Raw genomic sequence first — 112656 nt, forward strand, 5'->3', positions numbered from 1 at the left:
CCCGATACGCTGGGGAACTCAGGAGGTGAGGAACTGCGAGCCTGTAGGGCCAACAACGCTAAATCCTGTAAAAGAGCAACAACAGCAAAGATTACAAGCCGCTTAATTTAGCTTGATGGTGACAACTACCTTGAAAAACTCCGAGGGCATGCCGTTTGCACTATATGTTCGTGCAGGTCATGATGGTACGGGTACCAAGCTTGCCATAAAGACCATTACCACTGGGTTGCGCTGGGAATGGATTCAAGAGGCGCTGATTTTACAAGGTGATTGGCAAGAGGTATTTACTGAGCAAGTCGAAGAGTTGGCGATGACACTGGCAGCTGGGGTAGAAGCGGGCATTTATTAATAAGGTGTTTTTATGGTTAAGGATAACTTAGGGAATATAGTTTCTAATCTACCATTTTCTCAAGCTTGCGAAAATAATCAGCAGCCAATACTAGAAGTCTTACAGCAAGAGTTAAAAAATTCGCATCATGTCTTAGAAGTGGGTTCAGGAACGGGGCAGCATAGTGTCTATTTTGCGCCACGTTTGACGCATTTACACTGGCAGACCAGTGATGTGCTTGCTAATCATGCCATTATCAATGCTTGGCATGCTGCGTATCCTGCCCCGAACTTATATGCGCCGCTAAGCTTTGACGTAGCATCTGATTCAATACCGATAAATAAGACTATCAATGCGCCTTACGATGCGGTATTTACCGCCAATACTCTGCATATTATGTCTTGGTCGCTGGTTACTCGATTATTTGAAACGGTTGGTGATATGCTACCTTTAGAGGGTAAGCTCATTATTTATGGGCCCTTTAACGAAAATGGCCGTTATAGCAGTGAAAGTAATCGTCAATTTGACTACAGTCTTCGGCAGCGTGATAGCAACAGCGGCATTCGTGCTTTAGAAGACATCACAGCAGTGGCAGAAAAACAGCATTTATTGCTAATAAATCGCTATAAAATGCCCGCCAATAATGAGATATTGGTTTTTCAGAAGAGCGCTGACATGCCGTAATATTTTAAAAGTATATTTTAAAAACTCACTCCTATCTTCTAAGTCATTCTAATCATATTTATCCGCCAAAACCTTAAAGTCCTTTTTATAGCGTTTAGTCACCCTTCATACATAGCTGCTCATCAGATTTTTCTGTCTTTATCCTCATCATCATTTCACTATAAAAACGTGTCTGCAAACAGACGTGATTTGGCTGATGCGTAACCAAAAATCAACACGCTTAACGATATATTTGACATACCGACGGCAGATTTTGAGTAATATAATTGATGAGCTTATCGATGCTGTCATGTATCAATGTCTAACAGCTTTCTCATCTATTAAGAAACAATCGTGCTGAACACAGACAATTAAACGACATCTGAAGTCAAAGCTATCTCTAAGGATATAAAACTGTGTTGGTGCTTATTTGGTGGGCTACCTGTAGTCCATTTTACTCATTAGCTAGGATATTTTATGAAGAAGAATATTGATCATACCGACCCCGCTAAAAATATGAATACCGAACGTGGTAATGGCGGTGAAACGCATCAGCGTACCGATGGTGATACAAGAGCGATGACCACTCAGCAAGGTGTTGTCATTTCTGACAATCAAAACTCGCTTAGAGCCAATAATCGTGGCCCCACGTTATTAGAAGATTTTGTTTTACGCGAAAAAATTACGCATTTTGACCATGAGCGTATTCCTGAGCGTGTGGTGCATGCGCGTGGTAGTGCCGCCCATGGTTATTTTGAGCTGACCGAATCATTAGAAGAGTATACAACCGCAAAAATTCTCACCGAAACGGGTAAACAGACGCCTTTATTTACCCGTTTTTCTACAGTAGCTGGTAATAAGGGCTCAAAAGATACGCCGCGTGATGTGCGCGGTTTTGCGGTGAAGATTTATACCGAAGAGGGTAACTGGGATATCGTCGGTAATAATATGCCGATTTTCTTTATTCAAGATGCGATGAAATTCCCTGATTTGGTACACGCGGTGAAACCAGAACCAGATCGCGGCTTTCCGCAGGCAGCCTCTGCTCATGATACCTTTTGGGATTTTGTCTCGCTTAGCCCTGAAACCATGCACAATGTCATTTGGCTGATGAGTGACCGCGCGCTACCGCGTAGCTTTGGTATGATGGAAGGCTTTGGTATTCACAGTTATCGTTTTATTAATAAAGATGGCAAGAGCACCTTTGTACGTTTCCATTGGAAACCAGTCCTTGGGGTACAATCGCTGATTTGGGATGAAGCAGTCAAAATCTCGGGCGCCGATCCTGATTATAATCGCCGTGATTTATTTGAAGCGATTAATAATGGCGATTATCCAGAGTGGGAGTTCGGTGTTCAGTTATTTACTGAAGAAGAAGCCAATGAGTTCCCATTTGATCACTTAGACGCGACCAAACTGATTCCAGAAGAATTGGTACCTGTGCGCATCGTAGGTAAAATGGTACTCAATCGCTATCCAGATAACTTCTTCTCTGAGACTGAGCAAGTGGCTTTCTGCCCATCGCATTTGCCACCGGGCATCGACTTTAGTAATGATCCTCTACTGCAAGGCCGTCTATTTAGTTATTTAGATACGCAGCTGTCGCGTTTGGGATCACCAAACTTTGCGCAGATTCCGATTAATGCGCCAAAATGTCCGTTTGCAAACAATCAGCAAGACGGTCATATGCAAATGCAAATACCGAAAACTCGTACTCTGTATGATCCACAAAGTTTAGATCCTGAGCGCCCACGTGAAAGCGTAAAAAAAGGCTTTGAGTCGTTCCACGAGAAGCTAGATGATGGCATTAAAGGTCGCGTGCGCGCTGAAAGCTTTGCGGACCATTATAGTCAACCGCGTATGTTTTACCGTAGCCAGACGCCAGCTGAGCAAGCTCATATCGCTTCTGCTTATGCGTTTGAGCTTGGCAAAGTAGATACCCCGCATGTACGAACACGAATGCTTGGTCATTTAGTGAACATTGACGAAGACTTGGCAAATCGTGTGGCAACGGCATTAGGAATGAAACTACCAGAAGCAATAGAACCAGCAGCGCCAGTACAAGATTTGCCAACCTCTGAGCCATTACAAACCATTGGTCGTACGCCAAAGAGTTTAAAGGCACGAATGATTGGGATTTTAGTCGCAGAAGGCTCAAAGCATAGTGAGATTAAGAAATTTGAAGAGGCGGCTATGGCAGAGGGCGCGCGCGTTAAGATTGTGGCACCAAATAAAGAAGTCACTTTAGATGATGGCACTATCATACAAGCCGATGAGCGTGTCTCTGGTGGTCCGTCAGTCATGTTTGATGCCGTGGTTAGTATCATTATGCCAGATCAAGCGAAGAAGCTGGCTAAAGACAGCGCAACGTTGGATTGGTTCAATGATGCTTATGTGCACTGCAAAGCGATTGCTTATTGCGGCGCGACCGATGAGTTTATCTTAAGTAAACTACCGATTGAAAAAGACGCGTTTGTGACGCCACTCGCTGAGCTTGATAGCTTTATTGAAAATGCCAAATCACGCTTGTGGGAGCGTGAGCCAAAGGTACGCGACTTGGCATAATTGACATTTAGCTTATTAACTCCCTCTTGTAATAATAAAAAACTCAGCCGCTGCGCTGGGTTTTTTATTGGGTAACGTTTTAAATATCCTATCAATACGTTATCAGCGATTTATCTCTAGTCACAAGCGTTCACTCAAAGACATTTATTTTAGGATAGCGAGCGTTATACTAAAGGACAAGCTTTCATCGTATTAGCAATAAAGTGAATAAATAATTCGTTAATGAAACATAGGAATGACAAGAAAAGCGGTCAAGGAAGATAAATGAGTTTATGTCAAATCGTACGTTTGGATGGCTATATTCAAAGTAGCTATCTGGCGGTTTATCCAGATAAATTAATGCTATTGGACGGCGGTTGTCGCCCTGATGTGGCGCTGGTGTTGGGTTATATTAAAGATACGCTAAAGCGTCCTATTACTGATTTAAAAGTAGTGGTCGTTACTCATATGCATCCAGATCATGCCGGCGGCGCGCAAAAGCTTAGAAAAGCGACTGGTTGCTTGATTGTCTCTGCTGCTAGAGAAACGCAGTGGTATAGCGGCATCGGCGGGCAAGTCATGCATTTGATTGATTTGGGTTTAGCTCATTATGTGGCCAAGCGTCAAGGACGTCCTTTTAAAAGGCTCTGGTATCCTGCGCATCTGCAACCTGATTTGACCGTTAGTGATGGCGATACCGTACCGCATTTTGATGATTGGCAGGTATTTGAGACGCCAGGGCATACAGATCGTGATTTGTCTTTATTTCATCTGCCAAGTCGTGAGGTCTATACCGCCGATTTAATCATCAAGCTGCGCCATAAGTTTGTCGCGCCATTTCCTATTTATGATCCCAAAGTTTATATCAAGTCGCTACAAAAGGTAAAAGACTTACAACCGTCTAATGTCATGATGGCGCATGGTTATGAGTTGGGTATCGATGCTGCAACTTTTGACAGTCTAATTGCGCAAGCACCTAAGCATCGGCGCACCATCAAAGATACCATTAAACATAAATTGCTTTGGCGCCAAGATGATGGCTTTAGCCTCCGTAAGCGTAAACGTTGAAAGCTAAAAACGTTTACGCTATAAACTAAAGCTTCACCAAAATAAAAAGCGCATAAAAAAAGCCCGATCATTAAATGACTGGGCTTTTCTAAATATGGTGGGCCGACCGCGACTCGAACGCGGGACCAATTGATTAAAAGTCAACTGCTCTACCAACTGAGCTATCGGCCCTGAGAAGCTTTAAAATATTGCATGACAATTTTAGCTTCGCAAGATAAATTTCCTTAAAAGGAAATTTATTAAAACTCGACATCAAAAACAATGTCTTTAAACTTATTACGTTACTACCGGATAGGGTAGCATACATGATAAGCATCATACTAAATATGGTGGGCCGACCGCGACTCGAACGCGGGACCAATTGATTAAAAGTCAACTGCTCTACCAACTGAGCTATCGGCCCTGAAGAGTGTATAAAAAAAGCATTGCTTTTTTAGCTCTGCAAGAGAATCTTACTTATTAGGTAAAATTCTTAAAGCTTAATTTCTTTATTTATGGATTAACCAATAACAAAAGAGGCAATAAGCTTGTTTACCCGTTTAGATTATTTGTATCTCTAAACGTGAGAGCACATTATATATATAATTATGACAATTACAACCCCGAATGCTAAAAAAAGTGCAAATCTGTGTAAATTAATCCTATTTTTTTAAATTTAAGCGTTAATTGACTTTTAGAGACCTTAGCATTTTATAAAAATTACGTTTCGAACGCTATTTTTACCCTTATTTTTTAATATTGATCTTTAGTAATTGGTCATAAAATTATTCTAATCTCTAGATAGTGCTTCTACGGGATCTAATTTGGCAGCGTTACGAGCGGGCAAAAAGCCGAAAACAACCCCAATCAGCGTCGAGCAAATAAAGGCGGCAATAATAGATGTTGGTGAATAAATGACTTGGAAGCTGTCACCACCAACACGATTGATGATTTCACCGATGGCAAACGCCAGCCCAATCCCCAATAGTCCGCCTAAAATACAGACCAAAACGGCTTCAATGAGAAACTGCTGCATGATATCGCTTTGACGCGCTCCAACGGCCATCCGTACGCCAATCTCATTGGTGCGTTCGGTCACTGATACCAGCATGATGTTCATGACGCCAATACCGCCGACGATTAGCGAGATAATAGCGATAGAAGATATCAGCAAGGTCATTGTTGCGGTGGTCGCTTCAATGGTTTGGCGAATCGAGTCTGAGTTACGGATGCGAAAATCATCGGTGCCATGCCGACCTATCATAAGCTCAGAGATAGCAGCTTCAGCGGCGGCAGAGGAGATATTGTTATCAATCAGCGCGACAAAGCTTTCAATATAAGCGCTGCCTATCAGCCGCGACATCATGGTAGTGTAGGGCATATAGAGCGTAGGCGAATCAACGCTACGACGAAAGCCGCCATCGTTTGGCTCTAAGACGCCAATAACGCGCCCAGGAACGCTGCCTATGAGTAAGACTTCGCCAATCGGATTGGCATTGTCGGGGAAAAAGGTTTTATTGGCATTGTCATCGATAATAATATCTTGGGTACGGCGTAAGATACTTTGTTCATCGAAACCTTGACCTAGAGCTAACTTTTCACCGCTGACATCAAGATAGTCTTTACCAACACCGCTGATACTAGCAGCTTCTTGGATATTACGATAGCGGACGTTCATATTGCTATTGAGCTGCGGGCTGACACTGACCACATACGGCTGGTCAGCGACCGCTTGGGCGTCTTGCGGCGTTAGATTGTCATCGTTGTACTGCCGTCTAGGGTCGCCGTAGGGGTAGCCATCGGTGACGGTGATGGTATTGGTACCTAAGGAGCTGATATTGGACAATATCTGCTCTTGTGAGCCCTTACCGAGACCGACGACTGATACCACCGACGCAATACCAATGATAATTCCTAACATCGTCAATAAGGTGCGCATTTTATGGGCGCGCATGGCCAGCAAGGACATTTTAAACGCTTCAAATAAGCGGTCGATAAAGCTGCTAAACGCGCTTTTACGGTGCTTATCTATGACAGCTGCTGGCTGTGGTTCTGCATGCTGATAATCGTCGTTTTTATAGTCGGCAATGATATAGCCGTCTTTGATTTCAATGACACGCTCAGCTTGAGCGGCAAGGCTAGGGTCGTGGGTGACCATGATGATGGTATGACCTTGGGCATTTAAATCTTTGAGGATTTGGACGACATCTTCGCCCGATTTACTATCAAGCGCACCCGTTGGCTCATCGGCTAAGATGATATCGCCGCCATTCATTAGTGCCCTTGCGATAGAGACACGCTGCTGCTGACCGCCCGATAGCTGACTTGGTCGATTATTTACCTTGTCGCCGAGTCCTAAGTCTGACAATAGCTTTTCGGCACGCTCGCTGCGAACTTGTCCATCCATCCCTGCATAGACTGCGGGTACCGAAACGTTATCGCGGGCGTTGATATCACCCAATAGATGATAGCGCTGAAAAATAAAACCGAAGTGCTCACGGCGTAGTTTTGCCAGCTCATCGGCATCTAGACGGCTGACCGATTGACCAAATATTTTATAATCACCCGCCGTTGCTTGATCTAAACAGCCCAAGATATTCATCAAGGTGGATTTGCCTGAGCCCGATTGACCAATGATAGCGACCATCTCACCTTGATTGATGGTCAAATTGATATCATGTAAGACGCGAATGGTCTGCTCGCCAGCTGGAAATTCTCTAATCAAGCCTTTGACTTCCATCAAAGGCTGATCAGTGGCATTAAGCGTCGGGTGTTGATTACTCATTTGCTATCCTGCTTATCTCAAATCTTAAGTCATTATCAAAGCCAAAGCTGATGTATTGCTGGCGCCGATTTATTTAAATATTCTTAGCAAACTTTAAATACTAGAAGGGTCGACCGCCTCTGCCACCTTTACTGCCTTTATCAGCACCTTCCTCGCTTAATATAACTTCATCACCTTCTTTTAGACCGCTTAATATTTCCGCATTAACTCGGTTATTGATACCGACTTTGACCGTTTGTTCAACGACTTCACCATCGGCTTTAAGGACACGTACCATCGCCATGGTTGCACCAGAGTCATTATCTGGGCGAGAGTTATTATCACCACTTGCGGCAGTATTAGCAGTAGCTGCGCCCTTTTTAGCATTGCCAGACTTGCGAGATTTACCGGCAGGCTGCAGGGCAGCAGAAGGAATAAGTAGCGCGTCTTTTGCTTGGTTGATGACGATATAAACTTGCGCGGTCATATCGATACGAAAGCGGCGCTCGGTATTAGGGACTTCAATATAACCGACATAGTAAATAGCGGCATCGGTCGAGCTGGTGTCGCTGATTTTCTCAGGAGCGGGTTCGATGGCTTTGAGGGTCGCGTCGTATTTTTGGTCGGGATTGCCGATGATATTAAAATAAACGGGCAAGCCTGCTTTGACGTTAATAACGTCGGCTTCAGAGATTTGCGCATTGATACGCACGGTGGATAAATCCGCTAAGGTAACGATGGTTGGCGCAGTCTGATTGGCGTTGACCGTCGTCCCTTGCTCAGTGGTCACCGATACCACTGTTCCTGACATCGGCGCACGGATGGTGGTATAGCTTAAATCTTCCTGCGCAGTGCTAACGTTGGTTTGAGATTTACGTAATGCTGCCTGTTGGCTGTTGATATTGGCCTCAGTTGTTGCAATCGCTGCTTTTGCGGTATCGATAGCAGCGCGGGCATTGGCGACTGATGCTTGTGCGGTGGCAACTTTGGTCGCTTGTGTATCGTAATCTTGCTGCGATATGGCATCGATAGCCAGTAAGCCTTGCAAGCGTGAGAAATCTGCTTGTGCTTGCTTTAATTCAGCTTGACGGCTGGCAAGATCCGCTTGCGCACTTTTTAGACTCGCTTGACGGCTTAGCGACTCGGCACGCGCGCTTTGTAACGCCGCTTCACTTTGCTCGAGGCTCGCTTGCTCATTACTTAAATTATTCTTTTGCGTCACCTGATCAATCTGCGCAATTAAATCGCCTTTTTTGACTTCATCGCCGACGTCGACAAACAGCCGCGTCACTTCACCAGATACCTGCGCACCCACATCGACGGTATTTAACGCCTTTACTTTACCCGATGCCATGACGTTATTTTCGATATCGCCAATCTCAGCGGTCGCCGTTAGATAGTTGGGTGTGGTGTCTTTTGGTTTAAAGGTTTTGTAGGCTAAAGCCCCTAAAGCTACGATGACAAGGGCAATGACGCCCCATTTAATAGCAGACTTTTTGCTCATTTTGCGCATGACAACAATCCAATCACAGTTAAATCAAGTGTAGCTATAGTAGAGGCTTGGCGACCAAAAGGGAATGGCAATTAGTTTGCGAAACGTTAAGAGGAAGAATTGTAACGGTAATAACTATTAAATTTTAAACAAAAAAAATAACCCTATACAGAGGGTTAAATAAGAAAAAATGATGAGTTGTTTAGTAATAAATGCTTTAGATGATGACGCGGGACAGGAAGACGTTTTTTTGCTTGCTTGCCTGATAGTCTAATGGGCTTTAAACAGACGTTGCCCTGATAGCTCAAGCGCTGCTTGTAATAATAACTCCCACGCTGGTTGGCGCACCAAACCCTTAATCGCTTGGTCACATTTATAAAGCAATGCTGGCCAAGTGGCCGTTTGAGCTTTTGAGTGGCGGCGGCACGCTTGCTGATATAGGCCTTGTTTGCTACGCCAAATGCCAAGTGCTTGCGGGTCTTGTCCATCCATTAGTTGTATAATCTGGCGCATGTCTTTACTAATTGCCCATAAAACCAAAGTGGTTGGTTCATCAGTGGCTTTAAGTTGAAAGATAATTTTGGCAACTTGGGCGCTATTGCCAGCAAGCATGGCATCGGATAAATCGAATACACTAAACTGCGCATCACTGACCAATGCCGCTTGTAAATCATTAATATCTAATGCCACGTTTGTCAGAGGCTGGCTAGAAGGGTTTTCATGACTAGTGTTTTTACTATCAACCTCTGCCATCAATTGCGGCGCAAATAAATACGATAGCCGCCACAAGGTTTGATAGGCACTAAGCAGATGATGTTCGGTATGTGACATCAAGAGTTGCCAAGCTTCTTGCGATAAGGTTAAGCCAAACTGCTGGGCTTGTATCTGCAATAACTGCTGGCGCTGCTGCTCGTTATACAAATTGCAATCGATAATATGACCATATTGCGCAAACGGTGCAAACCATTTGCTGGTCTGCGCGCGTTTGTCTTGCTTTGGTGTGAGCCATAACAAGCTATGGCTATGCGCCCCTGTCTGCGCATCGATGGCAAAACGTTCAAGCTCGGCAATAACGGCTTTATCAGGTTTATGGTTGCCTGTTACGATAAGCGCACTTGCATCATCGAATAAAGACTGACTGACAAGCTCTGACAACACTTCTTGCCAACTCTTCACTGATACCAGCTCGATACGCTTAATAGCGTAATTCTGTGCGCGCCAATGCGGACGCAGCGCATCGATAAGCCATTGACTGAGTAACGGCTCATCACCGTGCGCCAACCACAAGCCCGCTACTGCAACGGAAGGCTGTAGCAGTTTTGGATAAGCTTGTATAAAGGTATCTTGCATAGAGAGAATGACACAAGGTTATGAATAGGTGATTAAAGCTGGTTATATTTAAACGCTTTAAACAGAAAAGCGTTTAAATCAAAGCGTCTAAATATAGGCAGTTTTAATAAGGATGTTTTTAAAAATTAATTTTAAAAATAAAAAACTAACATTAAGATTTTGGTGCTATCACGGCAGTAGATACTGAGCCTTTACCATTTTGCATAGTGGGTTTGCTACTGTTAGGAGCAATCTTAGGCAGCGCAATCGCCACATATTGGTCAGTAATTCGGCGTGCTAAACTATCGTAAAGCCAATCACGAATTTGGTCGCCTTGCTGATCATCGGTACTTACCGATGCTTCGTTATACTGGTAGCTACGCTCAACTTGGATAGGGTTGGTCAGCGTCACAGGTTTGCCATTCTCGATGCTTTGATAGCTAACATCAGCTGACATTACCAAGCGAATCTCTGTTAAGACGCCAACTAACTCGTAACGCTTAAAGCGGACATTGTTCACGGTGATTGCCGCAATAGGTTCAGCGTCTGCTTTTTGGTTATTGTTAGCGACATCTGCTAAGGTCATATTATCAATAACCTCGACCCCTAACGCTTTTAAGCGACTGACGAGGGGCAGTTTTAATGGAAATGAGGTGCGATTGTCTTCGATAATCACCGCGGTTTTGTTGACGTCAAACAACATCGGTGCATCATAGCCGCGTAGCTGAAAGCCGCAACCACTAAGACTAGCACCTGCACCCAAAACTGCAAACATTGGCAAGGCGGTCAGTAGCATCGTTGCCAGTTTTTGCGCGCTTGATTTATAAGTCATGGTGCTTTGTCCGTCTGATTTTGCTTGCTGTGCCTGCAAAGCTCGGTGCTTATACGACATAATCGCTATCCTTATTTTGATAAGAAGACCCAAGAAAGAGAGTTTGAAAACGCCATGATTGAAGTCGCAGCGTTTAAAAACTTAATCCTTAAAAGGTCTAGCCTGCCACCACGATATTAACCAGTTTATTCGGTACGACGATTTCTTTTTTAATCTCGCCTGTAAGGAATTTTGCCACGCCTTCAAGCGCTTTTGCTTGCGCTTTTAGCTGCTCAGGATCGCTATTAGGTGCGACATCCATTTTACCGCGCATTTTACCGTTCACCTGCACCACCATTGTAATCATATCTTGCACGAGAGCGCTTGTATCGACTTCTGGATAGCCTAGGGTAACGGTATCCATACCTAATTGCTCAAGCAAATGCTCACCAATGTGCGGCGCGTATACCGATAGGATAATCAATAAATCAATCAAGGCTTCATGCTGTACTTGTAGGTCTTGCTCACTGTTTGCATTGAAGTTAGCAAGCTCGTTAGTAAGCTCCATTAGGCTAGAAACTGGCGTATTGAGTGCCAAGCGTTTACCCAAATCACTATCAATCTTGCCAATGGTTTCATGGGTTTTACGGCGTAGGGCTTTGGCTTCTTTGCTTAAGTTATCGGTATTGAGTGCTGCATTATTTAGCGTATCAAGGCTTAAATTGGCAGCAGTCAGTGCGTGCATATGCTCAGTCGCAATGCGCCATACTTTTTTCACAAAGTTATAAGGGCCTTTTAGCGCATCATCTGACCATTCAAGGGTTTGGTCGGCAGGCGCAGTAAATAGCGTATATAAACGAACGGTATCCGCGCCATATTTATCAATGGTAAGTTGTGGGTCGACGCCGTTGTTTTTTGACTTCGACATTTTTTCGATTTTACCAATCGTCACTGGCTGACCGTCAGATTTCAAAGTCGCTTTAATCGGCTGACCACGCTCGTTATAGTCGATATCGATGTCTTCGGTGAAGTAATAAGTGGTACTGCCATCGGCGTTGACGCGGTAGAAAGTACCAGCAAGTACCATACCTTGGGTCATCAAATTGGCAAATGGCTCATCGCCTGATACCAAGTTTTCATCACGCATGAGCTTATGGAAGAAGCGCGCATAAAGTAGATGCATAACCGCATGCTCGACACCGCCGATATATTGGTCAACCGGCAACCATTTATTGGCGGCAGACTTATTGACCATATTGGTTGTATCGTGTGGGCTGGCAAAGCGCGCATAGTACCAGCTCGACTCTACAAAGGTATCAAAGGTATCGGTTTCACGCTCAGCAGGATTGCCACATTTAGGACAAGTGGTATTGACAAATTCTGGGATATTTTTTAGCGGATTACCGCGACCGTCAGGGACGACGTCCGTTGGTAGGACCACTGGCAAATCTTGCTCTTCAACCGGCACCGTACCGCAATGCTCACAGTTGACCATTGGGATAGGGCAGCCCCAATAGCGCTGGCGAGAAACACCCCAATCGCGCAGACGGTATTGGATTTTTTTCTTGGCAAGCTGTTGCGGTTCAAGCTTCGCTAGCATGGCTTCAAACGCTTGCTCGAAGTCCATACCATCAAATTCGCCTGAATTGACTAAGGTATTGCGCTCGGTATAAGCGCGGTTACTTTGCGTATTATTGGCTTTGGCATCGGCTTCTACTTGATCTAAAAAGCCAGCAGGAATGTCAATCACTTGTTTAATAGGCAAATTGTATTTAGTCGCAAACTCGTAATCGCGCTCGTCATGGGCAGGGACCGCCATCACCGCACCCGAGCCATAGCTCATCAGTACATAGTTGGCAACCCATACTGGCACTTCTTCGCCAGTCAGTGGATGAGTGACGGTCAGACCAGTATCCATGCCAATTTTTTCAGCTTTAGCCAAATCTGCTTCAGCAACTGAGCCTTTTTTACACAGCGCATTAAACTGGGCAATCGCCTCATCTTGTTCAGCAGCATATTGTGCCAATGGATGCTCGGCTGCAACCGCGACATAAGTCACGCCCATCAAGGTATCAGGACGCGTCGTGAACACATCTAAGGTATTGGTTTCGCCTGCCAGCTCATAAGGGAAATGGACTTCCATACCGGCACTACGACCAATCCAATTGCGCTGCATGGTCAGTACTTCAGATGGCCAGTGACCTTCTAGTTGATCTAAATCATCAAGCAGCTCATCGGCATAATCGGTGATGTTAAAGTAATACATCGGGATATCGCGCTTTTCGACTGGTGCGCCACTACGCCAGCCTTTACCGTCAATGACTTGCTCATTGGCTAACACGGTATTGTCGACTGGATCCCAGTTGACGGTGGCAAGCTTTTTATAAACCAAGCCTTTTTTGTATAACTGCAAAAATAACCACTGCTCCCACTGATAATACTCAGGGCTACAAGTAGCAAATTCGCGTGACCAATCAATCGATAAGCCAAGTAATTTAAGCTGTGCGCGCATGCTATCAATATTGGCAAATGTCCATTTGGCAGGCGGCGTCTGATTGGCAATTGCCGCGTTTTCTGCTGGCAGACCAAAACCATCCCAACCCATTGGCTGCATGACCTCATAGCCTTTTAGGCGATAATAACGGCTTAGCACATCAGAGATGGTATAGTTACGCACGTGACCCATATGCAGCTTACCGCTTGGGTAAGGGAACATCGACAGCATATAGCGACTTGGCTTGTCACTTGGCTCGTTGCTGACTTCAAAACGCTTGTCAGTTGCCCATTTGGCTTGCTGCGCGGCTTCAATAAGTTGCGGCTGATACTGGGCGTTATCGATAGAAGTATTATTGGTATGGGTAGTATTAGCAGTTTCTGCTGTCACGGCGTTGCTCATAGTTGGCTCGGAATAGGTTATTACAGATAAATTGGGTAAAATTTTACAATGCCATAGCATAGCGTAATTTGGCAAAAATTGCGACGATATGATAGAGCGTTTACTCACTGTAAAGGTGATAAACCTGCAAAGTGAATGCGCTTATGATTGTTTTTGTCGTCATAAACCAAATGCTCATCACTGTTAGGTATAATAAACAAAATAACGATCATTGATTTGGAGTTTCTATGACCCTCACCATTTACGGCATCAAATCTTGTAGCACCATGAAAAAAGCTTTTACTAAGCTTGATGAGCTAGGCGTTAGCTACGATTTTCATGACTATAAAAAACAAGGCATTGATAAGGAAAGCGTACAGCGTTGGGTAAACGAGCTTGGTATCGATAAAGTTCTAAATAAACGCGGCACCACTTGGCGCAAGCTCACCGACGAGCAAAAACAAGCGGCCGATAGCGATGTGGATAACGCCATTGATTTGCTGATAGAAAATACCAGTATGATTAAGCGTCCGATCGTTGAAGGTCAACTGGCAGATAAAATTCAGCCGATACTGTTATGCGGTTTTGATGCAGCTGAGTTTGATAAAGCTTTTTCGTAAGGTAGGTTTTTAAACAAGCACTAAAGCCCGAACTTAAATGTTAAGCTCGGGCTTTTGTATACTAAAAATTACCACAGCTCACTAGCTCATTGATGAATCTAAATCACGGCTAATCAAGGTGCCGACGCCTTCGTTGGTAAAAATCTCGAGTAGCGTGGCATGTGGCACACGACCATCGACAATAACCGCGCTTTTTACGCCGCTACGTACCGCGTCAAGCGCGCATTGAATCTTAGGAATCATACCACCTGAGATAATACCATCTTCAATAAGACCATCGACTTTCTTTGGGGTGAGTCCAGTGACCACTTCGCCATCACGGCCCAACACGCCTTTAATGTTGGTTAGGAGCATCAGCTTTTCTGCTTGCAAAAATTCTGCGACTTTACCGGCGACCAGATCGGCGTTGATATTATAAGTGTTGCCCTCAGAATCGACCCCAAGCGGCGCGATAACAGGGATAAAATCAGAGGCAATCAGCATATTAATCACGTCTTTATTAACGCTGACCACATCACCGACGAAGCCTAAATCAACAGGAACTGCCACACCATCTGCGCCGATTTTTTCCATCATCAGTTTTCTAGCTAGGATTAAATTGGCATCTTTACCCGTCAGACCAATCGCGCGCCCACCGTGTTTGTTGATTAAGCTGACGATAGACTTATTGACGCTACCGCCCAATACCATCTCGACGATATCCATTGTGCTTTTGTCAGTCACGCGCATGCCGTCGATGCGATCAGATTGACGACCGAGCTCTTTTAACAAATTATCGACTTGTGGACCGCCGCCGTGCACGACCACAGGATGCATACCAACGGTTTTTAATAACACGATATCACGGGCAAACGAGCTTTCAAGCGCAGGGTCGGTCATGGCATTGCCGCCGTATTTGACGACGATGAGCTTATCAACAAAGCGTTGAATATAAGGCAGCGCCGTGGTTAATACTTCTGCGGTAATTTTGGCTTCATCCAAATTAAGCGTCATGACAAGCTCCTAAAAGACAGGGTTAAGCGGTGGATTGATTGAGAGTTTTTGTTTCTCTTTGGCGTTCTCTAATAAGGCGTTTTCTAATAAAGTTAAGGTTAAATAATACCTATTCAGCAACAATAGCCAAGATTTGCATCGCTAGCGTCTTGTTAAAGGGGCGGCATAAGGCGGCAAATCTCGTTTGAATATCGATAAGGTCGTCGATGCTATCACCAGCAAAGCGCACGGTCAGATTTTGACTGGTATTTGATTGGCGCAATACGCCAAACCCGCGCGCAAAATCTAAGCGCACGCCATCGATACAGCTAAGCTTGGTGCTCACTGGCAATAGCGTTTGCGCCTGCTCTAAAGTAGTAGATTGGCTTTGCTGCGAGCACGTACAAAGGGACGGCGCACAGGCAACGACGGCTTGCGGGTTGAGTTGATGTATAGACGCAGCTGATGTCGCGTGAACCAATTGCTGTAAATACTGACAAAATCTTGCCAGTTGCTGCACGATAGAGCAGTCGTTAGCTATAGTTTTTGGTAGCGGTAAATAATGGTCAGCGGTACTGACGATAACCGGTAAACCTTTAATAATATCGGCTAGGCTTTTTGTACGAGTTGACTGAGTACCTTGAGATTTTCCCAACCAATGGAGCAGTCGTAGTGCTGCATACATGGCGTCATCATAAAGTATAAAGCGGCTATCATTAAAAATAAAATGCCCAGATAGCTCACCAGCAAAGGTTATTTGACCGTCAGACTGCTGCATTTGTTGGCGCATGAGGCTGCTGCCAGTTTTACTAAGCACAGGCGTGGCGCCAATTTCACTGATAAGCTTGGGCAGATGATGACAGCATTTAATATCAAAGAGCACTTGCGCGCTTGTTAGCAAAGTCTTTAAGGTTTGCGGGCGCTCAATAACCGCTATTTTTGCTAATAGATAAAGCAGGTGGTCGGGCGTGACGACTTTGCCCCGATTATCGACTACCATTAACCGATCGCCATCACCATCAAAGGCGATACCTATATCTGCTTGATGAAGCAGTACGCTTTGCTGCAACTGTTTAAGACGCTGCGGCTCAGTCGGGTCCGGATTGCCAGTAGGAAAATTACCGTCTGGCGTATCATTCATCATGATGATATTTTGGCAAAAATGGTCAAATAAAGGCTTGGCGATATTGCTGGTGGCGCCATGCAAACAATCAATAACCACCACTAAATCAAGTTTGGAGGAGGGTAGTTGGCTACCTTCTTTAGTTTGATTAAGAGGCTGATAGATTTGCTTAAAAACTTGAGTAATAGCGTCGCTATAAGCGCTTGTGACTTGATTAGCAGGTAACTGCTGTTGTTTATAACGCACAGGCTGGTCATTGGTTTTTACAGACGAATTTTGCGAATTATAACTAGCTAGTTGTTGATATAACGTTTGAATATCGGCGCTACTAGGCGAGATATGATTGACGAGCCATTTCACTCCTAAAATATCTTTAGCAGAATGGCTGGCAGTGACAATAATGCCATGCCCCTGATATTGCTCCGCCCAAAAAATCATCATTGGCGTGGTAACAAGTCCTAGTTGGATGACTTGTAGACCATGCTGAGACAAGATATCAGCAAATATTTGCGCCATGCTACCACTACCGTCACGCACATCATGACCAACAACGACAATGGTTTTTTCGTTAGTGCTTCGGCTACTATTTTCGCCAATATTTTCTCTATAAATGCTTGGCTGAGCTTGATAAAGATACGCAAAAGCATTTCCCAAGGCATGAATAAAATCATCGGTAAAATGCTGGCGCGACCCACGAATATCATAAGCACGAAATAAGGAGTGCTGCGCAGCAAAAGACGGCATCGCTTACTCTCCTTATAGTCATGATAAATGGGCTAGTGGTGAATGAAAAATCGCTGATTATTGTTATTGCTGCGCTTGATGCTAAATGAAAATCCAATGATGCTTAATGTTTAATGCTTATATTCAATGCTACTGACGACCAGAATGGCCAAAACCGCCCGCACCGCGCGCACTGGTATCACTAAATTCTGCCACCACTTCAAACTCCGGACGGGCGACTGGTACAACCACATATTGCGCCATACGTTCGGCAGGATTTAGCACAAAATCTTCATTGCTGCGATTCCAAATACTAACCATCAGCTCACCTTGATAATCGGCATCAATCAAGCCGACCAAATTACCCAAGACGATACCGTGTTTATGACCGAGACCTGAGCGTGGTAAAATCATACCCGCAAAATTGGGGTCTTGAATATACACCGCAAGGCCAGTGCCAATCAAATGCGTCGCCCCAGCTTTAATGGTCAAAGGTTCGTCAATGCAAGCGCGTAAGTCGATACCTGCGCTGCCATCGGTAGCACGCGTCGGTAGCGAGAACGCTTTATCTTCAATAATTTTAGGGTTTAATACTTTAACTTGTACAGCTTGCATAACGCACTCACTTAACGATGTAATGGTTGTATAAACAGAATGAATCACATTTTTAACGATTAGGTTTTAAATGCTTAACAGCAACTATTTTTATTATAAATAGCTGCTGATTTTTAACTTTTAGTTTCCAGATTTTCATGGGCGGTTGACTAAAGAATCAACACGCTTGCCAAGCCCAAAAACGACATAAAGCCCACTATATCGGTCACGGTGGTCAAAATCACCGACGCTGATAGAGCAGGGTCGATATTCATGCGTTTTAGGAGTAAAGGAATGCTAATGCCTGAGACATTGGCTGCAGTCATATTGATGGCGATTGCCAAGCCAACGACCGCACTGATCTTGATATCATGAAACCACAATTGCGCAATAATCGCCATGATTATCGCCCATATCGTACCGTTTATCGCGCCAACCCACAGCTCTTTATTTAATAACCATAGGCGATTCGACCCACCAATTTGACCCATCGCTATACCACGAATGACGACTGTTAATGTTTGCGAGCCAGCGATACCGCCCATACTGGCAACCACGGGCATTAAAATCGCCAGCGCCACCACTTTTGCCAACACCGCCTCAAACTGACCGATGACCGCCGACGCCAATAGGGCGGTACACAGGTTGATACCGAGCCAGATACTACGGCTTTTGGCGCTGGTCAAGATAGGGGCAAACAGCTCTTCATCTTGGCTCACACCAGCCAGGTTTTTCATGGTGCTATCGACATCATCTTGGATAATCTCCATGATGTCCTCGGCATTCAACTGACCGACCAGCTCGCCAAAGTCGTTAATCACAGGCGCAAAGCGGATATCTTCTGAGCGAAAAATCGCCGCCGCATCGGTGATATTGAGGCGATCATTGATGGTGATAGCAGGGTCGATAAGCTCTGAGACCAAAGTGGTTTGATCATGTTTGATCAAATCCACCAAGCTTAGCAGCCCAAGCAACTGCTGGCTTTGATCGACGACCAACAGCTCTTGGCTTTCGTCGTCGAGCAGATCGTCATTGGCGCGCAGCCAGTCTTGTACCTCAGCCAGCGTAATGTCGTCTCTGACCTGAATGGTATCAGGGTCCATATAGCGACCGACTTCCCAATCGGCATAGGTGTCGAGTTTATTGACCTGAACGCGAACGTCTTCATCTAAGGTCGCCATGACTGATGAGCGTACGGTATCAGTCACGGTCTCCAAAATCTCCGAGATGTCTTGGGCATCTAGATCTTGAGTGAATAAGGAGATTTCTTTGGAGGAGACGTTTTCAAGTAAAGGCTGGCGCGTCTCATCTTCTAGCTCGGCCAGCACCTCACCTTTGATATTATCGGGTACTTGCTCCCAAATCAGCAGGCGGTCTTGGATAGGGAAGGACTCTAGCAAGTTAGCAATCTCGTACTCTGATTGCTTAGCGAGGAATTCAGCAATCTCTTTGGAAGCTTCTTTTGCGACTAACTCTTGCAGGTACAGCAGCTTGTACTCAGCTCTATACTCTGCAGGATTGTAATCCCCTTGCAGGGTCGATGGTCGTTCTTGTTCAGGCGGTGGCGTAGGCATAAAGGTTCCAATGTTTTTTACAAATGCTAGGATAGGTACTAGGGCGTGTCTTCAATTTACTCGGTAGTTGTCTCATCACGCAGCCATGTCGATGTTTTCTGTGCTGTGCCCTTATGATAACAAAGACGGGGACGAACTGCACTCGCTGAACGTTTAGTAATCGTTAACGATTGCCCAATAATGCTCGAATATTGGCCAAATATTCATCAGCGACTTTTTCAGGGTCTTTGCTGGCTTTTTTCTTTTTGGCTTTGGCAGGCCAGTCGATATGATCCTCTGGCAATTCATCCAAAAAACGCGATTCAGAGGTGACGCGCATTTGCCCGCCTGCACGGCGCTGGGTCGCAAGCGTCAACGTCAGCTCACGGCGCGCGCGGGTAATACCCACGTACATTAAGCGGCGTTCTTCCTCAATGGTTTCACTGAGGATAGAGTTGCGGTGCGGTAGCATTTCTTCCTCAAGTCCCATGATATAGACAAAATCAAACTCCAAGCCTTTTGCCGCATGTAAGGTCATGAGGTTCACTTTATTGGTATTCTCTTCTTCTTGCTGCTGCTCGAGCATGTCAAGGAGCACCAATTTGCGAATAATAGTATCAATCGTACGGTCTTCATCTTCTTCGGCGCGATTAATCAATGACTGAATACTGGTATAGAGCATGTCGATATTATCGATACGATTTTTTTCTTGTTGCGGCGTTTTGGCGTCGCTACGGACAAAGTCGATATAGCCGGTTTCGTCAATCATTTGACGGACGATAGGCACGGGGTCGGGGTGCTGATCGAGCTCACGGGTATAATGCTCGATAAAATCGCCAAACTCTTTTAAGGTACCATAGGCTTTTGACGGTAACACATGAGCAAGTCCAGCGTGGGTACAAGAGGCGAGTAAGGAGATACTATGCTCTTGCGAAAATAGACCAAGCTTTTCAAGAGTAGCAGGGCCCATGCCGCGCTTGGGCGTATTGATAATACGTAAAAATGCGCTGTCGTCTTCTGGGTTTAAAATCAAGCGCAGATAACCCATGATGTCTTTGATTTCACTACGGGCAAAGAACGACTGACCACCCGATAATTTATACGGCACTTGCAGCTGACGCAATTGCGCTTCAAGCATGCGCGCCTGAAAGTTACTGCGATAAAGAACGGCGTATTGTTCCCATTCATTACCAAAACGCAGTTTATGGGTGACGATTTCTTTTGCCACGCGCTCAGATTCATCGTCGTCATTACGGCAATTAATAATGCGAATTTTTTCGCCTTGCCCTTTATCTGACCACAGTTTCTTTTCAAATAAATGCTCGTTATTGGTAATAACGGCGTTGGCAGAGGTCAAAATACGCGTGGTCGAGCGGTAATTTTGCTCAAGCATAACGATTTTTAATTTCGGAAAATCTTCTTTTAGCAGGGCCATATTTTCAGGCTTGGCACCGCGCCAGGCATAGATAGATTGGTCATCGTCGCCCACGACGGTAAAACGCCCTTGTGGTCCGACCAGATATTTAATCATCTCATACTGGGCGGTATTGGTATCTTGATACTCATCGACCAATAAATAACGAATACGGTTTTGCCATTTATCGCGCAGCTCAGCGTTTTCACGTAAGATTTTGGTTGGCAGTACAATCAAATCATCAAAATCTACGGCGTTATAAGCGCGCAAATTACGCTCGTATAAGGCATAGAGGGTGGCAAAAATCATATCTTCTGGATCGTCTAAGGTTTCCATCGCCTTATCCGGCTCAATCAAATCATTTTTCCAATCAGAAATCATTTTTATCGCTTTGCCAACCAGCTCACGGCTTTCGGCGCCGCTTAAATTGTCACGCATCATCAGCTCCATCAGCAGACGTTTACTGTCATCGCTGTCCATGATGGAAAAGTTGCCTTTCAATGGCGTATGAATCAGCTCGTAACGCAAAAACTGCAAGCCAAATTGGTGAAAGGTCGATACCGTCAGACCGCGAGTTTTTTCACTTGGCAGCAATTTACTGACCCGCGCTTTCATCTCACGCGCCGCTTTATTGGTAAAGGTCACCGCCGTGATACGCTCGGCTGGCATGTTGCATTCTTCGATGAGATAAGCGATTTTACGGGTAATCACCGAGGTTTTACCGGAGCCAGCCCCAGCCAATACCAATAAAGGTCCTGAGACATAAAGCATGGCTTCTTGTTGTTTGGGATTAAGTTGACTCATAAGATGACCTGTAAGACAAAAGCAAAAAAGAAGATAAAACGAATAATGGATAGTAGCATCGTTGACGAAAGTCGTTGTTAAGCAAAATATGATAAAAGGCTGCGATGCTTGGGCTACAACGATGATTTTAATCAAACGCTGATTTTATTAAGATGATAATAATAAAAATCATAACGTCAATAAGGATGGTATTTTTAATAAAGACGATATTTTCGGTAAAGTACACCCAATAATAAAGGGTAACAAAATGTGTGTTCAAATAACGCCAAAGCGTCAAAATGAGGTGGGCTATTATAAAGCAAAAACCCTGTCTTTGGGCGAGGAGTTGGCAGCGGGTTTTGAGTTAAAAAAGTGTTTGCTTTGCGCAGCTTACACTATATATAGCAGCGTCCACATAAAAATTCAGATTCGCACGTAATATAAGGTAACGTCTATAACATAGTTTATGGTAAAAAAAACATATTTTTTTTGCAGATAAAATGACCATTCAATGCAGTTAAAAACTAGCTTTTGATTGCCGATATGCGTATAGTACGTAAATAATTTATGCCAGTTGTCACGTCATTGTTGACCACGTGTATGAGCTATTAAATCAATTAAGTACGCCAATAAATACGATATTGATTTAATACGTTGATCTTACGTTGTTAAAAGATGCGTTGGGCGACCAGCCTTTTATCCGCGTGCATGCCGGAATATCTATAGTTGGTCATGTCTGACATCGTCGTCAATAAGCTTGATAATTGGTTATTACCAGCACAGTAGCTATAATAGTCATGGGTTTATCACAGTCCTTGAGTTGTTTAAATATATTTGCTCAAAAATGAGTCAATGACAGCTACTTTGTGTTTTCGTCTGCGTTATGCTTATCGCCATTACCACCAGCATTTGTGAGTATTCGCGGTGCGCTTGACACTCGATTGGGTGAGGAGCACGTATTATCATGTCTGCTTTTAATTGGTCAGCAATTGCTTTTATTTTAGCCGCCATTGGGCTAGTTGTCTTTATGCTGGTCGTTCCGCGCTTGCTTGGCGGTCGCTCTCAGGGCACACAAAAAGAAGAGATATTTGAAGCGGGTGTTGTCGGAGCTGGCAATGCCCGCATTCGTTTGTCTGCAAAATTCTATTTGGTGGCGATTTTCTTTGTGATTTTCGATTTAGAAGCGCTTTATCTTTATGCGTATGCCGTTTCAGTGCGCGAAGCCGGCTGGTTAGGGTTTGCTGCCGCCGCCATCTTTATCACAATCTTAATCATCGGTCTGATATATGAGCTGAGTCTGGGCGCGATGAACTGGGCACCAGCGGATAAACGCCGTAAACAAGCGCGTCTATATGCGGCGCCAGCCGGTTTTAATTTGGCCGACATCACCAAGTTTGATGGCGTTGATGAGCTGATGGTTGACCCAACAGGCAAGATGCCGGCGCAGTCTTCAGGGCAAATTAATGTCTCAAACAATATCGAGACCAATCGTCGCCATTTACAAAATATCGATCATATTAATACCACGGGTAATGTGACGTCAGTGGATTTTGCCACTGCTGCACAACAAGACTAGCTTTAAGTTCATTGCTTATAGCAGTCTTGTTTACACCTAAATGGTCATTTATTAATAATAGAAGTTATGGCGCTAGTGATGATAAATACTTGTCACGCAGCGCTTAAAATAAAGGTTGTATGTTATGAAATACACATTAACAAAAGCCAACCCTGATGCAGATATCTATCCTGCACAGACCAGTCAAACGGTCAATGACCCTATCGAAGAAGAAGTCAATAAAAACGTCTTTATGGGTCGTCTCGAAGACCTTGTCCATTCAACAGCAAACTGGGGGCGCAAGCACTCACTGTGGCCATTTAACTTTGGTACCTCTTGCTGTTATGTCGAATATGCCACCACCTTAACCGCGGTTCACGATTTGTCACGTTTTGGTGCCGAAGTTATCCGCGCCTCACCCCGTCAGGCAGACGTGATGATTGTTGCTGGTACTTGCTTTGTGAAAATGGCACCGGTTATTCAGCGCCTTTATGAGCAAATGCTTGAGCCAAAATGGGTCATCTCGATGGGCGCGTGTGCCAACTCGGGCGGTATGTATGATATCTACTCAGTGGTGCAAGGCGTCGATAAAATCATTCCTGTTGATGTTTATGTGCCCGGTTGCCCACCGCGTCCAGAAGCTTTGATTCAAGGTTTGATGCTGCTACAAGAGTCGATTACCAAAGAGCGTCGTCCGCTAGGCATTCATGTCAATGAGCAAGGTATTTACCAGCCGCAAATGACGCCTGAGCGTGACCGTAAGCAAGCGGACCGTATTGCGGTGAAAAACTTGCGTAGCCCAGACAGTATTTAGTTTATTAGCTCAATTGTTCATAATTCTTAGAAGTGCGCGTACGCTTATCACAGCTCGGTTATGATTGACATAGCTGGGTTATGATTAATGAAGGAAGACATCATTCATGGTCACGGTAGTTGAAAACATAGATCCTAATAACATGGATCCTAACAACAGGGATAAGATCAAACCTGTCCCAGCAGTTATCAAAGAGCTGGAAGAAAAATATGCTGGTAAGTTTGTCGTACAGCACACGGTGGATGAGATTCCAACGGTGTGGGTGGCGCGTGCCGACTTATTAGACGTCTTATTATACCTGCGTAAATTGCCAAAACCTTACGTTATGCTCTTTGACTTATCCGCGATAGATGAGCGCTTGCGTCAACATCGTCAAGGTTTGCCAGACAGTGATTTTACGGTGTTTTACCACTTGATGTCGCTTGAGCGTAATAGCGATGTGCGTATCAAAGTCGCCCTAAGCGAGGAAGATCTCAACGTACCAAGTGCGACTAAAATTTGGCCAAATGCTAACTGGTATGAGCGTGAAGTCTGGGACATGTTCGGCATTGTCTTTAGCGGCCACCCGCATTTAACGCGTATTTTATTACCTAAATATTGGGAAGGTCATCCACTGCGTAAAGAATATCATGCGCGCGCGACAGAATTTACCCCGTATTTTTTAAATAACGCCAAGCAACAATATGAGCAAGAAAACCTGCGTTTTGTTCCAGAAGAATGGGGCATGAAACGCTCGGGTCGTGATGAAGACTTTATGTTCTTGAACATTGGTCCTAACCATCCATCAGCGCATGGTGCATTCCGTTTAGTACTACAGCTTGACGGTGAAGAAGTTGTCGACTGTATTCCTGATATCGGCTATCACCATCGCGGCGCCGAAAAAATGGCTGAGCGTCAAACGTGGCATTCTTATATTCCTTATACCGACCGTATTGATTACCTCGGCGGCGTCATGAACGAGCTACCGTATATCATGTCGGTTGAAAAGCTTGCTGGGATTACGGTGCCGCCGCGCGCTGAAACCATCCGTGTGATGATGAGTGAGTTTTTCCGTATTACCAATAATCTGCTATTTGTTGGTACCTTTATTCAGGATGCGGGCGGTATGACGCCAGTCTTCTATATGTTTACCGATCGCCAAAAAGCTTATGACGTCATCGAAGCGGTGACTGGCTACCGTATGCATCCTGCTTGGTTCCGTATCGGCGGTACAGCACACGACTTACCGCGTGGTTGGCAGCGTTTGGTTCGTGAGTTCCTAGATTGGATGCCAAAACGTTTAGATGAATACGTTAAAGCGGCACTACAAAACAGTGTGCTAAAAGGGCGTACCCAAGGCGTTGCCCAGTACAATACCAAGCAAGCATTGGCATGGGGCGTTACCGGCGCAGGTTTGCGAGCCACAGGTTTGGATTTTGATTTACGTAAAGCACGTCCGTATATGGGCTACGAGAACTACGATTTTGAGATTCCAGTCGGCTATAACGGCGATGCTTATGATCGTTGTATGGTAAAAATCGAAGAGATGCGCCAGTCGCTACGTATCATCCGCCAATGTATGGATAATATGCCGCAAGGTCCTTATAAGGCAGATCATCCATTGGCCGTGCCACCGCCGAAAGACCGTACCTTAAATGATATTGAGACTTTGATTAATCACTTTATCTCGGTTTCTTGGGGTCCTGTAATGCCAGCGGGTGAGTGTACGACCATCGTTGAAGCAACCAAAGGTCTAAACAGTTATTACATCACCTCAGATAAAGCGACGATGAGCTATCGTACTCGTATCCGTACGCCGACATTTGCGCATTTGCAGCAAATGCCATCGGTGATTAATGGCTCGTTGGTCTCTGATGCCATTATGTATTTGGCCTCGATTGATATTGTCATGGCCGATTGTGACCGTTAACGGTTTGGGCTGCTGCATTTATCATTAATTTTCATAAATGTTAAATGGTAGATGTTAAATATTAAAAGTACGCCAAGTTTTATTAATATGTTATCGCCAGACTGGCACACCAAAACGCTGTTGCTGCGCCAAGCGCTATATACACAGTGGGCTGAGTGAGGAAAGAAGAAGATTATGAGAATTGTTTCCGATAAAATGCCAAAAGTAGATGTGGCAAGTATCTTAACCGCAGAAGAGATTGCGGCTATCCATGAGTTTATGCATCATTATCCCCATCCGCGAGCAGCGTCTTTAGATGCCCTAAAAATCGTACAAAAGCGTAACGGCTGGGTCGATGATGCGCAAGTTAATGCCATCGCTAATATTTTAAATATCCCTGTGACCGACATGGATGGGGTGGCAACTTTCTTTAACCGTATCTATCGTCAGCCGGTCGGTCGCAATGTCATCCTTATTTGCGATTCGGTCGCTTGTTATTTAACGGGCTACGAAGCGCTGGCGGCTGAATTAAAAGCGCAGCTGGGCATCGACTATGGTCAAACCACCGCTGACAACCGCTTTACGCTATTGCCGATCTGCTGTTTGGGCAACTGTGACAAAGGTCCTTCTGTGTTAATCAATGAAGACACCTATGGTCCTGTGCAGCCCACTGAAGTCGCCCAATTGTTGGAGCTATACGCATGAGTTTAACCATTTCAGAGCAGATTGCTCGTCGCGGTCAAGGCAAAGCGCCTAGCCAATTAAATGACCAGCGCATTCCTGTTTATGGCGATAAAGCAACCGCTACCAGTGAAACCAAACCGCTAACATGGCGCCTTGCCCATCACGATGCGGTATTGGACTTAGCCACTTATGAATCGCTACGCGGTTTTGAAGCCTTAAAGATGGCTTTAAACCAATCACCAGCCGATACTCTAAATACCATTAAAGAAGCAGTAGTCAAAGGTCGCGGCGGTGCAGGTTTCCCAGCCGGTATTAAATGGTCGCTCATGGCACCACCCGATGGTGGTCCACGCTACTTAGTCTGTAATGCCGATGAGATGGAGCCGGGTACCTTTAAAGATCGTCTCTTAATGGAGCGCCTACCGTTACAGCTTATCGAAGGTATGCTGATTTCTGCCTATGCGATTGGGGCAACGGCCGGTTATATCTTTATTCGCGGTGAATATCTCTTAGCAGCAGAGCGCTTAACGGCAGCACTTGAAGAATTGCGTGCCAATAATTTAGTTGGCGACAATATCTTAGGCTCAGACTTTAGCTTTGATTTGCACGTCCATACCGGTGCTGGCCGTTATATTTGTGGCGAAGAAACTGCTTTGATTAACTCCCTAGAAGGTCGCCGTGCCAATCCACGTACTAAGCCGCCGTTTCCACAAGTGGCAGGTGCATGGGGCCGTCCGACTGTGGTTAATAACGTTGAAACTTTGCATAACGTTTCAGCGATTATTTTGCACGGCAGTAAATGGTATCAAGACTTACCAAAAGCCAAAGGCGTGGTCGAAACCCCAGGCACCAAGCTATTTGGTTGTTCAGGTTTGGTCAATGATCCTGGTCTATGGGAACTACCCTTCGGCTATACGGCGCGCGAAATTATCGAAGATTTTGCTGGCGGTATGCAAGAAGGTAAAAAGCTTAAAGCATGGTTGCCGGGCGGCGCATCGACTGACTTTTTAACTGCTGAGCATTTAGATACCGTTGTCGATTTTGACACCATTCAAAAAGCTGGTAGCCGTATGGGTACTGGGCTAATTATGGTCGTCGATGAAGAACAAGACATGGTGTCATTATTGCGTAACCTTGAGATTTTCTTCCAGCGTGAGTCGTGCGGTTGGTGTACACCATGTCGTGATGGTCTACCGTGGGGCGTTAAATTGCTCACCGCTATTAACGACGGTCAAGGCCAAATCGGTGACGTTGAGAAATTAGAAGGCTTAACCCGTGACTTGTGGATCGGTAAAACCTTCTGCGCCCATGCGCCGGGTGCGATGGAGCCACTGATGAGTGCAATTAAATATTTCCGTCCTGAGTTTGATCAAAAAATTGCGCAGGCGGTTGGCGAAGATGTCATTGAGGCTGCAGCTCATCAACAGCCAGAAGTGAAATAAGGAGAGCGGCATGGCAGTCATACATATTGATGGAACCACTGTCGAAGTAGATAGCAGCGACAACTTGCTCCAAGCATGCTTGTCACTTGGCATTGATGTGCCGTATTTTTGTTATCACCCAGCCCTTGGCTCAGCAGGTGCTTGTCGTCAGTGCGCGGTCAAGCAATACCAAAATAAAGAAGATATGGAAGCAGGTCGCGGGCGCTTGGTGATGTCCTGTATGGTCGCCCCAAGCGATAATATGTACATTTCAGTCACCGACGATGAAGCCAAAGCCTTTCGTAAGTCGATGGTTGAGCTATTGATGGTCAACCACCCGCACGACTGTCCAACCTGTGAAGAGGGCGGACATTGTCATCTGCAAGACATGACTTATATGTCAGGTCATAGCCGTCGTCGCTATCGCTTTACCAAGCGTACCCATCACAATCAAGAGCTTGGACCATTTATCGCTCATGAAATGAACCGCTGTATCGCTTGTTATCGCTGCGTCCGTTTTTATAAAGACTACGCGGGCGGCGAAGATTTGGGCGTCTATGGCTCAAACGAACGCGTGTATTTTGGTCGTGATAAAGACGGTCAGTTCGAAAGCGAGTTCTCAGGTAATCTAACCGAAGTCTGCCCAACCGGTGTATTTACCGATAAAACTCACTCTGAGCGCTATAACCGTAAATGGGATATGCAGTATGCACCAAGCATTTGTCATGGCTGCTCAGCCGGTTGTAATATCTCAGCGGGCGAGCGTTATGGGGAATTGCGCCGTATCGAAAACCGTTATAACGGTGAAGTAAACCGTTACTTCTTATGTGACCGTGGTCGCTTCGGTTACGGTTATGTCAATCGCGAAGATCGCCCAACGCAGGCGCTCGAGCGTATCAATGACAAGCATGTCAAAATCAATATCGATTATGCGCTTGATGAAACCATCAAACGTATCAAAAACAAAAAAGTCATCGGTATTGGCTCACCACGTGCCAGTCTTGAGACCAATTTTGAGCTAAAAAACATGGTCGGCTTTGATAGCTTTTCAACCGGCCTAAACCATCAGCAGCAAGCACTGGTCAATAAATGTATTGAAGTATTAAGCACTGAAGGTATTTATAACCCCGGTATGGCTGATATTGAAAGTCATGATGCGGTATTGGTATTGGGTGAAGATATTACTCAAACCTCATCACGTGTGGCACTATCGATTCGTCAAGCGGCAAAAAACGAAGCCATTAAAATGGCTGCTGCGACCAAAACCCAATCTTGGCTAGCTGAGCCCGTCAAACGTATTGGACAAGGCGTGCAAAGCCCGGTCTATATCATCGATGTTATCCAAACCAAACTAGAAGATATCAGTAAAGTTAGCGTCGTTGCCACACCAGAAGATATTACCAAACTTGGTTTTAAAGTCGCCGATGCGATTGCTAATCTTGTAGATGATTTAGCCCAGATAGCAGACGCGCAACGTGCCCAACAAGATGCTGATGAAGCGTCTGATCCAATGCAAGAGCTAGCCCAGCAAATCGCGTATGACTTAATTCAAGCTGATAAGCCGTTGGTGGTCTCGGGAACTAGTTTATCATCGATTGCTTTGATAGAAGCAGCGGCGCAAATCACCCAAGCGCTGACCCAAAAGCGTGCGGCGATTAAAGCCACTGAGCAGCAGCAGGTCGAGGCACATAATGCTAAGGTCGAAGCTGCCGAAGCACAAGCAGCAACGGCGCAGCAAAGCGAAGACAAAGACTTGTCTGCTAAACCAAATAAACCAGAAACAGGTGTTGATACCGAAGCGCAAGACGACGTCGAGCGCGAGCCTGCAACCAAGCTTGAGCTCAAAGAGGTCAATAAAAATTATCACGCGCAAGCGGGTATCTATTTAGCGGTTCCTGATGCCAATAGTATTGGCGTTTGTATGCTTGGTGGTCAATCGGTTGAAGAATTATTAGCGACCGATTTTGATGTGGTCATCGTGGCCGAAAACCAATTAACCGATGCCATTGATGCGCATAAGTTAACCCAGCTATTGGCGGATAAAACCGTTATTGCCCTTGATCATCAATTGCTTGATTGGCATAAAGACGTCGATATCGTCTTGCCAGCCGCAAGCTTCGCAGAAGCAGATGGTACGCTTATCTCTGCTGAAGGTCGTGCACAGCGCTTCTTCCAAGTTTATGATAACGAATACTATCATCCAATGAGCAGTATCAAAGAAGGCTGGCGCTGGTTGCATGCAGTCCATAGCAGCTTGGAAGGTCGCGATGTCGACTGGACGCTGCTTGATGACGTTATCAATGCTCTAATCGCTACCCATCCTAAGCTTGCGGGTATTAAAGACGCCGCTCCTGACGCTGATTACCGCATGACTGGTCTAAAAATTGCCCGTCAGCCGCGTCGCTACTCAGGTCGTACCTCGATGCGTGCGCCCGTATCTGTGCATGAGCCGATGCAACCAAAAGATTTGGATACCGGCTTAACCTTCTCAATGGAAGGTTATAGCGGTAAGCAGACGCCAAGCTCGATGATTCCTTTTGCCAGTGCGGCCGGTTGGAACTCACCGCAAGCGTGGAATAAATACCAAGACAAAGTTGGTGGTAGCCTGAGAAATGGCGATCCGGGCGTCCGTTTATTTGATCGCTTAGAGCGCCTTGCCACGCGTCAATATGTCGCGCCAGAAGCTACTTCAGCAACGACGACAGATATGCAGCAAGGACAAGCCAAACTGGTGCCAATTTATAACCTGTATGCCAGCTCGATGATGGCCTCGCGTAGCGCAGTGGTTGCTGAGCAATTGCCGCTCGCTACATGGCGCGTCGGTATCGATGATGCCAAAGAATGGGGTCTTGCAGCGGGTGATTATCTGGCGATTGAGATTGATAAACAGCAAATCACCTTACCTGTTGAGCTGGTTGATTACTTAGCAGAAGGCTGTATCGGCTATCCGGTTGGGCAGGTAGATATCATTCATCCGTCTATGCCAGCGTCAGTACGCAAAGTCGATGCGCCAGTGACGATGATGGGCAGTATGGCAACTGATAATGCTACAACAGCCAATAACAATAATCGCGCTACGCCAATAAACAGTGCGCCGACCACCACACAGGAGGTGTAATTTGCAAGTTACCCGTATTATCCCTGATGTGCCAAGCTTTTTGGCTGGTATGATGACTTTTGATACCTGGTCGATACTTTTTATGGTCGTGCAGGCGTTGGTTATCTTTTTGGTGGTCGTTATCGTGGCAGCGTTGATGATTGTTTATGAGCGCCGCATGCTAGCGCTTTGGCAAGACCGTTATGGTCCGAACCGTGTCGGTCCGTTTGGCTCATTGCAACTGGTCGCCGATATGCTCAAAATCTTCTTTAAAGAAGATTGGACGCCAAACTTTACCGATAAGTTTATGTTTACCTTGGCGCCAGCGGTTGCCATGTTTACTGCGCTGGCATCCTTTGCCATTATTCCTATTTCGCCAACCCTTGGGGTTGCTGATTGGGATATCGGCATTTTGTTCTTCTTTGCCATGGCAGGTATTGCAGTTTATGCGGTAATGTTTGGCGGTTGGGCATCGGCTAATAAATTCTCACTACTTGGTGGCTTACGTTCAGCAGCACAAACCATCAGTTATGAAGTTTTCTTAGGCTTATCATTGATGGGTGTGGTTGCGCTAACGGGCTCATTTAACCTACGTGAAATTGTTGAATCGCAAATTGACGGCTGGTATATCATCCCGCAGTTTTTTGGCTTTTTAACTTTTGTGGTCGCTGGTGTTGCTGTCACCCATAGACATCCATTTGACCAACCAGAAGCCGAGCAAGAGCTTGCTGAAGGTTATCATGTCGAATATTCGGGCATGAAGTTTGGTATGTTTTTCATCGGTGAATATGTCAACGTCGTGCTGATTTCTGCCTTGATGACCTGTTTGTTTTTTGGCGGTTGGCTTGCGCCGTTTAATTTAGATATTCCTTTTATTCCACCAGCTTTTTGGTTCATGATTAAAACGCTATTCTTTATGACCATGTTTATTTTGGCTCGAGGCTCACTCATGCGTCCGCGCTATGATCAGGTGATGAACTTTGGCTGGAAAATCTGCCTGCCGGTAACTTTGATTAATCTCTTGGTGACTGCCGCAGTGATTTTGATTTTTTCCCCAACGTTATAGTCATTACTAGTAGCCATTACTGATGAACTAGGGTAAAGCTGATAAGGATAATAATCCCATGTTTACTACGATAAAAAAGACCGTCATTGGTATGTTTACCATTGTCCGCAGTATGTGGATGGTCAATAGTCATGCAATCAGGCCGCGTGACACTATTCTTTATCCAGAAGAGCCAGTGCCAGTACCGCCGCGCTTTCGTGGCCGTATTGTGCTGACGCGTGACCCTGATGGTGATGAGCGCTGCGTGGCTTGTAACTTATGTGCCGTGGCTTGTCCGGTTGCCTGTATCTCTTTGCAAAAAGCAGAGCGTGAAGATGGTCGCTGGTATCCAGAATTTTTCCGCATTAACTTTTCACGTTGTATCTTTTGCGGTTTGTGTGAAGAAGCTTGCCCGACGACAGCGATTCAGATGACGCCTGATTTTGAGATGGGCGAATATGTCCGTCAAGACTTGGTTTATGAAAAAGAGCATTTGCTGATTTCTGGACCGGGTAAATATCCCGATTATAACTATTATCGCGTAACGGGTATGGCGGTAGCAGATAAACCAAAAGGCGCGGCGCAAAATGAAGCGGCACCGATTGATCTAAGGAGCTTGCTACCATGATGAATATCTTAAACAGTCCTGAATTGGCAGGGTTTTATGCGCTGGCAGCGGTGGCAATATTTGCCAGCTTGCGCGTCGTAACTCTCGCCAATCCAGTGCATGCTATTTTATCGATGATTGTGTCGTTATTGGCCATCGCAGGTATTTTCTTTGTCTTAGGTGCGCCGTTTGCTGGTGCGCTTGAAATTGTTGTTTATGCCGGTGCCATTATGGTGCTGTTTGTATTCGTTATTATGATGCTAAACCTTGGCATGAGTAATGATGAGCGTGAAGAGCGCTGGCTTGATGCGGGTACTTGGGCGGTACCGACGGGGTTAACGATTGTCATCGCGGTTGTGCTGTATGCGTTGATAGGTCTTAACCATACCGATACGGCAATGATTGGCGGTACGACCATTTCAGCTAAAGCCGTCGGTACGGTGCTATTTACCAAATACGTTATGTTGGTCGAAGTGGCGGCATTGCTATTATTAGCTGCCTTGGTGGCTGCTTATCATTTGGGTAAAGAGTCTAGTGATGATGAGATTATCGGTCACGACGCTCAAGGCTATAATCAAAGCCATAAAAACAAAGCAAGCCAAGCCTCTAATCCAAATGTCGCTAGTATCAAACATTATGATGATAATGGCATGCCGATTGATATTGAGGCGCTAAACAGAGCTGAACCATACGAATATAAAGAGGTTGACCCGCTTGACTATGTCGGTATGAATGTCGGTAAGCAAGCGGATATACAACAAGTCACGCGCAAGGAGTCAGACTGATGGTACTAGCAGCGAGCGTGGCACAGGAGGTTGCAAATGTGCCGTTTGCCCACGAGGTCGCAGGCTTTGTGCAGCCTGCTACTGAGGCGCAAAATGTACTGGGTATGATACCCATGAGCCATGGATTGATTTTGGCCGGTATATTATTTGCAATCGGTCTGTGCGGTGTCATGGTACGGCGTAATCTCTTATTTATGCTGATGAGCCTTGAGATCATGATGAATGCGACGGCTTTGGCATTTGTGGTCGCCGGTAGCCGCTGGGTCGATCCAGATGGACAGATAATGTTTATCTTTATTTTGACACTAGCAGCAGCAGAGGCAGCCATTGGTTTGGCAATATTATTGCGGTTTTACCATCAGCGTGGGCATCTCGATGTCGATAGCGCCAATGAGATGAAAGGATGATGTCATGAGTTTATTACCATTAACCTTTATATTCCCGCTCGTTGGCTTTTTGATTTTAGCCTTTATGCGCGACAAATTAAGCGAGCAGGTGGCAGCGATTGTTGGTGTCGGTAGCATGCTGCTATCAGCGCTATGCACGCTGGTAGTTAGCTATACCTTTTTGACCAGTAATCCTGCCGGTACAGTCATCGAGATTCCGCTATGGACGTGGTTTCAAGTTGGCGATTTTGCACCAAGTTTTGGCTTAAGCTTTGATGGCTTGGCATTAACGATGACGGGTGTTATTACCGGTATCGGCTTTTTGATTCATCTGTTTGCCGCCTGGTATATGAAAGGTGAAACAGGCTTTGCGCGCTTCTTTAGCTATATGAACTTATTCGTTGCCAGTATGTTATTGCTGGTATTGGCCGATAACTTGTTCTTACTTTATCTTGGCTGGGAAGGCGTCGGTATCTGTTCGTACCTTTTGATTGGTTTTTATTATCAAGACCGTGCCAATGGTCGGGCAGCGATGAAAGCCTTTACCGTCACTCGTGTTGGTGATGTGTTTTTGGCCTTTGGTTTGTTTTTATTATTCCGCGAATTTGGCACCTTGCATATTCAAGAGATTATCACCCGCGCGCCAGAAATCTTTGATATCAATAATCCAACGATGATTTTGACCACTATTATGCTCGTTGGTGGGGCGATGGGTAAATCAGCGCAGCTGCCACTACATACGTGGCTTGCTGATGCGATGGCAGGTCCAACACCAGTATCGGCATTGATTCACGCTGCGACCATGGTGACCGCAGGTGTATATCTGATCGCACGTCTACATCCATTATTTCTTCTCACCCCAGGCGTACTGTTGTACTGGGTTGGGGCAGTGGGTGCATTGACCTTAGTTGTTGCTGGATTTTGTGCGTTGGCACAAACCGATATTAAACGTATCCTTGCTTATTCGACCATGAGCCAAATTGGCTATATGTTCTTAGCACTCGGCGTTGGTGCATGGCAAGGAGCTATTTTCCACTTGATGACGCATGCTTTCTTTAAAGCCTTGCTATTTTTATCATCAGGTGCGGTCATACTTGCGGTTCATCATGAACAAAACATCTTTAAGATGGGCGGCTTACGCAAAAAGATACCGCTAGTATTTTGGTGCTATATCGTCGGTGGCGGTGCGCTGGCGGCAATCCCTTGGGTTACCGTTGGCTTCTATTCTAAAGAAGCAATTCTGTGGGAGAGCTATGCAACCGGTCACCAAGTCCTATTCTATATGGGCGTCTTCGGTGCGTTCTTAACCGCGCTGTATACCTTCCGTATGATTTGGATTATCTTCTTTGGTGAAGAAAAAACCCACGCGCATAAACTATCTGGTGTGTCATATTGGCTGCCATTGACGGTGCTACTGGTATTATCAACTGCCGTTGGTGCATGGATCACGCCGCCATTACAAGGCGTCTTGCCAGAGAGTGTTGGGCATTTATTAGAAGTGGCTGGTCAAGCGCATGAAAAACATACGGCGGAATATATCGCCATGGGCGCTATGCTTGCAGGCTTAATTCTCGCAGCACTGTTATATGTCGCCGATAAAGGTCGCATGCTAACCCGCTTTAAGCACACCTCTATAGGCGCAGCGTTATATCATTGGTGCTATCACGGTATGGGCTTTGATGCGCTATACGATATAGTTTTTGTAAAACCCTTTTTGTTCATCGGCCGCTTATTTAAAGCCGACCCTATCGATAAAACGTGGCTTATTTTGCCGAAACTGGCATCCGCTGGTAACAAGGTATTGTCTGCGACGCAAACAGGGTCACTTCGAGGTTACGCTGCAAGCTTTGGCTTGGGTGTGGCTGTGCTGTTGGTGCTGGTAATGATGACGGTGGTATAAGATGATAGAGTTACAACAAACGTGGATGCTACCAGCATTGATCGCAATTCCTTTTATCGCAGGGTTGCTATGTTGGTTGGTCGAACGCTTTAATAAACGTCTGCCGCGCTGGATTGCTCTAATCGGTATGACGTTAACCTTTGCCTTGTCACTGGTATTGTGGCAATACGGTGATTATAGCGGCATGAGTAAGCAGGTGATTGCGCCTCAGGCAAACGTGCCATGGGTCGCAGAATTTATGGTGCCATGGATACCAAGCTTTGGTATCAGCTTTCATTTGGCACTAGATGGTTTGTCGCTGTTGATGGTTGGCCTAACAGGCCTGCTCGGTATTGCGGCGGTTGCCTGTTCGTGGAATGAGATTCAACGCCGTGTTGGTTTCTTCCATCTTAACCTTTTATGGAGCTTGGGCGGCGTGATTGGCGTTTTCTTAGCCATTGACCTGTTTCTATTCTTCTTCTTTTGGGAGATGATGCTGGTTCCAATCTACTTCTTGATCGCTATTTGGGGTCATGATGTGGTTGGCGGCAAGACCAAAGAATACGCGGCAACCAAATTCTTTATTTATACCCAAGCCTCTGGCCTTATCATGCTGGTCGGTATTTTGATATTGGTCATTATCAGCTATGCGCAAAAAGGCGTGGTGAGCTTTAATTATAATGACTTACTCGGCACCTCACTTGGTGGCTGGGAATATCCGATCATGCTGTGCTTCTTTATTGGCTTTGCCGTTAAATTGCCGATTTTCCCTTTTCATGGCTGGCTACCTGACGCCCATGCGCAGGCGCCAACCGCAGGTTCGGTGGATTTGGCAGGGGTTTTGATTAAAACTGCTGCTTATGGTTTGATTCGTTTTGTCATACCGTTATTCCCAGCAGCGTCACAAGATTTTGCGCCGATTGCCATAACCTTGGGTACCATAGGTATCTTTTATGGGGCATGGCTGGCCTTTATGCAAACTGATATGAAGCGTTTACTGGCTTATACCAGTATCTCGCATATGGGTTTTGTGGTCTTGGCCATTTACGCGGGTACCCTAATCAGCTTGCAAGGTTTGATGATTCAAATGCTGGCGCACGGTTTAAGTTCGGCGGCACTGTTTATTATGGCAGGACAGTTATACGAGCGCTTGCATACGCGCGATTTGACCTTGATGGGCGGTATGTGGGGTCAGTTCCGTTATTATGCGCCGATTCTGATGTTCTTTTGTGCCGCTTTACTTGGTATTCCGGGTACCGGTAACTTCATCGGCGAGTTTATGATTTTATTTGGCGCCTTTGCTGATTATCCAGTGTTTGTGGTATTTGCGACATTTAGCTTGGTATTGGCAGGTTTATACTCGCTTATCTTAATTCATAAAGCGCTATTCGGTACCAATAATATTAAAGAAGTGGCGTTACAAGAAACCAAGTTACACGGTTTGCCAACGCGTCCATTAAAAGATTTGGGTAAGCGCGAGCTGTCGTTGCTGCTTATGTTAGCAGCAGGCTTGGTCTGGCTCGGTCTGTATCCACAGCCGTTCCTTGACACTTCAAGTCATGCCATGCAGTGGATTAATAACGCATATATGTACAGTCAAGTGACACAAGTAGACGCATCGCAGCTACTTGATGCAATGGAGGCACGTTAAGTCATGAATGAATTTACGATGAATGATTTGATGGGGCTGATGCCTTATGCGCCAATCATTGCGGTAGTGTTGACTGTATTGGTAGTGATGATTGCCATCACCATTAAACGCTCACATATGGTGATCGGTACCATTTCGGTGGTTGGTTTAAACATAGCGCTGTTTGCCTTGCTTGGGCAAATGGCTGGCATCATCGATAGCGGTACGCTTGTGCCAACAGCTGAGCAGTTATTTGTGATTGATAACTTTGCCCAGTTTAATATGGTGGTTATCTTAATCTGTGCTTTGGCCTGTTTTACGCTGTCTTATGCCTATCTAGCCGATTTAGACGATCATAAAGAAGAGCTGTATTTGCTCATGCTGTTATCGACTGTCGGTGCGCTCCTCATGGTCAGCGCCCAGCATTTAGCCTCATTCTTTATGAGCCTTGAGATGCTATCGATACCGTTATACGGCATGCTGGCATATACTTATATGCGTAAACGCTCGCTTGAGTCGGGGTTGAAATACTTAGTGTTATCAGCTACGGCATCGGCAACCTTACTAATGGGTATGGCGTTTATTTATGCAGAAGTAGGCTCGCTCGCCTTTAAACCTATCAGTATGACGTTGGTTGATCTCTTTGAGTCGCCGCTGTTGATTTTAGGGGCTGCAATGATGATGTTTGGTATTGCCTTTAAATTGTCGGCAGCACCGTTTCATATGTGGACGCCAGATGTTTATGAGGGCGCACCCGCACCTATCGCTACTTACTTAGCTTCGGTATCAAAAGTGGCGATGATGGCGCTTGCCGTCCGCTTCTTAATTGATACGTCGCTATTGGCGCTGCCATCAGTACAGATGCTATTAATGGTCATGGCAACCTTGTCGATACTAGTGGGTAACTTATTAGCGGTACGTCAGACCAGCCTTAAGCGCCTGCTTGGTTATTCGTCGATCGCTCATATGGGTTATGTGCTTATCGTGATTGTCAGCATTGGCTCAGCCGCTGATAGTATCTCAAGCATGTATATGGCGATTTATGCCTTTACCTCTATCGGTGCTTTTGGCGTCGTCACCTTGATGTCGAGCCCGTATCGCTTGGCGGGTGAAGCGGATGAATTGACCCATTATCAAGGGCTGTTTTGGCGTCGTCCGGTATTGACCGCGGTGATGACCATTATGATGTTGTCATTGGCAGGTATTCCATTGACCGCAGGCTTTATCACTAAGCTATTTGCGATTCTAGCCGCCGTCCAAGGTACCAACTGGTTCTTGGCTGGCATGATTATCTTGGGTAGTGCCATTGGTCTGTTTTATTACTTGCGCGTCATGCTCACGCTATTTAAACGTCCGAAACAATTTATTGAATTTGACGTCTCAAAGCAGTGGGGTTTGCGTACGGGCGGTATCATGGTCATCGCCGTCACCGCTATCATTCTCTTCTTTGGTATATTGCCGAATAGTATGATTGAATGGGCAAGTTTGGCTCGTATTTGGTAAGTATAAAATATGAGCAGGGGTTTTCGATATTGATAACCGCTGCTTATTGATAATGACCGTTAGAAAACCAAGATGCGCCAGCTCTGTGATAAGCTTGGCGCATCTTTTGTTTTAGAGCCTTTAAAAAGTCAAAAACATAGCCATCTATAACCATAAGCGATTATCAATAACCATAAGCAATCATAAATCATAAAAAACGAGGGTGAATCATTATTATGAGTGACAATATTCAAAAAGTAACGGTGCTCAGTAAAACCACGTGGACGCCCAATCTCTTTAGCTTTACCGTCAGTCGTCCTGATAGCTTTAAATTTACCGCAGGACAGTTTGTACGCTTGGGCGTTAATCCCAGTCAATTAAACTACTATAAGCAGTTGAGTGCAGTAGCTGATGCTGAAGAAGACGAAGATCTGAACGAAACACTGGATGAGGATATTTTCCGCGCATATTCAATTGTCTCTTCACCTTTTGATGAAATCCTAGAGTTTTTCTCTATTGTCATCCCTGATGGCGCCTTTACCTCGCAGCTACAACATCTAGAAGTCGGCGATGAGCTATTACTAAACACCATGCCTTTTGGCTTTTTAACTTTAGCTCGTTATCAAAAACCGTTGCCAAAAGACTTATGGTTACTGGCAACTGGAACAGGTTTAGCGCCTTTTTTATCGATGCTGCAAGACTTGAAAACCTGGGAAGACTACGAGCATATCGTCTTGGCTTATAGCGCGCGCTCGACAGAAGAGCTTGCTTATATTGAGAAGATTGAAAGCTTACAAGAAGATTTTGGCACATTGGTAGATAATCCAGCCAAGCTTATTTTCATACCTATCGTTACCCGCGAGCCTGTCGAGGGCGCACTAGCTGAGCGCTTGCCAAAGCTATTATTAGATGGAACGCTACAAGAGCGCGCGGGCATTGATTTGGACGTTGATAGTACGCACGTGATGCTATGCGGCAACCCAGAAATGGTCGAAGATACCAAGGAAACGCTAAAGAGCTTAGGCTTGGTGATGAATCGCCGCGGCGAGGGCAATATCGCGGTGGAAAACTATTGGTAGTGATATGATTGCAAATTAGTATAGACAGTATTCACTAAAAAGCACTGCCCCTTAAAAACCCTGTCTTTAAGGGGCAGTGCTTTTTTATCGGCAGCGTCTAGGGAACTTTTAAGGTATTCATAAAAATAGGCTTATAAAGAAGGTTCTAAACTTGGCTCCGTGGCGTCAGCAATCGGATTGATAGGCCCTTGTATCAATTCAGGCTCATCCTTATCACTAATGATATCTTCATTGGCATTGCTGGCCAGCAAATCACGATAATTGATTTGGGTTTTAAGCACCAATTGTTCTTCTTCAAGCTCACCATAATTGACTTGCACTTTATATAAGGTGCTCATTATTTTTTTGTTCTTTTTTAGCCAGCGATTGATATCAAGGTAGATAATCTCTTCTTTGGCACGGGCAATATTGATATAAGATAAAATGAAACCTAACGGGTCTTTTTTCAGTACGCTATGATAAAACCAAATAAACAGTTTAAGCCCTTGGCGTTTGATAAAGGATTCGCAGCGCAAGTTAAGCACATCGGTATAAGTCAGCTGTCCAAAAACAAAGCGTTGGACGTTGCGATCCAGCTGCACATGAACCAAGCTAAAATTACTTGCTACTTCTGCATAAATCCCGCCAACATCAATAGTACAATATAAACGGAACCAGTCGTCATGTATCTCAACGCGCAGCTCTAAAATGGCTTTGACGTTATCGGTGACAAATTTTTGCAGCGCATCGTTGACGTAAATTTGGGCAACCGGCAAGGACAGCTCTTCCTCGAATTTATCCGTGGTTCTGTCATAGATAGTTTTGACGGCTTGGCTAAGACGCTCCCAGCCATCGCTAAAGGACTCGTCAAAACGGTCAGCGATACTGTCAAATAACTCTTCAAAACTGTCTGAATTATCCATATTGTCCATATGCTCAAAGTTACTCAAACTTATTATCCTTATAATTATTCATTATTTAATGGCAGGCGCAAAAAGGGTATATAAAACAGTATATATCAAAATGACAGTAGGCAAAATGGACGTCTACGTTTTGTATCATTGGGCAGTTTGGCTGTCTACTATCAAATGTAGAAAACTTTCAAATGTATAAAACCTTTGTGAGGTTTTCTCTAAAAACGCGGTTTTTAAAATTGGCAGTGGATAAATTGATAAACAAGCCTGCATATAAGTGATTGATTGAGTAGCGACGGTATACGCTTGTGCTAGCGATGCAATTCTAACTCATGGTATGATAGCGCCGGCATTGGTCGACGAGTGCTTAGTTTATCTAAGAGCGCCTATGACGCCTTGTATCGACCGCCCTTATATAGCCAATTCAATATAAAAGTGGTTCGTTTAAATAGCGCTCTGCTGGAATAAATTTTCCTCGCTTGCTGTGTGCTTCGCACTCCAGAGGCTTCGCAAAATTTATTCCAGCAGTCCTATAACATTTCTAAATGGAATCTACTATATTCATCAGCTGAGACCCACTGTGACTTCGATTAAAGATTCGCAAAGCTATCATTTTTCAGCGCAAGCGCCCAAGCGCGATATCAGTTTGCCGATGGCGGCGGTGATAGCCGTCAGTGTTCATGCGCTGATTATTTTTGGCATTAGTTTTTCGCTGGGGCAAGACCCTGCTGGCATGATGCAAGACGTTGCAAAAGCTTTGACCGAGAATATGCAGCCAAATGAAGATGCGCAGTTTATTGCCAATGCGTCCCAACAAGGCGGCGGCACGGTGCAAGAGCAAATACGCCAAGAAACCGACCAGAGCAGTCCGGTGGCAGCCGAGCAAATGAGCGAAACGCAAGATGTGATTGACCTGCAGCGTCAAGTTCGGCAGCAGCGCTATCAAGAAAGCTATCTACGTACCACGCTTAGCTGGCGTCAAGCGAGTGTCGAGTCTGATAATGACAGCAAGCAAGAACAAGATGACATGAAGGCGCAAGAAGAGCGTCTGCGTAAGCAAATCGCGACTTTAGAGGCGCAGCTGTCACAGCGGCAACAGCTGTATGCGACCAAATCAAAAGTCGTGACCGTCGATAGCAACTCGACAACCCGCGGTGCTGCTGCCGATTATATCAATACCTTTCGCGAGCACGTTGAGCGCGTCGGGAATCTGCAATATCCTGCGCAAGCACGCGCCCAAGGTATCACCGGTGAGGTACGTTTGATGGTAATTATCAGCAATGATGGCAATATTAAAGCCATTCGTTTGCTTGAGAGCTCAAACTCGACGATACTAGATGAGGCGGCCAAGCAGTCGGTCAGACAAGCGGCGCCCTTTGGTAAATTTACCGAAGATATGAATGATATCGTCGAGCTGCGTCTGATACGTACCTATCGTTACAGTGATAGAGTAGACGTCACCTATTAACTTTGCTTAAATTCAGTGCCCGTCTTTTGCAATTTTTATGCATTTCTTAAAAAAGGTTAAATGATAATAAACATTGAAAAGACAAAATTAATGATAAAACAGTTTGGAAATAAAGAGTCAGTATGGAATTTTTAGGTTTTACCATCGATCTTGCTACCCTAACAGAAAATGCGATTAGCATTGCGCTTAAAATCGCATTTGCCTTATTAATATTTATGATAGGGCGCTGGTTAGCAAAGAAAATCGTTGCTATCAGCAATCGCATTATGCTACGCAGCCATTTAGAGGCGACGGCGGCCAATTTTTTAAGCCGCGTATTATATGGCATATTATTGGTCATCGTGATTTTGGCAGCGCTTAGCAAAGTCGGCGTGCAGACTACTTCGGTCGTTGCTATCTTGGGCGGCACGGCGGTGGCGATTGGTTTGTCACTGAAAGATCAGCTATCCAACTTTGCCGCTGGTATTATGATTGTGACCTTTCGTCCGTTTGTGCGCGGCGATTATGTGCAAATCAGCAGTTACACCGGTACAGTCACCGAGATCACCTTAGTCAATACCCATTTAACGACCATCAATAATCACGATATTATCATTCCAAATGGCGATATCACCACCTCGGCGGTGATTAACTATACGGCGTTACCCAACCGCCGCGTCGATATCACCGTTGGTATTGGCTATGACGCCGATATCAAAACCGCCAAAGATATTATGCTAAATTTGGCAAAAAACAATCCAATGGCCTTTACGGATCCAGCGCCTGTGATACGCGTGACCAATTTGGGCGATAATTCAGTCGATTTAACCTTGAATGTCTGGACCACCAATGATGATTGGTGGGCGATGCAGTGTGATTTATTAGAACAATTCAAAAACGCGCTTGATGATAACAAGATTGACATCCCATTCCCGCAGCGCAGTGTGCATGTCAAAGGCTTAGATCAGATGATTAATCAGATGGATCAAGCGCAAAAAACCATGTTAAAGAAAGGTTAAACAAGGCTAAAAATCTTAGAGATAAGGGTTTGGTAGGCCTAGCCCTGCCAAAATAGCAATCTCAAAGCTTTCCATCTCATCTTGCTCAGCTTGTCCGAGCTCATGGTCAAAGCCCAGTAGGTGCAGTATACCGTGTATCAATAAATGGCTGATATGCTGTGCCACGGTCTTTTTTTGCTCAGCCGCTTCACGTACCACCACAGCATGACAAATCACCAGCTCGCCTAGCGGCAACGTTGGCATCAGCCCAATGATTGCCGCTGGCAAGTCGCTTGGGTAGGATAAAATATTGGTGGCATGATCTTTGCCGCGCGCCTCTAAATTTAGCTCTTGACCTTCGAGGGCATCGGTAATATAAATATCGAGCGCTTTGGTTTTTTCTTGCCATATCTCACTATCGATATCAGCAAAGTAAGGCAGCGTCAGACCATGGTTAATACGCTCATCGATATGTTCCAATGTCGCCATCATGACTTTTAACAGTTTTTCGCGATTATAAAAGCTCTCAAGTATCTCGTCATCGATGCTATCGGCGGCGCTAATATCAAGCACGGCTAAGCTGTCATTAGTATTAAGTGCGCCTAAGTTCTCACCTTTCTCATCATGATTGAAATGGCTATTAATATTCTCATCTAAGTGATTGTCAGCGTCATTCTGTTCGGCTGGACTCATGTCACCCTCCTTTTTATGTCAATGTAAAAATATCTAAGATTGATTAACTAGCAATAAATGATTAACACTAAAAAACCGGATATCAAATCCGGTTTATGTCATATATATACGTTGCTTAAAATAGATTATAACTTAGTGGCGGCATCAGAAATAGCTTGTTTACGCTCTTGCTCTTTCATACGCTCAAACTTACGCTTTGCTTGTAAAGCAAGCTGCTCTTCATCAAAGACATCATAAGCTTCAACAATTTTTTGCACCAATTGATGGCGCACGACGTCTTTTGAGTCAAACTTAGTGATATGAATCTCTTCGATACCGCTTAAGATATCCATCGCTTGCGCCAGACCTGATTTGTGCCCACGCGGCAAATCGACCTGAGTAATATCACCAGTAATAACTGCCCGCGAGCCGAAACCTAAGCGCGTCAAGAACATCTTCATTTGCTCAGGCGTGGTATTTTGCGCTTCATCTAAGATAACAAACGAATTGTTTAGCGTACGACCGCGCATATAGGCAAGTGGGGCGACCTCAATGATTTGCTTTTCAAGCATTTTACCGACTTTGTCAAAGCCAAGCATCTCATACAGCGCGTCATATAAAGGACGTAAATACGGGTCAATTTTTTGGGTTAAATCACCGGGTAAAAAGCCCAGTTTTTCGCCAGCTTCTACCGCTGGACGCACCAATAAAATACGCTCAATCTCATTGCGCTCAAGCATATCGACCGCACAAGCAACAGCAAGATAGGTCTTACCCGTACCAGCAGGCCCAATACCAAACGACACATCAGAGGCTAAAATGTCTCTGACGTAACGCTGCTGATTGCCACCGCGCGGAATGATTTTACCTTTACGGGTACGCAGACTAATGGGCGTAAAGTCAGTAGCGGCTTCCAAATTATCAGCATCTTCCTCGGCAGCCGATTGCTTATCAGCCTCTAAGTCTTCATCACGGGCGATGCTTGATTGGATGATTAAGTGCAGCTCTTCTGCGCTGATATCTTTGGTGTTTTGCGCTTCATCGACCATTTTATAAATGATGCGTTCGCCGCGCTCAACGCCCAAAATATCGCCACTTAAACAGAAGTCGCCTTGGCGTTGGCTGATTTTAATATCGAGGCGTTCTTGGATGTATTTCATGTGGTTATTATATTCGCCAAGCACGGTTTTCAGCTGTGCTGGGGTCAACGATTCAAAATGTATACGGCGGCTTATGGAATCAGTCAAGCGATTATCCTTGTATTTGGTTGCCCGCTGCTATGGCTGCTGCTTCTGTGCATTAGTGCTTTTATGCATGGTAGTCGAGCGGACTTTAGAGATAAAATAGTGAGTCGTGTTTCAATGTTTTTTAATAGCGTTTATAACGGTTACGTAAATATTAAAAATAGTGCTAATAAATATGACGGTAAAGTTTTGCTAAAAATAGTTGTTGATAAGATGACAGTAATAAGTAAATGCCCTGTCTTCATTATGGTAGATAGAATTTAAAATTCAAGCCATTTACAGGCGGGCAGGGCTTTGTTTTTGTATGGTGATTGCAACTGTAGATGATACACCTTAGAGCGAAAACGGCAACAAAACTAAATAGCCACTATGGTTATGGTCAGGAGCACAGGATAAAGGACAAATTGTGGTAATCTAATGCTTAGATAATAGCGGTGTAAAAGCCAAGCTAAAAAACGTCAGAGAACGATAGATTTTCTAAAAAAATAACATTTTTAAGTGTTTTTTTTGAATGTAAAGCCTTCGCGTCTAAACGCGTGCTAAATGAGAAATAATAGGAATAATAACCATGCAACATACTGAAGCAACTTTATCAACAACCAATCCTGCTAAAGCCAGTCTTGCTAATAAAGCGGCTATGACTGAGCAGCAAGTGCTTATCGCCGGCGGCGGCCATGTCGGTTTGTCGTTTGCGTTGTTGCTTGCTCATCATGGTATCGCTAGCACTCTGCTAGAGAAAAACAGCTATCCAACCATCAGTCCAAATGACGACGCTAAACGCACGCATTATTTAGACAGTCGCAATACCGCACTGTCACGGCGTACGGTACAGATTTATCAAGAGATTGGGCTATGGGATGAGCTACAAAGTCATGCTTGCCGGATTGATGCGGTACAGATTAGTGAGCAAGGTAGCTTTGGGCGCGCGCAATTAAATAAAGCTGAGGAGCAGGTCGAGTCATTTGGGCAAGTGATGGAAAACGCGTGGCTTGGACGCAAGTTGTTATTGGCTGCCCAGCAAGAACCGCTGATCACCTTGATTGATAACGCCAATGTGATAGCCGTTAGCCAACAAAACGACGGCGTGACGCTAAGCTTTAGCTATTACGGTGAAGAAGAGCACGAGCAGCAATTGCAAGCCAGCGTATTAGTCGCTTGTGATGGTCGTGACTCTACCGTACGTCAGTTGTTAAATATCGGCACTACGACTTATGACTATAAGCAAACCGCTATCGTTGGGGTGGTAGAAACCGATCAGCCGCATGAACATATCGCCATTGAGCGTTTTAGTCCGGCAGGGCCACTTGCGGTGTTGCCATTGACTGATCCAGAAGGCGACGGCAATAATGAGTACCAAAAAGGCTATCGACGCTCAGTAGTTTGGGTTTGTCCAACTGGGGAAGAAACGCAATATTTAGAAGACGATGCGCATTTCTTAGCGACTTTGCAGCAAGCCTTTGGCGAGCGCGCTGGTACGTTTAAAAAAGCCGGTCGCCGCGGCGCTTATCCATTGACACGGGTACTGGCTGACAAACAAGTTGACGGTCGTTGCGTCATCATGGGTAACGCGGCTCACACCTTGCATCCGGTCGCTGGACAAGGGTTTAATCTATGTATGCGTGATGCGCATGTGCTGGCGCAAATGATGAATCGGCAGGTGCTAAAAGGCGAAGATATCGGCGATCCTACGTTGCTCAAACGCTATGAAAAAGCCCGTCAAACCGATCAAAAACGCGTCATTCGCTTCTGTGATGCGGTAGTCCATGGCTTTACGCATCCAAATCCAGCGGTGAAGCTGGCACGTAACGTGGCTTTGGTTGCCTTTGATAAACTGCCAAATATTAAGCCATTGATTGCCAACTATGCGATGGGCTTAAAATCTTAGTTCAATATACTGGTAAGTTATTAAGCAAATAAAATTTATCATTTCAGCTGCTGCTAAATCCCATCAATATGGCAGATAGCATGAATAACGCGACAAAGGATGTTTTATGAAAAATAACCATACGCTCATTATCGGCGGCGGTATCGTCGGTGCAACCCTTGCGCTGAAACTGGCACAAGCCCAAATGCCAGTGACCATCATTGATGCGCGTCCTGAACGTAGCGAAGCAGATTGGCAGCAGGTGCTTGGCAAGCGGGATGCGCGCGTTTATGCTTTAAGCCTTGCCAGTATTGGTTTGCTGAAAGACGTGGGCGCTTGGCAAAAGATAGCGGCATCAGAGCGCAAAGCCGATTATACCCAAATGCAGGTTTGGCAGCTAAACGGTCGCGGCGAGTTACTGTTCGGCGATAGTGATGATGCTAATAATGGTAATGACAGCAGTAATAGTAATCAAAACGCTGAACCCAAAATGCTTGGTAGTATGGTTGAACCGGCCGTTATCGAATATGCATTATGGCAGCGTTTATCTGCATCTGATGTCAGTCAATATTTAACCGTTATCGATGGGCACAAGGTTGTCGATATGGACTGGCTTGGTAGCGCGCAAGGTTACCGTGTGACGCTAGATGACGGCACGGTGATTGACGCACGTTTATTGGTGGGTGCTGACGGTCGCGGCTCGTTTGTGCGTAAGCAGGCGGCAATTGAGCTCGATGTGCTTGATTATAACCAAACCGCGATTTGCTGTGCTATTCAAACTGAAAAGCCGCATCAAGCAACTGCTCGTCAAGCCATGCTGCCTACGGGCACGCTTGCCTTATTGCCGCTCGCTGATATCACGGATGAAGATAAAATCAATCCACAACACTGGCAGTCGATCGTATGGACACTGCCACGCAATCAAGCATTGGCATTGTTGGAAGAAACGCCGCGCTACATCGCTGATAAATTGGCTGCTGCCAGTCATTATGAGCTGGGTGCTATCCGCGAGATTGAATCCATCGCCAGCTTTCCGTTAGCCGCGCAGCAAGCAAAAAGCTATGTCGCCGATAATCTAGTATTAATTGGGGACGCCGCACATGGTGTGCATCCGCTGGCAGGTCAGGGTCTAAATTTGGGAATGCTTGATGTAAAAGTGTTAAGCGAACAACTCAGCCATGACTATGCGCGCAGTGGCAATAAGCTGTGGGGTACGAACCAAACCTTGCGTAGCTATGAGCGTCTGCGTCGTCCGCATAATAGTCTGATGATGCACAGTTTTTCGGCGCTTAATTGGCTGTTTGCCGGCTCGCTTGCGCAGATGCGTCCGATTCAACAACTTCGTAATGAAGGTATGTATCGCGTCAGCAAAATCAAACCATTGATGCGTCTGTTTGCTAAGCAAGCGAGTGGGGTTTAGCGTTTTAATTGAAGCTAATAATTGAACTAAGGATGGCGTATGAAAACTAAGTTATGGATGACGATAAGAGTGGTAATAGCTAGTTTTATGTTAACTTCTTGCCAATCCGTACCAACAAAAAGTTTAATCCACAAAGAATCATATAACATCCCTAAAGTCATGATAGAGCCACATGCAGATACAGACAATGATGGTGTCCCTGACATCATAGATAATTGTCCGAACACTCCTGAAGGGGTCAAGGTTGATCCGTATGGTTGTCCTCTTACCACTATTGGAACTGGCTTACAAATGGAGTATCGTGCCTTTTTTGCTAAAGGTAGCAGTGAACTAACATCTAAATATCAGGTTGAGCTGGATAAAGTAGCCGCAAGAATGAAAGAGTATGATACCTCTATTTTTAAAATTGAAGCGCACATTTCAGAGGATGAAATTAATAAAGACTTAAGCTCATTACCTAAAAACAGAGCACTGATAATCAAAAACTACCTTTTATTAAAGCATAGTATAGAATCTAGTCGATTGATGACTTTAAATTGTGACGCTAGAGCGCCCATTGCACCTAATGAGACTGAGGAGGGCAGAGCTTTTAATCGTCGGGTTTATGGTTTATTAACTGAGCCTGACAGTGACTATCCTATCAATTTAAAAGACGGAATCTGCGTTGAATTTTAATGATAAATAGCTGTCATCTCAACATAAACAAAGAATTGTTTTTGAAGGTATTCAGAGAGGGTAACCATGCGAATGAATAACTGTAGCACTTTATTGCTGCTAGCAACATCTATAGCGTTAGCTGGCTGCCAAACCACTTCAACTGCGCCGTCTAAAGAGTTACCTCAACATGAAAACATCAGGACGATGCAAGCAGCGATTGATCCAGATGGCGATGGTGTGCTTGACGATATAGACGAATGCCCTGAAACGTCACCTAACGTAGTAGTTGATGCTAAAGGCTGTGAAATAATAATTGAGGGAGGCGAGGCACTTGAGATGGAATTACGAGGATTTTTTGCACCCCTGAGTAGTCGATTAATTAACACCTATGATAAAGAGTTTGCAAAAATTGAAGAAAAGCTTAACGAATATCCAGATGCTAATGTTTTTATCTTTGGGCATTTGTCATCGAATGAGCTTGCATTATCAAAGACCAATGACAACTTATCACGCCAACGCGCACTTACTATTAAAAACAGACTTATAACCGAACATCATATCGCATCTGACCGTATTACTACTTATGACTGCTTAGATCGGTATCCTTCTACCAATATAGATCTGAGTTATGATGGTCCTGAACAGATCGAATCCAAAAACAGAAGAGTCGTTCTTAAGGCAAGTAGACAAGTCCAAGATTTATCGAATCTAAAATACGCGAGTTATACAGAGAGTTATGGTAAGTATGCCAAGCACTGTGAGCTCTTTGAATAATAACGACTGATTTTCATCAACCTTTAAAACTTAACCTTACCCCAACGCCGAAAACAACACCATCAGCACTGGCGAGACAATATTAATAATAAAACCAAAACTAATTGCCAGCGGCACGACTTTTAGGCCACCAGATTGTTGAATAATAGGCAGGGTAAAGTCTAAACTGGTCGCGCCGCCAAGTCCTACCGCTGCTGATGGATATTTACGCATAAAGACGGGAATAAATAATAGCGCAAAGAACTCACGCACCAAGTCATTAAATAGCGCCACACTACCCCAAACCGCGCCATAAGCATCGGTCATGATGATTGCTGATAGTGAATACCAACCAAACCCAGATGCCAGTGCCAAGCCTTTCGTCCATGACACATCGCTAAACATCAGCGCAAAGATAAGCCCGCCAACCAATACCGATAGCGTAAAGATAACGCTCATCTCAACGCCGCGTTTGTTGAGTAATACTTCTTTAAGGGTAATGCCCGAGCCCTTTAAGCCAATGCCAACCAGTAAGATTAATATCATCAACATGGCGGTCATGGTGTTTTCGGGTGGCATATAGTCGGCTGGCAAAAAATAGCCAATCACCATACCAATCGCCACGCAAAATACTTGTGCCAAGCTGCCGCGAATACTGACCCGATGCTCTTTAGATTTGACGCTAGGTTTTTTGGCATGCCATGGACGCAGACGGTCAAACAGCATCAAGGCAAATAAGCCGGTACCAATCGTTAGTATCGACAATATAGTGACATATAGCGCAATTTCACCTATTTGACTGCCAAGCCCTTCCACTTGCGACAGCTCAATGCCAATCAAGCCTAAGATGATAAAGACTAAATAAGACAAGCCTTTATCGGCAAGCTTAGTCATGGTTGGATTAGAGGGAATGGCAAAGCCAATAAACATTGGCATTAATACCAAAACAAGGGTAATTAGGCTTTGCATGTCGGCAGACTCGTCATTTTTAAACAAGGCGTTTTTGGGAGGGCATTTCTCAGAAGCTGGGGATTGTATCATATTAGCTCGTAAATACGGCTATCAGCACATCATATTCATCGCAAAATATGACGGTTGTTTGAGTAGTAAATGACCTCTAAGTGGCTGGTTATTCTTTACCTGACAAACTTTTGTTGCTACATTGAAGGCATCAAACGTTTTGGCATGTATTATGTCGCTATATCAACTCAAGTCTCAATTCCAAGATCAATTGCGTCCTATAAGCGATACTCTAGCTGGGCAAGGTGTTACCGCCAACCAAGTGACGGTTTCAGCAGTATTGTTGAGTGTGGGAACGGCCTATGTGATAGCTAAGCCCGCAGCCAGAAATCAAGCGCTATGGCTGTTAATGCCGTCATCATTGTTTGTGCGTATGGCGCTCAATGCTATTGATGGTATGATGGCGCGTGAGCACGGGCAGGCATCCAAACTTGGTGCAGTGCTTAATGAATTGGGCGATATTGTTGCCGATACAGCATTATTGGCCAGTCTGTTGCCGCATATTGATAATCAAGAAACGCCCGTTGGACTGATAAATATCGCAGAAAACCTATCTCACAGTCAGCGCCATATTGTCGGTTTGATTGGTTTTAGTATTGGTACCGAGCTACTGGGCATAGCCAGTAATACAGCGCTAGGTACTCGAGCCAACCATGGGCCATTAGGCAAAAGTGACCGTGCTTTTTTGCTGGGTGTGCTTGGCATCTTGGTTGGTGTCAAAGTACCGTTATCGCTATCACCTATAAGAATAGGGCAGCTGTGCCTACTGACAGAAGCAATGCTCTTAAAGACTTGCCTCAATCGCTTGCGTTATATGGCGAATTTATACGTAATGCGTAAACCGCCAGTGCCGAAATCAACACTGAGTGCCTTAAATACTTGTCATCATTCAAACTTTTCCAATCATGTAAAATCTTCTTCTGGCATCATTGATGGTTTCATCGCTCATAACTCTTTACCTCATTCTTCTACTAATGCTTCTCTTTTGGAATCCAATATTATGTCAGCGACCTCTAATAATGCAGAAAATAAAATAAATCTGCTTAACGATAGTAATCATAAATACCCATCCCAAAAGACGTCATCAAAGAAACTCTCATCAAAGCAACCTTCATCAAAGCAGTTCTCACCCAAAACTATTCATGGTGAAAGTAGTTATAACGCTTATGATGGCACGGCAATATATTATCGTTACTGGCTGACGATACCTCTAGAGGCTATAAAACAAATCAGTCAGCAACACACACAACAGCGCCAAGTCATTCTGTTACATCGTGGTCATGAGCATTCAGGACGATTGGAAGAGTTAGGACAGCAGTTTGCTGCGGCTGGCTATCAGGTATTTGCTTGGGATGCACGCGGTAATGGGCGCTCAGGCGGTATCAAAGACCATGCCGAGAGCGTCACCGAGCTAGAGCGCGATTTAAACGACTTTGTGCAATTGGTCGTTGCTCAAACTGGCATTGCCATTGACGATACTTTACTCATCGCCAGTAGTATCGGTGCGGTACTCGCGGCAGCATGGGTACATGATTACGCGCCCAATATCCGCGGGATGATTTTGGGTACACCTGCATTGAAGATTCGTTTGTATCTACCCTTTGCCATACCGTCGTTAAAGGTGGCTCGCGCGCTTGGACTGATGTCACGCGTGAGTAGCTACGTCAAAGCGCAAGTGCTGACCCATGATAAAGACGCACAGCACGCCTACAATGCCGACCCGCTTATCTCCAATAGCATCTCGACTGACTTGCTCATTGATACTCATGCGACGGGTCAACGCTTGCTCGATGATGCTGGTGCCATTACCGTACCGACGTTTGTATTGTGCGCAGGCAAGGATTATGTGGTCGATAAGCAGGCTGAACGCGATTTTTATGACGCGATTAATACGACTACTAAGCGTTGGCAATTATATCCAGACAGCTATCATGCGATCTTTCATGAAACCAATAAAGCAGACGTCTTCGCTGATTGTATCGAGTTCGCTGAGCAGGTATTCAGTACGGACGTTAAAGCATCGGATTTGAGCGCCGCTCATCTAAATAGTGCCAGTAAGGATAAGGTTGATCGCTTAGCGATTAAACCTTTTAACCCAAGCTTTGCCATTACCCGATTTGCCATGCAAAAATTTGGTCATGTCAGCGATGCCATTGCCACAGGGCTTGCGCATGGATTTGATTCTGGTCATTCGCTCGATCATGTCTATTACAATCAGCCGAGTGGTCAGAATAAATTTGGTCGGGCAGTCGATAAATTTTACTTAAACAATATCGGCTGGCAAGGGATTCGTATCCGCCGTGAGCATATATTAGAGCTAACACGTCAAGCTTTAGCAGATATTGAAAATAAGAACCAAAATAGTGCTAAGTCATACCAACCAAGATTGCTAGATATTGCTAGTGGGTATGGCTTTTATGCGTTTGATTTGTTGACAGAATTTGCAGACTTGCATGCTGAGCTACGTGATTATGAGCAGCATAATATTCAAGCGTTACAGTCGAAAGCGCAGCAGCTAGAAATTACTGATCGCGTGATTGCCTGTCAAAAAGATGCCTTTGACCCTGCCAGTTATGTTAATGAGCAGAAAGAGACTGGCAGTGCCGATGAAACAAAGTTCGATATCGCCATTGCCTCTGGTGTTTTTGAATTGTTTTCTGACAATATGCTACCAACGACGGCTTTGGCAGGCATTTACGATAGTTTAAAATCTGGTGGTTATTTGCTTTATACCAATCAGCCTTGGCATCCTGAACAAGAATTTATCAGTAAAACCTTAAACAATCATCGTGGCAGCAGTTGGGTGATGCGTTGTCGTTCACAAGCAGAGATGGATCAGTTGGTTGAGAATGCTGGCTTTCAAAAAATAGCGATGCGTATTGATCGCTTTGGTATTTTTACCGTGTCATTGGCAATTAAAGTCGCCTCAACCAATCATGAATAATACGCATGCCAAACCCTATGAGCGTGTACAGCTTTTTTCAGGGGGCGGTTCCCGTTTTGGCTATTATTTAGGTAGCTATGCAGCATTGGTGGCTCATGATTTGACGCCGGATATGATTGTTGGCACCTGCGGTGGTAGTCTATCGGCTTATTTGGTTAATTTGGCGCCCGATCCCAGGGATTTGCAGGAGCTCATGTGCAGTCGTGAGTTGTATCGTGTCATTACTGCCATCAGACATGTCGCGCCAGACGAAGTAAGTAAGCGATTAAAAATACGTTGCATGACTCAGGCTTTCAAGCGCTGGCGACTCACAAAACAAAAAGCTAACGGACAAAGACTGCGGCAAGTAGATAACTATGAGCGGATTTTGGATGAATTGCAGCAGCTAGCGATGTTTCGAGTTGATAAGGAAGAAAAATGGCTTGACGAGTTGTCTGGTTTTTCTCTCAAGCACAATAATAATTTGTGTAATCCTACCGCGCCAGAGATAGCCATTATCGCCAGTCGCCTGCATCCAACAGCTAATCAAGGGACTACTGCTAGTAATTCTGTTCACAATGATTTTAGGCTACAAGAATTATTATTTGCCCCGCCGCGATTGGCAGTATTAGATCTCATTGCAGAAAAACTGAATTCACCGGCTCATACATTTGCTAATGGACGTATAACTCAGTCTGTCAGAACGCTGACCAAATGGGATTTTGCCCCTGCGATTCGTGCTTCTATGGCAGATATGTATTACCTACCACCGACGCATATCGCAGCCCTTGGTTGGTGTTTAGGCGGAGTGATTAATCTCACACCCATTGAGCTGGCGTGTCAATTGGGTCATAGCGTATTTGCAGAAACCAAGGCGGGTTATGATTCATGGCTTGCCGCACCAGCCATTCAACGTGTTTTTGGTTTTGACCCCAACGAGCGTTTGGCACAGGTGCAGGGTTTTGATTCAACAGAAACGCTGCCACGCGCTGATTCTGTTGAAACCAGTCCTCGAGTGAATCAACTACATTGGTTACCTTTTGCAGATAATGCTCAGCAGTTGGCAAGGCAGCATGTACAAAAGCGTTTTAACATCAGACAAATGACCGTTGAGCTGATTCACAGTGACTATGATGGCTTTGTGCAGCAAATGCAGGCGCAATGGCAGTATGGCTATCAGCGTACCACTGACTATATACAACAGCACGGGCTATGAGTTCGCAAATGAAAGACCTTATACAATCTACTTCAGCTCATAAGTCATCGCATATCATCGTTTTCGGCGGTACGAGTGGACTTGGTTTGGCACTGGCGCTGCATCATCAGGCGCTTGGCTGGCAAGTGAGCGTGGTTGGTCATAGTATGGAGAAGATAGATAATACCAATAGTCAGCATCCTAACATTATTACTTATTGCTGTGATTTGACTGATAACGCGCAAACACAAAGTTTGTTAGAGAGCTTGTCAAATATCAGTTTTCAAAGAGTGATTTATAGTGCGGGTAGTTATACCAATGAGCGTGTTCACCATCTGAGTCAAGCAGACAGCGATCAAATGCTCGCGATTAATCTGCAAGCGTTTGAGCAGGTTTTTAGATGGGCAAGTGAGCAATTAAGGCGGCAAAGCTGTGCGTTGGATTTCAACGAAAACAGCAGCCTAAGCCTAATTTGTATTGCTTCTATCGCCGGCACAATGGATTATCCTTACGCCAGTCTTTATGCCAAAAGCAAACGTGCGATGATTGCCAATGCTAGCGCCTATCGAGCAGCACTTGCGCCTTATGATATCCAAGTAAACTGCATCGCCTCAGGCTATATCGACACCCAAGCATTACGTGATTTAAATAATGGTGATGCTAGCCATAAGCCATTCATAATAAAGACACAAACGGCGGTTGAGAAGATTATGCAGGCAATTGATAAAGATATTGAGTTGGCCATATTTCCACGCTCTATGGGCTATATCACTCGGGCACTCAATCACGTACCTAAGCCTTTGCTTAACTGGATATTGCGTAGTAAATTGGATAAAACCACTTGATAACAGCTTAGCCAAGCAGCCAATAAAACAAGGTAAATAATGGCACACCAATCAGCAGACTATCTATTCTATCCAATACGCCGCCATGTCCAGCGAGCATAGTACCCGTGTCTTTTACTCCGTGCTGACGTTTAAAGGCGGATTCTAATAAATCTCCAGCGATACCACTTACCGCTAAACCATAGGCGGCCAATAAGCAAATCCACCAGCTAAAAGAAGTGAGCCAGATGCCTAATAGTGTGGCCAATATCGCTGCTAATACACTGCCAAAGAGAGCACCTTCGATACTTTTATTCGGGCTGATGGTTGGAGCAAGACTGCGCTTAAAGATTTTGTGACCAAGCAATCGTCCGCATAAATACTGGGCAATATCATTAAATTGGCTGGCGAATAATACAAAAAACAAAATGCCATATTGTTCGCGCTGCCACGTTAATTGCTGTAAGGCAATCAAGCTGATAATCAATGCGATAAAGACAGAACTAAACAGCAAGTCTAGGAATTTTAAACGTGTATAGGCTCGCTTAGAATCACAAGGGGTTTTGATAAAAGGCTGAGTATTTGGTTGCAAGCCACGCGCTTGAAGTTTACTAATAAGCCTAGCTTTACTAGGTAGGTGCCATAATCGTTTAATCTCGTAGCCGCCACGCACACCAATTAGCAAGAAAAAAGCGATCAGCAACCACTGATAGGGGTATGTGCGAGAGTGTAGGTGTTGACTATTATCAGTTATCTTAGCGATAACATAACAAGCGCAAAGCGCTGCTAACATGAGCCACCATGAGCGTGCTATCAAGTAGATTTTCGGTAAGCGCTGACGCAAGCTAGGTAGGGCAAGCATAGCCCAAACCGAACTCACGACTATCATTAGAACCATCACAAACCGTAAGTCAGAAGCCATGTTTTTAGCACTTTGAGGTCGATATAGAACGGTAACCCACCGTTTTTTTTATGGCTGAAGTGGCAACGCTTAATTGCTGTTAGGCGTTAGCAACTGTATATACCGATTCAGCCTCTGTATCATCGATTATAGGCTGAACCAACCAATCGATACCACCCTCTTTCAACTTTGATAATGGTTCAATCACACTGGTCCGAGGTGTGCTCGTTAAGTTGGGATAGTCTTTTCGGTAATGGCCACCGCGGCTCTCAAGTCGTTGATAAGCGGACTCGATAACTAAGGTCGCTAATTGCAACTGTCTGGCTAACTGAAAGTAGGGCAGCTCATTTAGAATAGTAGGGTTATCTTTATTATCGATATCTAACTGATTAGAGTCATAGCCGTTAAGCTGCTGTTGCCATTGCTGTATTTGCAAAAGTGCTTGTTCTAATTGTTTAGCATCCCGGGTAATGCCCATATGAGACGTCATCAAAGCTTTTAATCCTGCGGTTATTCCAGTGATATCAGCATTTATATTGACGTGGATGTTGTGATTGTCATTTTTATTACAGTTACTTTCATATTCAACAGACGATGGCAAAGTAATGCGCTGACTATTTTTAAGCGTTGGCGCTGTCCACGTATCATAGATTGATTCATTTAAATCAGAATCAGGTAAAGTTGTTTCTAGCGTTCCTATTGCTGCTAAATAGCGCGGTAAGTCAGCAGCGATATTGCGCCCAACCACCACGCACTCTAAAAGTGAATTACTCGCTAAGCGATTGGCACCATGCAGACCTGTATAAGCGACTTCACCCGCCGCATAAAGTCCTACCACATCGGTTACGCCATTGACATCTGTGACCACACCGCCACAACTATAATGAGCGGTCGGGGCAACGGGGATAGGTTGTTTTGTGATATCAATACCAAGTTCGAATAAGGTTTTATAAATCTGTGGAAAGTGCTCGCGCAAAAATGCCGCTGGCAAGTGACTGACATCAAGATTGACATAACCAAGCCCATTTTGATTAATTTGCTCAGCGATGGCACGCGCAACGATATCTCTTGGAGCCAGCTCTGCACGCCTATCAATATCGAGCATAAAACGCTTACCTGTCTGCGGGCAATATAATCGTCCACCTTCGCCGCGTAGTGCTTCAGATATCAAAAAGCTACTATCGCCAAATGCCAAACCAGTTGGATGAAATTGGATAAACTCTAGATTTGCCAAACGGCAACCCGCTTGCCATGCCATCATAACACCATCGCCGACACAGACGTTCGGCGCGCTGGCACGCTTAAATAATTGCCCCAAGCCACCACTGGCTAAGACAACCGCGCGACTATAAAAGGTAAGTTTACGTTGATGTATATGATCAAAAACAAGCGCACCTTGGCACTGATTATTTGGATTGGCGCTATTTTTTAACAGGCTTAGTGCTTCATGATAGGGCAAGATAGTAATATTGGACGCAGCTTGCGCTTTTACAATCAAGGCTTCCATAATATGCCGACCAGTTGCATCATCGGCGTGGGCGACCCGCCGACAGCCATGACCGCCTTCTTTGGTTAAATGCAAATTACTGGTCTGTAATGTCGCTATAGAGTTTGTATTATCATGCTGGTGTCTCTCCTGCTGGGGAATCATGGTAAAGGGCACACCTTGCTCGCACAGCCATTGCACCGCTTGCTGTCCAGCGCTTAAAATACTGCTGGTATTATCAGCTTCGCATAAACCTGCGCCTGCAATGAGTGTGTCAGCGATATGGTCAGCGACACGGTCATTCTTATCTAGACTGGCTGCAATGCCACCTTGGGCATAATGGCTTGAGCAAACTTCCATTGCTGCTTTGCTTAATATAGTGATATTCAGCAATTTTGGCAAGGCAAGAGCAGTACTTAAACCGGCAAGTCCAGCGCCAATGATAAGTACATCTGTCTGGATAGTATCCGTAGAATTATGAGTATTCACCTTATCCGCTAACCATGCCTCGCTCATATTATGCCGCTCCCACATTGGCAAACAATTCGCGGTCTTTGACGATATCGCCGCTCGCAGTCACACGTTGTTTTTGCGCTTCGGCAAAATCAAGCATGCGTTGTAAAGGTTTTCTAGCTGCTGCTGCCAGCTCAGGCGTCATGAGTACTTCACCGCTACGATTAGTCAAGCACTGTTCAATACCTTGTAGACCATTCATTGCCATCCATGGACAAAAAGCACAGCTTTTACAACTGGCGCTTTCACCAGCCGTTGGCGCAGCTAAAAAGCGCTTATGTGGCGAGCGCTTTTGCATTTCGTGTAAGATGCCTAAATCGGTAGCAACGATAAAGGTATCGGCATCCATCTCATACGTTGATTGCAACAGCTTACTGGTTGAACCGACCACATCGGCCAGCGCTACGACGCTATCAGGTGACTCAGGATGCACCAATACTTTGGCGTTTGGGTATTCCTCTTTTAATTGCAGCAGCTCAGTCGCTTTAAACTCGTTATGTACGAGGCACGAACCTTGCCAGAGCAGCATATCCGCGCCAGTCTCTTGAGCGATGTATTTACCCAAATGACGATCAGGACCCCAAATGATTTTTTCACCATTATTATGCAAATGACGGACGATATCGATACCAACCGACGAAGTTACCACCCAATCGGCGCGCGCTTTCACAGCAGCGCTGGTATTGGCATAAACCACCACCGTACGCTCAGGATGGGCATCACAAAAGGCAGAGAACTCATCAGTAGGGCAGCCCAAATCAAGTGAGCATTCAGCCTCCAAATCTGGCATCAGTACTGTTTTTTCCATACTTAAAATTTTCGCCGACTCACCCATAAAGCGCACACCAGCGACGACCAAGGTTTGCGCACTATGCGCTTGTCCAAAGCGCGCCATCTCTAGCGAATCACCAACGCAGCCGCCGGTTGCCAAGGCCAAATCTTGGATAAAAGGATCAACATAGTAATGCGCAACCAATACCGCATTATGCTCTTTTAATAGCTGCTTAATATTCTCTTCAACCGCAAGTCGTTCCGCACGTGGCAAATCCGCTGGGATTTTCGCTTTGGCGTATTCGATATTCATCTGAGTCGCAATGCGATTATCAGTGCTCATGATGGGCGCGTCGTATGGATAAGTTTTCATAAGTGCAAACCTTTGCTGCGATAACGGCAAACCAATAGCCGCTAAAAGTGAGTCAGTTAAATGTGGTTAAATAACAAGTTTTAATAATTATGCTCATTTTGAGCATAAATACAAGTATTTTTTATAACCTGCTTCTAAAATGATACGTAATTCGTCAAAACTTACCTTGCTCGCTGTCTTTTTTATTGCTTCCGATATCGTCTATTTACAACGGCAGGCTATGATAGTTTTCGATTCACGCTATACTAAGCATGGTTATAAACACTTCATTTTAAAAACGCTCATTTTACGTTTAAACATAACGGAAACCTTTAAAGCCATGACGTTGTCTTATTCGCATTCGCATCAACAAGGTAGCGGCACCACAGAAGTGGTCGCCGTGTTGGTAGCGATTACCGAGCACACCGCGCGCGTTTTGACGGTTGACCAAGGCAAGCTCTTGCCCAACGGGCCATTGATGCCATTACATCGCTCCTTGCAAGCGGGCGTACGTCAATGGGTCGAGGAGCAAACGCAGCAGCCACTTGGTTATTTAGAGCAGCTTTATACCTTTGTCGATACCAATAGACGCAATGTCGATGGCCATGCGCTTGTCTATGTGAGCTACCTAGGCTTGGTGCAAGAAGCGCAAATGCAGGAGCTGCCAAGCCAAGCATTATGGCGTGATTGGTACGATTATTTTCCGTGGGAAAATCACTTGGATGGTATGCCGAGTATGATTATGAATCATATTGTGCCGGCGTTATTAAGCTGGGCAGATAGCGCAGCAGAAACGGTTGTCCAGCAGCGCCGCCGTCAACGTATTGGTTTATGCTGGGGAATCAGTGAGGAAACTTTCGACGTTGATAGGTTTAAAGATACGGACAAAGCACCAAATGCTGATAAAGCTTATGAAAATAGAGAATGGGTTGCTGAGCATGTGTTGCTGCGTTATGAGATGCTTTATGAAGCAGGGTTAATCCCTGAAGCACCGACTTATCCGCCAAGTTACCAAATGAAGTTGCCTACAAATTGGTTGCAGTTAATAGGCGTACCGATGTATTACGACCATCGCCGCGTGATTGCCACCGCTATCTCAAGGCTGCGTGCCAAGATTGAATATCGACCGCTTATCTTTGGTTTGATGCCGGACGTGTTTACCTTATCGCAGCTGCAACAAAGCGTTGAAGCGTTATCAGGCGTACCTTTACATAAGCAAAACTTCCGTCGTTTGCTAGATTCACAAAAACTCGTCATGGAGACAGGGCAGAGTAGTAGCGCTCAGCGCGGTCGCCCTGCCAAGCTTTATCGCTTCCGCCATGATATTGAGCTACAAAGCCTACTCATGGATAGTAAATTGCCTAAACGAAAATAGCATCAACTGCATAAGCCTTCCTATACTGACGCTAAATACTCATATTAAAGCTAAATCAGATTGGTTGATTTTATTAATTTGCACCCTTTTCTTGCGAGGCTTTGTACTTTGCGCTATATTTATGCTCATTTTGAGTTTAATTAACTATATTTTCTTAAGTGCATAGAACGCATATAAATATCAGGCAAAATAAGGGTCAAACATGACAGTTAAACAAGAGCCAGCATTGGCTGAAGTATTGCTTAAACCTTTGGTAGAAGCGGCCTTAACGGAAGATTTGGGCAGGCGCGGTGATGTGACATCACAAGCGACTATTCCTGCTGATATGCGAGCGCAACTACAGATTAAGGCGCGGCAAGCGGGCGTGATATGTGGGATGGATTTGGCGCGTTTGTCTTTTGCTTTGATTGACGAGCAAATCGAGTTTATTGCCAAAGTCAATGACTGTGCAACGGTTGAGGCGGGTACGGTACTGGCAACAGTGCGTGGTAACGCGCGGAATTTATTAACCGCAGAGCGTACTGCGCTTAACTTTATGACCCATCTAAGTGGGATTGCGACAGACACCAAAAAAATTGTCGATAGCGTTGCCGACTATCCGGCGCAAATCACTTGTACGCGTAAAACCATACCTGGTTTGCGCATTGTGCAAAAATACGCCGTACGCTGCGGCGGCGGGCGCAATCATCGCTTGGGATTGGATGATGCAATTTTAATCAAAGACAACCATATTGCTATCGCCGGTGACATCAAAACTGCCATTCAGCAAGCGCAAGACTTTGCCGGCCACCTGATTCCGATAGAAGTTGAAGTCGATACGTTAGAGCAGTTAGAGCAAGCCTTAGATGCCGGCGTGAATTTGGTACTGTTAGATAATATGGCACCTGACGTATTATCAGAAGCCGTCGTCATGTGTAAGGGTCGCGCCAAAACCGAAGCTTCAGGCGGTATAACCCCTGAAACCGTGCAAGCAGTCGCAAAAACAGGCGTTGATTTTATCGCGATGGGTTATTTAACCCACAGTACGACAGCATTAGATATTGGCCTCGATTTTAGCGCTTAAGATTAACGGTCGGTCTACATCGATGCTAAAGCTTTTGATTAATTTTATGGCATAAATCTCGGTTAGATAAGTTATTAAAAGGCAGATTTGTACGGATATGCTATTGAATTGGTAAGGACGAGACATTAAGCGAAGTTAATGATTTAATAGGCTTATCTGGCTATGCTACAATGCCGCTGCTACCGATTATAAGGTCGTCTATGCCTGTACTTGTGCATAGCGACCTTATCTTTTGACCGATTTGACCAATAGATAAGCGAGCGCTCAGTGGATACTGAAATTATCAAGATAATCTTAGCCTTTATGGTACTGATTAATCCCTTTGGCGCCTTGACGTTGTTTTTGGATTCAACTCACGGCTACTCGCTAAATAACCGCCGTAAAGTAGCGCGCGTCGCTTGCCTAACGATTTTTATCACCATCAGCTTTTTTACCTTAGCAGGTGAAACGCTCCTAAAAGCGTTGGGTATCTCGATTGGTTCGTTCCAGCTGGCAGGTGGTATCTTGGTATTTTTAATCGCCCTAAATATGATGAATGGCGAAGGTAACCCGGTTAAGCCCGATCAAGAAAACTTTGATGTTGACCATTTGCAAGGTGCGCCGCCAACGATGGCTGCTGCCGTAGTTCCGATTGCCATTCCCATGATGATTGGACCTGGCGGTATCTCGACGGTGATTATCTATTCATCACAGGTCACCGGTATTTTGCAAGTCTCTGCGATTTTGATTGCTGGTTTATTTATCAGCTTATTTTGTTATGTGGCGCTAATGGCTGCCGGTCGTATCAGTCGTTTATTGGGCGATACTGGACTTAATATCATGAGTCGTATTATGGGTATGTTGCTCGCAGCAGTTTCTATCGAGATTATCGTTAACGGCCTACGTACCTTATTTCCTGACTTAGTGTAATTGTCACCTTGCTTTTCTGCCACTTACTTCTCTAGTGGTTCTTACCTGTCTTTTTTACGCTCTTCTCTTTTAAAATATAACTGTATCCTTTTAGACCGTGTAAAAAAACATGGTCTTTTTATTATTGGGCCAAAGGCTAAAACTTCCTAAAGCAGACAAAACTGCCTAGTTGCTGAAAAATACTAAGACCTATCCTAAAAGGTTGTTTAGTAACACCTTTTTATATCTTGCTAATGCTTGTACCAATTTCAATTAATCACCAAAAGTCTGCATTAAAAACGTTATCCATACAAATATGTTATGATAGGAGCACAACAATATTATAGGAGTCAGTTTTGAGTAAGAAAAGAATGGCAATTTTAGGGGCGGGTCCAAGTGGTTTGGCACAGTTACGTGCCTTTGAAGCGGCTCGTTTAGCCGGGGTAAAAGACTTACCTGAAATCGTATGTTATGAAAAGCAAAACGCCATTGGTGGTATGTGGAATTACAGTTGGCGTACTGGTTTAGATAGAAATGGCGAGCCCGTGCATGGCAGTATGTACCGCTATTTATGGTCAAATGGCCCCAAAGAATGCTTAGAATTTGCTGATTATTCATTTGATGAGCATTTTGGTGAAGCCATCCCATCGTATCCGCCACGTGAAGTCCTAAAAGATTACATCATGGGCCGTATCGATAAACAAGACATCCAGAAATATATCCGCTTTGAGTGCCCCGTACGCTGGGTGTCGTTTGATGATGAAACGCAAAAATTCACCGTGACGGTTATGAATCATAAAACCGACGAGCAAGAAGTCGAAGAGTTTGATTATGTCGTGGTAGCAACGGGTCATTTCTCTACGCCAAATATGCCGTATTTTCAAGGTTTAGAAGCCTTTCCAGGTCGTATCTTGCACGCGCATGATTTCCGCGATGCCTTAGAATTTAAAGATGAAGATATCTTATTAGTAGGTAGTAGCTATTCTGCCGAAGATATTGGTACCCAGTGCTACAAATATGGCACCAAATCTGTGACCATCAGCTATCGTAGTCAACCGCTTGGTTATGAGTGGCCAGAAGGTATTAAAGAAGTGCCATTAGTGACGCATTTTGAAGACGATGTCGCGCACTTTGCCGATGGTACGAGCCAAAAGTTTGACGCTATTATCATGTGCACCGGTTATTTATTTCATTTCCCGTTTATGCCAGATGAGCTACGTTTGCAGACGCACAACTGCTTGTATCCAGCCAACTTGTACAAAGGTATCTTTTGGCAGCCAAATCCAAAGCTGATTTATTTAGGCATGCAAGACCAGTATTTCACCTTTAATATGTTTGATGCGCAAGCGTGGTATGCACGTGATGTGATAATGGGTGATATCGAATTGCCTGATTTGGCAGCGCGTGAAGCAGACGAGCAAAAATGGCTCGCAACGTATGCCAAATGTGTGACGGTCAGTGATTCAATTGACTTTCAAGCCGCTTATATTCGCGATTTGACCAATGCCACCGATTATCCAGAGTTCGCGGTAGAAGAGCAGGGTGAGATTTTAAAAGAATGGCAAAAGGACAAAGCCGAGAACATCATGACCTTTCGAGAAAAGGCCTATCGTTCTACTTTGACAGGAACGATGTCACCTGAGTTGCCAGAACCTTGGTTGGATATTCTCGATGATTCGCTTGAGCACTTTTTAAACTTAACCTTTGTTAAACCTAAAAAGCGTAAAAAATTAGCATAAATGCTTGCTTTGATAAATAAAAGACCAAATATGTTTTAAGCGTATTTGGTCTTTTCGTTTTTAGCGTTAATAAACTAAACAAGATGTTAGCTTTGGTATAAATGCCAAGCCAAATACAACATTAAGACGCCTACTAAAGCATCCAATATATTCCAAGCTTTTGGTTTGGCAAATAAAGGTCTGAGCAGGCGCGCGCCATAGCCCAAAGCAAAAAAGAAAAAGAACGACGCACTGACCGCGCCGACTGTAAAGGCCAATTTACTACTGGCACCGGTTGAAACCATGCCGACCAGCACCAATGTATCTAGATAGACGTGCGGGTTGAGCCAAGTAAAGCCAAAGCATAATAGCAGGGCTTTTTTTAAACTGGTGACCACTTGACCATCGACAGTGAGTGCATGTGATAGACGTACGCTAGCATATAAGCTTTGTAATCCGTAGCCTAGCAAGAATACGACGCCAGCAATTTTAGCGATGTTCACAACTTGTGGATAGTGCGCTGTGACCGCACCGAAGCCAGCGACACCAGCAGAAATTAAAACCGCGTCACTGATGGCGCAAAATAAGCAGACGAAAAATATGTGTTCGCGTTTCAGTCCTTGTTTGAGGACAAAGGCGTTTTGTGAACCAATGGCGATAATCAAGGATAAACCAAGCAAAAACCCGGCGCTATAATCGGTGAAGTTCATGATAATGGCCTTATCCTTTAACAATCGAAACGGTGACGTTTGCTTACTGGCAGCGCCCGAAAAAGCTGTTAAGATAAGGGATAAAATAGTCGAATGCAATGTGTTTGCTGCAATAGATGCTACCAAGTCATCAGTACTATTTAGAAATATTAGTCAGCAATGAATAAAGAATAAGCGAGGAGCAGGGTAGGTCATGGTCATAAGTCTGACAAGAATGCTACAGTCGTTCGGGCAAGCCCAGGATGACCTGCCAACCATCGCTGCCAAAAATGCTCAGCAAGCTGCCGCTAAAGAAGTTTCTGATAATGCAAATAAGCATGGCGATAGTCGCGATAATCAAGAAAGCATGGGTACTTCAGCTTCCAATTATACGCTTAGCGAGCCGCAGCGTAGCGAGCGTATTTGTGATGCCTTAGCACAAGTGAATGATATCCGCACGCCGACGCCATTGACCGATCGCTATCTAGCCAATCGTGCGCAAATGCGCCCGACCAATAGACCTCCTTTTGACCCAGATACCTTATGGTATCTTAAACATGGACGCTGTCCGATTATGACTGAGCTTGTTGATGTGGTCGATGCAGCCACCCTAAATGCCATGCCGATTGAAGCGGTCGCCATATTAGACCGGATTAATAGTAAGCTAAAGCGTTACCGTGAATGGAGTAGCGAGCTCAATGCCGAGCAACAGCAGCAACATAATGAGCGCCAGTTTGTCATTGATAAGCTGGTGTCTGAAAGTATCCCTGAAGCGCTGCATCATTATGAGCAGCTGCAACGCTTTAGCCCGCATCGCACTAAAAATAATGTCGTCCAAGGAAAAATGACCGCTGGCGATATGCTCACGGATTTGTTTTTAGACATCGATTACGAGCTTGACGAGTTATTAGAAGAATTACATCAAACGGTGATGAACAAACTGGCTTCAACGCACCGTTATGTCAAAAGCCGTACCCAAAGCTAACTTGAATTTAACGAGGACTATTCCAGTGTCGCGTAAAAATTTCATGTTTCTGTTTTGTTTGAAAATAACTATAAACACAATCGGTTCAATACATAACAATATAAGGCTTTAATACAGCCTTATTTTTTTGTTTAATAATAATGATTAAGTATTATCGAAAATAACAATAAATTTGCCAATCATTTCTGCTAAACAACAAGGATACCCAAATGACCCAACTGACTGCGATGTTCGTGATGTTTGTTTTATATGGCGTACTGCCAGCAGCTGGGTTGTACCTTGGATATCGTGGTATCAAAAAAATCACGGCACCCAAAATGCTTGAGTATAAAGCGATGCCGCAATTGGGTTATATTCCTGAAAAAAGCTTGCCAGTTGAGGTCAAAGCAGCGCTGGATCAAATCAATGATAAGGGCGAAAAGCTGCGGGTTATTTATGGCGATACCAATAACGATGGTAAAATTGATGATAAAGATACCGTCAATGAAACCTACGTTATGATTCAAAATCTAATGGATAGGCATGTGCCACTAGCCGTAGCCGATTATCGCCGCTTGCATGACTTAGATGTTGGGAACGGCGCCCTTGCTGATACCACGAAAATTGAGCATTCTGATGTCACGGGCAAAGAGGCGCTATTAGAAGTGCTTAGGACGATTAATACCCAGTTTGATGACTTGCTGAATGCGTCCTATCATCAAGATGGACAAAAGCTACTGGCGACCAATCGATACTTACAGCAGCGTTTTAATAATCCAACTAGCAATTCTAGACTACAACAAATTGATAATAGCGCTGTTGAAGTCCAAGCAATTGAAAACCCAGCTGGTAGAGAAACTGATGTAGAAGATATTAAGCTCTAAATGAGAAACAGTGATAATATCCCGGGTCTAAATGTTTATGCTGAAATAGGTTTAAAGAAGAGTAAAGTGACATGAGTATATTAATAGGCGTTGGTGTGATTACCACTGTCGGCGTCTTTTATTTGGGTAGAAAGGGCTGGTACGCATTGCATAGAATGGTTGGTATTACTCCAGGCGTGCTGATTTATCAAGATAGTAATGCGCCCCTGTTGTTAACTTCTCTCAATTGGCAACAGCTAAATTTAAATGAAAAACATCTAGGAGCTTTATCAGATAAGCAGTTACGTCAACTACAGGGTATTGATAAAAAAGTAGCAAACTATCACAACTACCAAAACGAGTTAGAAGCGCAAAATGTAACTTCAGCTATTAACGAGCAACAATTTGTCTTACATAAAATGCTGCATACCCGCTTACCCGAAATGTTGGTCAGTCATTATCATTTAGCAAATATCAATGTAAGCAATCATACTAAAAATGGAAAGAAGCAGACTGAGGCGAATAGGCTATTACAAGAGGTATTGGACAGCATTGAGCAGCGCTTAGATGGGTTGTTAGAGCGAATGGAAGAGCAACACCTACAAGAATTAAGAGTGATGAAAAATTATATTCATAGTCATGACGACTGATTTCTAAGTTAGGGATATTCTTAAAAAGTGCATAAAAATGCATAAAAAAAGCGGTCAATGAACCAGTCATTGACCGCTTTTTTATCAGCTAGGATTAACCTGTGACAGATTAACGCTTGTTGTTACGATCGCGGGTATTACGTGAACCGCGACTGGCAGGACTGCCACTGCTTTTAGGTTTAGCACTGCTAGGACGGTTATCGCTACGACTGTCAACACGGCGCGCTTTGAGTGGCTTGCTTTTGATACGTTCTTGCTTTTCTTTAGCTGCACCATGCAAACCAGTACCGTGACGTGGGCGTAGACTGACCAAATCGGTTAAGGTATTGATGTCTTTTTTATCGAGCTCTAAGAAGCGACCGGTACGCAGCTCTTTTGGCAGCGCAATCGACCCGTAACGCGTACGTAATAGACGGCTCACTTTAAGGCCTTGTGACTCAAACAGTCGGCGCACTTCGCGATTTCGACCTTCTTTTAGTCTGACGTGGTACCATTTATTGACGCCTTCACCGCCGCCTTCTTTGATATCTTCAAACTGTGCCATGCCATCTTCTAACATGACGCCAGCCGTTAGAGTACGGGCGATATCAGGAGTGACTTCACCAAGTACACGTACGGCATACTCACGGGTGACTTCGCTAGACGGATGCATTAAGCGATGCGCCATTTCGCCATCATTGGTAAATAATAGCAGACCAGTCGAGTTAATATCTAAGCGCCCAACCATGACCCAGCGATCATGAGTCAGTTTTGGTAAACGCTCAAATACCGTTGGACGACCTTCTGGATCATTAGCCGAGCAAACTTCACCTTCAGGCTTGTAATAGGCTAAGACGCGACGACGCTTTTCATTTTCAGCGGTATATTTGATCTGACGACCGTCAACACGAATCTCATCGCCTTGTTCAACGCGGTCGCCGATGGTTGCGGGTCCATTATTGACGGTCACGCGACCTGCTTTAATGACCTCTTCCATCTGCCGACGTGAGCCAAGTCCCATGCGGGCGAGTGCTTTTTGCAGTTTTTCATCTTTCATCATGCTATCCTTGTTTCGGTGGGTTTACATTTCTCAATGTATGAAATTGGACTGAGTATTATACGCTATTTATTGAAGTGATGTTTAAGATTAGCTTTTAAGGCTATTATTATTGGTAGGTTAGGCTTTATTACGTGGTTATGTGTTCAATCGAGATTGATATATCTGACGAAAAGTAAATATAAATTGATTGTTACTCTTACCTAATTCCTCCAAAAAATTTACCTTATCTGTCCAATCTTTAACCACTTATGGTATTATTGCCTTGTTTTTTTGTGGTTAATGTAATACTCGATTATGGTTGTCTAAACTGTACTTTTTGCTAGACGCTGCTTATATCTGTGATTTATAAAGGTTTCTCTATGTTTTTCAATTCATCAAAGCTATTAAGTGTGGCGTCTGTACTTGCAATTAGCATACTCACGGGTTGCTCTAGTATCAATGCTGGTCTGCAAGCAGGTGAGCTACCACCTAATGGTACATTCATTGCTGAAAATGGATTGCACTTTAATATACAGCCATTGAACCTAGCAACATTACCGCCGAAACAAGCGGCTATACCAAATAGTAATTTAGCTCAATTAATACGAAGCTCTGGACGAGCAGAATATCGTATTGCTGAAGGCGATATTTTGAGTATAGTCCTGACAGGCTACCCGAATATAACACCTTTAGCGGCTAGTGATAGCAGCAACCCTTATGTTTCAGGATTTCCTGTTGATCAACAAGGTTTTGTACAGTTTCCATTGGTTGGTCGTATCAAAGCTAGTGGCATGAGCGTACCGCAATTTACCGCCAATTTACAAAAACAGCTGCAGCGTTATCTTAAGTATTCAGACCCACAGGTTAAAATCGTTAACTACCGTGGCAATAAATTCTTTATTGATGGTGAGGTCAAACAACCGGGTGAATTCCCAATTAATGATGAACCAGTATCGTTATACAGTGCAATCTCTATGGCTGGAGGAGCGACACCTACGGGAGATTCGAACAATATTGTATTTAATCGTAAAGGGATAAGCTACAATATTGGATTACAGTCCTTACGCGAACTTGGCACGTCTGCCAATCAGATATATTTACAAGATGGTGATTCCATTCATGTGAATAGCCAAGACCGTAATAAGATATATGTTTTAGGAGAGTTTGGCCGTGTAGAGCCTGTACCTATTAAAGAGCAAGGCATCAGTTTGGCGCAAGTATTAGGCGAGTCTAAAGGTCTTGATTCTAATACAGCAAATGCGGCTAAGATATACGTTGTGCGTGACAACTTAAATACGAGAACGACAGATATTTACTATGTAGATATGCAAACGATTACTAGCTTTGCGCTTGCTAATCGTTTCGAGATGCATCCTAATGACATTGTATACGTTGATCCTACTGGCTTGACACGTTGGAATCGTGTTATCAGTGCCATACTACCATCGACTTCAGCAGTTAGTATTCTTTCAGGCTTATAGGTAATAACAGTTATGGCGTTTAATAATATTTTAGTCGTATGTGTGGGTAATATTTGTCGTAGCCCTATGGCAGAAGCGCTACTAAAACAGCGCTTCCCAAATAAAAATATTGACTCTGCCGGTGTAGGTGCTTTAGTCGGGCACTCTGCCGATCCTGCTGCGTTAGAGATTATGGCTAAACAAGAAATCGATATTACTAATCATGTCGCAAAGCAAATCGATGAGAATTTGGCAAAAACAGCCGATATTATTTTTACTATGTCAGATGGACAAACGAAGTGGATCGAAGAGCGCTGGCCATTTTGCCGTGGTAAAACCTTTAAGCTTGGTCATTGGATGAACAAAGACATTGCGGATCCTTATAAACATGAAATGAGCGCCTTTGAGACAGCCTATCAAGATATTGTTAAGAGTCTCGAGCAATGGGCTGATAAAGTTAATTAAATATTCGGTTCTACATTATAAATAGTGCTGGTTGTAAATCCTCTGTTATAAAGTGATTAACCTTAAGCGATGAATATATAAATATGAATACAGATTCACAAAAAATGTCGAAGCCTAGTAACGATAACGCTAGTAATAGTGATAACGATGAAATTGATTTAATGGCTCTATTATTAGCGCTATTACGTGGATGGAAAACTATCCTGTTCTTCATATTGCTAGGGTTAGTTATTGGCATACTTTACAGTCGCTATGTTAATCCTACTTTTCGATCTGATGCGCTAATTCAAATTGATGAAAAATCATCAGGGCTACCAGCATTAGGTGAGAATATCTCTGATTTATTAGGAACCGAAAATAGTAAAGCGCAGACTGAGGCTGAGCTGATTCGCTCGAGAATGATTTTAGAACCTGTAGTAGACAAGCTACATTTGCGTATCAAACTTGCCGATCTTGAGGTTAGTGCTATTGATAAAATAGTCAGCGATCGTACTCATACGCAAATAAATTCACCTGAGGGCGTTGCTCTAAGAACAACAGAAGGCCAAGTGCGGATTAGTGAATTCAACGTCTCTCAAGGTTATCTAAATAAGCCCTTTACTCTAAGCCGAGAAGGTGCTGACTTTGTTCTAACTAACGGTTTTGATGACTTCAAAGGTAAACTAAATCAGCCGCAAAAATTTAGCGGTGTAGACGGCCAAATCCATATTACGGTCAATGACTTGCCAACTGATAATCATACTATTCGTATTACTAAACAGTCATTACAAACGACTACTGATGACATTAATAAGTCATTGTCGGTCGTTGAAAAGGGTAAACAAACAGGCATTATCGAGCTGTCGATGACAGGTGCTAATCAGCAGCAAACCAGTATGATACTTAAAGATATTATCCTATCGTACATTGGTCAAAACCAGTCTCGTGGCTCTGAAGAGACAACTAAAACTCTCAAATTTATGGAAACCCAGATCCCTCTTCTTAAGAAAAAACTTGAGGATGCAGAAGGCGTATTCAATGAGTTTCGTAAAAAATATGGCACGATCGATGTTTCAAAAGAAGCTGAGCTACTCCTGACTGAGAACTCTAATATCGATGTACAGCTAAATGAGCTGAAGCTTAAAAAGGCGGATCTAACAACTTACTATACTGAAGAGCATCCTTTAGTCATTCAGATTGATGAGCAATTAAAAGTATTAAACGATAGAAAACAGACTATTGATAACACTATTGCAGGCTTACCTGAACTACAAAGAGAGTTTTTAAAGCTCTCGCAAGATACTGAAATTAACAGAGAGATCTATCTGACGCTACTTAAAAATTATCAACAATTACAGATTGCTAAAGCAGGCCAATTAGGTTTCGCTCGAATTATTGATTTACCAATCAGTACTTATAAAGCTATCGCTCCTAAAAAGCTGTTAATTATTGTCTTGGGTTCATTGTTAGGGGCTATGCTCGGTGCTATGTTGGTTCTTATCAAGAACATGCTAAGAAATGTGGTCAAAGACCCTGAGCGTATTGAAGCTAAAACTGGAATACCTGTTATTGCGACGATCCCTCGATCACCAATAATAACTCGACTAAATAAGAAGAAGTCTTCTAACAGTAGATTACTTGCATATGCAGACAATAATAGTATCAGCTATGAAGCTATTAAAAGCTTAAGAACTAACCTAGTATTCGGTATGCCCTCTGAAGGTTTAGGTTTTCAAAGAGCTAAGGTTATATTGATTACTGGTGAAAGTCCAGGCGTTGGTAAGTCTTTTATCTCATCTAATTTAACTGAGGTGTTTACACAATTAAATAAGAAAACCTTGATTATGGATGCTGATATGCGTTTAGGACAGTTGCATAAGGTATTTAATATGGGTCAGGCTAACGGCTTAGCAGATTACTTATCGCAAAGCAATGAACAAACCAAAAGATTTAATAATCCATTGATTGACATTGATAAGACATCAGGGTTGAATGGTAGTGATATATCTGAGTTTATTCATCCGACTGGCATTGAAAATATGGACTTTATGCCTCGAGGTGAGAATCCTCGTAACCCAGCATCGCTATTGGCCAATGGTCGCTTTGATCATTTAATGACAGAACTAAATCTGCATTACGACTATATTATTATCGACTCGCCACCTGTATTAGCAGCCTCCGATGCTATGATATTAGCGCAGCACGCTGACAAAGTATTGATGGTCACCAGATATGAAGATTCCATCGAAGGCCAATTAGTTTATGCGATCAATCAAATGAATAAAGCTAATATTAAAGTAGACGGTATTATCTTAAACGATGTACAGCAGGGGTTACTAAGTAAGTATAGCTATCATTATAGTTATGCCTATGGCAATAATAACTAACTTTTAGTTGATAGATGTCCAATGCTTTAAATATTAATGTTTGAATAAAACAGTTGTTTATTATGTCAATAGATCCCACATCCTCATCCAAATCGCATAATACTAACTCTATAACATCTACTGGTCTTGCGGAACGTAGTGCTGAGTTTTTACTCAGCCTACCTAGAAGCATTAAACGTAGTATTTTAATGATGGCTGACTTTATCATGTCAGCTATTTGTTTATTCTTCGCCATTGCAGCAAGATATGGATATATAGACCATCATGTCAGTTTATTGGTATTAAGTCTGAGTGCATTGATACCAGTACTATGCTTGTATGCTATTGGATTTTATAACGGCGTTGCTAGAGGTTTTTTTGATGCGATGATGGGTAACGTATTGCAGCTATTTTTTGTCCTTATTATCATCGCCCAGACCATTCTTTATTTTAAACTCCTTCCCGATATGCCACGTGCCGTACCCATTTTATATCTGTTTCTATTTTTTATCTGGTTGTGGAATAGTCGGCTGACTATCCGTGAGCTTTTAACGCGGCTACAAGGTAAAAACCAGCGCCGTATGAAGAATGAAGATGGTTATGATAACGTTGTCATTTACGGGGCAGGAGAGGCTGGTCGAGATTTATTAGAAGGTTTAAGAAACTCACATAAATATAATGTTGTGGCTTATGTTGATGATGATCCACAGCTTGCTGGTGCTTATTTACTCGGCAAAAAGATTTATCCTGCACATGATTTAGTAAGATTGGTAGAAGAGTTAGAGATTGCACAGGTGTTTTTGGCTATTCCTTCTATCAGCCGCGCCCAAAAACGCCAAATTATAGATAAGCTTTCAGGCATCGCCATCAAAATTAAAGAATTGCCAAGCTTAGAGGAAATCGCTGACGAAAAAGTGACCGTCAGCAGTATGCGTAAAGTAGATATTTTGGATGTATTAGACAGACAGACTGTCGAACCTGATGCAAAATTGCTGCAGCTAAATATTAAAGATAAGTGCGTGTTGGTCACTGGCGCTGGTGGTTCTATTGGTAGCGAGTTATGTCGTCAAGTAATCAAAAATAAGCCAAAATGTCTCGTCCTTTATGAGCTGTCCGAGTTTGCGCTTTATAGCATCCATCAAGAGCTAACCATCAAACAAGCTAATACGCCTGCTTATAAAGACATTCAAATCGTTGCTGTCATCGGTAACGTCACCAATGAATCAAATCTGCTTAGAATACTGAAACTCCATAATATACAGACGGTTTATCATGCAGCCGCCTATAAACATGTGCCTATGGTTGAGCATAATCCTTTTGAAGGCGTGATTAACAATACCAAAGGCACTTATCACTGTGTGCGGGCGGCTATTCAAGCCAATGTCGAAACCTTTGTTTTAATCTCGACCGATAAAGCCGTAAGGCCGACCAATGTAATGGGCGCGTCTAAGCGCTTAGCAGAGTTAGTTTGCCAAGCACTAAGCCAAATGGATAGCCAAACCTGTATCAGTATGGTGCGTTTTGGTAACGTCCTAGGTTCGTCAGGCTCTGTCGTACCGTTATTTACCAAGCAGATTGAACAAGGTAAACCGATTACGGTCACCCATCCTGATGTGACGCGCTATTTCATGACGATTCCAGAAGCGGCAAATCTGGTTATCCAAGCAGGAGCAATGGCATCGGGTGGTGAAGTGTTTGTCCTTGATATGGGCGAGCCGGTCAAAATCGTTGATTTGGCACAGCGAATGATTCATTTAAGTGGTTTTGATATTAAAGATGCCGCCCATCCTGAGGGTGATATCGAAGTCATCTTTACGGGTCTTAGAGATGGAGAAAAGCTTTATGAAGAGCTCATCATCGGTGAAGATAATGTCGAATCCACTGATCACCCTCTTATCATGCAAGCAATTGAGCATAGCTTCCCATTAGATGAGCTGGAATCAGTATTGTTTGAGCTGACTGAAAAACAAAAACAATTCGATGTCCCTTGGCTAAAACAACAGTTTAAGCAGTATGTAGATGGCTATAAAGAAAATACAGAATAAATAAGAAAAAGTAATTTGAGACATAGCTGTAAATGTCTACTTTTAATACTAAGCAATAAACGTCTTAAAGCGCTCATTTAATTTTTAGCTGTGAAAAAAATAGGTTGTTTATGAAAATATTAGTTACTGGTGGCGCAGGCTTTATCGGCTCTGCTGTTATCCGCCATATTATCCGTAATACGGACGACGAAGTCTTAAATATTGATAAGTTAACCTATGCAGGTAATTTAGAATCCCTCAAAGAAATTGATCAAAATCCAAGATATACATTTCAACAGATTGATATTTGTGACAAAGAGGCGTTAGAGCAAGCATTCGATAGCTTTAAACCCAATCTTGTGATGCATTTAGCAGCAGAGTCACATGTGGATCGCTCTATTGATGGCCCTGCTGAATTTATTAATACTAATATTGTCGGTACTTATCATTTATTAGAGGTGACACGTCAATACTGGCAAAATCTTGATGATCTAGATAAACAACAGTTTAAGTTTCATCATATTTCTACCGATGAAGTTTATGGCGATTTAGAAGGCACAACGGATTTATTTACAGAATCTACCCCATATGCGCCAAGTTCACCTTATTCTGCGTCTAAAGCAAGTTCTGATCATTTAGTCCGTGCATGGCATCGTACCTATGGGTTCCCTATTTTAGTTACCAACTGCTCTAATAATTATGGTCCTTACCATTTCCCTGAAAAACTTATTCCGTTGGTTATCTTAAATGCTCTAGACGGCAAGGCTTTGCCTATTTATGGTAAAGGCAATCAAATACGGGACTGGTTGTTTGTGGAGGATCATGCGCGTGCTCTATACAAAGTGGTCACTGAAGGGAAGATTGGTGAGACTTATAATATCGGTGGGCATAACGAAAAACAAAATATTGAAGTGGTCAAAACGATTTGCCATATCTTAGATGAGCTACAACCACATGAAAATGGCCAGCCGTACGAATCATTAATTACGTTTGTAAAAGACCGCCCAGGACATGACTTGCGCTATGCAATCGATGCAAGCAAAATTGCCAATGAATTAAATTGGACGCCGACAGAGACGTTTGATAGTGGTATTAGAAAAACGGTCGAATGGTATTTGAATAATATGGAGTGGTGCAGCCGCGTTCAAGATGGCAGCTATCAACGTGAAAGACTGGGAACAGGTGAATAAATGAATACAAAAGGTATTATTTTAGCAGGCGGTTCAGGTACGCGTCTTTACCCCATTACTAAAGGCGTCTCTAAGCAGCTGCTCCCTATTTATGATAAACCAATGATTTATTATCCGTTGTCTGTATTGATGCTCGCAGGTATCCGTGAGGTGCTTATCATTAGCACACCAGATGATATAGACGGTTTTAAGCGCTTACTCGCTGATGGTCAAGAGCTTGGTATCGATATCAGCTATGCCGTTCAGCCAAGTCCAGACGGTTTGGCGCAAGCCTTTATTATCGGCGAAGAGTTTATTGGCGATAGTAATGTCTGCTTAGTACTTGGGGATAATATCTTTTATGGTCAAGGATTCACGCCATTGCTCCGTCAGGCAGTCAATAGACATAAAGGCGCGACTGTCTTCGGCTATCAAGTAAAAGATCCAGAGCGTTTTGGCGTCGTAGCATTCGATGAAGATAAGCGCGCCATTTCAATAGAAGAAAAGCCTGCCAAACCTAAATCTAATTATGCCGTAACTGGTTTATATTTTTATGATAATGATGTTATAGAGATTGCGAAGCAAGTAAAGCCTTCTGAACGAGGCGAAGTCGAGATCACTACCGTCAATCAGATGTATATGGAACGTGGTGATCTCAATGTGGAGCTATTAGGTCGTGGATTTGCTTGGCTAGATACGGGTACACATGAGAGCTTATTAGAAGCAGCGCAATTTGTAGAGACTATTGAGAAGCGTCAAGGTTATAAGGTTGCTTGCTTAGAAGAAATTGCCCTTAATAACGGCTGGTTGACTAAAGAGAAAGTGGCTGAGATTGGTCAGTCGATGAGCAAAAATGCGTATGGTCAGTATCTAATAGATTTAACAAAAGAGTCATAATCATGATACCTGTTACTAAAGCATATTTACCTAATAAAGAAAAGTATCAGTCTTATGTTGATCGAATCTTTCAAAGTGGTTGGCTGACTAATAATGGTAGTCTTCTACAGGAGCTAGAACAACGGCTCGCAGATTATCTAGGTATGAAGAATATCATTTTAGTCGCTAATGGCTCATTTGCTTTACAGCTTGCTTATAAAGCCTTAGCTTTAGAAGGTGAAGTCATTACGACACCTTTTAGTTTTGCGGCTACAACTAGTACACTTGCTTGGGAAGGTTTAAAGCCTGTTTTTGCTGACATCAATCCAAAAACTTTTAATATAGATCCAGGGCAGATAGAAGCTCAGATAACACCAAATACCAGAGCTATCGTGCCTGTTCATGTATTTGGCAATCCATGTGATGTTGAAGCTATTCAAGCTATCGCTGATAAGCATAAATTAAAAGTTGTTTATGATGCTGCTCATGCTTTTGGTTCGGAGTACAAAGACCAAAGTGTTTTAAATTTTGGTGATATTAGCACACTTAGCTTTCACTCCACTAAACTATTTCATACTATTGAAGGTGGTGCAGTTATCACCAATGATGATGAATTAGCTAAAAAAGTTAGACTGATGATTAATTTTGGTATTAGTAGTCCCACGTCTATTGATTCAGTAGGAACTAATGCCAAGATGAACGAGTTTGAAGCGGCTATGGGTTTATGTGTGCTCGATGAAATAGATATTATCAGACAGCGACGTGAATATATTTGGCAGGTTTATACCAATGAGCTGTCCAATATAGTCGAGTTGCAACAGTGGAATGAACATGGTAAGAATAACTGCGCTTATGCACCAGTATTGTTTGAGAGTGAAGAGCAGTTACTTAAAATTGAAGCCAAACTTAAAGAAAAAGATATATTACCTAGAAGATACTTTTATCCAAGTCTAGATACTTTGTCTTATCTAGGTAGTAAACAGGTTTGTAATAACTCGAGAGATATCGCCAGTCGAATTTTGTGTTTACCGATATACCCTGAGTTATCTAATTCTAATGTTGGAAATATTATACAAATAATTAAAAAAGGTGTGAAATAGTTATGAAACGTATACTCTTTTTAGGTGCTGCACCTTCTCAAATACCTCCAATTATTTATGCAAAATCACAAGGACATTATGTAATTACATGTGACTATCTGCCAGAAAACCCAGGGCATAAACTAGCAGATGAATACCATAATGTATCTACAACAGACATAAACTCTGTATTGGAATTAGCTCAAAACTTAAAAATAGATGGCATTGTTGCTTACGCTTCAGATCCTGCTGCCCCAACAGCAGCATATGTAGCCGAGAAAATGGGTTTACCAGGCAACCCTTATCAATCTGTACTTACGTTAGCGCGTAAAGATTTATTTCGTACCTTCTTAAAAGATAACGGTTTTAATGTACCAAAGTCAGAATCTTTTTATGAATTGAGTGATGCATCAGATTGGTTAAGTAAAATAGATGTTCCAGCTTTTATTAAACCTGTGGATTCATCTGGTAGCAAAGGAGTGACAGAAATTACTTCTAAAGATCAGTTAGAAGCTGCATTCAACCATGCCTTAGTTTTTTCACGGGAGAAAAAAGTTGTAGTAGAAGAAAAGATTGTTAAGCAAGGGTATCAAGTTGCTGGCGACGGTTTTATTTTAGATGGACAATTGGCTTTCCGCTGCTGGGCAGATGAGCACTTTGACAAACTTTGTAATGGTTTAGTTCCGATTGGGCAAACATTTCCTACCTCTCATGCTGATAGCTTACTTCAAGAGGCACATAAAGAAACACAGCGTCTTTTAGACTTACTAGGTATGAAAACTGGAGCTTTAAATTTTGACTTTCTATTTTCAGAAGATGGAAAGTTTTATTTTCTTGAATTAGGTCCGCGAAATGGTGGATGCTTAATTCCAGAAGTAATTCGTTATGCAACAGGTATTGATCTAATCAAGGCAACTGTGGATGCTGCATTGGGTTTGAAATGTGATCAGGTAAAGCAATTACCAGTAGAAGGTTTTTGGTCAAGTTATATGGTTCATAGCCTTAAAAGCGGTTTATTCGAAGAAGTTAATATATCTAAACGTGCTGAAAAAATGATTGTTGAGCAAACCTTATATTCAAAGAAAGGTGATTTAGTTAATAAATATAGTGGATCTAACGATACTTTAGGGATGATGATATTGAAATATCCTAATATGGATGAGATGCTATATATGGTTGATAATATGGAGCATGATATCTGTGTTATTGTCGACAAATAATGAAATAGGAGGATACTTCGAATTTGACTTGCCTGACTTAGGTCAATTCCCTTATCCTCAAGCGTTTAAATACAACTCCGCATGCTCAGCTTTTTATGATTTATTAGTTCAAAATAACATAAAGAAAATTTGGATGCCAAATTTTATATGTGATTCTATAATTGAACCACTTATATTATTAAATGTAAGTATTCAGTATTACGATATAGATAGTAATTTCTATCCCGATCTACCCGATCAAATACAAATTGACGAATATATGTTCTACGTTAATTATTTTGGTTTATGTACTAGTGTTCAGAAAAAGATCTTAGCTAAATATCCTGCAAACCAAGTTATTTTTGATCATTCACAAGCTTTTTTTATTCCTCCATTTGAATGTTTTGCTACTATTTACTCTCCTAGAAAGTTCTTACCAGTAGCTGAAGGTGGATTACTGGTTACTGAGTCTATCAGTAAAGCTAATTATTCATCTAGTGAGATCGAATGGATTTTAGACCAATACCAACATACTTTTATTAGAAAGTTATCAAGCGCAAAAGAAGGCTATGAAAAGTTTAAACAGAGTGAGATTCTTTTAAATGATTGTATTCCTAGAGAAATGTCAAAAATTACTGAAGAGATATTATATAGTTTGGACTATAGTAAATTAAAAGATAGAAGACTAGAGAATTTCAATTATTTGCATTATGCTTTGTCTGATATAAATCATTTAAAGGTTGATATTAGTACGCTACAATCTCCATTAATTTATCCGCTATTATTAGATAGAAATTATTCAGAAGAGTTAATTAAGGAAAATATATTTATACCTACTTATTGGTTAGATTGCCTAAAAAGAGTTTCTAGAAGTAGTTTTGAAGATGAATTTGTTAACAATACTACTAATTTAGTTTGTGACCATAGATATTCGAATAAAGAGATGCAATTTCAAATATATAAAATTAGAGAGTATTTATAATGAATATTAAGGGCAATGTAGTTACTTTACGAGCCATAGAAGTTGAAGATTTAGAGTTACTATCAATTTGGTCAAATTCTCCTGAGCTTTGGGAAAATTTAGTTGGGTGGCATTTTCCTTATTCGAAATTAAGTACTGAGCAATATATAAAAAATATTAACAATAATAATATAACTTATCAAAATTTAGCTATAGAAACTGAAGAACTAGGACTTATTGGAACAATAAACTTAGTTGATATAGATTGGAAAAACAGGAATGCTTCTAATGGTATTATGTTAGGTGATAAAGATAGTAGAGGTAAAGGATATGCTCTTGATGCAGTTATGACTATGATGCGATATGCTTTCAAGGAATTAAATTTAAAACGTTTAGATGCTGAAATGATAGATTATAATAATAGATCAATTAACTTCTATACTAAAAAATGTGGTTGGGTAATTGAAGGTAAAAAAGAGAATTGGTTTTATCGAAATGGCCAATATCATGATAAAATTATCGTTGGTATTACTCATAAGCAGTATGATGAACATATAGCAAAAACAAACTATTGGAATAATTGATTGAAACCTCCTTCTCTAAGACTCAATATTTTAGCCAGCTATCTTAGTCAAATTTACTTAATTATTATTAGCATTGCAATATTACCGTTCTATATTAAATATATGGGTGCTGAAGCCTATGGTTTAGTAGGTTTTTTTGCAATGCTACAAGGATTATTTAATTTACTCGATTTTGGATTAACCCCTACTATCAGCCGTCAGACTGCACAGTATAATGCTGGAGTCGAAAACGCTTTAAACTTTAGAAGATTGTTTCGAGCTTTGAGTTTAATATTTTTAGTGATAGCTATTCTAGGTGGAGGTGCGCTATACCTCCTAGATAACTATATTGCTACGCATTGGCTAAAATTAAATAACTTAAACATCGATGAAGTTTTATTTTGCCTACAGGTGATGGCGATCTGCGTAGCTTTACGTTGGATGACGGGCTTGTACCGCGGTGTGATATCTGGGTTCGAGCATATCGTTTGGCTTAGTATTGTTAATAGTATTATAGCTACTTTAAGATTTCCAGGTGTGTTGCTATATATGTATTATTTCGGCTTTACGGTTAAAAGTTTTTTTGTATTCCAACTTGCCATAGCTTTAATTGAATTTATCGTTTTAGCGGCAAAAAGCTTTCAACTTTTACCTAAGGTATCTACACAAGAATTCATCGGTTGGTCTATTAAACCTGTCAAGCCGTTATTAGGTTTTGCTTTGACTATTGCAGTAACTTCCTCAATTTGGGTGTTGTTCACTCAATTGGACAAGTTTGTTTTGTCAGGCGTTCTACCATTAGCAGATTATGGTTATTTTACTTTAGCGGTATTGGTTGCTGGTGGTATTTTACAGCTTAGTGCTCCTATTAGTGCGCCGATTATGCCACGTATGGCTCGTTTAGAAGGTGAGCAGCAACATGAGCAAATGCGTCAAGTATATTTAAATGCAACTCAATTCATTGCAGTTATTGTGGTCACAGCAGGCATAGTATTAGCAGGTGTAGCTCGACCTGTATTATACGCTTGGACAGGAGATAGTAATTTAGCTCTCCAAGCCGCACCAGTGTTACAATTGTATGCTTTGGGTAATGCATTATTGGCTCTTGCCGCTTTTCCTTATTACTTACAATATGCGAAAGGGAATTTAAGATATCATTTCATAGGTAATATTGTGAGTGTTCTTATATTGGTACCTTGTATTGTTTGGGCGGCGATACATTATGGTGCTATTGGTGCAGGTTGGGTATGGTTATTAACGCAGTTAGTATATCTGATATTTTGGGTAAGCTATGTGCATAGAAAGATTGAACCCAATATCAATGTAGCATGGTTCAAATCCTTCTTACCTAGTTTGATAAGTGTGTCTTTATTTGTGATCCTGGTCTCAAAATGGGTAGACCATTCTGGTGATCGACTCACTATTTTACTAAAAATAATTGTAATAAGTGTGCTTAGCATAATGATTGCCATGTTAAGTTCAGTTCGAGTTCTAAATATATTGAAATTAAGATTTGTAAAGAGAGCGATATGATAAACGATATAGATGATATAAAGGTTTCAGTGTGTGTGGTTACTTATAACCAAGAAAAGTATATTGCTGAATGCTTAGATAGCTTAGTCAATCAAGAAACAGATTTTAAGTTTGAAATTATAGTTGGTGAGGATTGCTCTACTGATGGCACTCGTGCAATAATTCAACAATATGTTGATAAGTATCCAAATCTAATAAAGCCCATTTTCCATAAGCAGAATGTGGGAGCGGTCGAAAATGTTAAGCAAGTATATATAGCAGCTAAAGGGAAATATATCTCGCACATGGATGGTGACGATATGGCATTGCCTAATAAGTTACAGAAGCAATTCGATGTTATGGAAGAAAATCCTCAAGCTATAATATGCAGCCATAATATGTTAGAGGTAGTAAATGATACTATAACTAAGGATGGATATTGGAATCATCCGAAAGGTGAATATGTGTTATTAGATTTAGTAAAAAAATTGCCTTTTTTTGCTCATTCTTCAAAATTTTTCAGAGTAACTGATGAGTTAAATCTATCTGATATTTTGAATGAGGAAGATGTTCTAGATATTGAGTTGCACTTATATCAATCTACTAAAGGAACAATAATTCATGTAGGTGAAAATCTAGGTGTTTACAGACCTGGGGTTGGTATATCCAGTGTTAAGGATAATAAACTAAACTACAATATGATTGCTAGAATAGAAAAAATTTATAATGATTTATTAGTCTCTAATCCTGAGTTGGCAGAAACTATAAAAATAGCTTATGCATCATACTTGTTAGGCATAGCTAATAGTTATGCAGTAACAGAATTAAATGGTCATAAAATGAGAGAATACGCTTTAAAGTCTATTAAACAAAAGCTTTTTTCAAAAAGGCAACTTCTAATGGTAGTCCTATGTGCAAATTATAATGTAGGTGTTTCTATACTAAATATTAGATACAAGTTTAAAAATATGAAACAGATTGGTAAAATTTAATTTTAAGAAAAAATATAAGTATAAGTGTTTGTTATTTAAATTAATTAATACGTATTGGGAAGTTAATGATAAAAATATTTACTATTACTTTAATAATGTTTTTCACATTATTCCCGATCAACTTTGTTTTCCTTCCTAGCTTTGCCTCAACTAGGTTAATATTAGCTTTTCTAGGTTCAGTTATTTGGTTTTTAGACTTGGTAAGAAAAAGAAAGATATATTATTATAAGTTTTTGACAGTTTTTTTTATTACATTCCTAATTTCTATTTGGTCTGTCTTGTCAGCATTCGTCCTTAGCTCAGGAAATGACTATACTTTCGTAAAGCTTCCTATAACAATTGCTGTAATGTACTTTTCATCGTATTTATGCATCTCTACAATAAATGTCTTTTATAGTGAAGTTAACTTCAATGTTGTAACGAAATATTTTATATATGCAATATTATTACAATCGTTAATCGTAGTAATTCAATTTGTTAACCCAGAGATTGCTAGTTTGATATCACAAATACAGAGGCTAACTGAAAGGCAGGTTAATATTTCTACCTCACAGTTAGAAGACGGCTCTAGATTTATCGGATTTGGTCTACTGTTCTATACTGCTAGTTTTTTTTACGGAACTGCCCTTATATTAATTGCATTTCAGTTAAAATATAAAAGTATGACCCAAGTTAGTAAGATATCCGGTCTATTGATATATTTAGTCATTTTCTTTATAGGTATGGGTTTGGCCAGATCAACAATTATAGGTTTTGCTTCTTCTCTTATTGTATTTATTTTCCCTATTAAGAGTGTTAAAAGCATTATTAATATCACATTTAAGTTTATTATATCTATAATTTTAACTATTCTAACTATCTTCATAATTATTAAAATATTTCCTACTTTTACTAAATCCTTGGAAGCACTTATTAATAATGCATTTGATTTTGTAATTGCATACATTAATACAGGTAAGTTGAGCTCAGAATCAGCTTCTGGAACTATTGACTATTTTGTTTTTCCAAATGATATAAGGACTTATCTCGTTGGGACAGGTTTGTATGAGACCTATTTTTCTAAAGGAGATTACAACTATTCAGATGTTGGGTATCTCAGACTTTTATACTATTTTGGAATACCTGGTATGATTTTATTTCTCATTGTTGAGGTAAAACTACTTAAGCTAGCATTCAAAACAAAGAAACTTAAACCTATATATTATTCTATGCTAATTATTTTGTTTATTACGAATATTAAAGGATTAACCACTTTAGCTGTTATTGCAATGCTGTATGCATTAATACCAAACAAGAAAATGGACTCATACAAATGAATGTAGCGTTTTTTATACCCGAATTGTCGAACAGAGGTGGAGTTGAAATATCAACTATAAATATTGTTAACGCTCTAGCTAGCAGCAGTAAGATTAACATTAATCTAATTGTGTTTAATGACGATTCTTTTGTATCAGAATTGCATCCTAAAGTAAATATAACGTGCCTAAATATAGCTAACTATAAAAAACAGTACTTAATATTAATTAGAAGATTTCGTCATCTTCTTATGAGTAATGAAATAGATGTGGTTGTAACTGTGGAATCAATGTCATATCTATTTAGTTTTTTTCCATTGATGACTCTGAGGAATCGTCCAAAAGTTGTTGTATGGGAACACTTTAATTATAAAAACGATAATGGTAGAAAGTCTAGAAGGTTTTTAAGGGTCTTAGCGGCAAAATCAGCAGATCTAATAGTTTTATTAACTGAAAGAGATGTCGAGGAATGGAAAAAAAACATTAATATGAGTGCAAAAATTACTTATATTTATAATATTTCTACCTTTAACAGATTTTATAATAATTACGATGTGAATTCTAAAACTATCATATCAATTGGGAGGTACACTCAGGTTAAGGGTTTTGATAGATTAATTGATATATGGAAAATATTTCAAAATAAGTACAGTGTTTCTGACTGGAGGCTCAATATCATTGGTTATGGAGATGATAAAGAGTCCCTTCAAAGTTTAATTGATGATTCGAATGTTGAAAGTATTAATCTTATTAGTAGTGAGAATATAGATATAAATTACGTCAATGCTAGCTTTTATTGTATGACTTCATACTATGAAGGGTTGCCTATGGTATTAATTGAAGCGCAAAGTTTTGGATTACCGTCTATAGCTTTCGATATATTTACAGGACCATCCGAAATATTGGATGAATCTACAGGGATTTTAATTAAAGATAGCGACTTAGAAGCTTATGCTGATGCAATCTATAAGCTTATATCTGACCCTGAATTAAGAAGAAAGATGAGTATAAGTGCACTTCAAGCCAGTAGTAGGTTTTCTAAAGAAATAGTTATAGAAAAATGGATTGATGAACTAGAGAAAATAACAAGCTGATTTTAGTTGATGAAAAGGCACTTACGGAAATTATGAAAAAAATATTGTATGTAATAACAGGCTTAGGTTTAGGTGGTGCAGAGAAGGTTGTAATTGACCTTGCTGACCAAATGAATGCTCTAGGTCATAATGTAAAGATTGCTTATCTAACCGGCGAAGTTATAATTAAGCCCAGTTCTCCAGATATAGAGATTATTGCTTTACATTTAAATTCAGTAAAAGATTTCTTATCAGCATCAAAAAAATATCGAAAACTGGTTAAAAGCTTTCGACCTGATGTAGTCCATGCACATATGGTGCATGCTAATATATTTGCTCGGCTAAACCGTACTGTTTTTTCAATCCCTAAATTGATCTGTACTGCTCACAGCTCTAACGAGGGTGGCAAAGTACGTATGTTAGCTTATCGTCTAACTAATCACTTGTCAGATATAAATACTAACGTTAGTCAAGAAGCAACTCAAGCAATGATCAATAAGGGCGCCTTTACTAAGAGTAGTGTTATCACAGTATCTAATGGCATTAATCTTAATAGGTTTAAGAATAAACCTAAAAGTATAAGGCGAGAGAAAAATACGTTAAATTTCATAGCTGTAGGTAGGTTTACTGATGCTAAAGCCTATCCTAATCTAGTTAATGCTTTCGCAATACTTAAAAATAATAATAATAGAGCTATCAATCTGACTATCGTGGGTGATGGCGAACTCAGATCTCAGATTGAATCTTTAATTAAAGAATTAAATTTAGATAAAGATATAACTTTATTGGGTAGACGCTCTGATATTCCAGAACTGTTGAGCCAAGCTGATATCTTTGTATTAGCATCTAAGCACGAAGGTTTACCTACCGTAGTGATCGAAGCAATGGCTTGTGAATGCTACGTAGTCGCAACAGATTGTGGTGGTAGCGCTGAAATTCTAGGAGATACAGGTCAATTAGTGCCTATCGAAGATAGCCAAGCATTGGCTGATGCTTTACAGAACGCTATAGCTTTGAGTGTTGAAGATAGAACGCAGAACAATGAGAAAGCAAGAGCGCGGGTTGAGCAACTCTTTTCTTTAGAAACATCTGTACAAAAATGGTTAGCCTTATATGAAGCAGAATAAAAAGATTGTTCTAATAGGTACAGCAGCAAGTAGCACTATAAATTTTCGCAGCGACTTGATTAAAGAGTTACAACAAAATTCATATAAAGTTTATGTCTTTTCATCCGAATATACCTCGCAAGAATTAGAAGCTATACAGTCACTTGGTTCTATACCTATGACTTATAAGCTCAATCGGAGTGGCTTAAACCCTATTGCTGATATTAAATCAACTCTCGCATTGGCTAATGAAATCAGAAAAATAAAACCAGATCTGGTTTTTTGTTATTTTTCAAAACCTGTGATTTTCGGTACTTTAGCAGCCAAACTAGCTAGAGTGCCAAAAGTCATAGGTATGTTAGAGGGTTTAGGTTATACCTTTACCGAACAACCTAGAAGTATTAGTAGAAAAACCAAGCTTATCAAAAAGGCGCAGATATATCTTTATAAATTAGCTTTGCCGCAGCTGGATAAGCTTATTTTCCTAAATCCTGATGACCCAAAAGATTTATTAAGAAAGCATAATATAAAGGTTAAGCAAGCTGAGATATTAGGTGGCATAGGTTTGAATCTTTCAGATTACAGCTTTTCCAACGATTATCCCAAAGACATTACATTCATATTCGTTGCTAGATTGCTTGCTGAAAAAGGTATTCATGATTATATTGCTGCTGCAAAAATTGTAAAGGACAGCTATCCAGAGATTAAATTTGTAGTATTGGGGGCTGTGGATAAAGAAGCTTTAGGAGCTTTGAGAGATTCTGAGCTAAAGCAAGTCGTAGAGAACGATATTATTCAATATCCAGGTCATGTCAATAATGTGGCAGAGTGGATAGCTAAATCTAGTGTATTTGTTTTGCCTTCTTATTATAGAGAAGGTGTGCCTCGTAGCATTCAAGAAGCAATGGCAATAGGTCGAGCAGTGATAACTACTGATGTACCAGGCTGTCGCGAGACAGTAGCAAATGGGGTAAATGGTTTTTTAGTTGAAAAATGGAATCCTCAAGCATTAGCAGAAAAAATGATTTATTTTATAGAGAATCCTGAGAAAGTCGCGATAATGGGTTATGAGAGTTATAAAATTGCGCAAAAGAAATTTGATGCTACCGAAGTCAATAAACGCTTATTAGCTATTTTAGATGTTTAGTATTTAGTAAATACTAAACGTAATAAACTTTAATCTCTCAGGCAGATTAAAATTTAGAGAGGATAAAGGAAAGAGCATGAATATATTAATAACGGGTGCTAACGGTTTCGTAGGTCAGTCATTGGTTAATAATTTACTGAATAATACGAAACATAAAGTTATAGCTGGTGTTCGTAAGATTCCTTTAAAGAAGTTTGAATGTGAATATAGGCTCATAAACAATCTAGAAGATAAGATGATATCGACTAATGTTTTTGAAGATATAGACGTGGTCATTCATTCAGCTGCTCGCGTGCATATAATGGATGACAAGTCTACCGATCCTTTAACTGAGTTTCGTAAAGTAAATGTGGAAGGAACTTTAAATCTAGCTCGCCAAGCAGCTGATGCAGGTGTAAAGCGTTTTATATTTATTAGCTCAATTAAAGTTAATGGTGAAGGCACGAAGAATGGTAAACCTTATACAGAAGATTCTAAGCCTAATCCTATCGATCCTTATGGCATCTCAAAATATGAAGCCGAGCAGGGTCTGCTCGCATTAGCAGAGACGACATCATTAGAAGTTGTAATTATTCGTCCGACCTTAGTTTATGGCGAAAATGTTAAAGGTAATTTTCAATCGTTAATGAAATGGACTTATAAAGGTCTTCCTCTCCCAATAGGCGGCATTAAGCAAAACTTACGCAGTCTGGTATCTGTAGATAATTTAGTTGATTTTATCATTACCTGTATTGACCATAAAAATGCTAAAAATGAAGTGTTTTTGATATCTGATGATGATGATATTTCTACAGCTAGTTTATTAGAAGAGATATCAAAAGGTTTAGGCGTTAAAAACAAAGCGGTAAACATACCTCCTAAATTGATTGATACGGCAGCGAGTGCAGTCGGTAAATCAAGTGTCGCTCAAAGGCTATCAGGATCATTGCAAGTTGATATTAGTAAGGCTAAAAATTTGTTAGATTGGAAGCCTAAATACTCAACTAGTGAGTCGATCAAAAAGACTGCTAAGTCTTATAAATCAAACTTAATGGCTTCTAAGTCTATGGTTTTACAGAGACCTTTGGATATTATGTTTTCAGCGACCGGTCTAGTAGTAGCCTCACCATTGTTAATTGGTGCAACCGCTATTGGTTACTTGGATACAGGCTCGCCTTTGTTTATTCAAGAAAGAGTGGGTAAAGATCAAAAGCCATTTAAGCTTATTAAGTTCCGTACTATGAAGTTAGATACAGCTTCTGTAGCTAGTCACTTAGCCGATAACAGCTCAATCACTAAACTGGGCAAAGTGTTACGCAAAACCAAAATCGATGAGCTACCACAGCTTATCAATGTACTAAAAGGTGAGATGAGCTTGGTAGGTCCGAGACCTAACCTTTTTAATCAAAAAGACCTTATCGAAGCTAGAGAAGAGATGGGAGTTTATAACGTCTTACCAGGTATCACGGGTCTGGCTCAATTGAGTGGCATCGATATGTCTACGCCCGAACGCTTAGCTAAAAAAGACAAAGAAATGATTGATACTATTAACCTTAAGAACTATTTTTCTTATATACTGAGTACCGCTTTAGGTAAAGGTAGTGGCGACGCAGTTAAATGAAAAACAATATAATCTCAGTTATTCGGAAGTAATCTATCATGTATAAAAAGCTAAGTCTGGTCCTAAGTTTGAGTGTCTTATCCTCAGTGTCGATGTTGGCATCTGCACAAAACCTGTATATGAACGATCTTAAGCTTAAGGCAGATCTTGACTGGCTAAATGCTCAAGGAGTCGCCCACATTAGCACTAGTACTTGGCCGCTGACTGCCAATGAGATCAAACGTGCTTTAAATACAGCTAATGCTCAGACGCCAGTGCAGCAGCAGATCCTGCAGTCGGTACAAGCACGATTGATTCAGAACCGTGACTCAGTGGTAAAAGGCTCTGCAGCCCTGCATATACAAACCGATAGAGACCAGCTACCACAAAAATTTGCTGATGATAAGCTGGCGGGTCAACAAGCAAGCGTTGGCGTGTCGCTTAGCGAAGCAGAGTGGGAATTTAATTTACAAGCCAACTTGAAAAATGACAAACTTATCGATGACAGCTCGGATGTTAGCTTTGAGGGCTCGTACCTTGCTGGTACCGCAGCCAATCAATGGTTAATCGCGGGTAAGATTCCAACGTGGTGGGGCCCTGGGCATGATGGTAGCCTTATTCGAGGAGGTGCAAGCTTGCCGGTAGCAGGTTTTACCATGCAGCGAGATCAACAAACAGCACCGACGTCTAAGTATTTATCGTGGGTTGGACCTTGGCAGTATCAGCTATTTGCTGGTCAGTTAGAGGATTATGAGGCGATTCCTGATGCTAAGCTATTTGGTATGCGCCTAACAGCTAATCCTACAGACTGGTTAGAATTAGGGGCTTCACGTACCTTTATGTGGGGCGGTGAGGGTCGTCCACAGAGTTTCAGTTCTTTTACTGATGCTCTATTAGGAACAAAAGATAACAATGATGATCCTAATATTAGCACTGATGAAGACCCTGCCAATCAGTTAGGCGGTTTTGATGCGCGTTTAGATTTAGCGCCATTGATGAATGTACCGGCTGGCGTTTATGCTCAATATGTGGGTGAAGATGAAGCAGGCGGCTTGCCAGCTAAAAACATGTATTTAGCTGGTGTTGATTATGCTTCTGCTGCTTATGGTAAGCCTTATCAGCTATATGCTGAGTATACGGATACCCGCACTAGTGGCGATATTAAAGGCATCTCTTATGAGCATTACATGTATAAAGATGGTTATTATCAGCAAGGCTTCCCATTAGGCTATGCGCTAGGCGGTGACGCGGAAAGTATTGCGCTTGGTGGACGTTTGTGGCTCGATAACCGTAATTTCATTAATGCAAAAGTACAACATGCCAAGGTAAACCAAGCGGAGCGAAGTACCAATCAAGCATTCCCAACGACTGATAGGTTGACGAGTATTGATGTGGCTTGGGAGCATCAGTACAACTCCAAAGCGCTTATCTCCAGCCGAATTTGGGCCGTAGATTCAGATATTCAATCGACTGATGTCGGCGTAGGCGTAGGTATAGAATTTCATACTTATTAAATGACTGTTTAATAAGTTTACGAACATAAAAAGTCGGTCTATTATAATTAATAGGCCGATTTTTTATAGTGAGTTTACAGATTTTAAAGTAAGGACTGTTAATAGGGCGCTAGGATTTCTTAGCTCAGACAGGTACAATATAGTCTCGATCAACGGTCAAAAAGAATTGACCGAGCATAAGACAGGCATGCAAAAACTTGCAGGCGCTGTCTTTATTTTTATCGCACCCTATTTTTTCTCGCACCCTTTATTGGAGTTACTATGTCAACTGCGTCTATTACGTCAACTGCCCAAGGATCTGCTACCGTTTTGGACGGTAAAGCACTTGCTAAACAAATAGAACAGCAACTGAGTGCGCGTGTAGAAGCTATTAAAGCGAAAACAGGCCGTACCCCAAGCCTAGCGACAATATTGGTCGGTGACGATCCTGCGTCTGCGACTTATGTGCGTATGAAGGGCAATGCTTGTAAGCGTGTCGGTATGGATTCTATTCGCGTTGAAATGCCAAGTGCGACAACGACTGCAGAGCTGATGGCAAAAATAGACGAGCTTAATAGCAATCCAGACGTTCATGGTATTTTACTGCAGCACCCAGTACCGGCTCATATCGATGAGCGTGCTTGCTTTGAGCAGATTGACTTGGCAAAGGACGTCGATGGTGTGACTTGTTTGGGCTTTGGCCGTATGGCGATGCAGCAGTCCGCTTATGGCTCATGTACGCCGCAAGGTATCATGCATTTACTAGAGCATCATAATATTGAGCTTGCTGGCAAAGAAGCCGTGGTCGTAGGGCGTAGTGCCATTTTAGGTAAGCCAATGGCGATGATGTTATTAAATGCCAACTGTACCGTAACGATTTGCCATTCAAGAACGCAAGATTTAGAATCGCATATTAAGCGTGCTGATATCGTGGTTGGGGCAGTGGGCGTACCAGAGCTGATCAAAGCTGAGTGGATCAAAAAAGGGGCTGTGGTAGTCGATGCAGGTTTTCATCCCACCGACAATGGCGGTGTTGGCGATATCGAGTTGCAAGGCGTAGAAAATATCGCTAGTGCTTATACACCAGTTCCCGGCGGTGTTGGACCGATGACCATTAATACTCTTATTCGCCAAACTGTTTATGCAGCTGAAAAATCAGCAGGCTTGGATATTAGCTAAAAAATAGCCATGTGAGTGCTGATTGCCGATAGATAAAGGGGCCTGATTGATAGAGTCAGGCAAATCAACCATCTCTTCGTTGATAGGATCTAAAAATGGCTAAAAAAGACGTAGGTATTCATGAGCGACTACAAGGTATTGGTAGAGAGTTTGTCGATATCTGTCATTACGTTATTTTATTTTTAATCAGTGTGGTGGTGGTCTGGACGGCAGGTAAAGAGTTCATTTATATTGTCCAAAAAGGCTCAGCGGATCTAAAAGATATTTTGATGCTGTTTATTTATCTTGAGCTACTCGCTATGATAGGGATTTATTTTAAAACCCATCGATTGCCCGTACAGTTTTTGATATTTATCGCCATCACCGCATTGTCGCGACATCTGGTCGTTGATGTGCAGGCAGTGTCAGATTATTTTCATCTATGGCTATTGGCAACGATCTCTGTGGCAATCATGCTATTGAGTGGTGCTATTGTCATATTGACTTGGACGGCAAAAACCTTTGGTCGTCCAGAGGACAATCTTGATAGACAGTATGCAAATTTGACAGTCAATGCCATGCTGCCTGACAATGCGCAAGCCCCAGACAGCTATACTAAGCACCGCCGTGAGTAATGAGGCACAATCAGCACAAAAAAGGGCTACCACTGGCAGCCCTTTTTTATGTATGAATGAGTTATCACAACCATTTGAGTTTCTTAAAGTTGTAATACAAGAAGCTACACAACGCGATGATGATAATCATAATAACGAAGTAAGCGTATTTCCAATGCAGCTCAGGCATAAAGTCAAAGTTCATTCCATAAATGCCAGCAATAGCGGTTGGGACGGCAAGGATACCCGCCCAGGCGGCAAGTTTACGAACGACTTCGTTTTGTCCCATATTTACCATGGCGAGGTAAGTATTCATGACCACGCTAAGCATTTCATTTAAGCCATTAATCGCATCTAAAGAATGTAGTAAATGGTCATTCACATCTCGGAAATAAGGTTTTGCAGCATGGGAAAACGGCGATATCAAATCGCTTTTATCGTGATTAATAAAGAAACTACAGATATCTTGCACCGGCAAAATCACCGCACGCATATGCACCAGCTGGGATTTTAGTTCATACAGATTTCTAAGCGTTTCTTTATTAAACTCATAAGTAAAAATGTTACGTTCTTGCTCACGCAGATAACTGCCTAAGCGATCGGTAATCGGCATATAGTTATCCACGATAAAATCGAGAATAGCGTGCAAGACAAATATCGGTCCCATTCTGAGCTTTTCTGGGCGGCGATGGCAGTGCTCGCGGACAGGTGCGTAGGAGTTGGATGGACCATTGCGAATGGTGATTAAGTAGTTTTTGCCCATAAATATCGCCGTGGTGCCATAGCGAATGACATTGTCTTCGAGTTTGGCGGTACGCAGCACCACGAATATCATGTCATTATCGTAGTTTTCAACTTTTGCGCGCTGATGGTCAGCAAAGGCATCTTCAATGGCTAGTTCGTGCAACTCAAAGGCATCTCTCACTTTTACCATGGTCTCTAAACTTGGATCATAAAGACCAAGCCAGATAAATTGCCCGCTATTACTTAAAGCGCGACTGACATCATTTAGGCCAATTTTATTGACTTTTTCACCGGTTTTACGCGAGTAGGCGTAGCAATTGACCACTTCGTCATCGCTCGATAAGTCGATATCTTCATAGCGCTCAGAGTCGGGGTCATAGACGGTCATTGTCTCAATCGTATCTTCGACCGTCGCATCGGCATCGCCATAAATATAGCTGTCATAGCTGGCATAATTGTTTAAATAAGAGCGCTCATCGCCCATGCTGGTGTCGATAAGGCTGACATTAGAGTCAGGTGTGATACGCGTTGTCGGTTTGACAATCAGGTCATCATCTTGGTTCATACCTTCTCCTTTAGTCGGTGGCTAATATTAAATAAATGTTAAATAAACGTGAAAATGACATGGGCTAAAACATCTTTAGCCTATTAATTTATGTCCCTCACCTTTTTTATATTGCTTCTCTGCAAACTACAATGCATAGCGTTTTAGCGTGTCGATATCCACCAAGCTTAATAAGCTTTCGTGACAGGCTTCGAGCTTTATTTGCGGGGCAATATCGAAGTCTAATGCTTCAACCCAGCGTAGCGCGCAGATACACCAGTAATCACCAGGTTGCAGTCCAGAAAAACCATACTCAGGCAGCGGCGTAATCAAGTCATTACCACGACTGGCAGAAAAGTTTAAAAATTCACTGGTCATCTTCGCGCAGACGGTATGCTGACCGACGTCATGGTTACCGGTATGACAAAAGCCATTGCGGTAATAGCCAGTAATAGGGTCAAAACAACAGCTGGCGAGGGCAGTGCCAAGGACGTTGGTTTGGTTGATGGCAGGATTTGGATGGTAATCAGATGACATAAGGCTTTCCGAGATAAAAATATGCTTTAGTGTAACATGAGTCTAGCGGTAAGACGTTATCAAACAACAGATGGTAAACGCTTTACAGGGTTTAAGTACGGTTTATGAGACAGGCTGTTTCTTTGTTAAAGAATAAGTTTAGGAGACAATGAGTTCATTACATCATGCGTTCGCAAAATAATTAGATAGTAATTGGGTTCAATTGTCACTAGGCGAAGCTTGGCTGCTATGCTAAACTAAAGCATAAAGTGCCTTGATTATTTATCGATTATTTATCCTAGTTTTCTATCGCATAAATTTTAGCGCATAAAGATACTCGTCTTATCATCCTAACTTATACTTATTACTCACCCTTTTGCGGTCACCTAGTTTGCTTATAGATAATTGGGTCGGTGATGTTGCGCGTCAAAAATACAAAACGCCTTATATCACTGCCATTATAAATACGACCTTTTAGTACCGCATCAGTACCGCGTTTTTGGTAAGCGCTACGCCAAACAAGGATTCATTGTGTCTGTCAGTTCTGATTTTGCAAAATCTGCCCAGTCAAATACGACAAAACCAGCGGCGACTCAGCCTGCTGATAACCGTGCTGCCGCTAATGGTCTGCCATATCTAAGCAATTTTGCCAGTGACGTTGCCAATAACAGCTGGCTGCTGCCTGATGGGGTCGTCGATGTATTGTTTGAAGATGCTCATAAGCAAGAGGTACTGAGACATCAATTGATCCAGCAGCTTATTAGCCATGGCTATGAGTTGGTCAATCCGCCCATGATTGAGTTTACCGAATCGTTATTGAGTGAAGCCTCAGAAGATTTAAAGCGCCAAACCTTTAAGATTATTGATCAGCTGACCGGTCGTTTGATGGGCGTGCGCGCCGATATTACGCCACAGATTTTGCGTATTGATGCCCATCACGGCGGTCATGGTATTGCGCGTTATTGCTATGCAGGCGACGTCATTCATACCTTGCCTTCAGGGCTCTTTGGCTCACGCACACCGCTACAACTCGGTGCAGAGATATTTGGTTGCGGCGAACTTGCAGCTGATATTGAGCTGATAGATGTACTGTTTAGTATGGTCAATAGCTTGGATATGAGCGCAGCGCTACATATTGACTTGGGTCATGTGGCGATATTTAAGCGTTTGGCGGCACTGGCTGAGTTGTCAGATAATGACACCGAGCAATTGATGAATCTGTATGCCAATAAAAATTTACCAGAGCTAAAACGTGTCTGCCAGCTATTGACAATGGGTAATGATTTTTACGCATTGGCGCGTTTTGGTCACGATATGGCAAAGTTATTAGACACGCTGTCAAATACTGCTAAGCAAGATACACACATCGTGACGGCTGTCGATGAGTTGCAACGTCTAAAGACTCATTTAGAAACGCAGTGGCAGACGCCAGTCAGTATCGATGTGACCGAACTGTCGGGCTATCATTATCATACCGGTATTATCTTTAACGGCTATATCAATAGCGAAACCCAGCCGCTGGTACGTGGTGGGCGCTTTGATGGTATGCAAAGTGTTGGTCAATTAAGCGTAAAGCAGCCCCGTCAAGCGACAGGCTTTAGTATGGATGTCAGCCGTTTGTTGGCGCATACGCAGCTTGAGTTACCAATTATTGTATTGGTTGATTATGAGGCTTTACAGCAAGCTAATGCTGATAAAGCGCAAATGCAGAATCTATTGCAACAGGTCACAAGCTTACGTCAGCAAGGTTACCGCGTCACTATGCCATTAACGGCTGATGACCGTCCAACAGCGCTAACGCACCGTTTAAACTTTGTAGATAATGAGTGGCGTCTAGAAGCGGTTTAAATTTAAAAAAACCGTTACGCTCACAATTAGTTTGCATAAGGCTTATTTATCGAAGCTTATTTATTAAATTTTGAAAAACAGACAGTGAATAACATATCATTTCTTAGTGCTAATTAAGTTTTGCTAGGTTGTTTTAAAATTATTGCTGCACACACCTCAATACATAAAGGTAAGGATTAATCATGGGTAAGAATGTCGTAGTTTTGGGTAGCCAATGGGGCGATGAAGGTAAAGGTAAAATCGTTGATTTACTGACCGAAAAAGCCTCAGCCGTTGCACGTTTCCAAGGCGGTCATAATGCCGGTCACACCTTAGTTGTCGATGGCAAAACCACCATCCTACATCTGATTCCTTCAGGTATCTTGCGTGAAGGCGTAACCTGCTTCATCGGTAACGGCGTGGTGCTTGCACCTGACGCTCTATTAAAAGAGATGAAAGCCCTAGAAGAGAAGAATGTGCCAGTCCGTGAGCGCCTACGTATTTCACCAAACTGCCCATTGATCATGCCTTATCACGTGGCGCTTGACCAAGCACGCGAAGCTAAGCGCGGCACGGGCAAAATCGGTACCACAGGTCGCGGTATTGGTCCAGCTTATGAGGATAAAGTTGCGCGCCGTGCAATTAAACTTGCTGACTTGTTCCGTGATGACTTAGAAGAAAAACTACGTAATTTAATTGAATATCATAATTTCCAACTGACTCAGTACTATAAAGTGGACGCTATTGATTTTGATGAGACCTTTAAGCTTTGCCAAGAGTGGCGCGAGGAAATCAAAGGCATGGTTACCGATGTGACCGAAGACCTAAACCAATTACGTCTTGCTGGCAAAAACTTAATGTTTGAAGGTGCGCAAGGTACCTTGCTTGATATCGACCACGGTACTTACCCGTTTGTCACCAGCTCTAGCGTCACTGCGGGCGGTGTATCGACTGGTACAGGTATCGGTCCCTTGTATTTAGACTATGTATTGGGTATTACTAAAGCTTACACTACGCGTGTTGGTAGTGGTCCATTCCCAACTGAATTGTTTGATGATGTTGGTGCTCATTTGGCCAAAGTCGGTCATGAGTTTGGTGCAACCACCGGCCGCGCGCGTCGCTGTGGTTGGTTTGATGCTGAATCATTACGCCGTGCCGTGGTACTAAACTCTATGTCAGGTATCTGTCTAACCAAGCTTGACGTATTAGACGGTCTAGAAGAACTGCTAATCGGTGTCGGTTATAACTTACCTGAGACGGAGTGTGCAGGCGCACATGATGCTGAATTCTATGAGTCAGTCACGCCTAAGTACGAAACCCTACAAGGCTGGAGTGAGTCAACTGTTGGTATCACAAGCTATGATGACCTACCAGAAAACGCTAAAATTTACATCAAACGTATCGAAGAGCTGATTGGTTGCCCAGTTGATATTATCTCAACCGGTCCTGACCGTGAAGAAACGATTGTATTACGCGATCCGTATGATGCGTAGATAGTGTTTTTATAAAAATAATATGCTACATTAAGGACGGTTTCTACCGTCCTTTCTATATTGTGCAAGGCAAAAGGTATCTCAATGGAAAAGATAGTCATAAAGGATTTCCTAATATTTAAAGATATAGAAATGCCAATCAATAAATTTAATATTTTGATTGGTGAGCAAGCTAGCGGGAAAAGTTTATTAGCAAAACTAGTCTACTTTTTTAAAAGTATAGGAAGAAAAATATTTGAAAGTACAAGTGAGGGAGAAAGTTATGAAGATTTTATTATTTCTCTCAACGAGAACTTTTTAGACTACTTCCCTTTAAATTGCTGGAATGAAAATAAAAGTTTCACTATAAAATATTTTTACAATGAAAATTTTGAAATCGTTTTAAAGTCTGATAAAAGAAAAAATTGCAAACACAGTATTATTTTATCTGATGATTTAATTCAATTATATAAGAAATGTTTAGATATCTATGATAGCTATCAGGAGTTAATGCATAAATACGAATCTGTAGATAGCGATGATATAGATATTGATGAAAAGTTTTTTGATATAAAAATGAATGTTAGTGGTAAAATATATAACACTCTAAAAAATAACAAGGGATTTTTAGATTCTAATGGTTTTGTCCCATCTAGCAGAAGTTTCTTTTCAGTTTTAGAAAAGAACTCATTTTCCCTATTAGTTGGTAATAGACTTAATATTGATCCATTTATGAAAAGTTTTGGAAGTACATTTCAGGGTATAAAGAACTTTTATAAAAGAAATGTTTATAACGATGGAAGCTTCAATAATGAAAATATCATTAAAAAATACTTTTATGAGATACTTAAAGGTTATTATCAAGAGATAGATGGGGAAGATTGGTTAGTAGGGGATGATTATAAAGTGAGTTTTTCGAGAGCTTCATCTGGTCAGCAAGAAGCTTTTCCACTAATGCTAATGTTGGCAACTATGGCTGGTATTAAAAACCGTGTTTCATTTGATTTGCTTTTTATTGAAGAACCAGAAGCTCATTTATTTCCCAATGCACAATCACAAGTTGTCTCAGCACTACTAGCTTTAACTAATAAGTTTGATACAAAGTTTTTTATAACTACCCATAGCCCTTATATAATATCTGCACTAAATAATAGTATATATGCTAATGAACTCATTAAAGAAAAAAAAATGTCTGAAGTAAGTTTTCTAAAGATGAGTAATGGGTCATATCCGATTGATATAAATGATATATCAGCTTTTTCAGTTAGTAGTGGAATTCTAACTGATATTAAAGATTATGAATATAAAATGATAGGGGGCGATATACTAGATAGTGTTTCTAATGAGTTTGGGAAGGTCATGGATCAGCTTATGGAGTTGGATGACTGATATGGATTACAAAGGAAATACGACTAAACATAATGGTAATTTGCCCATAGAAGAAAATAAGAGTTGTTGCTATTTTAAAAACCCAAATAAAGTGATACTAAATAAGCTTAAAGTTGATGGAGGTTTAATTAAATCCTCTAAACAAGAAAAATGTGATTATATAGTGCATTGGAATGATAACTGTGTTAATTACATTGAGCTTAAAGGAGGTGACCTGATAAAAGCATTCTCTCAGGTCGAAGAAACTATCAAAATGACCAGAAAGAATTTTGAAAATTTCAATACCTCTCAATGTATCATTGTGTGTAGTCGTATACGTTTACCTAGTAGCGATAGTACCATCATTAGGCTCAAGAAAAAGATGAAAGCCCTTACTGGAACAGTTCCAATTATAAAGTCGCAAAGACACGAATATTTAGTAAAGTAGACCATTATTTTAATACTTAACTCACAGCTGGTTTTTAGCTTTTGTGCAGCCTACTGAGTTTACTTTTTTGCAAGGTATGGTCATAAATTAACCCTATCATTTATATCGTCAACCATTATAATAGGCAGCAATCCTGTGTTGGCACTCAGGTTGCCGCATTGGCAAATAAAAATGGCTTAATTTAGCCGATACCAACACAGTGGCCAAAGACATAACAATTTATTTCTTATCCAACCCACTCTTAATAGGAGCTTTTCATGGCTAACGAACGTACTTTATCTATCATCAAACCTGACGCAGTAGCTGGTAACCACATCGGCGCTATCTACGACCGTTTTGAAAAAGCGGGTCTAAAAATTGTTGCCGCTAAAATGCTACAACTTGATGATGAAAAAGCAGGCGGTTTTTACGCTGAGCACGCTGAGCGTCCATTTTACAACGACCTAAAATCTTTCATGATGTCAGGTCCAGTATTGGTATCAGTGCTAGAAGGCGAAAACGCAATCGCTAAGCACCGTGAAATCATGGGTGCAACCAACCCGAAAGACGCTGATGAAGGCACTATCCGTGCTGACTTCGCTAGCAGCATCGATGAAAACGCCGTTCATGGTTCAGATTCAGCTGAATCAGCAGCCCGTGAAATCAGCTACTTCTTCAATGAAGATGAAGTTTGTGCACGTACGCGTTAATAGTAGCAGTTATTGATAATCGCTTTGATGCTGGTTATCGATAATTAGTGTAGCAAGACGGCTTATATCTTTTGGTATAAGCCGTTTTAGCTATAATAGTTTGATTCTATATTGAAATTCTTAAAGATCTGCCTCATTATTAGTTTTACGAGCATTATCAATCCCTTATCAGCATATTGTCATGATGTTTTTATAAAATTTATGTGTTTATAGATATTTTGATAAAAGAAGCGGATAAAAATGCGCTCATAACGGATTGCTTATGCCCTCATACATCAGATGTATGATTAACTGGCAACGCCCATCTCAATAATTGCAGCGCTTATTTTAGTGGCTGCAAAAAGGTTACCTATTATGTCCACTCTCGAAACTCCTATCCAACATATCCCAGCACAGACTGCTAAAAAGCCTGCTAATAGCATTAAGCTTGTCGATGAAGCACAAGCGAAAACCAACTTATTGGGCATGACGCAAGCGCAACTGGCCGATTATTTCAAAAGTATTGGCGAAAAGCCGTTTCGTGCAACGCAAGTGATTAAATGGATTTATCAGCATGGGGTGACCGATTTTGAGCAAATGACCAATTTGAGCAAATCCTTGCGCGATAAATTATCCGCCCATGCTTGTGTTACGCCGCCAAAGGTCATTCATCGTCAGTATAGCGATGATGGCACGCGTAAATGGGTCTTTGAAGTCACGGGTGGCTCATTGGTTGAGACGGTATTGATTCCGGCAGATGATAGCAAGCTGAACGGTCGCAAAACCTTATGTATATCCTCGCAAGTCGGCTGCGCGCTAGACTGTAGTTTTTGCAGTACTGGTAAGCAAGGTTTTGAGCGTGATTTAACCGCTGCCGAAATTATCGGCCAATTATGGGTGGCGAATGCTTCTTATATGAGCGATGACAATGACAGTTTGGAAAACGTTGATCATAGCTTATGGGAAAACAACGTCACCAATGTCGTGATGATGGGTATGGGTGAACCTTTATTAAATTATAAACCCGTGGTTGGCTCAATGGAGCTGATGCTAAGCGATCATGCTTACGGTTTATCAAAACGCCGTGTGACGCTATCGACTTCAGGTGTGGTGCCAAAAATGTACCAATTGGCGCAAGATATTGATGTGGCATTGGCGATATCCTTGCATGCACCAAATGATGAGCTGCGTAACGAGCTGGTGCCGATTAATAAAAAATATCCATTAGATGAGCTGATTGCCGCGGCAAAAAACTACGTTTATGATGTTAATCCGCGTCATAAAAAGCATGTCACGATTGAATATGTCATGCTTGATGGCGTCAATGATAGCAATGAGCACGCCCATCAGCTGGTGGCATTATTAAAAGATTTGCCAAGTAAGATTAACCTGATTCCGTTTAACCCGTTCCCGCATGCGCCGTATGATAAATCGAGCAATAACCGCATTCATGCCTTTAGCGATATTTTAAGCCAAGCGGGTTTTGTGTGTACCATTCGCCAAACGCGCGGTGATGATATTGATGCCGCTTGTGGTCAATTGGTTGGACAAGTGGCGGATAGAACGCGTCGTTCAGCAGCGTGGCAGCAAAGTATTAAAGATCGAGAAAGTATTTAATGCCTTTTTATTGTCTAAAGTTAGGATTAAATATTTGCTGATTGACAAGTGAGTAGGTAAGGCAATGAATTGAATTGCTTAACTGTCTTTTTTATCTCACAACGGTAATAAAATGTAGTTACGGGCATCAATAACAAAGAGCAGTACAATTAATATCAACTAAATTGTACTTATGGGTGCTAAATCTATTAAACTGATGCCTCGATGATCGAACGCATTGACCCACAGTTTTATGATGGCGGCTATGATGACTTTTAAAAATCTTTGTCAGTTCAAATATCCAACCTTACTTCCTCAACCGACGCAGCAATCAGCTGCCAGTATTGCCCACACGCGCGGCGCAAAAGTTATTTTGTTAGCCAGTGCGCTCAGTACTTTGTTATTAAGTGGTTGTCAAAGTACGACGACCACAGACTTGATTGGTAATGCACCTTATCAAACATCGACGCGCCCGAGCGACAATCGTAATTTAGATCAGCAAGAAATTGCTCGCGTTCGCACGTCACTTGCTGCACAATATATCCGCAAAAATGAGCTCGATGCCGCCCAGCGCCAACTTGAAAAAGCCTTTGCTGCCGATAGCCGTTATGCGCCCGCCTATGATATGATGGGCATTTTGTTGCAGCAAGAGGGCAGTCGCCTTAATCTTGCAAAAGCCGATCAATACTTTAAAAAAGCCATTATGCTAGATAAAGATTTTGATCAAGCGCACAATAATTACGGCGTTTATCTGTCGCAAATGAAGCGCTATAAAGAGGCGGCGGAGCAGTTTGAGATTGCAGGGGCGGCGCTTGGCTACGAAGGCCGGATTGGAGCGTTAGAGAATTTAGGGCGTACCTATCTTCAGCTCAATGATCATCCAGCTGCTGCCAAAGCATTTTTGCGCGCATTAGATGGCAATCGCAATAGTGTGATTGCGCACATTGAGCTGGTTGATTTGCTACTTGAGCAGCAACGTGTACAGCAGGCTCAAAGGCTTTATGATGAAACCTTATTACTGGTACAAGGGCAGGGTATTAGCCCGCGTTTGCTATTACAGGGTATCAAACTTGCAGCGGCACAAAATAACATAGCAACGCGCCAGCAATTGGCTCAGCAGCTTTTATCCGCTTACCCACTAAGCGATGAAGCAAAACAACTTAAGATTTGGCTTAATAATCCAGAGGCACCATGGAAATGACCACCCCATCATCAAACACACAATCTAACGCTCAGGGATCATTTGGTGCCATGTTGCAGCAAGCCCGCAAAACCAAACAAGTCAGTTTAGAAGAGGCTGCTGCCGAATTATTTATCTTAAAACGTCATTTACAAGCGCTCGAAAATGAGAATTTTGCGGATTTACCACAAGCGGCGTTTGCACGCGGTTTTGCGATTAACTACGCCAAGTTTTTGGGTTTGGATCCCACAAAAGTAGCGAGCAGCTTTGATGCCGCTTACCCTAATGAGCTAAAAGCGCGCGCCCCTCAGAATATTGAGTCGCCACTACGCCCGATGGGTACGTTGCAGCGCGATACTCACAATCGCATTCGTTTTAATCCCTTATTAATCATCGCCGTGATTGGCGTTATTATTTTAGCGATTTTCTTATTTCGCATGGTGTCTAACGCTAGTAAAGACAATAATGAGCAACCAGTAACGACTAGCGAAGATATCTCAGCGCTAGAACAAGCGCAAGGTGCGGCGATTGATGTTGATAGTAATGGCGTTGGTGCGTCTGGCTCGGCGCTGAATTTGGGCGGTGAAAGTACAGCTGCCGCTACGCTCGACGTGAAGCTGACCGATGCCGCTGTTGTGGTGATTACCGATGCCTCGGGTAGTAATCTGATGAATGGCTCGCAAACTGCTGGCGATTATAAGTTATCAGGTACACCACCTTTTAACGTACAGATTGATAATGTCAAAAATGTCAGCTTACTGCTTAATGAAGAAGCGGTGGCGTTAGACAGTTATGCTACAGGTACGCAGGCCAGTTTTGAGCTTGCACCTTAATATTTAATAGCTATTAAACATAACAAAACGATTGTTCTTAACAAGCTGTTAGCGTTAAAAAGTAATGTTGGTTTCCAGATTTTAGTTTTAATTCGTTCCAATTTGTTCCAATGAAAGGGTTTGTCTATGTCAACGTCAGCGCCTATTAACCGTCGTCTTACCAAAAAAATACACGTTGGTGATGTCGCAATCGGCGGCGATGCACCGATTAGTGTGCAAAGCATGACCAATACCGATACTTGTGATGTAGAAGCGACCGTTGCCCAAATCGAGCGCTGCGTCGAAGCGGGTGCGGATTTAATGCGCGTGTCGACACCGACAATGGACACCGTCAACGCCTTTGCCGAGATTCGTAAGCGGGTTAGTGTACCCCTTATCGCAGACGTACATTTTGATCATAAAATCGCCCTAGCGGTTGCAGCAGCGGGCGCCGATTGTCTGCGGATTAACCCGGGTAATATCGGTAGCGACGCCAAAGTCCGCGAAGTGGTCGCTTGCGCCAAAGATTATAATATTCCGATTCGTATTGGCGTCAACGCAGGCTCATTAGAAAAAGACATTCAGCGTAAATATACCGAGCCAACCGGTGAGGCGATGCTTGAATCAGCGATGCGCCATATCGATATCTTAGAGCGTTTAAACTTTGATCAATATAAAGTATCGGTAAAGGCCAGTAATGTATTTTTGACTTTAGATGCCTATCGTCTGATTTCTGCGCAGATTGACAATCCGCTGCATTTAGGCGTCACCGAAGCGGGCGTGTATCGTACTGGCGCGGTGAAATCTGCGATTGCTTTAGGCGGTCTGTTATTAGACGGCATCGGCGATACCATTCGTATCTCTTTAGCGGCAGAGCCAGAAGAAGAAATTAAAATCGGCTTTGATATTTTGAAATCGCTCAATATTCGCTCAAATGGTGTTAACTTTATCGCTTGCCCAAGCTGCTCGCGCCAAGAGTTTGATGTGATTAAAGTAATGACCGCATTAGAGTCGCGTTTAGAAGATATCCGTGAGCCGATGAATTTGTCGGTGATTGGCTGTAAGGTAAATGGTCCCGGTGAAGCGAAAGAGGCGGACATTGGTATTGTCGGTGCCGCACCAAAATCGCTGGTCTACCGTATGGGCGAAAAAAGCCATTTGATTGATACCAATAATTTGGTTGATGAAATCGAAGGCATGGTGCGTGCGCATGCCGAAGATTTGGCAAAAAAACGTGAGAATGAAATTATTCGCGTAAAATAAGTCGCCACCCTGATGTATTTTCTGATTAAAATAAAGCGCGATTATCAATAAAAACCGTCATTACCAATAAAAGTATTAGAGATAGCTTGTTAAAAATTTAAGGATGTGACCGTACTATGATTAAAGCAATCAAAGGGTTTAATGATATTTTGCCTGAGCAGTCTGCAAAATGGCTGCACTTAGAGTCAATATTGGCAGATGTATTAGGCAGATACGGTTATGAGCATATTCGCCTGCCTATCGTTGAGCAAACCGACTTGTTTGCGCGTGCTATCGGCGGTGCCACTGATATCGTCGAAAAAGAGATGTATAGCTTTACCGATAAGTCGGAGCCGCCAACGCCATTGGCATTGCGTCCAGAAGGCACGGCAGGGGCAGTACGCGCGGTGATTGAGCACAATTTATTGCGCGGTGATACGCCGAAACTTTGGTATATAGGCCCGATGTTTCGCTATGAGCGTCCACAAAAAGGTCGCTACCGCCAGTTCCATCAATTGGGTGTCGAAAGTTTTGGTAGTGCGTTACCAGATGCTGATGCCGAGCTGATTGCTATGACGCATTTGATGTGGCAAGAGCTTGGTCTAAAAGATGAGATGCGCTTAGAGCTTAATAGCTTGGGTGAGCTTGATGAGCGTCATGCTTATCGCGAAGCATTGGTTGCATATCTAACTGACAAACAAGAGCAGCTAGATGAGGATAGCAAACGCCGCTTGACGACCAATCCATTACGTATTTTAGACAGTAAAGAGGCGAGTACCCAAGCGCTATTGGCAGAGGCGCCAAAGCTTGCTGAGTTTTTGGGTGCCGAAAGTAAAGCGCATTTTGAACAAGTGCAAGCGTATTTAACCGCACTTGGGATTGAGTTTGAGATTAATCCGCATTTAGTACGTGGTCTTGATTACTATAATAAAACCGTATTTGAGTGGGTCACTGATAAGCTTGGTAGCCAAGCGACCGTTTGTGCCGGTGGCCGTTACGATGGTTTAGTTGGCCAATTAAAATCTATCGGGATTCCTGATGATAAAGGGAATAATAAACCCGTGAAGTCTGAGCCAGCCGTTGGTTTTGCGATGGGACTTGAGCGCTTATTACTGCTTATCGACGCTGTATCACCGATAGCAGAGTTGCCCGCTTGTGATGTTTTTGTGGTTGCCCATCCAGAAGTTTATAGTGCGGGTATCAGCTATGCGCAAGCGCTGCGTTATAGCCGTCCTGACTTACGCGTAAAAATGGCGAGCGCAACCAGCTTAAAAGCGCAAATGAAAAAGGCTGATAAATCGGGCGCGGCGTTGACAGTGATTATCGCTCAGCAGGAACTCGATGATAATACCATTAGTATCAAAGACATGCAGACGGGTGAGCAAAAAACAGTCGCGCAAGACTGGTTGTCAACTAAAGACAACTTCGTTCGTTAATAAGCGATTGTGGTTTTAGCATTAAAAATTTCATATCAATTTTATCAGGTAAAAATATATGGCTCTGACACCCAATTCGCCAAATGCAGACAATTCAATGCAAGCGTTAAAGCAATATGGCAGCTATATTGTCACTGCGATTTTATTGGCGTTAGCAGCCTATTTTGGCTGGACGTATTGGCAAAACAACCATGCGCGCGTCGATACGGTGGCCGCCGACCATTACGCCGATATTCAACGTTTAAATGAAGAAGTCAGCCTCGCATCACAAAACCCAGACTTAGAAGCAGAGGCACAAGCGTCGCTAGCAGAGAGCCGTAAAAATCTAGATAAAGATATTGATGCTCTAGTAAGCACCCATGGCAATTCAGTCTATGCGTGGCAAGCGCTAATGATTAAAGCGCGTCAGCAAGTGGACAGCGATGATTTTAAAGGTGCAGGTGAGACCTTTAAAAAGGCACTGGCAATCGATTTAGGAGATGCAGGTCTACAAGCGATTACCCGTCTGCGCTATGCTAAAACACTATTGGCAGCGGGCGATGCCGATGCTGCTTTAGCTGAAGCTAATAACGATATGCCAAGCTCGTTTGAGGCAAGCCAGCAAGAGCTATTGGGTGATATTTATTTGGCGCAAAATAATAAAGACGCGGCGATTAAATCTTACAATAATGCTTGGGAGTTGTTACGTAGCCGTCAAGAGACGCGTGCAGTATTGGCATTAAAGATGGAAAGTCTCGGTATCGTGCCTGAACCTATTGCGCCGCAAGCAGGACTTATCCAAGAACCTGCTATGCCTGCCCAGCCAGTCGCAGCCGATGGTGAAAATGCGGCAGACAATAATAAGATAGAAGCTGGCGCATAAGCCAGTTGTTAAAAAGATACCAAAACCAAATATTAAAAAAATAGCAAAAGCGCTAATGTGCTAATAAAGAAAAATTGCAACACGATAAAACGTTGTAAAAACCCTTTTAAAACTAAGTAGCGCAGTGAGTTAAAGAGGCAGTATCAATCATAAGTGCTTATTTATTATACTTATTATTGTGTCCCGTTTACTTACTGCTAACTAATTTATTCATGATTACTTTATTGGTAGTGAGAACCTATAATGACTCAAGCTATTCGCTCAAACAAAACGATAAACGTTAAGACAATCAAAACGACGGCCATGCATGTCGCCGTCATCGCAGTGATGGCAACAGCAGTCGTTGGGTGTAATCGAGGTATCAAACCAGTCGTCAATGATCCTGTAAAGTTGGTACAAATTGCGCAGCCAATTAGCGTGCTGCAGCCGGTTTTTAGTACCGATGTTGGCAGCAAAAAAGCCAGTAGTAAAGATCCTCTTAGCTTGCAAGTAGGCTATGCCAACTCGCAAATTGTGACGGCCTCGCGCGGTGGTGATTTGACTGGCTTTGATAGTAAGGGTCAGCGCCTATGGTCAGTGAATGTAGGCGATCAAATCACCGGCGGCGTGGCATTAGATGCTCTTAGTCAGACGGCTATTGTGAGTACACGCGGCGGTTTAGTGATGGCATTTGATAGTGCCACTGGTGCCAAGCGCTGGCAGCAGCAATTAACCGGTACGGTTTTGACGCCAGCGTTAGTCAGCAATAACCGAGTAATTTTATCGGCCAATGATGGTTTCTTGCATGGTCTGTCGCTACAAAACGGTCAGTCTGTTTGGCAGTTTGCCACCCAAGTACCTCCTATCAGCGTACGTGGTACAGCAGCGCCGACACTGTTAGATGATAAAACTGCACTCCTAGCAACGGCTGACGGTCGCTTACATGCTATTACTATTGATAATGGTCTACCGCAGTGGTCACGCCGCGTTGGCGTCGGAGCGGGTAGTAGCGAAGTTGAGCGCATGAGCGATGTCGATGGTATGCCGATTGTTGATAATAATGAGTTATTTGCCATCAGTTATAGTGGTCAGCTGCTCGGTATTGACTTAGCCTCGCGTCAAGTTATGTTCGTCAATGAGCTTGCCAGCTTAAAGTCACTTGCGGTCAATAATCAACAAGTGATTGCCACCAGTTTAGACGGTAAAGTGGTCGCTTATAACCGCAGTAATGGTGAAGTGTTATGGGAAAGCGAAGAGTTGGCGTATCGTCACCTTACCAATCCTGTGATGATTGGCAATTATATAGCGGTCGGCGACTTTGACGGCGTAGTACATTTATTTGATCCTGCAAGCGGCAAAATCGTTAGCCGCGTGCAGACCAAAGGTGCTTTGACCAATTTGCAAGTACAAGGCGGTCTGTTAATGACCCAAAGTACCGCAGGACAAGTAGCGATTTGGCAATTAGCACGCTAATTTTTTGTCAGTGACGGCTTATTTAACCTCCTATTTTTTAAAGCGATGTTTTAAATCAATGTTCTAAAGCAATATTTTAAAACTAGTTGTCAAATAAAGCGTTAAATAAGCATACTGGTATTAGGTTCAAGAAAAACGCTGCTTTGTCAGCGTTTCGTGCCTTGTGTAAATTGCTTGTTTAAGTAGTGGCTTTCGCGTACTCTATGCGACCGATAAGTGCTAGGTGTTTAAGTGCTAGGTGTTAATGGTATAAGTTATGATGATTGATTGGTAATTATATCTATACGCTTAACCTACCAGACTTTGGACAATATCTTAACCAACACTTATGGCGATTGCTTAACACAAAAAGCTCACTATTATTTATCATCATTTTATCTTTATCTTTATCATTTATTTAAATTTGCGGTCGAGTAGCGTTATTATTCTTAATATAAGCGTAAACGCAGCGTCCGCCATTGTACACATCACTGTGTCATTCACTGAGAGTAACCCATGAGTATCAAGCCTGTGGTCGCCTTAATTGGCCGTCCAAACGTCGGTAAATCTACCTTATTTAACCAGTTCACTAAAAGTCGGCAGGCATTGGTTGCTGATTTGTCAGGGCTGACTCGTGACCGTCAATACGGTGATGCGACTTATGAAGACAAATCCTTTATCGTAGTCGACACTGGCGGTATTGGCGAAGCTGACGATGGCAGCGGCAACATTGATGACTATATGTCTGAGCAGTCGCATACTGCCATTCATGAAGCCGATATTATCGTTTTCGTCGTTGATGCGCGTGCCGGTATGATTGGTGCCGATGCTGAGATTGGTAAGTTTTTGCATACCCTCGGCAAGCCTGTTTATGTCGTCGCCAATAAAGTCGATGGTGTCCATGATGCTGCGCCTGCTGAATTTTATGCCTTAGGCTTGGGCGAGCCGTATCCGATGGCCGCCAGTCATGGGCGCGGTGTCGGTAACTTGTTAGAAGCGTTGACCGCTAACATGCCAACGCAAGAAAATGTCGTCGAGCCAAGAGGGTTAAAGCTTGCGATTATCGGTCGTCCAAATGTTGGTAAATCAACGCTGGTCAACCGTTTATTGGGTGAAGACCGTGTGGTGGTGTTTGATATGCCCGGTACCACGCGCGATAGTATTTATATTCCTTATACACGCGATGGTAAAGATTATGTTTTGATTGATACGGCTGGCGTACGTCGCCGCGGTAAAATCGATGAAAAAGTAGAGAAGTTCTCAGTCATTAAAACCTTGCAAGCGATTGAAGATTCTAACGTGACCATCATTGTGATTGATGCGCACGAAGGTATTGTCGACCAAGACTTAAATATGATTGGTTATGCGCTTGATGCAGGGCGTGCATTGGTAGTTGCCATTAATAAATGGGACGGTCTGACCCAAGATCAAAAAGACTATATCAAACTTGAGATGGATCGCCGCTTCAACTTTATCCCTTATGTCAAAGTACATCTTATCTCTGCGCTACACGGCACTGGCGTAGGTAATTTATACCCATCTATCTTGCGCGCTTATCAGTCGTCGATGTTTGAGGTATCAACCAACCGTTTGACGCAGATTTTACAAGATGCGGTTACGGCAAATCCGCCGCCAACGGTTTCTGGTCGCCGTATTAAGCTACGTTTTGCGCATATTGGTGGTCATAATCCGCCGGTGATTGTGATTCATGGTAACCAAACCTCTGCGCTACCAAAAAGCTATCAGCGCTATCTTGAAAACCAATTCCGTCAAGTCTTTAAGCTTGAAGGCACGCCACTTAATGTTATCTTTAAGCAAAATGAAAACCCGTACGCCAATAAGAGTGATACGCCAACCAAAGCAAAAGCGCAGCAATTACGCCAACGTGAACGCAATCGCGCACAAAAATTTACCACCAAAGATAAGCCCAGATTTACCAATAAAGATAAAAAGCGTTAATTTTGCCAGATAGTGAGTGTCTTTATTTTTTTAGCAAATAAAGAACATTTTATTTTAACTTTGCTGTTTTTCGATTCTTAGCTTTTTCTGTAGTATAAAATGCCATGATGGCTATATCAGTCGTCATGGCATTTTTTAATTTAAGACTGTGTTAAGTTACATTAAAATGTCGCATTATCCTTATCCTCTCTATAATATATCTATATTATTAATTACAAGTTGTCTTCACTCAGTTGAGTCATATGAACAACCGCTCCCCAAAAACCTTACCCATGCTTATTTGGCAATCTATCATGCAGACCATGATTTTGGCTGTATTGGCAGGTTTTTTATTGTCTTTTGTTTATGGCTTGGTGCAGCATTATAAGGAAGAACGTCGGCATACTCAGCAGTTGGCGAACCTCCTGACGCTTAGCGCGGCGAGCGTAGATGGCGATGAGGTAGTCGCTGATCAAGTGCGTTTTTTGTTAGAAAATGAGCAAAATATCGAAAGTATTTTGTTTTATACCACCTCGCAGCCAATTGCTGATAGCAATCTGTCAAAAGACGATTGGAAAAATGCTTTATTTGCCAATGCGGTCAGCTTTAATTATCCGGTCGTCGGTGACTATGTTGATGGTACTAGCACACTTTCTATCGGTAGTGATACGCTAAACTGCGAGCAGAAAAATTTTACGACTTTGACCACCATCAATACTAACTCAAACTCAGAGAGCGACCCTATAAGCGACTCAGTGAGCGAAATGTCGTCTGATACCGCCTTGGTCGGCTATATCAATATTACTTTAAATGTGGCGGCACTGCGGGCAGATTGGGTGCAAAGCAATTTATGGCTGTGGTTAATGACAACGTCGTTGGCGATTATCTGGGCGCTATTTATTTTGCGCAAACTAAACTGGCCATCAAAAGATATCGACGCACTGACCGAAGTTTGCGATACTGTGCTAAAAAACCCTGAGCTTGAGCAGCTACCGGCGATTCCGCAGCGCTTTAAATTTGAAGAATTGGTGCAGATTAAGCAGGCTTTTATTACTTGTTGGTGGTGTTCTAAAAAGTATGCTGGCATCAGACATAGCCATAATTGACATAGAAGAATACCAAATCAAACACCTTAAAGTGGTTATCAAACTTCTTTGAGAAGCAGCAGGTCTTTCGAACGGCTCGTCGCAATCGGTGCCTAAGGCGACAGTTATTACCTTCTATGCCTACCGTATGCTGCTTGCCGATTTGTTTCTTGTCAGGCTTGAATGCGGTTATAAAGCTATCCCAGTTATCCATGCTAATAGAGCCATA

91 protein-coding genes and 2 tRNA genes are annotated in these 112656 nt (G+C 42.7%); 69 read left to right on the forward strand and 24 right to left on the reverse strand.

Translation table 11 applies throughout. The features are described from left to right. Window positions 1–130 precede the first annotated feature (130 nt). The 4 genes from FOR85_RS06405 to FOR85_RS06420 all read left to right on the forward strand — a co-directional run bounded on the left by FOR85_RS06405 (window position 131) and on the right by FOR85_RS06420 (window position 4603). A complete protein-coding gene (locus FOR85_RS06405; RefSeq protein WP_223808546.1) occupies window positions 131–349 on the forward strand; it encodes a hypothetical protein in 219 nt (72 codons plus the stop codon). A gap of 12 nt (window positions 350–361) precedes the next feature. Then, window positions 362–1012: a DUF938 domain-containing protein gene (locus FOR85_RS06410; protein ID WP_144297215.1), complete on the forward strand. Its 651-nt coding sequence runs from the start codon at window positions 362–364 to the stop codon at window positions 1010–1012. 456 nt (window positions 1013–1468) lie between these two features. After that, entirely contained in the window at window positions 1469–3556 is a 2088-nt protein-coding gene (locus FOR85_RS06415) for a catalase (RefSeq protein ID WP_144297216.1), read from the forward strand. A 264-nt stretch (window positions 3557–3820) separates the two neighbouring features. Then, entirely contained in the window at window positions 3821–4603 is a 783-nt protein-coding gene (locus FOR85_RS06420; protein ID WP_144297217.1) for an MBL fold metallo-hydrolase, read from the forward strand. Window positions 4604–4698: 95 nt separating this feature from the next. Here FOR85_RS06420 and FOR85_RS06425 read toward each other — a convergent pair. The 7 genes from FOR85_RS06425 to leuS form a co-directional block, all read right to left on the reverse strand. Continuing rightward, window positions 4699–4774, reverse strand: a tRNA-Lys gene (locus FOR85_RS06425). Between the two features lie 156 nt (window positions 4775–4930). After that, window positions 4931–5006 (reverse strand) — tRNA-Lys (locus FOR85_RS06430). Between the two features lie 366 nt (window positions 5007–5372). Then, window positions 5373–7367, reverse strand: a complete 1995-nt coding sequence (locus FOR85_RS06435; RefSeq protein WP_144297218.1) for a MacB family efflux pump subunit — start codon at window positions 7365–7367, stop codon at window positions 5373–5375. Between the two features lie 100 nt (window positions 7368–7467). Next, window positions 7468–8859 carry an efflux RND transporter periplasmic adaptor subunit gene (locus FOR85_RS06440; RefSeq protein ID WP_144297219.1) on the reverse strand — a complete coding sequence of 464 codons (1392 nt, stop codon included), beginning with the start codon at window positions 8857–8859 and terminating at the stop codon, window positions 7468–7470. 249 nt (window positions 8860–9108) lie between these two features. After that, entirely contained in the window at window positions 9109–10188 is a 1080-nt protein-coding gene (locus FOR85_RS06445) for a DNA polymerase III subunit delta (RefSeq protein WP_144297220.1), read from the reverse strand. Between the two features lie 151 nt (window positions 10189–10339). Next, window positions 10340–10999, reverse strand: coding sequence for a hypothetical protein (locus tag FOR85_RS06450; protein ID WP_144297282.1), 660 nt, complete (start codon window positions 10997–10999; stop codon window positions 10340–10342). Between the two features lie 157 nt (window positions 11000–11156). Beyond that, a complete protein-coding gene (gene leuS / locus FOR85_RS06455) occupies window positions 11157–13874 on the reverse strand; it encodes a leucine--tRNA ligase (protein WP_373681945.1) in 2718 nt (905 codons plus the stop codon). 227 nt (window positions 13875–14101) lie between these two features. Between leuS and FOR85_RS06460 the strand changes: the two genes are divergently transcribed. Further along, window positions 14102–14473: an arsenate reductase gene (locus FOR85_RS06460; protein ID WP_144297221.1), complete on the forward strand. Its 372-nt coding sequence runs from the start codon at window positions 14102–14104 to the stop codon at window positions 14471–14473. An 81-nt stretch (window positions 14474–14554) separates the two neighbouring features. Here the strand turns inward: FOR85_RS06460 and argB are convergent, their stop codons facing one another. From argB to FOR85_RS06485, 5 genes are all read right to left on the reverse strand, one after another. Beyond that, window positions 14555–15466, reverse strand: coding sequence for an acetylglutamate kinase (gene argB / locus FOR85_RS06465; RefSeq protein ID WP_144297222.1), 912 nt, complete (start codon window positions 15464–15466; stop codon window positions 14555–14557). Between the two features lie 109 nt (window positions 15467–15575). Then, entirely contained in the window at window positions 15576–17312 is a 1737-nt protein-coding gene (locus tag FOR85_RS06470; RefSeq protein ID WP_144297223.1) for a phosphomannomutase, read from the reverse strand. Between the two features lie 129 nt (window positions 17313–17441). After that, window positions 17442–17906, reverse strand: coding sequence for a dUTP diphosphatase (gene dut, locus FOR85_RS06475; protein WP_068406547.1), 465 nt, complete (start codon window positions 17904–17906; stop codon window positions 17442–17444). Window positions 17907–18055: 149 nt separating this feature from the next. Continuing rightward, entirely contained in the window at window positions 18056–19459 is a 1404-nt protein-coding gene (gene mgtE, locus FOR85_RS06480) for a magnesium transporter (RefSeq protein ID WP_144297224.1), read from the reverse strand. 163 nt (window positions 19460–19622) lie between these two features. Next, the gene (locus FOR85_RS06485; protein WP_068406542.1) at window positions 19623–21656 is read right to left on the reverse strand and encodes a UvrD-helicase domain-containing protein; all 2034 of its coding nucleotides are present in this window, start codon (window positions 21654–21656) and stop codon (window positions 19623–19625) included. A gap of 943 nt (window positions 21657–22599) precedes the next feature. On the opposite strand from FOR85_RS06485, the gene ndhC reads away from it, so the two are divergent. From ndhC to FOR85_RS06555, 14 genes are all read left to right on the forward strand, one after another. Then, a complete protein-coding gene (gene ndhC / locus FOR85_RS06490) occupies window positions 22600–23211 on the forward strand; it encodes an NADH-quinone oxidoreductase subunit A (protein ID WP_144297225.1) in 612 nt (203 codons plus the stop codon). Window positions 23212–23335: 124 nt separating this feature from the next. Further along, window positions 23336–24004 carry an NADH-quinone oxidoreductase subunit B family protein gene (locus tag FOR85_RS06495; protein WP_068406534.1) on the forward strand — a complete coding sequence of 223 codons (669 nt, stop codon included), beginning with the start codon at window positions 23336–23338 and terminating at the stop codon, window positions 24002–24004. Between the two features lie 106 nt (window positions 24005–24110). Then, the gene (gene nuoC, locus FOR85_RS06500; protein WP_144297226.1) at window positions 24111–25913 is read left to right on the forward strand and encodes an NADH-quinone oxidoreductase subunit C/D; all 1803 of its coding nucleotides are present in this window, start codon (window positions 24111–24113) and stop codon (window positions 25911–25913) included. A gap of 174 nt (window positions 25914–26087) precedes the next feature. Continuing rightward, entirely contained in the window at window positions 26088–26597 is a 510-nt protein-coding gene (gene nuoE, locus FOR85_RS06505) for an NADH-quinone oxidoreductase subunit NuoE (protein ID WP_068406529.1), read from the forward strand. Next, entirely contained in the window at window positions 26594–28018 is a 1425-nt protein-coding gene (gene nuoF, locus FOR85_RS06510; protein ID WP_144297227.1) for an NADH-quinone oxidoreductase subunit NuoF, read from the forward strand. Before nuoE ends, nuoF begins: the two co-directional genes overlap by 4 nt. Window positions 28019–28028: 10 nt before the next feature. Then, a complete protein-coding gene (nuoG, locus tag FOR85_RS06515) occupies window positions 28029–31115 on the forward strand; it encodes an NADH-quinone oxidoreductase subunit NuoG (RefSeq protein ID WP_144297228.1) in 3087 nt (1028 codons plus the stop codon). A gap of 49 nt (window positions 31116–31164) precedes the next feature. Continuing rightward, a complete protein-coding gene (gene nuoH, locus FOR85_RS06520; protein ID WP_144297284.1) occupies window positions 31165–32160 on the forward strand; it encodes an NADH-quinone oxidoreductase subunit NuoH in 996 nt (331 codons plus the stop codon). 58 nt (window positions 32161–32218) lie between these two features. Continuing rightward, the gene (nuoI, locus tag FOR85_RS06525) at window positions 32219–32767 is read left to right on the forward strand and encodes an NADH-quinone oxidoreductase subunit NuoI (protein WP_068406521.1); all 549 of its coding nucleotides are present in this window, start codon (window positions 32219–32221) and stop codon (window positions 32765–32767) included. Beyond that, window positions 32764–33531, forward strand: a complete 768-nt coding sequence (gene nuoJ / locus FOR85_RS06530) for an NADH-quinone oxidoreductase subunit J (RefSeq protein ID WP_144297229.1) — start codon at window positions 32764–32766, stop codon at window positions 33529–33531. Before nuoI ends, nuoJ begins: the two co-directional genes overlap by 4 nt. A gap of 98 nt (window positions 33532–33629) precedes the next feature. Continuing rightward, the gene (gene nuoK, locus FOR85_RS06535; protein WP_102077418.1) at window positions 33630–33938 is read left to right on the forward strand and encodes an NADH-quinone oxidoreductase subunit NuoK; all 309 of its coding nucleotides are present in this window, start codon (window positions 33630–33632) and stop codon (window positions 33936–33938) included. A gap of 4 nt (window positions 33939–33942) precedes the next feature. Beyond that, window positions 33943–35817, forward strand: a complete 1875-nt coding sequence (gene nuoL, locus FOR85_RS06540) for an NADH-quinone oxidoreductase subunit L (RefSeq protein WP_144297230.1) — start codon at window positions 33943–33945, stop codon at window positions 35815–35817. A 1-nt stretch (window position 35818) separates the two neighbouring features. Beyond that, the gene (gene nuoM / locus FOR85_RS06545; protein WP_144297231.1) at window positions 35819–37447 is read left to right on the forward strand and encodes an NADH-quinone oxidoreductase subunit M; all 1629 of its coding nucleotides are present in this window, start codon (window positions 35819–35821) and stop codon (window positions 37445–37447) included. Between the two features lie 3 nt (window positions 37448–37450). Beyond that, window positions 37451–38929: an NADH-quinone oxidoreductase subunit N gene (locus FOR85_RS06550; protein ID WP_144297232.1), complete on the forward strand. Its 1479-nt coding sequence runs from the start codon at window positions 37451–37453 to the stop codon at window positions 38927–38929. A 215-nt stretch (window positions 38930–39144) separates the two neighbouring features. Beyond that, window positions 39145–39987, forward strand: a complete 843-nt coding sequence (locus FOR85_RS06555; protein ID WP_144297233.1) for a ferredoxin--NADP reductase — start codon at window positions 39145–39147, stop codon at window positions 39985–39987. A gap of 131 nt (window positions 39988–40118) precedes the next feature. Here FOR85_RS06555 and FOR85_RS06560 read toward each other — a convergent pair whose 3' ends face one another. Further along, the gene (locus FOR85_RS06560; protein WP_102077417.1) at window positions 40119–40898 is read right to left on the reverse strand and encodes a hypothetical protein; all 780 of its coding nucleotides are present in this window, start codon (window positions 40896–40898) and stop codon (window positions 40119–40121) included. A gap of 562 nt (window positions 40899–41460) precedes the next feature. On the opposite strand from FOR85_RS06560, the gene FOR85_RS06565 reads away from it, so the two are divergent. Next, complete coding sequence (locus FOR85_RS06565) at window positions 41461–42348, forward strand: energy transducer TonB (protein WP_223808549.1); 888 nt, start codon at window positions 41461–41463, stop codon at window positions 42346–42348. A gap of 122 nt (window positions 42349–42470) precedes the next feature. Beyond that, a complete protein-coding gene (locus tag FOR85_RS06570; RefSeq protein ID WP_144297234.1) occupies window positions 42471–43346 on the forward strand; it encodes a mechanosensitive ion channel family protein in 876 nt (291 codons plus the stop codon). A gap of 15 nt (window positions 43347–43361) precedes the next feature. On the opposite strand, the gene ybeY is transcribed toward FOR85_RS06570, so the two are convergent. Both ybeY and FOR85_RS06580 read right to left on the reverse strand, forming a co-directional pair. Further along, a complete protein-coding gene (ybeY, locus tag FOR85_RS06575) occupies window positions 43362–44018 on the reverse strand; it encodes an rRNA maturation RNase YbeY (protein ID WP_144297235.1) in 657 nt (218 codons plus the stop codon). 125 nt (window positions 44019–44143) lie between these two features. After that, on the reverse strand, window positions 44144–45244 hold the full coding sequence (locus FOR85_RS06580; RefSeq protein ID WP_223808550.1) for a PhoH family protein: 1101 nt from the start codon (window positions 45242–45244) through the stop codon (window positions 44144–44146). Window positions 45245–45878: 634 nt separating this feature from the next. On the opposite strand from FOR85_RS06580, the gene FOR85_RS06585 reads away from it, so the two are divergent. From FOR85_RS06585 to FOR85_RS06600, 4 genes are all read left to right on the forward strand, one after another. After that, window positions 45879–47126, forward strand: a complete 1248-nt coding sequence (locus tag FOR85_RS06585) for a UbiH/UbiF/VisC/COQ6 family ubiquinone biosynthesis hydroxylase (protein ID WP_144297287.1) — start codon at window positions 45879–45881, stop codon at window positions 47124–47126. A 106-nt stretch (window positions 47127–47232) separates the two neighbouring features. Beyond that, window positions 47233–48525: an FAD-dependent monooxygenase gene (locus FOR85_RS06590; RefSeq protein WP_144297236.1), complete on the forward strand. Its 1293-nt coding sequence runs from the start codon at window positions 47233–47235 to the stop codon at window positions 48523–48525. A 39-nt stretch (window positions 48526–48564) separates the two neighbouring features. Then, window positions 48565–49200 carry an OmpA family protein gene (locus FOR85_RS06595; RefSeq protein WP_144297237.1) on the forward strand — a complete coding sequence of 212 codons (636 nt, stop codon included), beginning with the start codon at window positions 48565–48567 and terminating at the stop codon, window positions 49198–49200. Between the two features lie 66 nt (window positions 49201–49266). Beyond that, the gene (locus FOR85_RS06600) at window positions 49267–49956 is read left to right on the forward strand and encodes an OmpA family protein (protein WP_144297238.1); all 690 of its coding nucleotides are present in this window, start codon (window positions 49267–49269) and stop codon (window positions 49954–49956) included. 36 nt (window positions 49957–49992) lie between these two features. Here FOR85_RS06600 and FOR85_RS06605 read toward each other — a convergent pair whose 3' ends face one another. Continuing rightward, window positions 49993–50904 (reverse strand): lysine exporter LysO family protein, encoded by a 912-nt coding sequence (locus FOR85_RS06605; RefSeq protein WP_144297288.1) that lies wholly within the window; start codon window positions 50902–50904, stop codon window positions 49993–49995. A gap of 223 nt (window positions 50905–51127) precedes the next feature. Between FOR85_RS06605 and FOR85_RS06610 the strand changes: the two genes are divergently transcribed. From FOR85_RS06610 to FOR85_RS06620, 3 genes are read left to right on the forward strand one after another with little or no spacing between them, the layout of a single operon-like run. Then, window positions 51128–53899 carry an alpha/beta fold hydrolase gene (locus FOR85_RS06610; RefSeq protein WP_144297239.1) on the forward strand — a complete coding sequence of 924 codons (2772 nt, stop codon included), beginning with the start codon at window positions 51128–51130 and terminating at the stop codon, window positions 53897–53899. Then, window positions 53892–55094, forward strand: coding sequence for a patatin-like phospholipase family protein (locus FOR85_RS06615; protein WP_144297240.1), 1203 nt, complete (start codon window positions 53892–53894; stop codon window positions 55092–55094). The genes FOR85_RS06610 and FOR85_RS06615 overlap by 8 nt, the downstream gene beginning before the upstream one ends. An 8-nt stretch (window positions 55095–55102) precedes the next feature. After that, complete coding sequence (locus tag FOR85_RS06620) at window positions 55103–55918, forward strand: SDR family oxidoreductase (protein WP_190295511.1); 816 nt, start codon at window positions 55103–55105, stop codon at window positions 55916–55918. Between the two features lie 7 nt (window positions 55919–55925). Here the strand turns inward: FOR85_RS06620 and FOR85_RS06625 are convergent, their stop codons facing one another. From FOR85_RS06625 to nadA, 3 genes are all read right to left on the reverse strand, one after another. Then, window positions 55926–56819, reverse strand: a complete 894-nt coding sequence (locus FOR85_RS06625) for a phosphatidate cytidylyltransferase (RefSeq protein WP_144297242.1) — start codon at window positions 56817–56819, stop codon at window positions 55926–55928. Between the two features lie 79 nt (window positions 56820–56898). Beyond that, window positions 56899–58800, reverse strand: a complete 1902-nt coding sequence (gene nadB, locus FOR85_RS06630; protein WP_223808551.1) for an L-aspartate oxidase — start codon at window positions 58798–58800, stop codon at window positions 56899–56901. Window position 58801: 1 nt separating this feature from the next. Then, the gene (gene nadA, locus FOR85_RS06635) at window positions 58802–59941 is read right to left on the reverse strand and encodes a quinolinate synthase NadA (protein WP_144297243.1); all 1140 of its coding nucleotides are present in this window, start codon (window positions 59939–59941) and stop codon (window positions 58802–58804) included. 319 nt (window positions 59942–60260) lie between these two features. Here nadA and FOR85_RS06640 point away from each other — a divergent pair, with 319 nt between their 5' ends. The 4 genes from FOR85_RS06640 (at window position 60261) to FOR85_RS06655 (ending at window position 64985) form a co-directional block, all read left to right on the forward strand. Then, window positions 60261–61295: a hypothetical protein gene (locus FOR85_RS06640; protein WP_144297244.1), complete on the forward strand. Its 1035-nt coding sequence runs from the start codon at window positions 60261–60263 to the stop codon at window positions 61293–61295. Between the two features lie 202 nt (window positions 61296–61497). Then, a complete protein-coding gene (nadC, locus tag FOR85_RS06645; RefSeq protein WP_144297245.1) occupies window positions 61498–62358 on the forward strand; it encodes a carboxylating nicotinate-nucleotide diphosphorylase in 861 nt (286 codons plus the stop codon). A gap of 267 nt (window positions 62359–62625) precedes the next feature. Continuing rightward, the gene (locus tag FOR85_RS06650) at window positions 62626–63267 is read left to right on the forward strand and encodes a MarC family protein (RefSeq protein ID WP_144297246.1); all 642 of its coding nucleotides are present in this window, start codon (window positions 62626–62628) and stop codon (window positions 63265–63267) included. 335 nt (window positions 63268–63602) lie between these two features. Continuing rightward, window positions 63603–64985, forward strand: a complete 1383-nt coding sequence (locus tag FOR85_RS06655; protein ID WP_144297247.1) for an NAD(P)-binding domain-containing protein — start codon at window positions 63603–63605, stop codon at window positions 64983–64985. Window positions 64986–65071: 86 nt separating this feature from the next. Here FOR85_RS06655 and FOR85_RS06660 read toward each other — a convergent pair whose 3' ends face one another. Next, window positions 65072–65674 carry a LysE/ArgO family amino acid transporter gene (locus tag FOR85_RS06660; RefSeq protein ID WP_144297290.1) on the reverse strand — a complete coding sequence of 201 codons (603 nt, stop codon included), beginning with the start codon at window positions 65672–65674 and terminating at the stop codon, window positions 65072–65074. Window positions 65675–65867: 193 nt separating this feature from the next. Here FOR85_RS06660 and FOR85_RS06665 point away from each other — a divergent pair, with 193 nt between their 5' ends. From FOR85_RS06665 to FOR85_RS06675, 3 genes are all read left to right on the forward strand, one after another. Further along, window positions 65868–66638, forward strand: a complete 771-nt coding sequence (locus FOR85_RS06665) for a hypothetical protein (RefSeq protein ID WP_223808552.1) — start codon at window positions 65868–65870, stop codon at window positions 66636–66638. 209 nt (window positions 66639–66847) lie between these two features. After that, window positions 66848–67501 carry a hypothetical protein gene (locus tag FOR85_RS06670; protein WP_144297248.1) on the forward strand — a complete coding sequence of 218 codons (654 nt, stop codon included), beginning with the start codon at window positions 66848–66850 and terminating at the stop codon, window positions 67499–67501. Between the two features lie 71 nt (window positions 67502–67572). Further along, window positions 67573–68130 (forward strand): hypothetical protein, encoded by a 558-nt coding sequence (locus FOR85_RS06675; RefSeq protein ID WP_144297249.1) that lies wholly within the window; start codon window positions 67573–67575, stop codon window positions 68128–68130. Between the two features lie 109 nt (window positions 68131–68239). Here the strand turns inward: FOR85_RS06675 and rluB are convergent, their stop codons facing one another. Then, the gene (gene rluB / locus FOR85_RS06680) at window positions 68240–69166 is read right to left on the reverse strand and encodes a 23S rRNA pseudouridine(2605) synthase RluB (protein ID WP_144297250.1); all 927 of its coding nucleotides are present in this window, start codon (window positions 69164–69166) and stop codon (window positions 68240–68242) included. Window positions 69167–69528: 362 nt separating this feature from the next. Between rluB and FOR85_RS06685 the strand changes: the two genes are divergently transcribed. From FOR85_RS06685 to FOR85_RS06780, 20 genes are all read left to right on the forward strand, one after another. Beyond that, window positions 69529–70629, forward strand: coding sequence for a polysaccharide biosynthesis/export family protein (locus tag FOR85_RS06685; RefSeq protein WP_144297251.1), 1101 nt, complete (start codon window positions 69529–69531; stop codon window positions 70627–70629). Between the two features lie 12 nt (window positions 70630–70641). Beyond that, the gene (locus tag FOR85_RS06690; protein ID WP_144297252.1) at window positions 70642–71073 is read left to right on the forward strand and encodes a low molecular weight protein-tyrosine-phosphatase; all 432 of its coding nucleotides are present in this window, start codon (window positions 70642–70644) and stop codon (window positions 71071–71073) included. Window positions 71074–71156: 83 nt separating this feature from the next. Beyond that, window positions 71157–73439, forward strand: a complete 2283-nt coding sequence (locus tag FOR85_RS06695) for a GNVR domain-containing protein (RefSeq protein WP_144297253.1) — start codon at window positions 71157–71159, stop codon at window positions 73437–73439. Between the two features lie 62 nt (window positions 73440–73501). Then, window positions 73502–75463 (forward strand): nucleoside-diphosphate sugar epimerase/dehydratase, encoded by a 1962-nt coding sequence (locus FOR85_RS06700; protein WP_144297254.1) that lies wholly within the window; start codon window positions 73502–73504, stop codon window positions 75461–75463. A gap of 110 nt (window positions 75464–75573) precedes the next feature. Continuing rightward, window positions 75574–76632, forward strand: a complete 1059-nt coding sequence (gene rfbB / locus FOR85_RS06705; RefSeq protein ID WP_144297255.1) for a dTDP-glucose 4,6-dehydratase — start codon at window positions 75574–75576, stop codon at window positions 76630–76632. Beyond that, entirely contained in the window at window positions 76633–77508 is an 876-nt protein-coding gene (gene rfbA / locus FOR85_RS06710; protein ID WP_144297256.1) for a glucose-1-phosphate thymidylyltransferase RfbA, read from the forward strand. 2 nt (window positions 77509–77510) lie between these two features. Further along, window positions 77511–78587: a DegT/DnrJ/EryC1/StrS aminotransferase family protein gene (locus tag FOR85_RS06715; RefSeq protein ID WP_144297257.1), complete on the forward strand. Its 1077-nt coding sequence runs from the start codon at window positions 77511–77513 to the stop codon at window positions 78585–78587. Window positions 78588–78589: 2 nt separating this feature from the next. Then, the gene (locus FOR85_RS06720; RefSeq protein ID WP_144297258.1) at window positions 78590–79786 is read left to right on the forward strand and encodes an acetyl-CoA carboxylase biotin carboxylase subunit family protein; all 1197 of its coding nucleotides are present in this window, start codon (window positions 78590–78592) and stop codon (window positions 79784–79786) included. Next, window positions 79767–80747, forward strand: coding sequence for a hypothetical protein (locus FOR85_RS06725; protein WP_144297259.1), 981 nt, complete (start codon window positions 79767–79769; stop codon window positions 80745–80747). Before FOR85_RS06720 ends, FOR85_RS06725 begins: the two co-directional genes overlap by 20 nt. Next, a complete protein-coding gene (locus tag FOR85_RS06730) occupies window positions 80747–81310 on the forward strand; it encodes a GNAT family N-acetyltransferase (RefSeq protein WP_144297260.1) in 564 nt (187 codons plus the stop codon). Before FOR85_RS06725 ends, FOR85_RS06730 begins: the two co-directional genes overlap by 1 nt. After that, a complete protein-coding gene (locus FOR85_RS06735; protein ID WP_144297261.1) occupies window positions 81311–82822 on the forward strand; it encodes an oligosaccharide flippase family protein in 1512 nt (503 codons plus the stop codon). Next, window positions 82819–83793 (forward strand): glycosyltransferase family 2 protein, encoded by a 975-nt coding sequence (locus FOR85_RS06740; protein WP_223808553.1) that lies wholly within the window; start codon window positions 82819–82821, stop codon window positions 83791–83793. Before FOR85_RS06735 ends, FOR85_RS06740 begins: the two co-directional genes overlap by 4 nt. A gap of 278 nt (window positions 83794–84071) precedes the next feature. After that, window positions 84072–85109, forward strand: coding sequence for a hypothetical protein (locus FOR85_RS06745; protein ID WP_144297262.1), 1038 nt, complete (start codon window positions 84072–84074; stop codon window positions 85107–85109). Next, window positions 85106–86182: a glycosyltransferase family 4 protein gene (locus FOR85_RS06750; protein ID WP_144297263.1), complete on the forward strand. Its 1077-nt coding sequence runs from the start codon at window positions 85106–85108 to the stop codon at window positions 86180–86182. Before FOR85_RS06745 ends, FOR85_RS06750 begins: the two co-directional genes overlap by 4 nt. A 32-nt stretch (window positions 86183–86214) precedes the next feature. Further along, on the forward strand, window positions 86215–87288 hold the full coding sequence (locus FOR85_RS06755; RefSeq protein WP_144297264.1) for a glycosyltransferase: 1074 nt from the start codon (window positions 86215–86217) through the stop codon (window positions 87286–87288). Then, window positions 87275–88414 (forward strand): glycosyltransferase family 4 protein, encoded by a 1140-nt coding sequence (locus FOR85_RS06760; protein ID WP_144297265.1) that lies wholly within the window; start codon window positions 87275–87277, stop codon window positions 88412–88414. Before FOR85_RS06755 ends, FOR85_RS06760 begins: the two co-directional genes overlap by 14 nt. Before the next feature lie 76 nt (window positions 88415–88490). Continuing rightward, window positions 88491–90014: a hybrid nucleoside-diphosphate sugar epimerase/sugar transferase gene (locus tag FOR85_RS12905; protein ID WP_144297266.1), complete on the forward strand. Its 1524-nt coding sequence runs from the start codon at window positions 88491–88493 to the stop codon at window positions 90012–90014. A 38-nt stretch (window positions 90015–90052) separates the two neighbouring features. Beyond that, window positions 90053–91507 (forward strand): capsule assembly Wzi family protein, encoded by a 1455-nt coding sequence (locus FOR85_RS06770; RefSeq protein ID WP_144297267.1) that lies wholly within the window; start codon window positions 90053–90055, stop codon window positions 91505–91507. 261 nt (window positions 91508–91768) lie between these two features. Beyond that, a complete protein-coding gene (folD, locus tag FOR85_RS06775; protein ID WP_144297268.1) occupies window positions 91769–92665 on the forward strand; it encodes a bifunctional methylenetetrahydrofolate dehydrogenase/methenyltetrahydrofolate cyclohydrolase FolD in 897 nt (298 codons plus the stop codon). A gap of 95 nt (window positions 92666–92760) precedes the next feature. Continuing rightward, complete coding sequence (locus FOR85_RS06780) at window positions 92761–93279, forward strand: phosphate-starvation-inducible protein PsiE (protein ID WP_144297269.1); 519 nt, start codon at window positions 92761–92763, stop codon at window positions 93277–93279. Window positions 93280–93343: 64 nt separating this feature from the next. Here the strand turns inward: FOR85_RS06780 and corA are convergent, their stop codons facing one another. Beyond that, the gene (corA, locus tag FOR85_RS06785) at window positions 93344–94567 is read right to left on the reverse strand and encodes a magnesium/cobalt transporter CorA (protein WP_144297270.1); all 1224 of its coding nucleotides are present in this window, start codon (window positions 94565–94567) and stop codon (window positions 93344–93346) included. A gap of 126 nt (window positions 94568–94693) precedes the next feature. Next, window positions 94694–95083 carry a DUF2237 family protein gene (locus tag FOR85_RS06790; RefSeq protein WP_068407701.1) on the reverse strand — a complete coding sequence of 130 codons (390 nt, stop codon included), beginning with the start codon at window positions 95081–95083 and terminating at the stop codon, window positions 94694–94696. 510 nt (window positions 95084–95593) lie between these two features. Between FOR85_RS06790 and FOR85_RS06795 the strand changes: the two genes are divergently transcribed. From FOR85_RS06795 to FOR85_RS06860, 14 genes are all read left to right on the forward strand, one after another. Beyond that, a complete protein-coding gene (locus FOR85_RS06795) occupies window positions 95594–96910 on the forward strand; it encodes an ATP phosphoribosyltransferase regulatory subunit (protein ID WP_144297271.1) in 1317 nt (438 codons plus the stop codon). 182 nt (window positions 96911–97092) lie between these two features. Beyond that, window positions 97093–98382, forward strand: a complete 1290-nt coding sequence (locus tag FOR85_RS06800) for an adenylosuccinate synthase (RefSeq protein WP_144297272.1) — start codon at window positions 97093–97095, stop codon at window positions 98380–98382. Between the two features lie 84 nt (window positions 98383–98466). Then, entirely contained in the window at window positions 98467–99750 is a 1284-nt protein-coding gene (locus FOR85_RS06805) for an AAA family ATPase (RefSeq protein WP_144297273.1), read from the forward strand. Next, window positions 99743–100177, forward strand: a complete 435-nt coding sequence (locus FOR85_RS06810) for a hypothetical protein (protein ID WP_144297274.1) — start codon at window positions 99743–99745, stop codon at window positions 100175–100177. Before FOR85_RS06805 ends, FOR85_RS06810 begins: the two co-directional genes overlap by 8 nt. 257 nt (window positions 100178–100434) lie before the next feature. Next, window positions 100435–100866 carry a nucleoside-diphosphate kinase gene (ndk, locus tag FOR85_RS06815; RefSeq protein WP_144297275.1) on the forward strand — a complete coding sequence of 144 codons (432 nt, stop codon included), beginning with the start codon at window positions 100435–100437 and terminating at the stop codon, window positions 100864–100866. Between the two features lie 354 nt (window positions 100867–101220). After that, window positions 101221–102462, forward strand: a complete 1242-nt coding sequence (gene rlmN / locus FOR85_RS06820; protein ID WP_190295513.1) for a 23S rRNA (adenine(2503)-C(2))-methyltransferase RlmN — start codon at window positions 101221–101223, stop codon at window positions 102460–102462. Window positions 102463–102706: 244 nt separating this feature from the next. Next, a complete protein-coding gene (gene pilW / locus FOR85_RS06825; RefSeq protein WP_223808554.1) occupies window positions 102707–103642 on the forward strand; it encodes a type IV pilus biogenesis/stability protein PilW in 936 nt (311 codons plus the stop codon). Further along, window positions 103639–104454: a helix-turn-helix domain-containing protein gene (locus FOR85_RS06830; RefSeq protein ID WP_144297276.1), complete on the forward strand. Its 816-nt coding sequence runs from the start codon at window positions 103639–103641 to the stop codon at window positions 104452–104454. The genes pilW and FOR85_RS06830 overlap by 4 nt, the downstream gene beginning before the upstream one ends. 126 nt (window positions 104455–104580) lie before the next feature. Beyond that, window positions 104581–105696, forward strand: coding sequence for a flavodoxin-dependent (E)-4-hydroxy-3-methylbut-2-enyl-diphosphate synthase (ispG, locus tag FOR85_RS06835; RefSeq protein WP_102076372.1), 1116 nt, complete (start codon window positions 104581–104583; stop codon window positions 105694–105696). Between the two features lie 116 nt (window positions 105697–105812). Then, window positions 105813–107111, forward strand: a complete 1299-nt coding sequence (gene hisS / locus FOR85_RS06840; protein WP_144297277.1) for a histidine--tRNA ligase — start codon at window positions 105813–105815, stop codon at window positions 107109–107111. A 58-nt stretch (window positions 107112–107169) separates the two neighbouring features. Next, complete coding sequence (locus tag FOR85_RS06845) at window positions 107170–107973, forward strand: tetratricopeptide repeat protein (RefSeq protein ID WP_223808555.1); 804 nt, start codon at window positions 107170–107172, stop codon at window positions 107971–107973. A 243-nt stretch (window positions 107974–108216) separates the two neighbouring features. Beyond that, complete coding sequence (bamB, locus tag FOR85_RS06850) at window positions 108217–109425, forward strand: outer membrane protein assembly factor BamB (protein ID WP_144297278.1); 1209 nt, start codon at window positions 108217–108219, stop codon at window positions 109423–109425. A 495-nt stretch (window positions 109426–109920) separates the two neighbouring features. Next, entirely contained in the window at window positions 109921–111363 is a 1443-nt protein-coding gene (gene der, locus FOR85_RS06855; RefSeq protein WP_144297279.1) for a ribosome biogenesis GTPase Der, read from the forward strand. Between the two features lie 242 nt (window positions 111364–111605). Continuing rightward, window positions 111606–112448 carry a hypothetical protein gene (locus FOR85_RS06860; RefSeq protein WP_144297280.1) on the forward strand — a complete coding sequence of 281 codons (843 nt, stop codon included), beginning with the start codon at window positions 111606–111608 and terminating at the stop codon, window positions 112446–112448. On the opposite strand, the gene FOR85_RS06865 is transcribed toward FOR85_RS06860, so the two are convergent. Further along, window positions 112429–112656: IS1 family transposase (locus FOR85_RS06865; protein WP_144297281.1), on the reverse strand; the 228-nt coding region annotated here is incomplete at its 5' end. The genes FOR85_RS06860 and FOR85_RS06865 overlap by 20 nt on opposite strands.

Origin of the sequence: Psychrobacter sp. YGAH215, assembly GCF_007280595.1 — a bacterium.
GTDB lineage: Bacteria > Pseudomonadota > Gammaproteobacteria > Pseudomonadales > Moraxellaceae > Psychrobacter > Psychrobacter faecalis.

Excerpts from the sequence above, each read along its gene's own strand:
- FOR85_RS06570 (WP_144297234.1), top strand. The coding sequence starts at position 42,471 with ATGGAATTTTTAGGTTTTACCATCGATCTTGCTACCCTAACAGAAAAT.
- FOR85_RS06555 (WP_144297233.1), top strand. The coding sequence starts at position 39,145 with ATGAGTGACAATATTCAAAAAGTAACGGTGCTCAGTAAAACCACGTGG.
- rluB (WP_144297250.1), bottom strand. The coding sequence starts at position 69,166 with ATGAAAGATGAAAAACTGCAAAAAGCACTCGCCCGCATGGGACTTGGC.
- FOR85_RS06760 (WP_144297265.1), top strand. The coding sequence starts at position 87,275 with ATGAAGCAGAATAAAAAGATTGTTCTAATAGGTACAGCAGCAAGTAGC.
- FOR85_RS06700 (WP_144297254.1), top strand. The coding sequence starts at position 73,502 with ATGTCAATAGATCCCACATCCTCATCCAAATCGCATAATACTAACTCT.
- nuoL (WP_144297230.1), top strand. The coding sequence starts at position 33,943 with ATGAGTTTATTACCATTAACCTTTATATTCCCGCTCGTTGGCTTTTTG.
- FOR85_RS06550 (WP_144297232.1), top strand. The coding sequence starts at position 37,451 with ATGAATGAATTTACGATGAATGATTTGATGGGGCTGATGCCTTATGCG.
- dut (WP_068406547.1), bottom strand. The coding sequence starts at position 17,906 with ATGCAAGCTGTACAAGTTAAAGTATTAAACCCTAAAATTATTGAAGAT.
- FOR85_RS06620 (WP_190295511.1), top strand. The coding sequence starts at position 55,103 with ATGAAAGACCTTATACAATCTACTTCAGCTCATAAGTCATCGCATATC.
- FOR85_RS06720 (WP_144297258.1), top strand. The coding sequence starts at position 78,590 with ATGAAACGTATACTCTTTTTAGGTGCTGCACCTTCTCAAATACCTCCA.
- FOR85_RS06750 (WP_144297263.1), top strand. The coding sequence starts at position 85,106 with ATGAATGTAGCGTTTTTTATACCCGAATTGTCGAACAGAGGTGGAGTT.
- FOR85_RS06600 (WP_144297238.1), top strand. The coding sequence starts at position 49,267 with ATGCGAATGAATAACTGTAGCACTTTATTGCTGCTAGCAACATCTATA.
- corA (WP_144297270.1), bottom strand. The coding sequence starts at position 94,567 with ATGAACCAAGATGATGACCTGATTGTCAAACCGACAACGCGTATCACA.
- FOR85_RS06625 (WP_144297242.1), bottom strand. The coding sequence starts at position 56,819 with ATGGCTTCTGACTTACGGTTTGTGATGGTTCTAATGATAGTCGTGAGT.
- nuoM (WP_144297231.1), top strand. The coding sequence starts at position 35,819 with ATGATAGAGTTACAACAAACGTGGATGCTACCAGCATTGATCGCAATT.
- nuoH (WP_144297284.1), top strand. The coding sequence starts at position 31,165 with ATGATGACTTTTGATACCTGGTCGATACTTTTTATGGTCGTGCAGGCG.
- FOR85_RS06675 (WP_144297249.1), top strand. The coding sequence starts at position 67,573 with ATGAGTATATTAATAGGCGTTGGTGTGATTACCACTGTCGGCGTCTTT.
- leuS (WP_373681945.1), bottom strand. The coding sequence starts at position 13,874 with ATGAGCAACGCCGTGACAGCAGAAACTGCTAATACTACCCATACCAAT.
- FOR85_RS06800 (WP_144297272.1), top strand. The coding sequence starts at position 97,093 with ATGGGTAAGAATGTCGTAGTTTTGGGTAGCCAATGGGGCGATGAAGGT.
- ispG (WP_102076372.1), top strand. The coding sequence starts at position 104,581 with ATGTCAACGTCAGCGCCTATTAACCGTCGTCTTACCAAAAAAATACAC.
- FOR85_RS06695 (WP_144297253.1), top strand. The coding sequence starts at position 71,157 with ATGAATACAGATTCACAAAAAATGTCGAAGCCTAGTAACGATAACGCT.
- mgtE (WP_144297224.1), bottom strand. The coding sequence starts at position 19,459 with ATGCCTACGCCACCGCCTGAACAAGAACGACCATCGACCCTGCAAGGG.
- FOR85_RS06485 (WP_068406542.1), bottom strand. The coding sequence starts at position 21,656 with ATGAGTCAACTTAATCCCAAACAACAAGAAGCCATGCTTTATGTCTCA.
- rfbB (WP_144297255.1), top strand. The coding sequence starts at position 75,574 with ATGAAAATATTAGTTACTGGTGGCGCAGGCTTTATCGGCTCTGCTGTT.
- FOR85_RS06860 (WP_144297280.1), top strand. The coding sequence starts at position 111,606 with ATGAACAACCGCTCCCCAAAAACCTTACCCATGCTTATTTGGCAATCT.
- FOR85_RS06605 (WP_144297288.1), bottom strand. The coding sequence starts at position 50,904 with ATGCAAAGCCTAATTACCCTTGTTTTGGTATTAATGCCAATGTTTATT.
- FOR85_RS06415 (WP_144297216.1), top strand. The coding sequence starts at position 1,469 with ATGAAGAAGAATATTGATCATACCGACCCCGCTAAAAATATGAATACC.
- FOR85_RS06435 (WP_144297218.1), bottom strand. The coding sequence starts at position 7,367 with ATGAGTAATCAACACCCGACGCTTAATGCCACTGATCAGCCTTTGATG.
- nadA (WP_144297243.1), bottom strand. The coding sequence starts at position 59,941 with ATGAAAACTTATCCATACGACGCGCCCATCATGAGCACTGATAATCGC.
- ndk (WP_144297275.1), top strand. The coding sequence starts at position 100,435 with ATGGCTAACGAACGTACTTTATCTATCATCAAACCTGACGCAGTAGCT.
- der (WP_144297279.1), top strand. The coding sequence starts at position 109,921 with ATGAGTATCAAGCCTGTGGTCGCCTTAATTGGCCGTCCAAACGTCGGT.
- ndhC (WP_144297225.1), top strand. The coding sequence starts at position 22,600 with ATGTCTGCTTTTAATTGGTCAGCAATTGCTTTTATTTTAGCCGCCATT.
- nuoJ (WP_144297229.1), top strand. The coding sequence starts at position 32,764 with ATGATGAATATCTTAAACAGTCCTGAATTGGCAGGGTTTTATGCGCTG.
- ybeY (WP_144297235.1), bottom strand. The coding sequence starts at position 44,018 with ATGAGTCCAGCCGAACAGAATGACGCTGACAATCACTTAGATGAGAAT.
- FOR85_RS06595 (WP_144297237.1), top strand. The coding sequence starts at position 48,565 with ATGAAAACTAAGTTATGGATGACGATAAGAGTGGTAATAGCTAGTTTT.
- FOR85_RS06810 (WP_144297274.1), top strand. The coding sequence starts at position 99,743 with ATGACTGATATGGATTACAAAGGAAATACGACTAAACATAATGGTAAT.
- nuoG (WP_144297228.1), top strand. The coding sequence starts at position 28,029 with ATGGCAGTCATACATATTGATGGAACCACTGTCGAAGTAGATAGCAGC.
- FOR85_RS06610 (WP_144297239.1), top strand. The coding sequence starts at position 51,128 with ATGTCGCTATATCAACTCAAGTCTCAATTCCAAGATCAATTGCGTCCT.
- FOR85_RS06730 (WP_144297260.1), top strand. The coding sequence starts at position 80,747 with ATGAATATTAAGGGCAATGTAGTTACTTTACGAGCCATAGAAGTTGAA.
- FOR85_RS06420 (WP_144297217.1), top strand. The coding sequence starts at position 3,821 with ATGAGTTTATGTCAAATCGTACGTTTGGATGGCTATATTCAAAGTAGC.
- FOR85_RS06845 (WP_223808555.1), top strand. The coding sequence starts at position 107,170 with ATGGCTCTGACACCCAATTCGCCAAATGCAGACAATTCAATGCAAGCG.
- FOR85_RS06450 (WP_144297282.1), bottom strand. The coding sequence starts at position 10,999 with ATGACTTATAAATCAAGCGCGCAAAAACTGGCAACGATGCTACTGACC.
- pilW (WP_223808554.1), top strand. The coding sequence starts at position 102,707 with ATGATGACTTTTAAAAATCTTTGTCAGTTCAAATATCCAACCTTACTT.
- nuoI (WP_068406521.1), top strand. The coding sequence starts at position 32,219 with ATGTTTACTACGATAAAAAAGACCGTCATTGGTATGTTTACCATTGTC.
- FOR85_RS06770 (WP_144297267.1), top strand. The coding sequence starts at position 90,053 with ATGTATAAAAAGCTAAGTCTGGTCCTAAGTTTGAGTGTCTTATCCTCA.
- nadB (WP_223808551.1), bottom strand. The coding sequence starts at position 58,800 with ATGAGCGAGGCATGGTTAGCGGATAAGGTGAATACTCATAATTCTACG.
- rfbA (WP_144297256.1), top strand. The coding sequence starts at position 76,633 with ATGAATACAAAAGGTATTATTTTAGCAGGCGGTTCAGGTACGCGTCTT.
- FOR85_RS12905 (WP_144297266.1), top strand. The coding sequence starts at position 88,491 with ATGAATATATTAATAACGGGTGCTAACGGTTTCGTAGGTCAGTCATTG.
- FOR85_RS06670 (WP_144297248.1), top strand. The coding sequence starts at position 66,848 with ATGACCCAACTGACTGCGATGTTCGTGATGTTTGTTTTATATGGCGTA.
- FOR85_RS06495 (WP_068406534.1), top strand. The coding sequence starts at position 23,336 with ATGAAATACACATTAACAAAAGCCAACCCTGATGCAGATATCTATCCT.
- bamB (WP_144297278.1), top strand. The coding sequence starts at position 108,217 with ATGACTCAAGCTATTCGCTCAAACAAAACGATAAACGTTAAGACAATC.
- FOR85_RS06640 (WP_144297244.1), top strand. The coding sequence starts at position 60,261 with ATGACGTTGTCTTATTCGCATTCGCATCAACAAGGTAGCGGCACCACA.
- FOR85_RS06660 (WP_144297290.1), bottom strand. The coding sequence starts at position 65,674 with ATGAACTTCACCGATTATAGCGCCGGGTTTTTGCTTGGTTTATCCTTG.
- FOR85_RS06470 (WP_144297223.1), bottom strand. The coding sequence starts at position 17,312 with ATGCCGTCTTTTGCTGCGCAGCACTCCTTATTTCGTGCTTATGATATT.
- nadC (WP_144297245.1), top strand. The coding sequence starts at position 61,498 with ATGACAGTTAAACAAGAGCCAGCATTGGCTGAAGTATTGCTTAAACCT.
- nuoC (WP_144297226.1), top strand. The coding sequence starts at position 24,111 with ATGGTCACGGTAGTTGAAAACATAGATCCTAATAACATGGATCCTAAC.
- FOR85_RS06740 (WP_223808553.1), top strand. The coding sequence starts at position 82,819 with ATGATAAACGATATAGATGATATAAAGGTTTCAGTGTGTGTGGTTACT.
- FOR85_RS06690 (WP_144297252.1), top strand. The coding sequence starts at position 70,642 with ATGGCGTTTAATAATATTTTAGTCGTATGTGTGGGTAATATTTGTCGT.
- FOR85_RS06440 (WP_144297219.1), bottom strand. The coding sequence starts at position 8,859 with ATGCGCAAAATGAGCAAAAAGTCTGCTATTAAATGGGGCGTCATTGCC.
- nuoF (WP_144297227.1), top strand. The coding sequence starts at position 26,594 with ATGAGTTTAACCATTTCAGAGCAGATTGCTCGTCGCGGTCAAGGCAAA.
- nuoE (WP_068406529.1), top strand. The coding sequence starts at position 26,088 with ATGAGAATTGTTTCCGATAAAATGCCAAAAGTAGATGTGGCAAGTATC.
- FOR85_RS06590 (WP_144297236.1), top strand. The coding sequence starts at position 47,233 with ATGAAAAATAACCATACGCTCATTATCGGCGGCGGTATCGTCGGTGCA.
- FOR85_RS06410 (WP_144297215.1), top strand. The coding sequence starts at position 362 with ATGGTTAAGGATAACTTAGGGAATATAGTTTCTAATCTACCATTTTCT.
- FOR85_RS06460 (WP_144297221.1), top strand. The coding sequence starts at position 14,102 with ATGACCCTCACCATTTACGGCATCAAATCTTGTAGCACCATGAAAAAA.
- argB (WP_144297222.1), bottom strand. The coding sequence starts at position 15,466 with ATGACGCTTAATTTGGATGAAGCCAAAATTACCGCAGAAGTATTAACC.
- rlmN (WP_190295513.1), top strand. The coding sequence starts at position 101,221 with ATGTCCACTCTCGAAACTCCTATCCAACATATCCCAGCACAGACTGCT.
- FOR85_RS06665 (WP_223808552.1), top strand. The coding sequence starts at position 65,868 with ATGGTCATAAGTCTGACAAGAATGCTACAGTCGTTCGGGCAAGCCCAG.
- FOR85_RS06830 (WP_144297276.1), top strand. The coding sequence starts at position 103,639 with ATGACCACCCCATCATCAAACACACAATCTAACGCTCAGGGATCATTT.
- FOR85_RS06560 (WP_102077417.1), bottom strand. The coding sequence starts at position 40,898 with ATGGACAATATGGATAATTCAGACAGTTTTGAAGAGTTATTTGACAGT.
- FOR85_RS06780 (WP_144297269.1), top strand. The coding sequence starts at position 92,761 with ATGGCTAAAAAAGACGTAGGTATTCATGAGCGACTACAAGGTATTGGT.
- folD (WP_144297268.1), top strand. The coding sequence starts at position 91,769 with ATGTCAACTGCGTCTATTACGTCAACTGCCCAAGGATCTGCTACCGTT.
- FOR85_RS06685 (WP_144297251.1), top strand. The coding sequence starts at position 69,529 with ATGTTTTTCAATTCATCAAAGCTATTAAGTGTGGCGTCTGTACTTGCA.
- FOR85_RS06790 (WP_068407701.1), bottom strand. The coding sequence starts at position 95,083 with ATGTCATCTGATTACCATCCAAATCCTGCCATCAACCAAACCAACGTC.
- FOR85_RS06715 (WP_144297257.1), top strand. The coding sequence starts at position 77,511 with ATGATACCTGTTACTAAAGCATATTTACCTAATAAAGAAAAGTATCAG.
- hisS (WP_144297277.1), top strand. The coding sequence starts at position 105,813 with ATGATTAAAGCAATCAAAGGGTTTAATGATATTTTGCCTGAGCAGTCT.
- FOR85_RS06585 (WP_144297287.1), top strand. The coding sequence starts at position 45,879 with ATGACTGAGCAGCAAGTGCTTATCGCCGGCGGCGGCCATGTCGGTTTG.
- FOR85_RS06805 (WP_144297273.1), top strand. The coding sequence starts at position 98,467 with ATGGAAAAGATAGTCATAAAGGATTTCCTAATATTTAAAGATATAGAA.
- FOR85_RS06615 (WP_144297240.1), top strand. The coding sequence starts at position 53,892 with ATGAATAATACGCATGCCAAACCCTATGAGCGTGTACAGCTTTTTTCA.
- FOR85_RS06755 (WP_144297264.1), top strand. The coding sequence starts at position 86,215 with ATGAAAAAAATATTGTATGTAATAACAGGCTTAGGTTTAGGTGGTGCA.
- FOR85_RS06445 (WP_144297220.1), bottom strand. The coding sequence starts at position 10,188 with ATGCAAGATACCTTTATACAAGCTTATCCAAAACTGCTACAGCCTTCC.